At 59.4% G+C, this 82,870-nt stretch carries 72 protein-coding genes, 2 tRNA genes, 1 other RNA gene and 2 pseudogenes (1 of these 77 running past the window's edge); 33 read left to right on the top strand and 44 right to left on the bottom strand.

Annotated features, from left to right (window positions below; all coding sequences use genetic code 11):
• Nucleotides 1-408: 408 nt before the first annotated feature.
• The 9 genes from msrQ to mrcB form a co-directional block, all read right to left on the bottom strand.
• Complete coding sequence (gene msrQ, locus ACP7CJ_RS14530) at nt 409-1,029, bottom strand: protein-methionine-sulfoxide reductase heme-binding subunit MsrQ (RefSeq protein ID WP_276194891.1); 621 nt, start codon at nt 1,027-1,029, stop codon at nt 409-411.
• Nucleotides 1,029-2,042: a protein-methionine-sulfoxide reductase catalytic subunit MsrP gene (gene msrP / locus ACP7CJ_RS14525; protein WP_017847455.1), complete on the bottom strand. Its 1,014-nt coding sequence runs from the start codon at nt 2,040-2,042 to the stop codon at nt 1,029-1,031. Before msrP ends, msrQ begins: the two co-directional genes overlap by 1 nt.
• 63 nt (nt 2,043-2,105) lie before the next feature.
• Nucleotides 2,106-2,963 carry a CDP-diacylglycerol--serine O-phosphatidyltransferase gene (pssA, locus tag ACP7CJ_RS14520; RefSeq protein ID WP_426100664.1) on the bottom strand — a complete coding sequence of 286 codons (858 nt, stop codon included), beginning with the start codon at nt 2,961-2,963 and terminating at the stop codon, nt 2,106-2,108.
• A gap of 143 nt (nt 2,964-3,106) precedes the next feature.
• Entirely contained in the window at nt 3,107-4,123 is a 1,017-nt protein-coding gene (ilvC, locus tag ACP7CJ_RS14515; protein WP_007948647.1) for a ketol-acid reductoisomerase, read from the bottom strand.
• Nucleotides 4,124-4,170: 47 nt separating this feature from the next.
• Nucleotides 4,171-4,662, bottom strand: a complete 492-nt coding sequence (gene ilvN / locus ACP7CJ_RS14510; RefSeq protein WP_003176102.1) for an acetolactate synthase small subunit — start codon at nt 4,660-4,662, stop codon at nt 4,171-4,173.
• A gap of 2 nt (nt 4,663-4,664) precedes the next feature.
• Nucleotides 4,665-6,389, bottom strand: a complete 1,725-nt coding sequence (locus ACP7CJ_RS14505) for an acetolactate synthase 3 large subunit (RefSeq protein ID WP_426100662.1) — start codon at nt 6,387-6,389, stop codon at nt 4,665-4,667.
• A 431-nt stretch (nt 6,390-6,820) separates the two neighbouring features.
• On the bottom strand, nt 6,821-7,150 hold the full coding sequence (locus tag ACP7CJ_RS14500) for a YqcC family protein (RefSeq protein ID WP_247405521.1): 330 nt from the start codon (nt 7,148-7,150) through the stop codon (nt 6,821-6,823).
• Nucleotides 7,150-7,884 (bottom strand): tetratricopeptide repeat protein, encoded by a 735-nt coding sequence (locus ACP7CJ_RS14495; RefSeq protein WP_426100660.1) that lies wholly within the window; start codon nt 7,882-7,884, stop codon nt 7,150-7,152. Before ACP7CJ_RS14495 ends, ACP7CJ_RS14500 begins: the two co-directional genes overlap by 1 nt.
• 16 nt (nt 7,885-7,900) lie before the next feature.
• Nucleotides 7,901-10,225: a penicillin-binding protein 1B gene (gene mrcB / locus ACP7CJ_RS14490; RefSeq protein WP_426100658.1), complete on the bottom strand. Its 2,325-nt coding sequence runs from the start codon at nt 10,223-10,225 to the stop codon at nt 7,901-7,903.
• A gap of 118 nt (nt 10,226-10,343) precedes the next feature.
• Here mrcB and ACP7CJ_RS14485 point away from each other — a divergent pair, with 118 nt between their 5' ends.
• The 3 genes from ACP7CJ_RS14485 to ACP7CJ_RS14475 all read left to right on the top strand — a co-directional run bounded on the left by ACP7CJ_RS14485 (nt 10,344) and on the right by ACP7CJ_RS14475 (nt 12,815).
• Nucleotides 10,344-11,900: an AAA family ATPase gene (locus tag ACP7CJ_RS14485; protein WP_426100656.1), complete on the top strand. Its 1,557-nt coding sequence runs from the start codon at nt 10,344-10,346 to the stop codon at nt 11,898-11,900.
• 92 nt (nt 11,901-11,992) lie between these two features.
• Nucleotides 11,993-12,337, top strand: coding sequence for a pentapeptide repeat-containing protein (locus ACP7CJ_RS14480; RefSeq protein ID WP_247402307.1), 345 nt, complete (start codon nt 11,993-11,995; stop codon nt 12,335-12,337).
• Nucleotides 12,338-12,542: 205 nt separating this feature from the next.
• Nucleotides 12,543-12,815, top strand: coding sequence for a TfoX/Sxy family protein (locus tag ACP7CJ_RS14475; protein ID WP_247402305.1), 273 nt, complete (start codon nt 12,543-12,545; stop codon nt 12,813-12,815).
• Nucleotides 12,816-13,054: 239 nt separating this feature from the next.
• Here the strand turns inward: ACP7CJ_RS14475 and ACP7CJ_RS14470 are convergent, their stop codons facing one another.
• The 3 genes and pseudogenes from ACP7CJ_RS14470 to ACP7CJ_RS14460 all read right to left on the bottom strand — a co-directional run.
• Nucleotides 13,055-13,822 (bottom strand): heme ABC transporter ATP-binding protein, encoded by a 768-nt coding sequence (locus tag ACP7CJ_RS14470; RefSeq protein WP_276194910.1) that lies wholly within the window; start codon nt 13,820-13,822, stop codon nt 13,055-13,057.
• A complete protein-coding gene (locus ACP7CJ_RS14465; protein WP_426100654.1) occupies nt 13,822-14,859 on the bottom strand; it encodes a FecCD family ABC transporter permease in 1,038 nt (345 codons plus the stop codon). Before ACP7CJ_RS14465 ends, ACP7CJ_RS14470 begins: the two co-directional genes overlap by 1 nt.
• A gap of 32 nt (nt 14,860-14,891) precedes the next feature.
• A pseudogene (locus tag ACP7CJ_RS14460) lies at nt 14,892-15,032 on the bottom strand (hemin ABC transporter substrate-binding protein); the annotation flags it as partial.
• 156 nt (nt 15,033-15,188) lie between these two features.
• Here ACP7CJ_RS14460 and ACP7CJ_RS14455 point away from each other — a divergent pair.
• Entirely contained in the window at nt 15,189-15,506 is a 318-nt protein-coding gene (locus ACP7CJ_RS14455) for a Rieske (2Fe-2S) protein (protein ID WP_276194912.1), read from the top strand.
• Here the strand turns inward: ACP7CJ_RS14455 and sfsA are convergent.
• Together sfsA and ACP7CJ_RS14445 are read right to left on the bottom strand one after the other, a co-directional pair.
• A complete protein-coding gene (sfsA, locus tag ACP7CJ_RS14450; protein ID WP_426100652.1) occupies nt 15,503-16,216 on the bottom strand; it encodes a DNA/RNA nuclease SfsA in 714 nt (237 codons plus the stop codon). The genes ACP7CJ_RS14455 and sfsA overlap by 4 nt on opposite strands.
• Nucleotides 16,216-17,388 (bottom strand): pyridoxal phosphate-dependent aminotransferase, encoded by a 1,173-nt coding sequence (locus ACP7CJ_RS14445; RefSeq protein WP_426100650.1) that lies wholly within the window; start codon nt 17,386-17,388, stop codon nt 16,216-16,218. Before ACP7CJ_RS14445 ends, sfsA begins: the two co-directional genes overlap by 1 nt.
• Before the next feature lie 321 nt (nt 17,389-17,709).
• On the opposite strand from ACP7CJ_RS14445, the gene dksA reads away from it, so the two are divergent.
• The 14 genes from dksA to ACP7CJ_RS14375 all read left to right on the top strand — a co-directional run bounded on the left by dksA (nt 17,710) and on the right by ACP7CJ_RS14375 (nt 37,148).
• Nucleotides 17,710-18,153: an RNA polymerase-binding protein DksA gene (gene dksA / locus ACP7CJ_RS14440; protein WP_247399809.1), complete on the top strand. Its 444-nt coding sequence runs from the start codon at nt 17,710-17,712 to the stop codon at nt 18,151-18,153.
• A gap of 84 nt (nt 18,154-18,237) precedes the next feature.
• Nucleotides 18,238-19,125, top strand: a complete 888-nt coding sequence (gene gluQRS / locus ACP7CJ_RS14435; protein ID WP_426100648.1) for a tRNA glutamyl-Q(34) synthetase GluQRS — start codon at nt 18,238-18,240, stop codon at nt 19,123-19,125.
• Between the two features lie 62 nt (nt 19,126-19,187).
• Nucleotides 19,188-19,364: a hypothetical protein gene (locus ACP7CJ_RS14430; RefSeq protein ID WP_003176118.1), complete on the top strand. Its 177-nt coding sequence runs from the start codon at nt 19,188-19,190 to the stop codon at nt 19,362-19,364.
• Nucleotides 19,348-22,302, top strand: coding sequence for a sensor histidine kinase (locus tag ACP7CJ_RS14425; RefSeq protein ID WP_426100646.1), 2,955 nt, complete (start codon nt 19,348-19,350; stop codon nt 22,300-22,302). The genes ACP7CJ_RS14430 and ACP7CJ_RS14425 overlap by 17 nt, the downstream gene beginning before the upstream one ends.
• A gap of 22 nt (nt 22,303-22,324) precedes the next feature.
• Entirely contained in the window at nt 22,325-23,764 is a 1,440-nt protein-coding gene (locus tag ACP7CJ_RS14420) for a sigma-54-dependent transcriptional regulator (RefSeq protein WP_426100644.1), read from the top strand.
• Nucleotides 23,765-24,461: 697 nt separating this feature from the next.
• Nucleotides 24,462-25,871, top strand: coding sequence for a polynucleotide adenylyltransferase PcnB (locus ACP7CJ_RS14415; RefSeq protein WP_276194918.1), 1,410 nt, complete (start codon nt 24,462-24,464; stop codon nt 25,869-25,871).
• Nucleotides 25,872-25,873: 2 nt separating this feature from the next.
• Nucleotides 25,874-26,359, top strand: coding sequence for a 2-amino-4-hydroxy-6-hydroxymethyldihydropteridine diphosphokinase (gene folK, locus ACP7CJ_RS14410; protein WP_276194919.1), 486 nt, complete (start codon nt 25,874-25,876; stop codon nt 26,357-26,359).
• Between the two features lie 250 nt (nt 26,360-26,609).
• Nucleotides 26,610-27,410 (top strand): 3-methyl-2-oxobutanoate hydroxymethyltransferase, encoded by an 801-nt coding sequence (gene panB / locus ACP7CJ_RS14405; RefSeq protein ID WP_426100642.1) that lies wholly within the window; start codon nt 26,610-26,612, stop codon nt 27,408-27,410.
• Nucleotides 27,407-28,258 carry a pantoate--beta-alanine ligase gene (gene panC / locus ACP7CJ_RS14400; RefSeq protein ID WP_276194921.1) on the top strand — a complete coding sequence of 284 codons (852 nt, stop codon included), beginning with the start codon at nt 27,407-27,409 and terminating at the stop codon, nt 28,256-28,258. Before panB ends, panC begins: the two co-directional genes overlap by 4 nt.
• A gap of 200 nt (nt 28,259-28,458) precedes the next feature.
• Nucleotides 28,459-30,123 (top strand): glucose-6-phosphate isomerase, encoded by a 1,665-nt coding sequence (gene pgi, locus ACP7CJ_RS14395; protein ID WP_276194922.1) that lies wholly within the window; start codon nt 28,459-28,461, stop codon nt 30,121-30,123.
• Between the two features lie 105 nt (nt 30,124-30,228).
• Nucleotides 30,229-32,166, top strand: coding sequence for an acetate--CoA ligase (gene acs, locus ACP7CJ_RS14390; protein WP_426100640.1), 1,938 nt, complete (start codon nt 30,229-30,231; stop codon nt 32,164-32,166).
• Between the two features lie 16 nt (nt 32,167-32,182).
• Entirely contained in the window at nt 32,183-33,052 is an 870-nt protein-coding gene (locus ACP7CJ_RS14385; protein WP_276194924.1) for an oxygenase MpaB family protein, read from the top strand.
• A gap of 57 nt (nt 33,053-33,109) precedes the next feature.
• Nucleotides 33,110-34,126, top strand: coding sequence for a class I SAM-dependent rRNA methyltransferase (locus tag ACP7CJ_RS14380; protein WP_276194925.1), 1,017 nt, complete (start codon nt 33,110-33,112; stop codon nt 34,124-34,126).
• 88 nt (nt 34,127-34,214) lie between these two features.
• Entirely contained in the window at nt 34,215-37,148 is a 2,934-nt protein-coding gene (locus tag ACP7CJ_RS14375; RefSeq protein ID WP_426100638.1) for a DUF748 domain-containing protein, read from the top strand.
• 174 nt (nt 37,149-37,322) lie between these two features.
• On the opposite strand, the gene ACP7CJ_RS14370 is transcribed toward ACP7CJ_RS14375, so the two are convergent.
• The 16 genes from ACP7CJ_RS14370 to rlmE all read right to left on the bottom strand — a co-directional run bounded on the left by ACP7CJ_RS14370 (nt 37,323) and on the right by rlmE (nt 53,573).
• Entirely contained in the window at nt 37,323-37,925 is a 603-nt protein-coding gene (locus ACP7CJ_RS14370) for a BON domain-containing protein (RefSeq protein ID WP_247395697.1), read from the bottom strand.
• 294 nt (nt 37,926-38,219) lie between these two features.
• On the bottom strand, nt 38,220-40,325 hold the full coding sequence (gene pnp, locus ACP7CJ_RS14365) for a polyribonucleotide nucleotidyltransferase (protein WP_247395696.1): 2,106 nt from the start codon (nt 40,323-40,325) through the stop codon (nt 38,220-38,222).
• A 195-nt stretch (nt 40,326-40,520) separates the two neighbouring features.
• Nucleotides 40,521-40,790, bottom strand: coding sequence for a 30S ribosomal protein S15 (gene rpsO / locus ACP7CJ_RS14360; RefSeq protein ID WP_003176135.1), 270 nt, complete (start codon nt 40,788-40,790; stop codon nt 40,521-40,523).
• 159 nt (nt 40,791-40,949) lie between these two features.
• Nucleotides 40,950-41,867 carry a tRNA pseudouridine(55) synthase TruB gene (gene truB, locus ACP7CJ_RS14355; RefSeq protein WP_247395695.1) on the bottom strand — a complete coding sequence of 306 codons (918 nt, stop codon included), beginning with the start codon at nt 41,865-41,867 and terminating at the stop codon, nt 40,950-40,952.
• Between the two features lie 3 nt (nt 41,868-41,870).
• Nucleotides 41,871-42,266 (bottom strand): 30S ribosome-binding factor RbfA, encoded by a 396-nt coding sequence (gene rbfA, locus ACP7CJ_RS14350; RefSeq protein ID WP_247395694.1) that lies wholly within the window; start codon nt 42,264-42,266, stop codon nt 41,871-41,873.
• Between the two features lie 159 nt (nt 42,267-42,425).
• Entirely contained in the window at nt 42,426-44,951 is a 2,526-nt protein-coding gene (gene infB, locus ACP7CJ_RS14345; RefSeq protein ID WP_276194927.1) for a translation initiation factor IF-2, read from the bottom strand.
• 27 nt (nt 44,952-44,978) lie between these two features.
• On the bottom strand, nt 44,979-46,460 hold the full coding sequence (gene nusA, locus ACP7CJ_RS14340; protein ID WP_253399163.1) for a transcription termination factor NusA: 1,482 nt from the start codon (nt 46,458-46,460) through the stop codon (nt 44,979-44,981).
• A gap of 47 nt (nt 46,461-46,507) precedes the next feature.
• Nucleotides 46,508-46,966 (bottom strand): ribosome maturation factor RimP, encoded by a 459-nt coding sequence (rimP, locus tag ACP7CJ_RS14335; protein WP_026140087.1) that lies wholly within the window; start codon nt 46,964-46,966, stop codon nt 46,508-46,510.
• Between the two features lie 140 nt (nt 46,967-47,106).
• Nucleotides 47,107-47,183, bottom strand: a tRNA-Met gene (locus ACP7CJ_RS14330).
• Between the two features lie 96 nt (nt 47,184-47,279).
• A tRNA-Leu gene (locus tag ACP7CJ_RS14325) sits at nt 47,280-47,365 on the bottom strand.
• A 22-nt stretch (nt 47,366-47,387) separates the two neighbouring features.
• Nucleotides 47,388-47,771 carry a preprotein translocase subunit SecG gene (secG, locus tag ACP7CJ_RS14320; RefSeq protein ID WP_078835321.1) on the bottom strand — a complete coding sequence of 128 codons (384 nt, stop codon included), beginning with the start codon at nt 47,769-47,771 and terminating at the stop codon, nt 47,388-47,390.
• Between the two features lie 4 nt (nt 47,772-47,775).
• On the bottom strand, nt 47,776-48,531 hold the full coding sequence (gene tpiA / locus ACP7CJ_RS14315) for a triose-phosphate isomerase (protein ID WP_426100636.1): 756 nt from the start codon (nt 48,529-48,531) through the stop codon (nt 47,776-47,778).
• 66 nt (nt 48,532-48,597) lie between these two features.
• Nucleotides 48,598-49,935 carry a phosphoglucosamine mutase gene (glmM, locus tag ACP7CJ_RS14310; RefSeq protein ID WP_247395688.1) on the bottom strand — a complete coding sequence of 446 codons (1,338 nt, stop codon included), beginning with the start codon at nt 49,933-49,935 and terminating at the stop codon, nt 48,598-48,600.
• Nucleotides 49,936-49,951: 16 nt separating this feature from the next.
• The gene (folP, locus tag ACP7CJ_RS14305; RefSeq protein WP_426100634.1) at nt 49,952-50,803 is read right to left on the bottom strand and encodes a dihydropteroate synthase; all 852 of its coding nucleotides are present in this window, start codon (nt 50,801-50,803) and stop codon (nt 49,952-49,954) included.
• A gap of 8 nt (nt 50,804-50,811) precedes the next feature.
• Nucleotides 50,812-52,722 carry an ATP-dependent zinc metalloprotease FtsH gene (ftsH, locus tag ACP7CJ_RS14300; RefSeq protein WP_276194929.1) on the bottom strand — a complete coding sequence of 637 codons (1,911 nt, stop codon included), beginning with the start codon at nt 52,720-52,722 and terminating at the stop codon, nt 50,812-50,814.
• A gap of 200 nt (nt 52,723-52,922) precedes the next feature.
• Nucleotides 52,923-53,573 (bottom strand): 23S rRNA (uridine(2552)-2'-O)-methyltransferase RlmE, encoded by a 651-nt coding sequence (gene rlmE / locus ACP7CJ_RS14295; protein ID WP_247395685.1) that lies wholly within the window; start codon nt 53,571-53,573, stop codon nt 52,923-52,925.
• A gap of 105 nt (nt 53,574-53,678) precedes the next feature.
• Here rlmE and ACP7CJ_RS14290 point away from each other — a divergent pair, with 105 nt between their 5' ends.
• Nucleotides 53,679-53,987 (top strand): YhbY family RNA-binding protein, encoded by a 309-nt coding sequence (locus ACP7CJ_RS14290; RefSeq protein WP_017139256.1) that lies wholly within the window; start codon nt 53,679-53,681, stop codon nt 53,985-53,987.
• 9 nt (nt 53,988-53,996) lie between these two features.
• Here the strand turns inward: ACP7CJ_RS14290 and ACP7CJ_RS14285 are convergent, their stop codons facing one another.
• From ACP7CJ_RS14285 to grpE, 8 genes are all read right to left on the bottom strand, one after another.
• Entirely contained in the window at nt 53,997-54,401 is a 405-nt protein-coding gene (locus tag ACP7CJ_RS14285) for a hypothetical protein (RefSeq protein ID WP_017847416.1), read from the bottom strand.
• 28 nt (nt 54,402-54,429) lie between these two features.
• Entirely contained in the window at nt 54,430-54,906 is a 477-nt protein-coding gene (gene greA, locus ACP7CJ_RS14280; RefSeq protein WP_017847415.1) for a transcription elongation factor GreA, read from the bottom strand.
• Nucleotides 54,903-58,124, bottom strand: a complete 3,222-nt coding sequence (gene carB, locus ACP7CJ_RS14275; protein ID WP_276194930.1) for a carbamoyl-phosphate synthase large subunit — start codon at nt 58,122-58,124, stop codon at nt 54,903-54,905. Before carB ends, greA begins: the two co-directional genes overlap by 4 nt.
• 105 nt (nt 58,125-58,229) lie before the next feature.
• Nucleotides 58,230-59,366, bottom strand: a complete 1,137-nt coding sequence (gene carA / locus ACP7CJ_RS14270; protein ID WP_276194931.1) for a glutamine-hydrolyzing carbamoyl-phosphate synthase small subunit — start codon at nt 59,364-59,366, stop codon at nt 58,230-58,232.
• A 259-nt stretch (nt 59,367-59,625) separates the two neighbouring features.
• Nucleotides 59,626-60,432 (bottom strand): 4-hydroxy-tetrahydrodipicolinate reductase, encoded by an 807-nt coding sequence (gene dapB / locus ACP7CJ_RS14265; protein WP_253399179.1) that lies wholly within the window; start codon nt 60,430-60,432, stop codon nt 59,626-59,628.
• Between the two features lie 10 nt (nt 60,433-60,442).
• Nucleotides 60,443-61,567, bottom strand: a complete 1,125-nt coding sequence (gene dnaJ, locus ACP7CJ_RS14260) for a molecular chaperone DnaJ (RefSeq protein ID WP_247395678.1) — start codon at nt 61,565-61,567, stop codon at nt 60,443-60,445.
• Between the two features lie 316 nt (nt 61,568-61,883).
• Complete coding sequence (dnaK, locus tag ACP7CJ_RS14255; protein WP_247395676.1) at nt 61,884-63,800, bottom strand: molecular chaperone DnaK; 1,917 nt, start codon at nt 63,798-63,800, stop codon at nt 61,884-61,886.
• Between the two features lie 102 nt (nt 63,801-63,902).
• Nucleotides 63,903-64,463: a nucleotide exchange factor GrpE gene (gene grpE, locus ACP7CJ_RS14250; RefSeq protein WP_247395674.1), complete on the bottom strand. Its 561-nt coding sequence runs from the start codon at nt 64,461-64,463 to the stop codon at nt 63,903-63,905.
• 254 nt (nt 64,464-64,717) lie between these two features.
• Between grpE and recN the strand changes: the two genes are divergently transcribed.
• Nucleotides 64,718-66,391: a DNA repair protein RecN gene (gene recN / locus ACP7CJ_RS14245; protein WP_276194932.1), complete on the top strand. Its 1,674-nt coding sequence runs from the start codon at nt 64,718-64,720 to the stop codon at nt 66,389-66,391.
• Between the two features lie 90 nt (nt 66,392-66,481).
• Here recN and fur read toward each other — a convergent pair whose 3' ends face one another.
• Entirely contained in the window at nt 66,482-66,886 is a 405-nt protein-coding gene (gene fur / locus ACP7CJ_RS14240) for a ferric iron uptake transcriptional regulator (protein ID WP_247395699.1), read from the bottom strand.
• Between the two features lie 98 nt (nt 66,887-66,984).
• Between fur and ACP7CJ_RS14235 the strand changes: the two genes are divergently transcribed.
• Nucleotides 66,985-67,512 (top strand): outer membrane protein assembly factor BamE, encoded by a 528-nt coding sequence (locus ACP7CJ_RS14235; RefSeq protein WP_247395671.1) that lies wholly within the window; start codon nt 66,985-66,987, stop codon nt 67,510-67,512.
• 63 nt (nt 67,513-67,575) lie between these two features.
• Here the strand turns inward: ACP7CJ_RS14235 and ACP7CJ_RS14230 are convergent, their stop codons facing one another.
• Both ACP7CJ_RS14230 and ACP7CJ_RS14225 read right to left on the bottom strand, forming a co-directional pair.
• Complete coding sequence (locus ACP7CJ_RS14230) at nt 67,576-67,878, bottom strand: RnfH family protein (protein WP_276194934.1); 303 nt, start codon at nt 67,876-67,878, stop codon at nt 67,576-67,578.
• The gene (locus tag ACP7CJ_RS14225) at nt 67,871-68,305 is read right to left on the bottom strand and encodes a type II toxin-antitoxin system RatA family toxin (RefSeq protein WP_276194935.1); all 435 of its coding nucleotides are present in this window, start codon (nt 68,303-68,305) and stop codon (nt 67,871-67,873) included. The genes ACP7CJ_RS14230 and ACP7CJ_RS14225 overlap by 8 nt, the downstream gene beginning before the upstream one ends.
• Nucleotides 68,306-68,473: 168 nt before the next feature.
• On the opposite strand from ACP7CJ_RS14225, the gene smpB reads away from it, so the two are divergent.
• The gene (gene smpB, locus ACP7CJ_RS14220; RefSeq protein WP_048724498.1) at nt 68,474-68,956 is read left to right on the top strand and encodes an SsrA-binding protein SmpB; all 483 of its coding nucleotides are present in this window, start codon (nt 68,474-68,476) and stop codon (nt 68,954-68,956) included.
• A gap of 38 nt (nt 68,957-68,994) precedes the next feature.
• Here the strand turns inward: smpB and ACP7CJ_RS14215 are convergent, their stop codons facing one another.
• Nucleotides 68,995-69,762, bottom strand: a complete 768-nt coding sequence (locus tag ACP7CJ_RS14215) for an FCD domain-containing protein (protein WP_276194936.1) — start codon at nt 69,760-69,762, stop codon at nt 68,995-68,997.
• Nucleotides 69,763-70,023: 261 nt separating this feature from the next.
• Between ACP7CJ_RS14215 and ACP7CJ_RS14210 the strand changes: the two genes are divergently transcribed.
• The 8 genes from ACP7CJ_RS14210 (at nt 70,024) to ACP7CJ_RS14175 (ending at nt 79,956) form a co-directional block, all read left to right on the top strand.
• Entirely contained in the window at nt 70,024-71,718 is a 1,695-nt protein-coding gene (locus ACP7CJ_RS14210) for a lactate permease LctP family transporter (RefSeq protein ID WP_426100632.1), read from the top strand.
• Between the two features lie 136 nt (nt 71,719-71,854).
• Complete coding sequence (locus ACP7CJ_RS14205; protein WP_426100630.1) at nt 71,855-72,679, top strand: (Fe-S)-binding protein; 825 nt, start codon at nt 71,855-71,857, stop codon at nt 72,677-72,679.
• Nucleotides 72,676-74,130: a LutB/LldF family L-lactate oxidation iron-sulfur protein gene (locus tag ACP7CJ_RS14200; RefSeq protein WP_426100628.1), complete on the top strand. Its 1,455-nt coding sequence runs from the start codon at nt 72,676-72,678 to the stop codon at nt 74,128-74,130. The genes ACP7CJ_RS14205 and ACP7CJ_RS14200 overlap by 4 nt, the downstream gene beginning before the upstream one ends.
• Nucleotides 74,130-74,801, top strand: coding sequence for a LutC/YkgG family protein (locus ACP7CJ_RS14195; RefSeq protein WP_276194940.1), 672 nt, complete (start codon nt 74,130-74,132; stop codon nt 74,799-74,801). Before ACP7CJ_RS14200 ends, ACP7CJ_RS14195 begins: the two co-directional genes overlap by 1 nt.
• A complete protein-coding gene (locus ACP7CJ_RS14190) occupies nt 74,798-77,608 on the top strand; it encodes an FAD-binding and (Fe-S)-binding domain-containing protein (RefSeq protein WP_247395662.1) in 2,811 nt (936 codons plus the stop codon). The genes ACP7CJ_RS14195 and ACP7CJ_RS14190 overlap by 4 nt, the downstream gene beginning before the upstream one ends.
• 137 nt (nt 77,609-77,745) lie before the next feature.
• A complete protein-coding gene (locus ACP7CJ_RS14185; RefSeq protein WP_247395660.1) occupies nt 77,746-78,030 on the top strand; it encodes a hypothetical protein in 285 nt (94 codons plus the stop codon).
• Between the two features lie 102 nt (nt 78,031-78,132).
• Nucleotides 78,133-78,526, top strand: a transfer-messenger RNA (tmRNA) gene (ssrA, locus tag ACP7CJ_RS14180).
• A gap of 173 nt (nt 78,527-78,699) precedes the next feature.
• Entirely contained in the window at nt 78,700-79,956 is a 1,257-nt protein-coding gene (locus tag ACP7CJ_RS14175) for an integrase domain-containing protein (protein ID WP_426100626.1), read from the top strand.
• A 103-nt stretch (nt 79,957-80,059) separates the two neighbouring features.
• Here the strand turns inward: ACP7CJ_RS14175 and ACP7CJ_RS14170 are convergent, their stop codons facing one another.
• Both ACP7CJ_RS14170 and ACP7CJ_RS14165 read right to left on the bottom strand, forming a co-directional pair.
• Nucleotides 80,060-80,353 (bottom strand): hypothetical protein, encoded by a 294-nt coding sequence (locus ACP7CJ_RS14170; protein ID WP_426100624.1) that lies wholly within the window; start codon nt 80,351-80,353, stop codon nt 80,060-80,062.
• 17 nt (nt 80,354-80,370) lie between these two features.
• Nucleotides 80,371-80,744 (bottom strand): annotated as a pseudogene (locus tag ACP7CJ_RS14165) (transposase); the annotation flags it as partial.
• 210 nt (nt 80,745-80,954) lie between these two features.
• Here ACP7CJ_RS14165 and ACP7CJ_RS14160 point away from each other — a divergent pair.
• The 3 genes from ACP7CJ_RS14160 to ACP7CJ_RS14150 all read left to right on the top strand — a co-directional run.
• Nucleotides 80,955-81,731 carry an AraC family transcriptional regulator gene (locus ACP7CJ_RS14160; protein WP_276194943.1) on the top strand — a complete coding sequence of 259 codons (777 nt, stop codon included), beginning with the start codon at nt 80,955-80,957 and terminating at the stop codon, nt 81,729-81,731.
• Nucleotides 81,732-81,833: 102 nt separating this feature from the next.
• Complete coding sequence (locus tag ACP7CJ_RS14155) at nt 81,834-82,739, top strand: aromatic amino acid exporter YddG (protein ID WP_276194944.1); 906 nt, start codon at nt 81,834-81,836, stop codon at nt 82,737-82,739.
• A 130-nt stretch (nt 82,740-82,869) separates the two neighbouring features.
• Nucleotide 82,870, top strand: a 1-nt sliver of a protein-coding gene (locus tag ACP7CJ_RS14150; protein ID WP_426100622.1) for a B12-binding domain-containing radical SAM protein. The gene runs 1,697 nt beyond the window's last position; a 1-nt sliver of its 1,698-nt coding sequence is all that appears in the window; only part of the start codon is in view: it crosses the right edge, with 1 base visible at nt 82,870; its stop codon lies beyond the right edge, outside the window.

Below are 82,870 nucleotides of genomic sequence, written 5' to 3'. Positions count from 1 at the left end.
TTGCTTGATTCAGTTGTTAAAGAGCGGTTGGTTAAGATCTTTCGTCTCAACCGAGGCGCGCATTCTACAGCAGCCTCATTTGCTGTCAAGTGATTATTTTAAGAAGTTTTCAAAGTTTCTTTTGTAACTTCAACCACTTGCGCTTCCGATCTCTCGTTAGCGGGAGGCGAATTCTACAGCGTTACACGCTGCTGTCAACACCTCTTTTTCTCCGCTTTCGACCGAGAAGATCGAAACGCTAATAGAGCCTAACAACACTGCTCTACCAACTCCTTCCAGGCTTCGATGAACTGAAGCAGGCCGCTGTCGAATATCGTATAACTCTTTGTTTACCAAGGAGTTTTCCGTTTCGACTGCGCCGGAAGTGGGGCGAATTATAGACGTACAGGATTTGCCGTCAAGGCTTAATTACGCTTTTGTTGCAGAAGGTGCTTTTTTCGCAATAAGACGAGGAATTCGCCGCATTACCGGCGGTATCCGCAGGGTGAGAAGCAACGCACCTATAGAAGCATAGATAGCCCACTCCTTCAGATCAGCCCGCACGATCCACAACATATGCAGCAAGCCAAGACCAAGCACGCCATATACCAGTCGATGCAACTTCTTCCAACGGCTGCCCAACCGACGCTGGCTGTAGCGATTTGACGTCAGCGCCAGCACTAACAACGACAGGAAACCCAGCGTACCCACAATAATGTAGGGCCGCTTACGCAGCTCCACCCCCAGTTGCGACCAATCCAGCCCCAGCACAAACACACAATACGCAGCCAGGTGCAGCACCACATAAGCAAAGCACCACAACCCCAGTTGCCGCCGCACCGCAATCCACCCTGCCCAACCGCTCAACTTCTGCAGCGGTGTCATCGCCAGGGTAATCAGCAGCAGGATCAACGTGCCCAAGCCCAAGCGATCGACCAGCACCTTGCCTGGGTCCGGCCCCAATGCAGAACGCCATGCCTCATACAGCCAGAGCAACGGCCACGCCGCCGAGGCGATAAACACGCCGATGCGCCAGAGAGGGAAGCGCATCAGTAGTTCTTCCGCAGATCGAGGCCGGTATACAGAGCCGCCACTTCATCCGAGTACCCGTTGAACATCTGCGTCTCACGAACATTCGGGCTGAACAGACCGCTCGGCAAGCGCCGCTCACGCGCCTGCGTCCAACGGGGGTGATCGACCGTAGGGTTCACATTCGCATAAAACCCATACTCATTCGCCGCAATGCTCTGCCACGTGGTTTTCGGCTGCTCACTCACAAGACTGATACGCACGATGGACTTCACGCTCTTGAAGCCATACTTCCATGGCACCACCAACCGCAGCGGCGCGCCATTCTGGTTAGGCAACTCCCGCCCATACATCCCCACGGCCAGAATCGCCAAAGGGTTCATCGCCTCATCCAGACGCAGCCCTTCTACATAGGGCCAGTCGATCAAGCCGAAACTTGAGCGCTGGCCCGGCATGCTTTTGGGGTCCTGGAGTGTTTCGAAGCGGATGTACTTGGCTTTGGAGGTCGGTTCAACCTGTTTGAGCAACGCCGAGATGGGAAAGCCCATCCATGGAATAACCATCGACCACGCCTCCACACAGCGCAGGCGATAGATTCGCTCTTCCAATTGATAGGGCTTCATGAAGTCTTCCAGAGCATAACGCCCTGGTTTTGCGACCTCACCATCGATCACCACACTCCAAGGTTCGGTCTTGAGTGAACCCGCATTCGCCGCCGGGTCGCCCTTGTCCGTGCCGAACTCATAGAAGTTGTTGTAGTGGGTCGCGTCTTTGAACGGGGTGATGGCTTCGTCCTTGACGGTTACCGCCTGCCATTTCGTCCCCGGCAGTTTTTCGGCAAACCAGCCTGGCGCCTTGCCTGGCTCGACATCCGCATACCGCGCGGCATCGTCCGCACTGGCCCAACGCGGCAAGCTGCTGGCGGCAACACCGGCCAGCGCACCACCGAGTAAGCTACGGCGAGACAAGTAGAAGGATTCGGGGGTGACGTCCGATTCATGACAATCGGACGCTTTGGGCAATTTGATTAACATGGCAACTCCGCAGCATTGGAGAACTGATGCACCAATAGACTGCGGAGTATGGGGGAAATTACATTAAGGCAACGTTTTGTCCCGACGCAGTTGCAGCAGATACTGAATCGGCCCGGAAGCGGCATAGACCAGGAACGCCAGCAGCAGAATACGCGGCGGATCACTGAAGACCACGGCGAACACCAGCACCACCACAAGGATAGCCACGAAAGGCACGCGCCCCTTGAGGTCGAGCTCCTTGAAGCTGTTGTACTTGATGTTACTGACCATCAGCATGCCGGCGGCGGCAACCATCAAGGCCACCAAGAACGACATCTTCGACCCCTGGATGCCGTAGTCACTGAACGCCCAGACGATACCCGCCACCACGCCCGCCGCAGCAGGGCTGGCCAGGCCAATGAAGTAACGCTTGTCGGCGGTCCCCACCTGGGTATTGAAGCGTGCCAAGCGCAATGCGGCGCCCGCGACATAGATGAAGGCCACCATCCAGCCGACCTTGCCCATATCACCCAAGGCCCAGGCAAACGCCAGCAATGCAGGCGCGACACCAAAGGCAACCATGTCCGACAGCGAGTCATACTCGGCACCGAAGGCGCTTTGAGTGTTGGTCATGCGCGCCACACGACCATCGAGGCCGTCGAGCACCATGGCCACGAAGATCGCGATCGCCGCAAAACCGAAGTATTTGCTGGCACTCACCGCATCACCTGCCGCCAGCGAGCTCTGGGCGCTCATGGAATTGATGATGGAGTAGAACCCGGCAAACAGGTTCGCCGTAGTGAACAGATTGGGCAGGAGATAGATACCACGATGCCGGACCTTGCGGCCTTCCGCATCGTGCCCTTCTTCGACATGTTCATCGATCGGTAGCAGGCTATCGGCGTCAGAAGCCTGGTTTGGCTCTTCGGGACGTTCGCTCATGGACTTTACCTTGCAACGGTGTGAAAAAAACGACAGATACTTGCGGCGAGTGTTCGCCCGCAAACGATGCAGCTTTATACCAGAACCAGCCACCCAAACGAAAAAACGCGGCCTAAGCCGCGTTTTCTGTTGATGCATCCGACTTAGTTTTTGGCTTTGTCGACGATCTTGTTGGCACCGATCCACGGCATCATGGAACGCAGTTGCTCGCCGATGATTTCGATACCGTGAGCGGCGTTGTTACGACGCTTGGCGGTCATCGAAGGGTAGCCGGTAGCACCTTCGCTGATGAACATTTTGGCGTATTCGCCGTCCTGAATGCGTTTCAGGGCGTTGCGCATGGCCTGACGGGACTCGGCGTTGATCACTTCCGGGCCAGTCACGTACTCGCCGTATTCGGCGTTGTTGGAGATCGAGTAGTTCATGTTGGCGATACCGCCTTCGTACATGAGGTCCACGATCAGCTTCAGTTCGTGCAGGCATTCGAAGTAGGCCATTTCCGGCGCATAGCCGGCTTCAACCAGGGTTTCGAAACCGGCTTTGACCAGCTCAACGGTACCGCCACACAGAACGGCTTGTTCGCCGAACAGGTCGGTTTCGGTCTCGTCCTTGAAGGTGGTTTCGATGATGCCGGTACGACCGCCACCGACGCCAGCAGCGTAGGACAGCGCAACGTTCTTGGCGTTGCCCGATGCGTCTTGGTAGATCGCGATCAGGTCAGGGATACCGCCGCCTTTGACGAACTCGGAACGCACGGTGTGGCCCGGAGCCTTCGGCGCGATCATGATCACGTCGAGGTCAGCGCGTGGCACGACTTGGTTGTAGTGAATCGCGAAGCCGTGGGAGAAGGCCAGGGTGGCGCCCTTCTTGATGTTCGGCTCGATTTCGTTCTTGTACAGCGCGGACTGGAACTCATCCGGGGTCAGGATCATGACCAGGTCGGCAGCGGCAACAGCGGAAGCCACGTCAGTCACTTTCAGGCCGTGGGCTTCAGCCTTGGCAACAGTGGCCGAGCCTTTGCGCAGGCCAACAGTCACGTCAACGCCGGAATCTTTCAGGTTGCAAGCTTGCGCGTGGCCTTGGGAGCCGTAGCCGATGATGGCGACTTTCTTGCCCTGGATGATCGACAGGTCACAATCTTTTTCGTAATAAACTTTCATGAGGTTCCTCTATATATCCAGGCCTTAAGGCCATTCACTAATTTGGGTTAGATGCTGAGTACTTTGTCGCCACGGGCAATCCCGGTGACACCACTGCGTACGGTTTCCAGAATCGAGGCCGTCCCGATCGACTGGATGAAGCTGTCCAGCTTGTCGCTTGTACCGGTCAATTGCACGGTATAAACGCTGGCGCTCACATCGACGATCTGCCCGCGATAGATGTCGGTAGTACGCTTGATCTCGGCACGTTGGGCACCCGTGGCCTTGACTTTAACCAGCATCAGCTCGCGCTCGATGTGGGCACTTTCCGACAGGTCGACCAGCTTGACCACTTCGATCAGCTTGTTGAGGTTTTTGGTGATCTGCTCGATCACCTCATCGTGGCCCACGGTGGTCAACGTCAGACGCGACAGAGTCGGGTCTTCGGTCGGCGCCACGGTCAGGCTTTCGATGTTGTAGTTGCGTTGCGAAAACAAGCCGACAACACGAGACAGGGCGCCGGGTTCGTTCTCCAGAAGCAGGGAGATTATGTGCCGCATGATTAGGTACGCTCCGTCTTGTTCAGCCACATGTCACGCATAGAGCCGTCTTTGATCTGCATCGGGTAGACGTGCTCGCTGGTATCCACCTTAATATCGATGAACACCAGGCGGTCCTTCATGGCGAACGCTTCTTCCATCTTCGGCTTCAGATCTTTCAGATCGTTGATGCGAATACCGACGTGGCCGTAAGCCTCGACCAATTTGACGAAGTCCGGCAGCGATTCCATGTAGGAATGGGAGTGACGACTACCGTAGCTCATGTCCTGCCATTGACGAACCATGCCCAACACGCCGTTGTTCAGGCACACGATCTTCACCGGAAGGCCGTACTGCAGGCACGTCGACAGTTCCTGGATGTTCATCTGGATGCTGCCTTCGCCGGTCACGCATGCAACGTCGCTGTCCGGGAAGCTCAGTTTCACACCCATCGCGGCAGGGAAACCAAAGCCCATCGTGCCCAGGCCACCGGAGTTGATCCAACGGTTAGGCTTGTCGAACTTGTAGTACTGCGCGGCGAACATCTGGTGCTGGCCCACGTCGGAGGTCACAAAGGCGTCGCCCTTGGTCACTTCGCACAGGGTCTCGATCACGGTTTGTGGCTTGATGATGCTGCCGTCGCCCTTGTCATAAGGGAACAGGCCGCGGTCGCCGCGCCATTCGTCGATCTGCTTCCACCAACTGGCGACGGATTCTTTGTTCGGCGTCTCGCCGATTTCCTTCAGCGCAGCGACCATTTCGGTCAACACGCTTTCCACCGGACCTACGATCGGCACGTCGGCCTTGATGGTCTTGGAAATGGACGCCGGATCGATGTCGATATGGATGATCTTGGCATTCGGGCAGAACTTGCTCGCGCCATTGATCACCCGGTCATCGAACCGAGCGCCCACGGCCAGGATCACATCGGCGTGGTGCATGGTCAGGTTGGCGGTATAGCTGCCGTGCATGCCGAGCATGCCGACGAACTGACGGTCCGTCCCCGGGAATGCGCCGAGGCCCATCAGAGTGTTGGTCACCGGCAGGTTGAGCAACTTGGCCAGTTCGGTCAACGGTGCGGAACCGCCGCCCAGAATCACGCCACCGCCCGAGTACAACACCGGACGCTTGGCCGCCAGGAGCATTTCTGCCGCCTTGCGGATCTGCCCCGAGTGCCCACGAACGGCCGGGCTGTAGGAACGCAGCTTGGCTTTCTTTGGGAAGACGTATTCGAATTTCTCAGCCGGGTTGGTCATGTCTTTCGGGATATCGACCACCACAGGGCCCGGGCGACCGGACTGTGCGAGGTAGAACGCCTTTTTCATGACTTCCGGGATTTCCGAGGCATGCTTGATCATGAAACTGTGTTTCACGATCGGCCGGGAGATACCGATCATGTCGGTTTCCTGGAATGCATCGGTACCGACCATGGTGCTAGCGACCTGGCCGGAAATGATCACCATCGGGATGGAGTCCATATACGCAGTCGCGATGCCGGTAATGGCATTGGTTGCGCCTGGGCCGGAGGTTACCAGTACCACGCCGGCTTTACCGGTGGCACGGGCATAGCCGTCAGCCATATGGGTCGCAGCCTGTTCGTGGCGAACCAGGATGTGGGTAACAGCCGGTTCCTTGAACAGTGCGTCATAGACATGCAGCAGAGCACCACCCGGGTACCCGTAGATATAGTCAACGCCTTCGTCACGCAAAAAGCGGACGAGCATCTCACCGCCAGATAAAAGCTCCACGTTGTTCACCTCTAAAACGCCAGAATACCGTCCGTTAAAAACCGACGGGTCTTAATAGGTTTACTTCTCAACAGAGCATGAGCGACGGTGGTCGCCGACTACGTCAGCACTGACTGAGCAAGTATTGGGATCGTCCCAAGTGTTGCGGGCTCTTCCCACCCAGCGCGAGGTAACGCGTTGCGGGTGTAACAGGTCGGCGCGGATGTGCGCCTCATGATCTGCTGAGTGGGCCTGCTTCTGGCAGTCCCGATACAGCGGACTTTGGATTCTTCTGTTTCAGGCCCTTCAAGTCAAGCAATAATTGCGCTTTTTTCCAACTAAGCGCATGAGAACGCAGAAGAAAGGGCTTTGAGGAGGGATAAAACTCGCCTGAATGTCGTCAAGCGGTAGAAATGTGCGCAAGACTGCCGGAAAAACCGGCAGCCAGGCAATTAACGAGCGTCGACGATCAATTGGTCGAACTTTTTCAGCGCATTGCGCAAACCCAGGCTTTCCAGCGGCCGGGAGGCGTAGACCATCTCGGCCATCTCCATGATCCCCGAAGCATTCGGCAGTGGCAGATCCTGTTCGAGGATCTGCTTCATGCGCATGAGGAAGATCCACTGCAGCCACTGATGGAAGTCCAGGGTGTCGACCGAAAAGGGCTCGACACTGCTGAGCGCCTCGGCGCTGGGGGACTCCTCGTCCCACCAGCCCTGCAGGCGCAATTCGCGCTCAATCAGCAACAGCTGTTCGGCAATCGCTGGAAAACGTACATCCATCAGAGGCTGACCTTGGCTTTTTGCCGAGCCTGGGCGGCGCCGGCGGCGTCACCTTGTGCGGCACGCGCATCGCCGATCAAGGCCCACAGGCTGGCCTGCAAATCAGGACGGCCGTTGGCCAGGGTCAGGCCACGCCGGGCGAACTGTTCGGCTTGCGGCGCATCGCCCTGGGCCATGCGCACCTGAGCCAGGCGATACAGCACCTGCGGTTCGCGTGGCGCAACGCGCTGGGCGCGCTCGAGGCTCGACGACGCACCGTTCAAGTCGCCACCGGCCTGCTGTTGCTGGGCAGTGGTGAGCAAGGCCAGTACCGGGCCGTCCAGTTGCTCGTCAGCCGACAGGCCGCCCGCGCTGGAGGACGACGGAATGCCGCTTGGCGTCGACGGCATGGTGTAAGTGTTCTGATTGATCGGTGCCGCCTGGACCGGCGCGGAGTCAATCGGCCCCGACGTGCTTGGCCCAGGCGTCCACGGCTCGGCGCTGATTGGCGCCGATGTCGCGGCACCGCCGCCAGGCACCATCACCACCACACCCGAATCCTGCGGCACGGCGCGGGTCGCGGCCTGGGTAGAACGCTTGGTCACGGTCTGGCGGAAACCGCCATTGGCCGAGATCCGATCGCTATTGGAGACGGCCGTGCTCGAGTCCACCACGGGAATGGAGCCGCGCTGAACGCTGGAGCAACCGCCGAGCAAAGCCAGAGCTGTAATAGCTGGAATCCACCACTTGTTCACTTGAAACCCTCTTTGCTTAATTCATCCAGCCCTTGACCCAATCCATCACCGATTCCGCGCTCGCAGGGGCACTGCCGCCGCATGCGGCACCGGGTGGTGGTTCGCTGCCGCGAATATACGGCATCTGCACCGCGCCCGGACAGTTGGCATCGGAGCCCTGGCCGGTGTGCGGATCAATCCAGGCCAGCACGATGTTGTCCGGCTGCGGCATGCTCAGCGGCAGCGGATCAGCCTTGCGCATAAAACTGGTCCAGACCTGCAATGCACCGGTCGCCCCGGTGAACGGCGTCTTGCCGTTGTCATCACGCCCCAGCCAGACCACGGCCAGCACATCCTGACCGAACCCTGCGAACCAGCTGTCACGCGAATCGTTACTGGTGCCGGTCTTGCCCGCCAGCGTCAGGTTGGAGGGCAGGACCTTGTACACAGAGCTGCCGGTGCCTTCGCGCATCACGCGCTGCATGGCGTTCTGGATCAGGTAGATGGAGCCCGCATCGAAGCGCTGCTGAATCTGGAACGGATAGCGCTTGAGCGGCTCGCCTTCGGCCGTCAGCACGCTGCGAATCCCGCGCATCGGCGTGTTGAAACCACCGTTGGCGAGGGTCTGGTACATGGTCGCTACTTCCATCGGCGTCATTGCACCGGCGCCCAGAAGGATCGACGGAAAGGCCGGGAATTCACGGGTGATGCCCAGGCGTGCCAGCGTTTTGAGGACGTTCGGCACACCCACGTCAAGCCCCAGCCGCGAGGTCGAGATGTTGTAGGAATGCGCCAGCCCCTGGTACAGGAACACCGTACCGTGGGAACGACGATCAAAGTTCTGCGGCGTCCACACCTGGCCGTCGGCACCTTTGACCGACAGCGGGTCATCCGACAGCCAGCTCGTCAGGGTGTATTTGCTCGGTTTTTCCAACGCTGTCAGGTACACCGCCGGCTTGACCAGCGACCCGATCGGCCGCACCGCATCCAGCGCGCGGTTGAAGCCGGCAAAACTGGCCTGGCGACTGCCGATCATGGCCTGGACCTCACCGGTTTCCGGGTTGGTCACCACCATGGCCGCTTCAACTTCGTCGGAACCCTTACGCCCCGCCAGACGCTTGAAGGTGTCGTTGACCGACGCTTCGGCTTTCATCTGCAGGATCGGGTCGAAACTGGTGAAGATCCGCAGGCCTTCCTCGGTCAAGTCTTCGTCGCGGTAGTCTTCACGCAACTGGCGTTTGACCAGGTCGATAAAGCCTGGGAAGGAGCTGTCCGCCAGCTTGCCGCGAGTGGTGACACTCAGTGGCATTTTCTTCGCAGCGGCAACCTGTTCAGCCGTGGCGACGCCCTGCTGCTCCAACACATCGAGCACCAGATTACGCCGCTCAAGCGCCCGTTCAGGGTTGCGCCGTGGGTTGTAGTAAGACGGCCCCTTGACCATGCCCACCAGCAACGCGACCTGATGCAACTTCAGCTCGGACAGCGGCTGGCCGAAGAAGAACTGGCTGGCCAGACCGAAACCGTGGACCGCGCGCTGGCCGTCCTGGCCGACGAACACCTCGTTGAGGTAAGCCTCAAGGATTTCTTGCTTGCTGTAATGCAACTCCAGCAGCATCGCCATCATGGCTTCGGTGAGTTTACGGGTCAGGCTGCGCTCGTTGGTGAGGTAGAAGTTCTTCACCAACTGCTGGGTCAGCGTACTGCCGCCCTGGGTCATTTTGCCGCCGGAGGTGTTGACCCAAATCGCACGGGCGATGGACTTCGGCGACACGCCCCAGTGGCTGTAGAAATCGCGGTCTTCCACGGCGACCAGGGTTTCGAGCAGGTACGGCGGCACCTGATCGAGCTTGATCAGGATGCGATCTTCCAGGTTTTTCGGGTAAATCCCGCCGATCATCAACGGTTCCAGGCGCACCACGGGCAGCTTCGAGCCGTTCAGCGACGACAGCTCGGCCACGTAGTCGCCGGAGAAGCGCACGCGCACCGGCTGGGCTTTTTCCAGGCCTTCATAGAACTGGAAGCCACGGGTGTTCAGGTCCACGGTATTGCCGCTGACGGCGGCAGCGCCGGGGCCATTGCTCACGGGTTCGCGGCGGTAGCCCAAGGCGTCGAGTTCGGTAAGGAAGTCATCCTTGCTCAGCTTCTGGCCAGTGAACAGTTCCAGCGGGCGGGCGTACACCTTGGCTGGAATGGTCCAGCGCTTACCGGAGAATTTTTCCTGGACCACTGCGTCGAGGTACACCGCAAAGCCGGCGAGCACCACAAAGCCCACCAGGCTGAGCTTGAGCGCCCAGCCCAGCCACGGGCGCAGGCCGCGGGAAGGAGGTTTTTTACGGGAACGGGGAGATCGGGTTCGAGTCATGGCGGCGGATTATACGCACTTTATTGACGATCAACATGCGCCGGACAGCGGTTTGCATGGCAGGCATCAGCAGCCATAATGCCCGCCATGATTTCCCCCAGACTTTGAAGGATCGCCCGTGAGCCAGTCCCTGATCGCAGCCCTGCAGAACCCGGCTTTATACCCCCATCCGGTTGAAGCATTCCAAGTCATTGAGACCCATATTTCCTGGGTCATACTGACCGGCCCCTACGCCTATAAACTGAAAAAGCCGATGAACTTCGGCTTTCTGGACTTCACCAAGCTGGAAGATCGGGGGCATTTCTGCAACGAAGAGCTGCGCCTCAACCAGCGGCTGACCGAAGATTTGTATCTTGAAGTGTTGCCGATCACCGGCACGGCCGAAGCCCCGCAACTGGCCGGCGACGGTCCGGTCATCGAATACGCCCTGAAAATGCGTCAATTCCCGCAAAGCCAGTTGCTCAGCACCTTGCAAGCCAACGGTGAGCTGACCAGCGCGCACATCGACGAGATGGCCAAACAGATCGCGCACTTCCACCTCACCGCACCGAAAGTGCCGCAAGAGCACCCGGCCGGCACCCCGGACGAGGTGATGGCACCGGTACGCCAGAATTTCGATCAGATCCGCCCGTTCCTCAGCGACAAGGCTGACCTGCTGCAACTCGAAGCCCTGCAAGCCTGGGCCGAAAGCAGCTTCGAACGCCTCAAGCCGCTGCTGGCACAGCGCAAGCTCGATGGTTTCACCCGCGAGTGCCACGGCGACATCCACCTAGGCAATGCCACCTTGATTGATGGCCACGTGGTGATCTTCGACTGCATCGAGTTCAACGAACCGTTTCGCTTCACCGACGTGTACGCCGACACCGGCTTCCTGGCCATGGACCTGGAAGACCGCGGCCTCAAATCCCTGGCTCGCCGCTTCATCAGCCAATACCTCGAACTGACCGGCGACTACCAGGGCCTGGAACTGCTGAACTTCTATAAAGCCTACCGCGCGCTGGTACGGGCCAAAGTCTCGCTGTTCAGCATGCCCAGCGAAGCGAGCCCGGTGCAACGCGCCACCACCCTGCGCCAGTACCGCAACTACGCCAACCTGGCGGAAAGCTACAGCACTATTCCTTCGCGCTTTCTGGCGATTACCCACGGCGTTTCGGCGGTGGGCAAAAGCCATGTGGCCATGCGCCTGGTGGAAGCCTTGGGTGCCGTTCGCCTGCGTTCGGACGTGGAGCGCAAGCGCCTGTTTGGTGAGCAACAGGTGGAAAACACGCCACAGGCCGGCATCTATGCTGCCGACGCCAGCGCAAAAACCTACGCACGCCTGAACGAAATCGCCGAGACCGTGCTACGCGCCGGCTTCCCGGTGGTACTGGATGCGACCTTCTTGAAGCGCGCACAACGCGATGCCGCCGCCAAAGTGGCCGAAGCGACGGGCGCGCCCTTCCTGATCCTGGACTGCAACGCGCCGCAGGCCGTTATTGCCAACTGGCTGGCACAACGTCAGGCAGACCATAACGACCCGTCCGACGCTACACTGACGGTTATTGAAGAACAGCAAGCCCATCGCGACCCCCTGACGGCCGAAGAGCTGCTGCTGAGCAAGCGCGTCGAGACCAATCAAAGCGGAACCCTCGATGCACTGGTTGCGCAAATTCGCCAACGCCTGCCAGGTCTGTAAGAAAAACTTCTTGGTCGCGTCGCCATCTTAGGCGAGCGGCCAAACAATAGTGGCACTATAATGGCGCCATAAGTCCAACAGGTGTCGCTATCATGAGTCATCCAAAGCTTCTTGATACCCCGCTCTATTCGCTCCTGCACAAAGACGATATTCGCGGTTTCAACCAGGAACGCCCCACAGACGGCGTCATCGACATGCGTGGTGGCGACTTCCGAGGGCTGGATCTGCGCGATCTGAATGCCAGCGGCGTGGATTTCACCGACGCGTATTTCCGTTCTGCCGATTTGCGCGGGCTGGACTTGCGCGAGTGCTCATTGGAAGGCGCGAGCCTGGCCCACGCGCAGATTTCGGGCACCTACTTCCCGCCAGAACTGACGGCCGACGAGATCCTCATGTCGGTCAATTTCGGCACGCGCCTGCGCTACCGCACCAAGTAATACGCTCCCCCCCAAGCCCCGGTTACGTGCAACACGGACCGGGGACTTCCTGCCTGCCCGGCATAAAACGCTCGCACCATTCTTATAAGCATTTGCGCCGTTCCTGAGCAAAGAACTACGCTTTTCCTACTGAGCGCTACACTCCTTTTCAGGCTTGCCTGGTCACGACACCCACCGCACCATTCGGCCGTCGCAAGGAGGCTCGATGAACGATGAGCTGCAACACCTGAGAAACCTTGGCAAGACCTCGGCGCAATGGCTGCACGCGGTGGGCATCCACAGTGCGTCAGACCTGCGTCGCCTGGGGGCGGTCGATGCTTATCGAGCCGTGCGCACTCGCGGCTTCCGTGCATCGAAAGTCTTGCTGTATGCAATCGAAGGGGCGTTGATGGATGTGCATTGGAACGACATTCCTGCCGAACGCAAGGAAGCGCTGAACCGCCAATTAGAGGCGATCTCGGCGCGCCAGAAGAATTAGATCGGCGATCCCACCCAACGCTCAGTGGCATTGCGAACGAGCACTTGAGAAAAGCAGAAGGGCTCGCGAAAACAAATCTTGACTCTTAAATGAGAATCGTTATGATTATCGCAACTGGTCGCGAGATCAGCCGATAACTGAAAGACCATTGGTTCGGACTCTCAGATTATCTCCTCATCAGGCTAATCACGGTTATTTGACCCGGCTCTTGCCGGGTCTTTTTTTGCCTATAAAAAGCCTCAGCGAGCAATGATCAATGGATGCCCGCGCTCCGGATGCGGCTGCACCAGTACATCCAGCCCGAATACCGCTTTAAGCGGCTCAGGTCGCAGAACCTGTGCCGGGGTATCCAGCGCATGGGGCCGGCCCTCGTCCAGCAACAGAATCCGGTCGCAGTAACGCGCCGCCAGGTTCAGGTCATGGAGGATCACCAGCACCGCTGCTCCTCGGTCAGCAAAGGTGCGGATCGCCTGCAAGGTCGTGTGCTGATGCAAAGGGTCAAGCATCGAGGTCGGCTCATCCAGCAGCAACGTCTGCCCCGCCTGCCCGGGCCATAACTGCGCCAGCACCCGCGCCAGGTGAACACGCTGACGCTCGCCGCCCGACAATGCCAGGTAACTGCGACCGCTCAAGTGCGCGACATCCGCAGCCCGCAACGCGGCATCGATAATCTCGTCATCACGCACCCGCCCGGTCTGATGAGGCAAGCGGCCCATGCCGACCACCTCCTCGACACGAAAGGCGAAATCCAGGGTTGAGGCCTGCGGCAACACCGCCAGGCGTTGGGCGCGTTGCGACCCGCTCCAATCCTTCAGCTCATGCTGATCCAGCCACACCGTGCCTTGATCCGGGTGCAGCTCCCCGCACAACGCGCCGAGCAAAGTACTCTTGCCCGCGCCATTCGGGCCCAACACGCCAAGTACCTGGCCAGGCAACAGCTCCAAAGTGACCTCCGCCAGTACGGTTTTACGACCGCGACGGATCTTCAGCCCCTCCACTCGCAGCATCAGGCGCGACCTCGTAACAACAGGTAAAGAAAAAATGGCGCGCCAATCAACGCGGTGACAATACCGATCGGCAACTCCGCTGGCGCCAAGGCCAGGCGCGCGACCAGATCCGCCAACAGCAGCAAGCTCGCCCCCGCCAACACCGAGGCGGGTAACAGCACGCGGTGATCCGGCCCCGCCAGCAACCGCACAAGGTGCGGAACCACCAGGCCGACAAAGCCGATCATCCCCGCCGCCGCTACCGCCGCACCTACGCCAAGCGCAGTGCAGAACACCAATTCGCGCTTGAGCCGCTCAACATCAACCCCGAGATGACCGGCCTCGGATTCGCCGAGCAACAGTGCATTCAATGCCTTCGCCCGGCGCGGCAGCCACAACGCCACGCTGGCGCTCACCAGCAGCAACGGCCAGAGGCGCGAATAGCTGGCGCCATTGAGGCTGCCCAGGTTCCAGAAAGTCAGCGTGCGCAGGGTGGCGTCATCGGCCAAGTAGGTAAACAGGCCCACCGCCGAACTGGCGAGCGCCGTGATGGCGATGCCGGCAAGCAGCATGGTGGCGACATGGGTCTGGCCGTTGCGCCGGCCCAGTCGATAGACCAGCGCCGTAACCCCCAACCCTCCGAGAAACGCGCACAACGACAACAGATACGGGCCGAACACCTCCGGCAACCCGCCCCAAAACGAACCACCGACAATAGCGAAAGCCGCACCGAGTGCCGCACCACTGGACACGCCGACCAACCCCGGATCCGCCAGCGGGTTGCGGAACAACCCCTGCATCGCCACGCCCGACAATGCCAATACGCCGCCCACCGCCAGCCCCAGCAAGGTCCGCGGCAAACGGATCTGCCCGAGAATCAGCTCTGCCTGCTCCAGGCCGCTGGCCCCGATCGGCACGCCCATCAAGCGCAAAGCCGCCCTGAGCGTATCCAGCAACGGCAAGCTGACCGGCCCCAGCGCCAATGAAAGCCAGATCGCCAGGACACACAACAGCGTCAGGCCGATAAACAGCGTTCGGGGCTTCACCAGCGTACTCATGGGGCCGGTATGACCTGGGACGGATCGACGCCGGCCGACAACTGCCGCAGATAGCCGATGCTCGGTAACGCCCCACCGGCACTCACCCAGCGCTGCGGCAGTTGCGAGGCGTGCGCCGCGTGGTTGAGCATCATTCCGACAACAAGCGCAATAGCGCTGGCACTCAGGAGCATAACCGGGTTTCCTTCCAAGGACGGGGCCGCTGAAACACTCATGGATGTGACAGATGCCCCTTGCTGGGCATCGTACTGAGCGCCCAGTCAGCTAACGGGCGAAGCCTGCATTTGATAAATGTTTGCATTTCAACATCAAGGCACTTAAGGATTGGAATGAAGTTTCTCTGCCCCTCTGACACCCTCGCCCCAGACAGCAGCCGTGGTTTTGATATCGACGGGCGCAAACTGTTGGCTGTCCGCCGCGACGGCACTGCCTACTTCTATCTCAATCGCTGCCCCCATCGCGGCGTCCCGCTGGAATGGCAGCCCGATCAGTTCCTCGACGCCAGCGCCAGCCTGATCCAATGCGCCACCCACGGCGCACTGTTCCTGATCGAGAGCGGCGAGTGCATCGCCGGCCCCTGCGCGGGTCAAAGCCTCACCGCCCTGCGCGGCCGTGAAGACGAACAGGGCCTGTGGGTGGAACTCTAGTCGCCGAGCAGCACGTCCAAGCGACGCTCGACGTAAATTTCCTCGGCCGTGACGCGCACGCCATACGCCAACACCTCCACGCCAGCGGCTTTGGCCTCGCGCAGAGCGGCGGCGTAGGCCGCGTCGATTTCCACCGCAGGGCGCACCGCGTCAATCCCCGAGAGGTTGACGCAATACAACTGCACCGCCCGCACGCCATCACGGGCCAGGTGTGCCAGCTCGCGCAGATGCTTGGCACCGCGCAGGGTCACGGCGTCCGGGAACGCCGCAATCGAGGTGCCATCAAACCCCAGGGTCACGCTTTTGACTTCGACATAGGCCGCCCCCTCGGGGTAATCCAGGCGAAAATCAATGCGGCTTTTCTCTTGGCCGTAAGGCACTTCACGCTTCAATGCGATAAAGCCGTTGAGCTCGGTGATGACCCCGGCATGCAACGCTTCCTCAACCAGTTGGTTGGCACGCGCCGTATTGACGCACGCGAGTCGGCCTTGAGGCGTCTCGGCAATTTCCCAGGTGCCGGGCAACTTGCGCTTGGGGTCAGCAGAGCGACTGAACCAGACCTGCCCGCCCTCGACCATGCAATTGAGCATCGAACCGGTATTGGGGCAGTGAATGGTCAAGAACTCGCCGGTAACGGTTTCGATATCGGTGAGAAAACGCTTGTAGCGGCGAATCAGCCGCGCCTCTTCGAGGGGAGGATGAAAGCGCATCAGCCCTGCCAGCTGCGCAGGCCGCGGGCGATACGCTCCACCGCCTCTTGTAGCCGATCAAGGTTTTGCGTGTAGGCAAAGCGCACATGGTGACCGGCTTGATAGCGACCGAAATCCAGCCCTGGGGTGAACGCCACATGCTCGATCTCAAGGAAATGACGGCAGAACGCGAAGGCATCACCGCCGAACGCGCTGATATCGGCGTACAAATAGAACGCGCCTTCCGGCTCGACGGCAATACCGAAGCCCAACTCGCGCAGGGCCGGCAGCAGGAAATCACGACGGCGACCGAACTCGGCGCGACGCTCTTCCAAAATGCTCAGGGTTTGCGGGGTAAAACAGGCCAGCGCTGCGTACTGCGCCATGCTGGGAGCGCTGATATAGAGGTTTTGCGCCAGCTTCTCCAGTTCACCGACCGCATCGGGCGGCGCCACCAGCCAACCCAGGCGCCATCCGGTCATGCCGAAATACTTCGAAAAACTATTTAGGACAAACGCGTCATCGTCGACTTCCAGCACGCTGGCAGCGTCGGTGCCATAAGTGAGCCCGTGGTAGATCTCGTCCACCACCAGATGGCCGTTACGCGCCTTGATTGCGCTCGACAACCCGGCCAGTTCGTCCCGCGTAAGGATGGTGCCGGTCGGGTTGGCTGGCGACGCGACCAGCGCGCCGACGCTGTCCTGGTTCCAGTGCTTGGCCACCAGGTCGGCGGTCAATTGATAACGCACGTCCGGGCCGACGGGCACCAACTGCGCCGCGCCCTCCACCAGGCGCAGGAAGTGCCGGTTACACGGGTAACCCGGGTCGGCCAACAGCCAGTGTTTACCGGGGTCCACCAGCAGGCTGCTGGCCAACAGCAACGCGCCGGAGCCGCCCGGGGTGATCAGGATGCGCTCGGGGTCCACGCTCAGGCCGTAGCGTTGCTGGTAGAAACCGCTGATGGCATGGCGCAGTTCCGGCAGGCCGCGAGCTGCGGTATAGCGGGTCTTGCCATTGGCCAGCGCGGCCTGGCCGGCCTGGATGATCGGTTCGGCGGTGGTGAAATCCGGTTCACCGATTTCCAGATGGATCACATCATGGCCTGCCGCCTGCAGTTCATTGGCTCGCGCCAGCAACGCCATGACATGAAAAGGTTCGATGGCGCGACTGCGCGCACTGTAGGGCTGAGCCATTAGCCTTCCTTAACGGTGAGGACAAAAATAGCGATTCTACCGAACCCTCGCGGTAAAACATGCTCTATTGCCTGCTCAGCCATCCAAGATGAGCCCGGCAAGCGCTTGCAAAACGACTAAAATTAACCTTCGAGGCGATTCATACCCAGCCACAGCGGGCTGCTGCCATTTGCAACCTCTGCGTGATGGGCCTCGACAACCGGGAGTGGCGCGCCCTGAATCTATCTGGTAAGTTCGCCCGCTTGCAGCCGCAGGGCCGGCAGGTGTCGGTGACGTTGCAATCCTGCGCAATGGATTAGAAGAGTGAGAGGCGGTCTATTCATGTCCACCCAAGCAAAGCAACAGCAATCCCCAGGCCTCAGCGGCTTCGAACCTTACGTCGAGAAGAAAGGTGAGGAGTACATGGGCGAGCCCATGCGCGAGCACTTCACCAAGATCCTTAACAAGTGGAAACAGGACTTGATGCAGGAGGTCGACCGTACCGTTGACCATATGAAGGACGAAGCTGCCAATTTTCCTGATCCGGCCGACCGTGCGAGCCAGGAAGAAGAGTTCGCCCTTGAACTGCGCGCCCGTGATCGCGAGCGCAAGCTGATCAAGAAGATCGACAAGACGCTGCAGTTGATCAAAGACGAAGAATACGGCTGGTGCGAATCCTGCGGCATCGAAATCGGTATTCGCCGCCTGGAAGCACGTCCGACCGCCGATATGTGCGTGGACTGCAAGAATCTGGCAGAAATAAAGGAAAAACAGGTCGGCAAGTAATCCCTGCCGAACTGAACGAATGGGGCGTACAAACGCCCCATTTTTGTTTCTGGCGTTCAGCGATTTTCCAGTAGTATCCGGCCCATGACAGCCTCTCCCTATATCGGGCGTTTCGCCCCCACGCCCAGCGGCCATCTGCACTTCGGCTCGCTGGTCGCCGCCCTCGCCTCCTACCTCGACGCCCGCGCCAACCATGGCCGCTGGTTGATGCGTATGGAAGACCTCGACCCTCCACGCGAAGAACCCGGCGCCCAGGCGGCAATCCTGCACGCCCTGGAAAGCTACGGTTTTGAGTGGGACGGTGAACGGGTCCGACAAAGCGATCGGCACGACGCCTACGCCAAGGTGCTGAACGACCTGTTCAACCACGGCTTGGCCTATGCCTGCACCTGCTCGCGTAAACAACTGGAGCCCTACCACGGGATTTACCCAGGTTTGTGCCGTAATGCCGGTCACGACCAGCACGATGCAGCCATCCGCCTGCGCGTTCCGGAGTTGGAATACCACTTTACCGACCGCGTACAGGGCGAATTCCGACAACACCTGGGCCGCGATGTAGGCGATTTCGTCATCCGCCGCCGCGATGGCCTCTACGCCTACCAACTGGCCGTAGTGCTGGATGACGCCTGGCAAGGTGTTACCGACATCGTCCGCGGCGCCGACCTGCTCGACTCCACGCCACGCCAGTTGTACCTGCAAGAATTATTGGGGCTGCGCCAACCGCGCTACCTGCACGTGCCGCTGATCATCCAGCCGGACGGTAACAAGTTGGGTAAATCCTATCGTTCCCCGCCCTTGACCACGGACCAGGCCACGCCTTTGCTGTTGAGAGCCTTGCGCGCCCTCGGCCAGCAACCCGGCGACGAGCTGCTTCACGCCAGCCCACGGGAACTGCTGGATTGGGGCATTGCACACTGGGATGCGCGGCTGATCCCGCGCACACTCACGCTGGCCGAAACACAGTTGCGCTGAAGGCGCTTGCAGCCGGCCAGGCATCCGTTACCATCGCCGCAATTATTCGATCAGAGGCCAACATGTACATCTATCGCTTGGTCCTGCTGCTGGTCGTCGGGATCTACCTGTTTTCCCCCGCGATCATGGATTGGTGGATCGACGCCACAGGCGCCTGGTATCGCCCCTATCTGCTGTGGCTGATCCTGATCGTCGTGACTTTCATCCTGCAGAGCCAAAAAGATGCCGATGAGCTTTAGCCTCACCCAGATGCTGCTGATCAGCGCCGCCTACCTGGCCGCGTTGTTCGGCGTCGCCTGGATCAGTGAGCGCGGAATGATTCCGCGGGCGATCATTCGCCATCCGTTGACCTACACCTTGTCCTTGGGCGTGTACGCCAGCGCCTGGGCGTTTTATGGCACGGTGGGTCTGGCCTATCAGTACGGGTATGGCTTTCTGTCCAGTTACCTCGGGGTGTCCGGGGCCTTTTTGCTGGCGCCAGTGCTGCTGTACCCGATCCTGAAGATCACCCGGACCTATCAGCTGTCGTCCCTGGCCGACCTGTTCGCCTTTCGCTTTCGCAGCACCTGGGCCGGCGCGTTGACCACGATTTTCATGCTGATCGGTGTGCTGCCCTTGCTGGCCCTGCAGATCCAGGCGGTGGCCGACTCCATCAGCATCCTGACCCGTGAGCCGGTGCAATATCGCGTCGCCCTGGCCTTCTGCGCGCTGATCAGCCTGTTCACGATTTTCTTCGGTTCGCGCCACATCGCCACCCGCGAGAAACACGAAGGCCTGGTCTTTGCGATTGCTTTCGAGTCGGTGATCAAGCTGATCGCTATCGGTGGCGTCGGCCTCTATGCGCTCTACGGCGTGTTCGACGGCCCGCAACAGCTGGAGTTGTGGCTGCTGCAAAACCAGACCGCCCTCGCCGCGCTGCACACCCCGCTCCAGGAAGGCCCGTGGCGCACTCTGCTGCTGGTGTTCTTCGCCTCGGCCATCGTGATGCCGCACATGTACCACATGACGTTCACCGAGAACCTCAACCCGCGCTCGCTGGTCAGCGCCAGTTGGGGCTTGCCGCTGTTCCTGCTGTTGATGAGCCTGGCGGTGCCGCTGATCCTCTGGGCCGGCCTCAAGTTGGGCGCCACCACCAACCCCGAATACTTCACCCTCGGTGTCGGCATTGCCGCCAACAGCAAGGCCCTGGCGCTGCTGGCCTATGTTGGCGGTTTGTCAGCGGCCAGCGGTTTGATCATCGTCACGACGCTGGCCCTCTCGGGCATGGCGCTCAATCACCTGGTGCTGCCGCTGTACCAGCCGCCGGCCGAAGGTAATATCTACCGCTGGCTGAAATGGACCCGCCGCGCGCTGATCGTCGCGATCATCATGGCCGGCTACGGTTTCTACCTGCTGCTGGGCCCCGGGCAAGACCTGGCCAACCTGGGGATCGTCGCGTTTGTCGCCACCTTGCAGTTCCTGCCGGGGGTGTTGTCGGTGCTGTACTGGCCGACGGCCAATCGGCGTGGTTTTATCGCCGGGCTGCTCGCGGGGATTCTGGTGTGGATGATCACCATGCTGCTGCCGCTGGTCGGCAATCTGCAGGGTTTCTACATCCCGCTGCTGAACATGATCTACGTGCTCGACGACACCAGTTGGCACATGGCGGCGATTGCCTCGTTGGCCGCCAACGTGCTGATGTTCACCCTGATCTCGCTGTTCACCAACGCCAGCCCGGAAGAAACCAGCGCCGCCGAAGCCTGCGCGGTGGACAACGTGCGCCGTCCGCAACGCCGCGAGCTGCATGCCGCCTCGCCCCAGGAGTTCGCCACGCAACTGGCCAAACCCCTGGGCGCCAAGGCCGCGCAAAAGGAAGTCGAACAGGCGTTGCGCGATCTCTATCTGCCGTTCGACGAGCGCAGGCCCTACGCGCTGCGCCGCCTGCGCGACCGAATCGAAGCCAACCTGTCCGGGCTGATGGGCCCCAGCGTGTCACAGGACATGGTGGAAACGTTCCTGCCTTACAAGGCGAGCGGTGAAAACTACGTCACTGAGGACATCCATTTCATCGAAAGCCGGCTGGAGGATTACCACTCACGCCTCACCGGCCTCGCCGCCGAACTCGATGCCTTGCGCCGTTACCATCGCCAGACCCTGCAGGAACTGCCGATGGGGGTCTGTTCCCTGGCCAAGGACCAAGAGATTCTGATGTGGAACAAAGCCATGGAGGAACTCACCGGGATCGCCGCGCAACGGGTCGTGGGCTCGCGCCTCAATACCCTGGGCGACCCGTGGAAGGAACTGCTGCAAGGCTTTATCAACCTGCCCGACGAACACTTGCACAAGCAGCACCTGGCCCTCGATGGCCAGACCCGCTGGCTCAACCTGCACAAGGCGGCGATCGACGAGCCCCTGGCCCCCGGTAACAGCGGCCTGGTGTTGCTGGTGGAAGACCTGACTGAAACCCAGATGCTCGAAGACAAGCTGGTGCATTCCGAACGCCTGGCGAGTATCGGTCGCCTGGCTGCCGGCGTGGCCCATGAAATCGGCAACCCGATCACCGGTATTGCCTGCCTCGCGCAGAACCTGCGCGAAGAGCGCGAGGAAGACGGCGAAATCACCGAGATCAGTGGGCAGATCCTCGAACAGACCAAGCGCGTGTCGCGCATCGTGCAGTCGCTGATGAGCTTCGCCCACGCCGGCGCCCATCAGAACCACGACGAAGCGGTGTGCCTGGCCGAAGTCGCACAGGATGCCATTGGGCTGCTGGCCTTGAACCGGCGCAATTTCGAAGTACAGTTCTTCAATCTGTGCGATCCGGACCACTGGGTCGACGGAGACTCCCAGCGCTTGGCGCAGGTGCTGATCAACCTGTTGTCGAACGCCCGTGACGCCTCCCCGGCCGGCAGTGCGGTACGCGTCAAGAGCGAGGCATTCGAGCACACGGTCGACTTGATCGTGGAGGACGAAGGCAGCGGCATTCCACAGAACATCAAGGACCGCTTGTTCGAACCCTTCTTCACCACCAAGGACCCCGGTGAAGGCACCGGTCTGGGCCTTGCACTGGTCTATTCCATCGTTGAAGAGCATTATGGACAAATCACCATCGACAGCCCGGCTGACACAGAAAGCCAACGCGGCACCCGTATTCGGGTGACCTTGCCGCGTCATGTCGAAGCGACGTCCGCTGTGAACTGAGACCGTCGAGAGAATTGAATCAATGCCGCACATTTTGATCGTCGAAGACGAAACCATTATCCGCTCTGCCTTGCGTCGCCTGCTTGAACGTAATCAGTACCAGGTCAGCGAAGCCGGCTCGGTGCAGGAAGCCCAAGAGCGATTCAGCATTCCCACGTTCGACCTGATTGTTAGCGACCTGCGCCTGCCGGGCGCGCCGGGCACCGAGTTGATCAAGCTCGGCCAGGGCACCCCGGTGCTGATCATGACCAGCTACGCCAGCCTGCGCTCGGCAGTGGACTCGATGAAGATGGGCGCGGTGGACTACATCGCCAAGCCGTTCGACCACGATGAGATGCTCCAGGCCGTGGCCCGCATCCTGCGCGACCGCCAGTCGGCCAGCAGCGCTCCCACCGAACAGCGCACCGCCGGCAAGGCTGCCAACGGCGCCGACAAGCCGGGCATCGACAACAGCAATGGCGAGATCGGCATCATCGGTTCCTGCCCACCGATGCAGGACCTGTACAGCAAGATCCGCAAAGTCGCGCCGACGGACTCGAATGTGCTGATCCAAGGCGAATCGGGGACCGGTAAGGAACTGGTGGCCCGCGCCCTGCACAACCTGTCCAAGCGCGCCAAGGCACCGATGATCTCGGTGAACTGCGCGGCAATTCCTGAATCCCTGATCGAATCCGAATTGTTCGGCCACGAGAAAGGCGCGTTTACCGGTGCCAGCGCCGGGCGCGCGGGCCTGGTGGAAGCGGCGGACGGCGGCACGCTGTTCCTCGACGAAATCGGCGAGTTGCCCCTGGAAGCCCAGGCGCGTCTGCTGCGCGTGCTGCAGGAAGGGGAAATCCGCCGGGTGGGTTCGGTGCAATCGCAGAAGGTTGATGTGCGCCTGATCGCGGCCACTCACCGTGATTTGAAGAGCCTGGCCAAGATTGGCCAGTTCCGCGAAGACTTGTACTACCGCCTGCATGTCATCGCGCTCAAGCTACCGGCCCTGCGTGAACGGGGCGCCGACGTCAACGAGATCGCCAACGCGTTCCTGTTGCGCCAGAGCGCACGCATCAACCGTACCGACCTGCGGTTCGCGGCGGACGCCGAGCAGGCGATTCGGCACTACTCGTGGCCGGGTAACGTGCGGGAGTTGGAGAATGCGGTCGAGCGTGCGGTGATTCTGTCGGAGAGCCCGGAAATTTCCGCCGAAATGCTGGGTATCGATATAGAGCTCAGCGACCTGGACGACGACGATTTCCTCGGCCTGGCCCCGCAACAGGGCGCCGCCGGCAATACCAGCCATGAACCGACGGAAGATTTGTCACTGGAAGACTACTTCCAGCATTTCGTCCTGGAGCACCAGGACCACATGACCGAGACCGAACTGGCGCGCAAGCTGGGCGTAAGCCGCAAGTGCCTGTGGGAACGGCGCCAGCGCTTGGGCATTCCACGACGCAAGACCGGAGTGGCCAGCGAGACTTGAGGGTGCGCCCCCACAGGTAACACCCGCCGATGTGAAAAAACTGTTACCGCGGATATTTCGCGTAACAAAAGCCGGGGCTTACGGTAACGAAGCCCCGGCTTTTTTTTCGCCGCCAAACAGCCAAAAACCCCTCAACCCCCCGTTTTTGCTGGCCGGCACAAAAGTTGGCACGCACCCTGCTATATGCTTAGTACAAAAACAATAACAAGCTTTGTACAAGACAATAAAAATAAGACGAATCGACTCACGCACAATAAAAACAACACGGCGGAGGCGCAGCTAACTGATTCTTTTGGAGAGGCGTTGCATTTGGGGCTTGCCCCGCAACCAGGCCGAGAACAACAAAAACTGCCCTAAGGCAGAGCCTGAACTGGTTGGATCGTAGATCAGCAACACAGCAACCAAAGCAATCCGTTTGCTCTTGACTCCCGATTGGGAGTGCCATGAAGGTCACACTTCATGGCGAGGGCGATCAACAAAAACAAGAAGCCCGAAACCAATAATAAAAATAGAGCACGCAACTACTTCTGGGGGAGCTTCGGCTGCCCTTGTAGTTTCCGGTATTTAACGTTTTGAGGCTTATGGCGCAAGGCCTGCAGCTTGTTCCTACACCATCCCCCGACTAAATGCTAGAATCCCGGCCCATCATGCGGTCATTCTTTGTTATGGCCGAACATTCCTTCAAACAGTGCATCCCATGCTGAAGAAGTTGTTCCAGTCATTCCGTTCCCCCTTGCGTCGAACGCAACACAAACGCAGCACGCCTGAAGTGCTCAACAGCAGCCAACATTCGCTGCAACGCGCTCAGTTCAGCCGTTATGCAGTGAACATCGTCGAACGCTTGCAGAACGCCGGCTACCAGGCTTATCTGGTGGGCGGGTGTGTACGCGACATGTTGCTTAATATCACGCCCAAGGACTTCGACGTCGCCACCAGCGCCACGCCCGAGCAAGTGCGTGCCGAGTTTCGCAATGCGCGAATCATCGGCCGCCGCTTCAAGCTGGTGCATATTCACTTTGGCCGCGAAATCATCGAGGTCGCGACCTTCCGCGCCGGTCATCCGCAAAACGATGAGGAAGAGGACACCAATCAGTCTTCCCGCAACGAAAGCGGACGCATCCTGCGCGACAACGTCTACGGCACCTTGGAAGAAGACGCGCAGCGCCGCGACTTCACCATCAACGCCCTGTATTACGACCCGGTCAGTGAGCGCATCCTCGATTACGCCAACGGCGTACACGACATTCGCAACAACCTGATCCGCCTGATCGGAGACCCGGCGCAGCGCTACCAGGAAGACCCGGTACGCATGCTGAGGGCGGTGCGTTTCGCTGCGAAGCTGAACTTCGGTATCGAGCGACACACCGCTGCGCCGATTCGCGAACTGGCGCCGATGCTGCGGGAAATCCCCTCGGCGCGCCTGTTCGAAGAAGTGCTCAAGCTGTTTCTCTCGGGCTACGCCGCCGACACCTTCGAAATGCTCGTCGACCTGCAGTTGTTCGATCCATTGTTCCCGGCGAGTGCCGAAGCACTGGAATACAACCCGACGTATACCCACACCCTGATCAGCGAAGCGTTGATCAACACCGACCTGCGCATCAAGCAGAACAAACCGGTCACCCCGGCGTTCCTGTTTGCCGCCTTGTTGTGGCCGGCCTTGCCGAAACGCGTACTGCGCCTTCAGGATCGCGGCATGCCGCCGATCCCGGCCATGCAGGAAGCCGCTCACGAGCTGATCGCCGAGCAGTGCCAGCGCATCGCCATTCCGAAACGCTTCACCATACCGATCCGCGAGATCTGGGACATGCAGGAACGCCTGCCGCGTCGCAGCGGCAAGCGCGCCGACCTGTTGCTGGACAACCCGCGCTTCCGCGCCGGCTACGACTTCCTGCTGCTGCGTGAAAGCGCCGGCGAGCAGACCGACGGCCTGGGCGAATGGTGGACCGACTACCAGGACGCCAATGACAGCGAGCGCCGCGAGATGATTCGTGAGCTCGGCAGCAAAGGCGATGGCGTCGGCGAAGGCGTTGGCCCGAAAAAACGTCGTCGCAGCGGCAGCAAACGCAAGCGCAGCGCCGGCGATGCCTCGGGCGCCGCAGGCGAATAAACGTGGAACGCATCTACATCGGCATGGGCAGCAACCTGGCGGCCCCGGAGCAACAATTGCGCAGCGCTATCGAAGCGTTGGCGCAATTGCCGGACACTACCGTCGCGGGGGTGTCGGCCTTCTATCAAAGCGACTCGCTGCTCCCCGGCCAACCGCGCTACACCAATGCGGTTGCGGCCCTGGACAGCAGCCTGGCGCCGCTGGAACTGCTCGATGCGCTGCAAGCCATCGAGAACGACCAAGGCCGCGAACGCCTTGAGCGTTGGGGCCCACGCACGCTCGACCTGGATATCCTGCTGTACGGCGACCGCCTGATCGACGAACCCCGCCTGCAAGTGCCGCACTACCAGATGCACCTGCGCGCCTTCGTGCTGTACCCGCTGGCCGAACTGGCGCCAGCCACCCTGCAATTGCCCGATGGCCAGCGCCTCAGCGACCTGCTGGCAGCCTGCCCGTTTGTCGGCCTGGAACGCATCGCTACTGCCTGACTCGCTGCCTGCCCCCCCTGCTGAATCGCATCAGTTACAGCGGTAACACCACCGCCGTAACAATGCGGTAACACATGCAATTGACTTCCCGTGCCCTCCTCACGACTATAGGCGTCCCGCTGCCGCCAACCGGCGCTAAAGGGCGCAATCCAGGCCTTATAAGCACTGCTATCAAGAAAGTGCGCCTGTATAAACGAAGACTCACGCGCGTTACTCGCTGTTTCCAAGCGCCTGAACGAGGACCCTTTTCATGCCAGACGTTACCCTGACCACCTTGCAGAGTCTCAAGCTCAAAGGTGAAAAAATCACCATGCTGACCTGCTATGACGCCACCTTCGCCCACGCCTGCTGCCAAGCCGGTGTCGAGGTGCTACTGGTGGGCGACTCCCTGGGCATGGTTCTTCAAGGGAATGACAGCACCCTGCCCGTCACCACGGATGAACTCGCCTACCATACCGCTAGCGTCAAGCGCGGTAACGACGGCGCGCTTATCATCGCCGACCTGCCATTCATGGGTTACGCCACCCTCGAACAAACCTTCCAGAACGCCGGCAAACTGATGCAGGCCGGGGCGCACATGGTCAAGCTGGAAGGCGCCGTCTGGCTCGCCGAGTCGATCCGCCTGCTGGCTGAACGTGGCGTGCCGGTGTGTGCGCACATGGGCCTGACGCCGCAGTCCGTGAATCTCCTCGGCGGCTATAAGGTCCAAGGCCGCAATGAAGCCCAGGCGCGCCAGATGCGTGCCGATGCCATTGCCCTGGAACAAGCCGGCGCGGCGATGATCGTGCTCGAATGCGTGCCCAGCGAACTGGCCGCAGAAATCACCCATGCGGTTAAAGTGCCCGTAATCGGCATTGGGGCCGGGTCGGCCACCGACGGCCAGGTCCTGGTGTTGCACGACATGCTCGGCCTGTCGATGACCGGCCGCGTGCCGAAGTTCGTGAAGAACTTCATGACCGGCCAAGACAGCATCCACGCCGCGTTGAGCGCATACGTTGCCGAAGTCAAAGGCGTGACCTTCCCTGGCGCCGAACACGGATTCTCTGCATGAACACCGTAAAAACCGTCCGCGAACTGCGGGCTGCCGTCGCCCATGCCCGCAACGCCGGCAAACGCATAGGCTTTGTGCCCACCATGGGCAACCTGCACAGCGGCCACGCGACCCTGGTGGCCAAGGCTGCCCAGCAGGCGGACTTCGTGGTGGCGAGCATCTTCGTCAACCCGCTGCAGTTTGGCGTCGGCGAAGACCTGGACACCTACCCGCGCACCCTCGCCGCCGACCAGGAAAAGCTCCTGCAAGCTGGCTGCAACCTATTGTTCGCGCCGACCGTCGAGGAAATATACCCCGGCGGCATGGCCGGCCAGACCCGCGTCAGCGTGCCGCAATTGTCCGAAGGCCTGTGCGGCGCCAGCCGTCCCGGGCACTTTGAAGGCGTGGCCACGGTGGTCAATAAGCTGTTCAACATGGTCCAGCCGGACATGGCCGTGTTTGGCCAGAAGGACTACCAGCAACTGGCCGTGATTCGCGCCATGGTCCATGACCTGAACATGCCGATCCAGATCATCGGTGAACCGACCGTCCGCGCCGATGACGGCCTCGCGCTGTCATCGCGTAACGGTTACCTCACCGCTGAGCAGCGGGCGATCGCGCCGTTGCTGTACCGCAGCCTGAGTCAGATGACCGCCGCCATCAAACACGGTGACCGCGACTTCGCCAAACTGCGTGCCGAACAGGTCCAGCAGATCGAGGCCGCCGGGATGCGCCTGGATTACCTTGAAGTGCGCCAAGGCGTCCACCTGCGTCCAGCCACGGCCGAGGATCGCGACGTGGTAATCCTGGTCGCGGCCTACCTGGGGGCGACACGCCTCATCGATAACCTGCACCTGAACCTCGACTGACCCCAGCCTGATGCGCCGGTATAAAAAAGTACCGGCCACAGCGCAGACAAAGCCAAGACATATCGACACGCTAGGTTTAATGTATTCGCCCAGCGCTATGGTTAGCGCTGTCTGGAACCCATTGTTTGATGAAACACTGGATGTTTCGGGCTTTGAAGTGTCCTAAAGGCAGTCCCCGTAATAAAAGGAAACCCGCAGCGATGGCGTACTACCGCACCCCTCATGACGTTACCGCTCTGCCGGCCTGGCAAGCGCTCAATCAACATCGCCAAGCCATGCAGGATTTCAGCATGCGCGACGCGTTCAATGCCAATCCTCAGCGTTTTTCCCAATTCACCTTGAGCAGCTGCGGGCTCTTCCTCGATTACTCGAAAAACCTGATCACCAGCGAAACCCGCGACCTGCTCGTGGGCCTGGCCAAGGAAGTCGACCTTAAAGCCGCGATCGACGCGCTGTATGCCGGCGAACCGGTGAACTCCTCCGAGGGGCGCCCTGCCCTGCACACCGCCCTGCGCCGCCCGGTGGGCGACAAGTTGTCGGTCAACGGCGTGAACATCATGCCGGACGTACACAAGGTGCTGAACCAGATCACCGACCTCGTGGGCCGCATCCACGACGGCCTGTGGCGTGGCTACAGCGAGAAGCCGATCACCGACGTGGTGAACATCGGCATCGGTGGCTCGTTCCTCGGCCCGGAGCTGGTCTCCGAAGCGCTGCTGTCCTACGCCCACAAAGGCGTGCGCTGCCACTACCTGGCGAATATCGACGGCAGTGAGTTCCACGAACTGACCATGAAACTGCGCGCCGAGACCACGCTATTCATCGTCTCGTCGAAATCCTTCAACACCCTCGAAACCCTGAAAAACGCCCAGGCCGCCCGCGCCTGGTACCTGGCCCAGGGTGGCTCGGAAGCCGAGCTGTATCGCCACTTCATCGCCGTATCGAGCAACAACGCGGCCGCCGTGGCCTTCGGTATTCGCGAAGAAAACATCTTCCCGATGTGGGACTGGGTCGGCGGCCGTTACTCGCTGTGGTCGGCTATCGGTTTGCCAATCGCCCTGGCCATCGGCATGTCGAACTTCAAGGAGCTGCTGTCCGGGGCCTACACCATGGACCAGCATTTCCAGAACACGCCGTTCGAACAGAACATGCCGGTGCTGCTTGGCCTGCTGGGTGTGTGGTACGGCAACTTCTGGGGCGCGCAGAGCCATGCGATCCTGCCCTACGACCACTACCTGCGTAACATCACCAAACACTTGCAACAGCTGGACATGGAATCCAACGGCAAGAGCGTGCGCCAGGACGGTACGCCAGTGTCCACCGATACCGGTCCGGTGATCTGGGGCGGCGTGGGCTGCAACGGTCAGCACGCTTACCACCAGTTGCTGCACCAGGGCACCCAACTGATCCCGGCTGACTTTATCGTGCCGATCGTCAGCTTCAACCCGGTGTCCGACCACCATCAGTGGCTGTACGCCAATTGCCTGTCCCAGAGCCAGGCACTGATGCTCGGCAAGACCCGCAGCGAAGCCGAAGCCGAACTGCGCGACAAGGGCCTGCCGGAAGCCGAAGTGCAAAAGCTGGCCCCGCACAAGGTGATCCCGGGCAACCGTCCGAGCAACACCCTGGTGGTCGAGCGCATCAGCCCGCGGCGCCTGGGCGCACTGGTCGCCATGTATGAGCACAAAGTGTTCGTGCAAAGCGTGATCTGGGGCATCAACGCCTTCGACCAATGGGGCGTGGAGCTGGGCAAGGAGCTGGGCAAAGGCGTTTACAACCGCCTGACCGGCGCCGAAGAAACCCCGGCCGACGATGCGTCGACCCAGGGCCTGATCAACTACTTCCGCGGTCGTCACCGCGGCTGACGTCGGTCACACAGGGCCGACGTCCATTTGGACGTCGGCCTTGAACCCTCCCCCTACTGGGTGCATCTTGATGACTTGTCGCAAAAACAAGAATAAGGATCGCTCATGTTCGATATCAGCACGTTTCCCATCGCCGATGCCGTTCGCCGGGCTGCGCAACTGAGTCAAGAGGACTACCAGCGCCTCTATCGCCAATCCATCGAACAGCCGGACACGTTTTGGGCTGAACAGGCCAAGCGCTTTCTCGATTGGATAACCCCCTGGCACACCGTCAATACCTCGGACATCAAGACCGGCGCCACCCAATGGTTTGCCGGCGGCCAATTGAACGTCAGCTACAACTGCATCGACCGTCACCTGGCGCAACGCGCCGATCAGCCAGCCTTCATCTGGGAGGGCGATGATCCGACCACGTCTTCCACCATCACCTACCGCCAACTGCACCAAAACGTCAGCCGCCTGGCCAATGTGCTGAAAAACCGTGGCGTGAAAAAGGGCGACCGGGTGTGTATCTACATGCCGATGATTCCTCAAGCGGCCTACGCCATGCTCGCCTGTACGCGGATTGGGGCAGTGCATTCAGTGGTGTTTGGTGGTTTCTCACCCGACGCCCTGCGCGACCGCATTCTCGACGCCGACTGCCGCACGGTGATCACCGCCGATGAAGGCGTGCGCGGCGGCAAGCCGGTGGCGTTGAAACAAAATGTCGACAAGGCCCTGGCCAGTTGCCCGAACGTCAGCACCGTACTGGTGGTGGCGCGTACCGGGGCGGCCGTGAACTGGAGCGACGGCCGCGACCTCAACTATCAACAGGCCGTGGATGCCGCCAGCGACGACTGCCCGCCCGAGCCGATGGACGCCGAAGACCCGCTGTTTATCCTCTACACCTCCGGCAGCACCGGCAAACCCAAGGGCGTGCTGCACACCACCGGCGGCTACCTGCTGCAAGCCGCGATGACCTTCAAATACGTGCTCGACTACCGCGATGGCGAAGTGTTCTGGTGTACCGCCGATGTGGGCTGGGTCACCGGCCATAGCTACATCGTGTACGGCCCGCTGGCTAACGGCGCCACGTCGCTGATATTCGAAGGCCTGCCCGTCTACCCGAGCAGCTCGCGCTTCTGGCAGGTCATCGACAAGCACCAAGTCAATATCTTCTACACCGCGCCCACGGCCCTGCGCGCGTTGATGCGCGAGGGTCACGCCCCGCTGGAAAACACCTCACGTGCCAGCCTGCGCCTGCTGGGCAGCGTCGGCGAGCCGATCAACCCGGAAGCCTGGGACTGGTACTTCAACGCCGTCGGCGAACAACGCTGCCCGATTGTCGATACCTGGTGGCAGACCGAAACCGGCGGCATCATGCTCAGCCCGCTGGTCAGTGCCCAGCGCATCAAGCCCGGCTGCGCGACCCAACCGATGTTCGGCGTACTGCCGGTGCTGCTCGATGAACACGGCAAGGAAATCAACGGCCCCGGCAGCGGCGTGCTGGCGATCAAATCCAGCTGGCCGGGGCAGATCCGCAGTGTCTATGACGACCCGCAACGCATGATCGATACGTACTTCAAACCCTACCCCGGTTATTACTTTACCGGCGATGGCGCGCGGCGCGATGAAGACGGCGATTACTGGATCACCGGGCGCATTGACGATGTGATCAACGTCTCCGGCCACCGTATTGGCACCGCCGAGGTGGAAAGTGCCCTGGTGTTACATGACTGGGTGGCCGAAGCTGCGGTGGTGGGGTATCCCCATGACATCAAAGGCCAGGCCATCTATGCGTTCGTCACGCCGATGAATGGCGTGGAACCCAGCGATACGCTGAAAAAACACCTGCTCGAACTGGTCAGCAAGGAAATCGGCAGCTTTGCCAAACCGGAACTGATCCAATGGGCCCCGGCCTTGCCGAAAACCCGCTCGGGTAAGATCATGCGACGCATTTTGCGCAAGATCGCCTGCAACGAGTTGGACAGCCTCGGGGATACCTCCACCCTGGCCGACCCCAGCGTGGTCGCCGGCCTGATCAATAAACGCCTGAACCGATAGGAACCCGCGCGTCGCCATGGAATTTATCCGCAGCCGTATCGAAACCCAGTTGATGAGCCTCACCGGCTTGTCGCTGGGCCAGTTGGACCTGGAAAACCCCAAGGGCGACCCCGGCCTGTTCGGCCCGGACTCGGTCAGTTGGCAAGTGCATGGCGACTTCAGCAGCATGCTCATCGGCGGCATCAGCGCCTTGATGCTGCAAGCCTTGCACCCCTTGGCGCTGGCCGGCGTGTGGGACCATTCGAATTTTCGCCAGGACCTGCTCGGGCGCCTGCGCCGCACTTCGCAGTTCATCTCCGGCACCACCTTCGGCTCGCGCAAAGACGCCGAATGGCTGATCGAAAAAGTGCGCACCGTTCACCTCCAGGTCGTCGGGCATGCGCCGGACGGCCGCCCCTACGCGGCCAGCGACCCGGAGCTGCTGACCTGGGTGCATGTGGCGGAGGTCAGCAGCTTCCTCGCCGCTCACCTGCGTTATCGCAACCCACAGCTGTCGGGGCGCGACCAGGATCGTTACTACGACGAAATCGCGCTGGTCGCCGAACGCCTGGGCGCACGGAATGTGCCACGCTCACGCGAGGAAATTGCGGATTATCTGGCGTGTATTCGTCCGCAATTGTTGTGCGACGAGCGCAGCCGTGAAGTGCTGCGCCTGCTGCTCGATGCGCCGGCTCCCAGCACGCTGGCAAAACCCTTTGGCGCCCTGATGATGCAGGCCGGGATCGACCTGCTGCCGGACTGGGCGGGCGCGATGCTGGGGCAACACCCAAGCCTGTTGCAACGCCAGTTGGTGCGTGCCGGGGTCAAGCGCAGCGCACCGTTGCTGCGTTGGGCGATGCGCAATGGCTCGGTGCAGCGCGCACATCGGCGGATGGGGTTGATGTAGGCGGCGCTGCATAGCTGCTAAACTCCGCGCCCACATTTACCCAGCAAGGCGCGCTCCATGTCTCCCCTGAACCAGGCGCTGCGCGCCGCCCTCGATCATCGCCAAGACCTGATCAGCGAGCTGCATGCCCACGGCACCGACTGCTACCGGCTGTTCCATGGTAGCCAGGAAGGTGCAGGTGGCCTGACCATCGACCGCTATGGCCCGCAATTGCTGGTGCAGAGCTTCCACCAGGCGCTGGAAACCACCGACCTGCTGGAGCTGCATCAACTGATCAACCAGTACATGGGCCTGGAATTGCTGCTGGTGTACAACGATCGTTCCCGTGGCAACTCGCGGATCGACCGCGAAGACACGGTCTACCGCGCCACACCCGAGGCGCTGCAGGATCTGGTCGGCCACGAATGGGGCCTCAATTACCGCGTGCGTGGCCGCCATGCCGGGCAAGACCCGTTGCTGTTCCTCGACCTGCGCAACACTCGCGGCTGGGTCAAGGCACACAGTGCCGGCAAAAGCGTGCTGAACCTGTTTGCCTACACCTGTGGCGTGGGCCTGAGCGCTGCCGCCGGCGGTGCCCGTGAAGTGTGCAACCTGGATTTTGCCGAAGGCAACCTGGCGGTCGGGCGCGAAAACGGCTTGCTCAACCCGCAGCTGGTAAGCATGACGTTCGTGCAGTCCGATTATTTCCCGGCGATTCGCCAACTGGCCGGCCTGCCGATCACCCAGCGGCGCGGGCAGAAACTGCCGAGCTATCCCCGCCTGGAACCGCGTCAATATGACCTGGTGCTACTTGACCCGCCGGCTTGGGCCAAGAGCGCCTTTGGCACCGTCGACCTGTTACGCGACTATCAAAGCCTGCTCAAGCCGGCGCTGCTGGCAACCGCCGATGACGGCGTGCTGATCTGCTGCAATAACCTGGCAAAAGTGAGCATGGACGACTGGCGTGAGCAGGTTCTACGTTGCGCCGAGAAAGCCGGGCGTCCGGTACGCGACTGGCAAGTCATGCCACCTGGCGCCGACTTTCCGTCGCAAGACCAGCAACCACCGCTGAAGACTCTGATCCTGCAGTTATAGGAATTTTCTGAAAGGAGCTGGCTCTTCGGAACCGAAAACCCGTGCCATACTCCAAGGCACTCCTGTTCAACATAGATGGCGCCGCCCCATGCCCAAAGGATTGATCCGCGCCACTGGCGCCTTGTTGACTGTTGTTGCCCTGTACAGCTTGCTGGGCTTTTTGATTTTGCCCGGCATTGCCCTTCGCATAGCCAACCAACAGTTGGCCAACTACGCTACGGTGCCGGCGCGCATCGAGCGTATCGAGCTCAACCCGTTCAGTCTGGAACTGACGCTGTGGGGCCTTAAAATCGGCGAACCCGGCAAGGAACAAGTGGGTTTCGAGCGGCTGTACGCCAACCTGCAGCTCGACAGCCTGTGGACCCGCGCCCTGCACCTGGCCGATGTGCAACTCGACAAACCCAAGACCGAGTTGCTGTTCGACAAGTCCGGCCAGTTGAACCTGGCGCAGTTGTTCAAACTGCCGCCCAGCGAAGCGACCCCGACAGACCCCAACGCCAAGCCGTTCCCGCTGCGTATCGAGCGGATCAAGCTGGCGGGCGGCTATGTGCATTTCCAGGATCTGCGCCCCAGCGAGCCGATCGAGTTCCTCTACGACAAACTCGACTTCGAGCTGAAGAACCTCAGCACCCTGCCGGAAGACAATGCCAACATGACCCTGGTCGCCGCCGGCCCGGAAGGTGGGCAGATCGACTGGAAAGGTAACGTCAGCCTGGTGCCGATCACCTCCAAAGGCACCCTGAAAATCACCGACGGCAAGATGAAAGCCTGGTGGCCCTATGTGCGTGACGCACTGCCGTTGGTGCTCGAAAACGGTGTGCTCAACTTCAGCACGGACTACACGTTCAGCCTGGCCAAAGAGACCGAGCTGAACCTGACCAACACCGCCGCCAGCATCGCGCCATTCGCCATCAAGGCGCCGGATGGCCGGCCGCTGGTGCGCCTGGAGCGCCTGGACGTCAGCGAAACCACGATCGACCTGGCCAAGCAGCAGGTGGTGGTCGGCAAGATCCGCAGCAACAAGCTGGAAACCTGGGCCGCCCGCGAGGCCGATGGGCAACTGGACTGGCAGAAACTGTTCGCCAGCCAGCCGAGCAAGCCGGCCAAGGCGCCGGAACCGGCCAGCGCACCAGCGGCTGCCGACTCGCCAAAACCCGCTGTCGCAGCGCCCAGCAAACCGTGGCAAGTCCTGCTCAAGGATGTGCAACTGCGTAACTATCAGGTCCACCTGGCCGACCGCCAGGCCAAACCCGCCGTTGCTCTGGAACTGGGCCCGCTGAACGTCGATGTGCAGAACTTCGACAGCCTCAACGGCAACCCCTTTACCCTCAAGGTCGACACCGGCCTGGGCAAGCAAGGCAAGATCCAGGCAACCGGCGAGGTCAACCTCAGCCCGGTCAGCGCCAAGCTGAAAGTGAACACCCAGGATATCGACCTGCGGGTCGCGCAATCCTATATCAGCCCGTTCATACGCCTGGAGCTGCGTAGCGGCATGCTCGGCAGCAACCTCGACGTGAACCTGAAAAGCACCGATCCTCTGGCCCTGCAGATCACCGGCCGGGCGCAGGTCGATCAGTTGCACACCCTCGACACACTCAAGACCCGCGACTTCCTAAAATGGCAGCGCCTGGTGTTGGAAGGCGTGAACTATCAGCATGGCAACAGCCTGTCGATCGACAAGGTCAACCTGCTGCAGCCCTACGTGCGCTTCATGATCAACGATGATCGCACCACCAACGTCGACGATCTGCTGATTCCACAGCCCGCCAACAGCGGCGCCAAGCCGGCGACCAAGGCGGCTGCCAGTAATGAAAAACCTCTGGGTATTCATATCGGGCAGATTGCGATAAACGACGGTTCGGCGAACTTCGCCGACTTCAGCCTCACGCCCAACTTCGCCACCGCGATTCAACAGCTCAACGGGCAGATCGGCACCATTGACAGCCGCCAAGCCAAACCGGCCAGTGTCGACATCAAGGGTAAAGTGGATCGCTATGCACCGGTCACCATCAAAGGCAGCGTGAACCCGTTCGATCCGATGGCGGCGCTGGATATCGCCACCAGCTTCAAACGTGTCGAACTGACAACCCTGACGCCCTACTCGGGTAAATTCGCCGGTTTCCGTATTCGCAAGGGCCGCCTTAACCTCGACCTGCATTATGTGATCATCAAAGGCCAGTTGAAGGCCGAGAACAAAGTGGTGGTCGAGCAACTGCAACTGGGTGAGAAGGTCGACAGTGCCGATGCGGTAGACCTGCCGATTCGCCTCGCGATCGCTCTGCTCAAGGACTCTGACGGCAAGATCTCGATTGAGCTGCCCGTCAGCGGCGACTTGAATAACCCGCAATTCAGCGTGATGCCGATCGTGTGGCAGACATTGCGCAACCTGGTGGTGCGCGCAGCAACGGCGCCCTTCAAGTTTATCGGTGGGCTGGTGACCGGCGGCGGTTCGGAAGACCTCGGCAATGTCTCGTTCGCAGCAGGCTCCAGCGAACTGAACAAAGACGCCGAGGGCGCCCTGAACACCCTGGCCAACGCCCTCAAAGAGCGCCCGACCCTGCGCCTGGAAATCGAAGGCACCGCGGCTGCCGACAGTGACGGCAAGTTCCTGGCAGAGCAGCGCCTGGAGCGTGAATACCAGTACAACTACTACAAGATGCTGCAGCGCCGTGGGGACAAGGTTCCGGCCCAGGCTTCCTTGCTGCAAGTACCGGAAAAGGAAAAAGCCCCGTTGCTCGAAGGTATCTACCGCACCCGCCTGAAGCAACAACCACCGGCGGAATGGAAAAACCTGAGCGACGATGAGCGCACGGCCAAACTGAAGGACGGCGTGATCACGTTCTGGAGTGGCAGCGACGTGCTGCTGCGCCAGCTCGGTCAGGACCGCGCGAGCACCATCAAGGACTACCTCGTGGACAAAGGGCAGTTGGAAGATGATCGGGTGTACTTCATCGATGCCAAACTTGGCCAGGCCGAGAAGGATGGCCGGGTGATAACGCCGATGCATCTGGACGCTGAGTAACCCCCCAATCGTCATACACCGACGAAATGCAGAATAGAACAGGCCCCGACACATGTGCCGGGGCCTGTAATGACCACATCCCTATGGTCGGTCGCATGAACCCGTGAGGTGCATTGAGTGGATATCTAACTCACTCGTTGCCGCCGACGCCTAGTTCAGACGATGGGTTGGGCGTTACTCTGCTTTCAGGCCATCGGCCGATACAGCTTTCACGCCTTTGATTTTCTTGGTGATGTTCACCGCAGTAGTTTTCTGCGCTTCAGTCACTGCGACGGAAGAAGACAGGGAAACTACACCCTTGTTGGTTTCGACTTTGATGTCGGTACCAGGAATACCTTTCTCGGTGACCAAGTCAGCCTTCACTTTGGTGGTGATCCAAGTGTCCGAAGTGGCTTCCTTGGATTTGTCGATGTTGTCAGCTTTTACCGCACCGCCAGCCAGCAAGCCGTCAGCGGACACCGCAGTGACACCCTTGATACGCTTGGTGATGGCTACGGCGGTGGCTTTCTGCGAGTCGGAGATGGCAACGGTCGAAGACAGGGAAACCACACCTTTGTTGGTCTCAACCTTGATGTCCGAACCTGGGATGCCCTTTTCGGTCAGCAGGTCAGCTTTGACTTTGGTGGTGATCCAAGTGTCCGAGGTGGACTCTTTGGCTTTGGTCATTTCGCCAGCAGCCAGTGTCATAGGCGCCTGGGAGGTTTGAGCGAAGGCAACGTTGGCCATGGCCAGGGTCAAAGCGGTAGCAGTTGCGGTAGCGAGAGCGAACTTCTTCATACGAGTAACTCCTGTTTTATTAAAAGTCTGCAGTGTGTGTACCTTGATGCTGCAGCGTTAACAGGAATATTGCAGGCACTGTGCCAAGTCGAATCAGAAAAATAAAACCTTTAAAAACAACAAGTTAAGAATTTAGCCAGTTTTCGCATTCGTGCAATTTGCATGAAGCGGATCGTGCCTGCATGCAAGTTGCGGTTTTTGGATGTGATTAAGCGCCTGATTTTTCGGCATTTTCCTGCGCGCATAAAAAAAGGACTCCGAAGAGTCCTTTTTCAGCGTGAAGCCTGCGGGTATTTAAACGCCCGAAGCCTTGGCTGCTGCCACGTCTTTGATGGACAGCTTGATGCGGCCGCGGTTGTCCACGTCCAGTACCAGCACTTCCACTTCCTGGCCTTCTTTTAGAATGTCGGTCACTTTCTCAACACGAGCGTCGCTCAGCATGGAGATGTGAACCAGACCGTCTTTGCCTGGCAGGATGTTGACGAATGCGCCGAAATCGACGATGCGCTCAACTTTACCGACGTAGATCTTGCCAATCTCGGCTTCAGCAGTGATGCCCAGAACGCGCTGACGCGCAGCTTCTGCAGCTTCCTTGGTTTCGCCGAAGATCTTGATCGAGCCGTCGTCTTCGATGTCGATCGAAGCCTTGGTTTCTTCACAGATCGCACGAATAGTCGCGCCGCCTTTACCGATAACATCACGGATTTTGTCGGTGTCGATTTTCATCGCGATCATGGTCGGAGCATTTTCCGACAGCTCGGTACGGGACTGACCAATGATCTGGTTCATCTGACCGAGGATGTTCAGGCGCGCTTCCAGGGCTTGGCCCAGAGCGATTTCCATGATCTCTTCGGTGATGCCCTTGATCTTGATGTCCATCTGCAGCGCGGTCACACCTTTGGCGGTACCGGCTACCTTGAAGTCCATGTCGCCCAGGTGATCTTCGTCGCCCAGGATGTCGGTCAGGATGGCGAACTTCTCGCCTTCTTTAACCAGGCCCATGGCGATACCGGCAACCGGTGCCTTCATTGGCACACCGGCGTCCATCAGTGCCAGGGAAGCACCGCAGACCGAAGCCATGGAGCTGGAACCGTTGGACTCGGTGATTTCCGACACAACACGGATGGTGTACGGGAACACGTCTGCGGCAGGCAGCATGGCCGCAATCGAACGACGGGCCAGACGGCCATGACCGATTTCACGACGACCAGCACCACCCATGCGACCACACTCGCCCACCGAGAACGGAGGGAAGTTGTAGTGCAGCATGAACGGGTCTTTTTTCTCGCCTTCCAGGGTGTCCAGCAGTTGTGCGTCACGGGCAGTACCCAGCGTCGCGACTACCAGAGCCTGGGTTTCACCACGGGTGAACAGCGCCGAACCGTGAGTCTTCGGCAGAACGCCGACTTCGATGTTCAGCGGACGCACGGTGCGAGTGTCGCGACCGTCGATACGTGGCTTGCCGTTCACGATGTTTTCGCGAACGGTGCGGTATTCGATTTCACCGAAAGCCGCTTTGACGTCGCTGGAAGAAGGCTGGCCTTCTTCACCGGACAGCTTGGCCACAACCTGATCCTTCAACTCGCCCAGGCGAGCGTAACGGTCGGCCTTGACGGTGATGGTGTAGGCCTGGGAGATCGCTTCGCCGAATTCGGAGCGGATAGCGCCCAGCAGTTCAGTCGCTTCGGCTTGTGGAGCCCACGCCCAAGTTGGCTTGGCAGCTTCGGCAGCGAGTTCTTTAACAGCGTTGATCACAACCTGGAACTCGTCGTGAGCAAACAGTACAGCGCCCAGCATCTGGTCTTCGGTCAGCTCTTTGGCTTCCGATTCAACCATCAATACGGCTTCCGAGGTACCGGCAACGACCATGTCCAGGCTCGAGGCTTTTTGCTGCTCGTAAGTCGGGTTCAGCAGGTAGCCGGTGCTTTCGTGGAAAGCAACGCGCGCGGCGCCGATCGGGCCATCGAAAGGAATACCGGAGATGGCCAGGGCAGCCGAGGTACCGATCATCGCAGCGATGTCCGGATCGGTCTTTTTGCTGGTGGAAACGACGGTGCAGACAACCTGCACTTCGTTCATGAAGCCTTCTGGGAACAGCGGACGGATCGGACGGTCGATCAGTCGGGAAGTCAGGGTTTCTTTCTCGGAAGGACGGCCTTCGCGCTTGAAGAAACCGCCAGGGATCTTACCGGCAGCGTAAGTCTTTTCCTGGTAGTGAACGGACAGAGGGAAGAAGCCCTTGCTTGGGTCCGCGTGCTTGGCGCCAACAACGGTCACCAGTACGGTAACGTCGTCGTCAACGGTAACCAGCACTGCGCCGGAGGCTTGACGGGCGATACGGCCTGTCTCGAGGGTAACGGTCGACTGACCGAACTGAAATTTTTTGATAACCGGGTTCACGGTGTCCTACCTTCTTTGTGGCTCTTGGGGAACTTGTCTTCTTGCGAAATTCTTGGGCAATGTCGGGAATCGGCCCAACCCTTGTCCAGGGGTAAAACGTGTATCCAGATAAAACTTGAGGCTGGAAGCCTGCCATGGGCCAGCGGGAATCCCACTGACACACGACAAACAACCAACCTCTAGCGCAATCGCTTATTAGCGACGCAGACCCAGGCGACCGATCAGAGCCTGATAACGACCCAGATCCTTGCCTTTCAGGTAGTCCAGCAGCTTGCGGCGCTGGTTTACCATGCGGATCAGACCACGACGGGAGTGGTGATCTTTACCGTTGGCCTTGAAGTGACCTTGCAGCTTGTTGATGTTGTGAGTCAGCAGTGCAACTTGCACTTCTGGCGAACCAGTGTCACCAACAGCTTGCTGATAGTCAGCTACGATTTGTGCTTTTTCTTGAACGTCGAGAGCCATGAGGCAATCCTTTTTTCAGGAAACCACCCAAAGGGCAGTTTCAACAGGCCAGGGACAAATCCCTGTATCTAAAAATGAGTAGTGACCGTGCCTGCTAACAGCCACCCTCGTTCCAGTTTGCGTAAAAGCTACTGCGCTTTTACCACAAACAGGTTCCGGTCATTCTGACCGAATCAGTCGACGTGGCGCGATGCGCCCGTCTTCGCTCACTTCACCGATACCGATAAAGCGACCGTTATGATCCTGTACCCGCACCATGCCGAATTTCGGGGCGTCCGGGGCACGTACCGGCTGGCCGTTGAGCCAGTAGAACGCGCTGTGCTCCGAAAAGTGCAGCAATGGCCAATCGAGTAAACCGCTGTCCGATGGCATCAGAAAGCGATCAACCGCTTCATTGCCGCCTTCGGCGTGTACCGCTTCCAGCTCTTCCAGCGTAACCGTCTGCGCCAGACTGAAAGGGCCGGCCTGGGTGCGTCGCAGTTGTGCAACATACGCGCCGCAACCGAGCGTTTCACCAATATCTTCCACCAGGGTACGGATATAGGTGCCTTTGCTACAGTCCACGGCCAGGCGTGCGGTGTCGCCTTCACAGGCGAGCAATTCCAAGCGCGCAATAGTAACAGAACGCGGTTCGCGCTCCACTACTTCGCCCGCACGTGCCAGCTTGTAAAGTGGCTGCCCATCCCGCTTGAGCGCCGAGTACATCGGCGGTATCTGGCTGATTTTCCCACGAAAAGCGGGCAAAGCAGCCTCGATATCAGCACGACCAACGGTCACGTCACGAACCTGCAAAACATCACCTTCGGCATCGGCCGTGGTGGTGGTCTTGCCCAGTTGCATCAGGGTTTCGTAACCCTTGTCGGAATCGAGCAGGTATTGCGAGAACTTGGTGGCCTCGCCAAAGCACAACGGCAACACGCCGGTGGCCAGCGGGTCGAGGCTGCCGGTGTGCCCGGCCTTCTCGGCATTGAGCAGCCAACGGACTTTCTGCAACGCCGCATTGGAGGTAAAGCCAATGGGTTTATCGAGCAGAATGATGCCGCTGACGTTGCGACGGATACGTTTGACCTGAGCCACCGCTTACTCCTTGGCGTCTTCAGGTGTGGACGGGTGCTGATTATCCTCAGCCACGGCGCGCTCGATCAGTGCCGACAGGTGCGCACCACGCACGACGCTTTCGTCGTAGTGGAAGTGCAACTGAGGCACGCTGCGCAGCTTCATTTCGCGGGCCAACTGCATGCGCAGGAAACCTGCGGCCGAGTTGAGCACCTTGATGCTTTGCGCAATTTCTTCGCTGCTGTCCTCACCCATCACGGTGATGAAGATTTTGGCGTGACCCACGTCACGGCTCACGTCAACGGCGGTGATGGTGACCAGGCCAACACGGGGGTCTTTGACTTCGCGACGGATCAGTTGGGCCAGCTCGCGCTGCATCTGATCGCCGATACGCTGGGTACGGCTGTATTCTTTTGCCATGTCTTGTTACCTGTTACTGCCACACGGTGAAACCCGTGGGGTCTGAAAGCGGCAAACGCCCGGCCTGACAAAAGCCAGACCGGGCGTTGCGTTTAGAGTCCGAACGTTGCGCGGGGCATTTGCATGCCCACACGCGGCGTGGCTCCTGAAGTGCGCGAGTTAGAGGCTGCGAGCAACCTGAACCTTCTCGTAAACTTCGATCTTGTCGCCAGGCTTGACGTCGTTGTAGCTCTTGACGCCGATACCGCATTCCATGCCGGCACGTACTTCGGAAGCGTCATCCTTGAAGCGGCGCAGGGATTCCAGCTCGCCTTCGAAGATAACGATGTCTTCACGCAGTACACGGATTGGACGGTTACGGTGCACAACACCTTCGATAACCATGCAACCGGCGATCGCGCCGAATTTCGGCGAGCGGAACACGTCACGCACCTCGGCGATACCCAGGATATTCTCCCGAACGTCGCTGCCAAGCATGCCGGTAAGGGCTTTCTTGACGTCTTCGATGATGTCGTAGATGACGTTGTAGTAACGCATGTCCAGGCCTTCCTGCTCGACGATCTTGCGAGCGCCAGCATCGGCACGCACGTTGAAGCCGAACAGTACAGCGTTGGAAGCCAGTGCCAGGTTAGCGTCGGACTCGGTGATACCACCGACACCGCCACCGACGACACGCACTTGCACTTCGTCGTTACCCAGGCCGTTCAAGGCGCCGTTCAACGCTTCGAGGGAACCACGAACGTCAGATTTGAGGACGATGTTGAGCGTCTTCTTCTCTGCCTGGCCCATGTTCTCGAAGATGTTTTCCAGCTTGCCGGCGTGAGCGCGAGCCAGTTTGACTTCGCGGAACTTGCCTTGACGGAACAGAGCCACTTCACGGGCTTTCTTCTCGTCCGACAGCACGCTCATCTCGTCGCCAGCGTCCGGGGTACCGTCCAGGCCGAGGATCTCGACAGGGATGGAAGGACCCGCTTCCTTGATTTGCTTGCCGTTCTCGTCGAGCATGGCACGTACACGGCCGTAGTTCGAACCGACCAGCACCATGTCGCCTTGACGCAGGGTGCCGTCTTGAACCAGAACGGTTGCAACCGGGCCACGACCTTTGTCGAGACGCGACTCAACCACAACACCGCGACCTGGGGCCGATGGCGTTGCTTTCAGTTCGAGTACTTCAGCTTGCAGCAAGACCGCTTCGAGCAGCTCGTCCACGCCAGTACCGACTTTCGCCGAAACCGAAACGAACGGCGTATCACCGCCCCACTCTTCAGACGTCACGCCGTGAACCGACAGTTCGCTACGGATGCGATCGAGATCGGCGCCCGGCTTGTCGATTTTGTTCACTGCCACAACCAGTGGAACACCAGCGGCCTTGGCGTGCTGGACAGCTTCAATGGTCTGCGGCATTACGCCGTCGTCCGCTGCAACCACCAGGATCACGATGTCAGTCGCCTTGGCACCACGGGCACGCATTGCGGTAAACGCGGCGTGACCTGGGGTGTCGAGGAAGGTGACCATGCCGCGATCGGTTTCAACGTGGTACGCGCCGATGTGCTGGGTGATACCGCCGGCTTCGCCTGCAGCTACCTTGGCACGACGGATGTAGTCGAGCAGCGATGTCTTACCATGGTCAACGTGGCCCATTACGGTCACAACTGGCGCACGGGAGAACGTCTCACCTTCAAACTTCAGGGACTCGGCCAGGGAATCTTCCAGGGCGGTGTCGCTGACCAGGGTCACTTTGTGGCCCAGTTCTTCGGCTACCAGTTGAGCAGTTTCCTGATCAAGCACCTGGTTGATGGTCGCGGGAGTACCCAGTTTGAACATGAACTTGATGATTTCTGCAGCCTTGACCGACATCTGATTGGCGAGATCGCCAACTGTGATGGTCTCGCCGATCTGCACATCACGCACGACAGGGCCGGTTGGGCTCTGGAAACCGTGGGCGTTGCGTTTTTTCAGCTTGGCCTTGCCGCGACCACCACGACGGAAGCTATCGCTTTCTTCGTCGGTAGTACGTGGCGCAACGCGTGGAGCAGGCGCTTTCTCTTTGACCGAGGCGCGATGCGGAGCGTTTTTGCGCTCGCCATCACCGCCGCCACCGCGACGACTATTATCGTCGGCACGTGGTTTGTCCGGACGACGAGGTTCGTCACGCTTGCGGGCGTCAGCAGCAGGTGCTGGTGCAGCGGCAACCGGAGTGGCCTCACGCACAGCTTCTACAGGCGCAGCAGGAGCCGCGACCGCTTCAGTACCAGCAGGTTGCGCAGCAGTAGGCTGGCGACGCGCTTCTTCTTCGGCGCGACGCTTGGTTTCTTCTTCAGCCTTCTGACGAGCAGCATTATCTACTGAGCGGCGTTCTTCCAGATCGCGTTTGCGCTCGGCTTCGATTTCTTCCGGGCTGCGCTGTACGAAGACTTTCTTCTTGCGTACTTCAACGCTGATGCTCTTGCTACCAGCAACACGCAGGGTGCTGGTGGTTTTGCGCTGCAATGTAATCTTGCGCGGTTCTTCCACTTTCGCCTTGTGGCTGCTCTTCAAGTGAGTCAGCAAAGACTGCTTCTCACTATCGCTCACACCTTCATCGGCGGCGGTGTGCGGCAGACCTGCCTCACGCATCTGCTGCAACAGGCGCTCTACCGGTGTTTTGACCTCATCGGCCAGTTGTTTCACCGTGACTTGCGTCATGCACTTCTCTCCTCAGGCCGCGCCTAATTACTCGAACCAATGGGCTCGGGCGGCCATGATCAACTTGCCGGCACGATCATCGTCAATGCCGTCGATGTCGAGCAGATCGTCAATAGACTGCTCGGCCAGGTCTTCGCGGGTAATTACGCCGCGCACCGCCAGTTCCATCGCCAAATCCTTGTCCATACCCTCAAGCGAGAGCAGGTCTTCGGCCGGATGGGCGTCTGCCAGCTTTTCCTCAGTAGCGATGGCTTTAGTCAACAAACGATCCTTGGCCCGAGCGCGAAGCTCGTTGACGGTGTCTTCGTCAAAGCCATCGATGTTGAGCATTTCTTCCAACGGTACGTAGGCAATCTCTTCCAGGCTGGTGAAGCCTTCATCTACCAGCACCTGCGCCAGGTCTTCGTCGACTTCCAACTCGTCGATGAAGTTGCGCAGGATGTCACCGGTTTCAGCTTGCTGCTTAGCCTGGATGTCCGATTCGGTCATCACGTTCAGGGTCCAGCCGGTCAGTTGGCTGGCCAGACGCACGTTCTGACCTCCACGACCAATGGCCTGAGCCAGATTGTCAGCGCCAACGGCGATGTCCATTGCATGGGCATCTTCGTCAACGATAATTGCCGCCACTTCAGCCGGCGACATGGCGTTGATCACGAACTGCGCCGGGTTATCGTCCCACAGGACGATATCCACACGCTCACCGCCCAACTCGCCCGACACTGCCTGGACGCGCGAGCCGCGCATACCAATGCAAGCGCCCTGCGGGTCGATGCGTTTGTCCTTGGAGCGGACCGCGATCTTGGCGCGCGAACCCGGGTCGCGGGCCGCAGCCATGACTTCGATCAGGCCTTCGGCGATTTCCGGCACTTCGATACGGAACAGCTCGATCAGCATTTCCGGCGCGGTACGCGACAGGATCAACTGAGGGCCGCGGTTCTCGGTGCGGATTTCCTTGAGCAACGCACGCAGACGCACGCCGACACGGAAAGTTTCGCGAGAGATGATGTCTTCGCGGGCCAGCAACGCTTCGGCGTTGTTGCCCAGGTCGACGATCACGTTGTCGCGGGTGACTTTTTTCACGGTGCCGGAGATGATTTCCCCCAGACGCTCGCGATAGGCGTCAACGACTTGAGCACGCTCAGCTTCGCGAACCTTCTGCACAATGACTTGCTTGGCAGTTTGCGCAGCAATACGGCCGAACTCGATCGATTCGATCTTTTCTTCGACAACATCACCGACATTGGCGCCAGGGTGCGTTTCAGCAACCTTGCTCGGCCAGGTTTCGATGGCCGGATCATCAAGATCGGCTTCTTCAACAACCGTCCAGCGACGGAAAGTCTCGTAGGCACCGGTGTGGCGATTGATTTCCACACGCAGATCAACTTCGTCTTCAAAACGCTTTTTGGTAGCAGTGGCCAGGGCCAGCTCCAGCGCCTCAAAAATCACGTTTGCCGGTACGCCCTTTTCATTGGATACCGACTCAACAACCAGCAGTACTTCTTTGCTCATCGTACGCCTCGCCTTTCGCAAGCCATTGGATCCGCGGGATCCGCGTCTCAGTCAAAACTGGGAATAATGTTGGCCTTGTCGATCATATCGATCGGCAACAGGAACTCATGGTCTTCTACTTGCACCACGACATCCTGCTCTTCTACACCGCGCAGAAGGCCCTGAAAATTGCGCCGCCCTTCAAAGGGCGATCGCAGCTTGATTTTCACTTGTCCACCGGCAAATTTTGCAAACTGCTCGAGAGTGAACAGTGGGCGTTCCATGCCTGGCGAGGAAACTTCGAGGGTGTACTCAACAGCGATTGGATCTTCAACATCCAGAACACCACTGATCTGACGGCTGACAATGGCACAATCGTCCACCAGCACGCCGCCCTCTTTATCAATATAAACGCGCAACATTGAGTGGCGACCTTGAGCCGAAAACTCAATACCCCAGCATTCATAGCCCAGGGCCACGACCACCGGGGCCAGCAAGGCCTGCAACTCTTCTAGCTTGCTCGACACCTGAACCCCCTCGTGCATGTATGTGCATGCTGTGCAAAATAAAAAATGGGCGAAACGCCCATCCTTGAAACGCCGTCGAATAGCGGCGTTGAAAGTGTCCAGCTAACAAAAAGCCCCTTAATAAGGGGCTCCGCTAAAACTGGTTGCGGGGGCCGGATTTGAACCGACGACCTTCGGGTTATGAGCCCGACGAGCTACCAGACTGCTCCACCCCGCGACAAAGCTGGGGCGGAAGTATACGACCGATCCCTTACAGGGTCAATGTAACCTTCCACCTACAAGAAAGCCCGCAACAGCGGGCTCTCCTGATAATTGGTACCGAGAAGGGGACTCGAACCCCTACACCCTATGGGCACAACCACCTCAAGGTTGCGTGTCTACCAATTCCACCACCTCGGCAATACAGCGTTTACAACCCTTCTTACTTTTGCTCTTGAGCTGGAGGCACGTCAGTCGCTGGAGTAGCAGACTTTTGCTCTTGAAGCACCGGGACGTCATCAGAAGCCGGCTTTGCTTTTGGCACTTCCAATACAGCTGGGTTTGGCAAACCTACTTGAGTCAGCACATGAGCTTTCTCTTTAGCAAAGTAACCTAACCCTAAGCTGGTTATGAAGAAACCTGCGGCAAGTATAGCAGTAAACTTACTAAGAAAGGTAGAGGAACCTTGGCTTCCGAATACAGTATTTGAAGCACCTGCACCGAAAGACGCACCAGCATCCGCACCTTTACCCTGTTGCAACAAAACCAGGGCAATTACGCCCAGGGCAGCCAACAGATGAAAAACGACTACGACTGTTTCCAGCATTTTTTCAGTTTCCCGCGGCGCGACAAATCGCACCGAACTCATCTGCATTCAGGGAAGCTCCACCAATGAGCCCCCCATCGATATCCGGCATGCCGAACAGTTCGACCGCATTGGCCGCCTTCACGCTGCCGCCGTATAGAAGCCGCACACCTTGTGCGACCTCAGAATTCTCTGCCGCTAACTGCGCGCGGATGGCTGCATGCACATCCTGCGCCTGTTGCGGTGTTGCAGTCAGCCCGGTGCCAATGGCCCAGACCGGCTCGTAAGCAATGACTGCCTTCGCAAACGCACCAACACCCAGCTCTTCGATGATGCTGCCCAACTGACGCGAGACAACCTCGAAGGTGTTGCCCGATTCACGCTGCTCAAGGGTCTCCCCTATGCACAACACCGGAATCAAGCCACAAGCCTGTGCCGCTGCGAACTTGCGATTGAGTGTTCCGTCACGCTCGCCCATCAACTGACGGCGCTCGGAGTGCCCAATAAGCACATAGGAACAACCCGCATCAACCAACTGACTTGGCGAAATCTCACCTGTCAGCGCACCTTGCATGGGTTCCATCGCAGAATTCTGCGCGCCGATCTGAATCGACTTACCTTTCAAGCCATCAACCACTTGGTTGATATGCAAGCAAGATGGAAAAACCGCGACATCAACACTGCTCGGCAAGGCCAAATGACGAAGGCCATTGATCAGCTCAGCGACACTGGCGCGGGTACCGTGCATCTTCCAGTTACCAGCTACCATAGTGCGACGCATGCTGTACCTCGTCGGTCAAAGTGGGCGCAGATGTTACCCAACCACATCATCACTGGCAAGCCGAATTCAGGCGCAAACTTCAGTTACCAGTTTTGCCAGGTCTTCGGCATGGCCGCGAACCTGGGTTTCGTCCTCGCCTTCGACCATGACGCGCACCAGAGGCTCTGTGCCAGACTTGCGCAGCAACACTCGCCCACGCCCCGCCATTGCCAGGGTCACGCGCTCGCAGGCCGCTTTGACAGCCGGGTGTTCGATCGGATTGTCGCCACCGGAAAAACGCACATTGAGCAGCACCTGCGGGCACTTGCGCAAGGCCTGACGCGCCTGGGCCAGGCTCTCCTGGCGACGGCGCAACGACAACAATACCTGCAGCGCTGCAATGATCGCGTCACCCGTGGTGGTGTGCTGGAAGCACACGACATGGCCGGAGTTCTCGCCACCGATCTGCCAATTGCGCTCCTGCAGCTCGGCAATCACATAGCGATCCCCGACATTGGCCCGCACAAAAGGAATTCCCAGCTCGGCCAGCGCCAACTCCAACCCGAGATTGCTCATCAGCGTGCCGACAACACCACCCTGCAGCCGATTACGCTCATGCAGGTCACGAGCAATGATGAACAGCAGGTCATCGCCATCAACCACGGCGCCGGTGTGATCCACCATCAATACGCGGTCGCCGTCACCATCAAAGGCGATACCCAGGTCGGCATGCTCGGCAAGGACGGCAGCCTGCAGTTGCTCCATATGCGTGGAGCCACAGTTGTCGTTGATGTTCAACCCGTTAGGCTGGGCCGACAGCACCGTCACTTCCGCACCCAGCTCCTTGAATACGCTCGGCGCGACCTTATAGGTCGCACCATGAGCACAGTCGACGACGATCTTAAGCCCGGCGAAATTGGTGCTGCTTGGCACACTGCTCTTACAGAACTCGATATAACGGCCAGAGGCGTCATTGATCCGCGACACCTTGCCCAGCTTGCTGGACTCGACCACCGTCATCGGCGCATCCAGCAGCTCTTCGATCATCAACTCGATCTCGTCCGGCAGCTTGGTGCCCTGCCCCGAGAAGAACTTGATGCCGTTGTCATCATGGGGATTGTGCGAGGCACTGATCACAATACCGGCTTCAGCGTGAAAGGTACGCGTCAGGTAAGCGATCGCCGGGGTCGGCATGGGGCCCAGCAGCATCACATCAGCACCGGCGGCGGACAATCCAGCCTCCAGCGCAGACTCAAACATATAGCCCGAGATACGCGTGTCCTTGCCTACCAGGATGCGGCACGCGCCCATGCTGCGGAACGCCATGCCTGCCGCCCAACCCAGCTTGAGCATGAAATCAGGGGTAATCGGAAACTCGCCGACCCGACCACGAATACCGTCGGTGCCAAAGTATTTCTTTGTCATAAGTGCTCCATCATTCTTATTCGGCCGATTCTACTGCGGCAAGCATGCGGACAACATCCACGGTCTCGGCGACATCATGCACACGCAAGATGCGCGCACCCTTGGTCACAGCAAGTGCCGCAAGCGCCAACCCGCCATAAAGCCGCTCGCCCACCGGACGATTCAGCGCCTGACCTATCATGCTCTTGCGCGAAACGCCGACCAACAAAGGCCGACCCAGGGCATGCAAGACTTCCATATGCTTGAACAGACTTAGATTGTGCTGCAGGGTCTTGGCGAAGCCAAACCCCGGATCGAGGATGATCTTGTCGGCAGCGATCCCTGCTGCGGCGCATTGAGCAATGCGATCAGCCAGGAACCCACTCACTTCGCCAACCAGATCATCGTAGTGCGGATTATCCTGCATATTGCCGGGCTCACCCAGCATATGCATCAGACAGACCGGCAGGCCGGTAGCCGCGGCAGCGTCCAGCGCGCCATCACGCCGCAACGAACGCACATCGTTGATCAGCCCCGCCCCCAGGCGCGCCGTTTCACGCATCACGGCCGGGGTCGATGTATCCACTGAAATGATCACATCCAACTCGCGAGCGATGCGCTCGACGATCGGCGCCACCCGTTCCAGCTCCTCCACGGGAGAAACAACGCGAGCGCCGGGCCGGGTCGACTCGCCGCCGACATCGATCAAGGTCGCACCCGCCGCCACCATCGCCTCGGCGTGACGCAACGCAGCATCGAGCTGATTGAAGCGGCCACCATCGGAAAAGGAATCGGGGGTTACGTTAAGAATGCCCATGACATGTGTATGGGCCAAATCAAGAACCCGGTTGCCGCAAGGCAACCGGGTGGAGGACGACGCAGAAGTCATTTCAAACCTTAGTGGTCAGCTGCAGGACCGCCGATCGGGTTTTCAGGGCGTTCGTTCTGAACCACTGGCGGCGTGCCAGAGGTGCCCGAACCACCTTCCCAATCGCGAGGTTCACGCGGTGTACGGCCAGCCATGATGTCGTCGATCTGGTCGGCATCAATGGTTTCGTACTTCATCAGCGCATCCGCCATGGCATCAAGCTTGTCGCGGTTCTCGGTGAGGATCTGCTTGGCCGTGCCGTAGCACTGGTCAATGATGCTGCGCACTTCGGAGTCGATCAGCTTGGCTGTTTCACCGGAGAAGCTGGCACTTTGACCGCCACCGCCACGACCCAGGAACACTTCACCCTCTTCCTCGGCGTACATCAAAGGACCGAGTTTCTCCGACAAGCCCCACTTGGTCACCATGTTCCGCGCAATCTGGCTGGCGCGCATGATGTCGTTGGAAGCGCCGGTGGTTACACCGTCGAAGCCCAGGGTCATCTCTTCGGCAATTCGGCCACCGTACAGCGAGCAGATCTGGCTGATCAAGGCACGCTTGGAGAGGCTGTAGCGATCCTCTTCCGGCAGGAACATGGTGACACCCAGCGCTCGACCACGAGGAATGATCGACACCTTGTAGACCGGATCATGCTCAGGCACGACGCGCCCCACAATGGCGTGACCCGCTTCGTGATAAGCGGTGTTCTGCTTCTCTTTCTCGGACATGACCATGGATTTGCGCTCGGCGCCCATCATGATCTTGTCTTTCGCCAGTTCGAACTCTTTCATTTCAACGATGCGCTTGCCGGTACGGGCCGCAAATAGCGAAGCCTCGTTCACCAGGTTGGCCAGGTCAGCACCGGAGAAGCCTGGCGTACCGCGGGCAATCACGGCCGGAGCCACGTCGTCGCCCATCGGCACTTTACGCATGTGTACTTTCAGGATCTGTTCACGACCACGGATATCCGGCAAGCCAACCACGACCTGACGGTCGAAACGGCCTGGACGCAGCAACGCAGGGTCCAGTACGTCCGGACGGTTGGTTGCGGCAATGACGATGATGCCGTCATTCATTTCAAAACCATCCATCTCCACCAGCAACTGGTTGAGGGTCTGCTCACGCTCATCGTGACCACCACCCATGCCAGCACCACGATGGCGACCGACGGCGTCGATTTCATCGATAAAGATGATGCATGGCGCGTGTTTCTTGGCCTGCTCGAACATGTCGCGAACGCGGCTGGCACCGACGCCAACGAACATCTCAACGAAATCCGAACCGGAAATGGTGAAGAAAGGCACTTTGGCTTCGCCGGCAATTGCCTTGGCCAGCAAGGTTTTACCGGTCCCCGGAGGGCCAACCATCAGCACACCGCGAGGAATGCGACCGCCCAGGCGCTGGAATTTGCCCGGATCACGCAGGAACTCGACCAGCTCGCCCACTTCTTCCTTGGCTTCGTCGCAACCGGCGACATCACCCAGGGTTGTCTTCACTTGGTCTTCGGAGAGCAGACGCGCCTTGCTTTTGCCGAAACTCATCGGCCCGCCCTTGCCTCCCGCACCACCTTGCATCTGGCGCATGAAGAACATGAACACGGCGATGATCACCAGGATCGGGAAGCTCGCCACCAGGAGTTGAGTCCAGATGCTCTGCTGCTCAGGCAGTTTGCCTTCGACAACCACGTGGTTATTCACCAGGTCGCCGATCAGACCGTTGTCCTGGATTGCCGGACGAATGGTCTTGAAGCCGTCGCCATCGTTGCGCTTGCCGGTAATCACGTAGCCATCAACCGCTACGCGCTCGACCTTGCCATCCTTAACTTGCTGGATGAAGTCGGAATAGTTGAGGGTCTGCGGCTCGTTAGGGCTGGAGAAGTTGTTCATCACCGTCACCAGGACAGCCGCGATGATCAACCACAGGATCAGATTCTTTGCCATATCGTTCAATTAACTACCCTCTGAAGCAAGCTCCGCTACTGGCGCGCGCTTCGCATGATATTCACCAGCCTAACTTACTACATTACCTACAACTCTGGCAGGCACCGTCTGTAACCCTTTGTGAAACTTTGACTACACAATATTCGTAAAGCTTCGTGACGAAAGCGATATAAAAAAACCTATCGACTCCCTTCAAACCTTCAAAGACGCTCATCACTCGCTGCGCCTTCGATCCCGCGGAACCCCCGCGCCAGCAGATATTGCTCGCGAGACCGGTCCCGGGAAGAGTCCGGCTTGCGCATCTGCACCTTGTCGAACAGCTTGCGGATGTTCTTGTGGTACTCGTCGAAGCCCTCACCCTGGAAGACTTTGACCAGGAAATCACCACCCGGGCGCAATACCCGCCCCGCCAGATCCAGCGCCAACTCGCACAGGAACATGGCTCGCGGCATATCAACAGCCGGTAATCCACTCATATTGGGGGCCATGTCGGAAATCACAAGGTCCACCTGCGAATTTCCCACCGCCTGCAGGATCTCAGCCAACACCGCGTCCTGGGTAAAGTCACCATGAACGAAGGTCACATCCGGGATGCTGTCCATCTCCAGAATGTCGGAAGCGATCAAACGGCCTTGACCACCAATCAGACGACTGGCCACCTGGGACCAGCCACCCGGGGCGGCCCCCAGGTCGATCACGCTCATGCCGGGGCGGAACAATTTGTCCTTTTCCTGCAACTCCAGCAGCTTGTAGCTGGCCCGGGAGCGGTAGCCGTCCTTTTGCGCCTTTTTGACGTAAGGGTCGTTGAAATGCTCTTGCAGCCACTTAAGGCTAGTTTTGGAACGGGCCACGGGCCACCTCGAAAATAAAACGGGTCGTGATTAACTGGGCGGTCCCGGACTCGCTCGGGTAAACTGGCCGCCGCTTTTTACAAGATCAGACGCAGGGGTCAGATTATGCCGCTCACTCAAGAGCAGAAGAAACAGTACAAATCCATTGGCCACCATCTGAAACCAGTTTTGATCGTGGCCGACAACGGTTTGACTGAAGGTGTGTTAGCCGAACTTGAACGCGCATTGGGCGATCACGAACTGATCAAGATCAAGGTCAACATCCTTGACCGCGAAGCGCGCCTGGCAGCCATTGCAGAACTGTGCAAGGTTGGCAAGGCAGACCTGGTCCAGGTCATCGGCAAGATGGCACTGCTGTATCGCAAGAACTTCAGCGTCAACAAGCAACTGTCGAACGTTCATCGCTTCAAATGACAACAAGGGTCACGGGCGTGCTTCGCGCGCCCCGCCACTCCAACCCGGCGCCGGTTGCATCACCAGCACCAGGCCGGAAAACCCTAGCACAAGATAGCTGAATAGCTGCCAGCGCAACGCTTCCGGCAGCCACACATGCACGATGCAATACATTGCACACGCATACAGCGCCATCAACAGCAGTTGGCCGCGAATATCCCGCCACAAACTCCCCAAGCCTTCGGCCTTGATCAGCACCAGCGCCTGAAGCGTCACGCACGCCGCCGCAAAACCCACCAGCAACGCACTCAATAATCCATCGATCTCATCGATCAACAACGGCGCCAGGCCAATCAGGCCCAACGCCGGTAACACGCCAATATGCAGCAACCACAGGCCGCCCACCCAAAGCATCTGGGCAAACTGCCAAAGCATGGCGCCCGCACGAAGCGGGCGCCGCCTTTCAGACATGGCGAACTTCGACAATCTCGTACTCGATCACGCCACCTGGCGTTTTCACAACCACCACATCCCCCTCTTCCTTGGCAATCAAGGCACGGGCCAGTGGCGAACCGACGGAGATCTTGCCGAGTTTGAAGTCAGCCTCATCCTCACCCACGATGTGGTAGACCACGCTTTCGTCAGTCTCGACGTTGGCGATTTCCACCGTGGTGCCGAAAATCACTTTGCCGGTGTGCGGGATGGTCGTGACATCGATGATCACCGCATTCTGCATACGGCCTTCGATATCACGTATCCGTGCTTCGACCATACCCTGCTGCTCGCGGGCAGCGTGGTATTCAGCGTTTTCCTTCAAGTCACCCAGTTCGCGGGCCGTGCCGATGTCCTGGCTCAGCTTTGGACGGACGACCTTGGTCAGATGGGCGTGCTCCTCTTCCAGGGCCTTGGCGCCCCGGACGGTCATTGGGTATTTGATCATGCCTTCAATCCTGCGTGTAGATCCTGCAAGCGACGCACGGTCTTTTCCGGACCGAACTTAAGCGCTTCGCAGATAGCTTCGCCAGCAGCAATGGTAGTGGTGCAGTAAATCTTGTGCTGCAAGGCATTACGACGAATGGAGTAAGAATCCGCGATCGACTGACGACCCTCGGTGGTGTTGATGATCAGGGTGACTTCGTCATTCTTGATCATATCGACCACGTGCGGACGGCCTTCCGTCACCTTGTTCACGCGACGCACTTTCAGGCCCGCCGCTTCAATCAGCTTGGCGGTCCCGGCGGTGGCCACGATCTCGAAGCCCAAGTTGATCAGATCACGGGCCACGCCTGCAACCAGTGGCTTGTCATCATCGCGCACGCTGATGAAAGCAGTACCGCCGGTCGGCAGCACTTCGCTGGCGCCCATCTGGGCCTTGGCAAAGGCCTCACCGAAGGTATCGCCCACGCCCATCACTTCACCGGTGGACTTCATCTCTGGGCCGAGGATCGGGTCCACACCAGGGAACTTGGCGAATGGGAACACCGCCTCTTTCACGCTGTAGAAGTTCGGAATGATTTCCTTGGTGAAGCCGATTTCCTTCAGAGTCTTACCGGCCATCACGCGGGCAGCGATCATGGCCAGGGACACACCGATGCACTTGGACACGAACGGCACGGTACGCGAGGCGCGCGGGTTGACTTCAATGACGTAGATATCGTCGCCTTGCAGCGCCAACTGTACGTTCATCAGGCCGACCACACCCAGTTCCAGGGCCATTTTCTTGACCTGTTCGCGCATCTCGTCCTGGATGTGCGCCGGCAGCGAGTACGGCGGGAGCGAGCACGCGGAGTCACCGGAGTGAACGCCCGCCTGTTCGATGTGCTGCATGATCGCGCCGATGACCACGTCAGTACCGTCGCACACTGCGTCCACGTCCATCTCGATGGCGCAGTTGAGGAAGTGGTCCAGCAGCACCGGGCTGTCGTTGGACACTTTCACCGCATCACGCAGGTAACGCTTGAGTTCTTCTTCTTCGTAGACGATTTCCATCGCCCGTCCGCCCAGTACGTAGGAAGGACGCACCACCAGCGGGTAGCCGATCTTGCCGGCCGCACGGAGGGCTTCGTCTTCGCTGCGCACGGTAGCGTTTGGCGGCTGACGCAGGTTCAGGCGCTCGACCATTTGCTGGAAGCGCTCACGGTCTTCGGCACGGTCGATGGCGTCCGGGCTGGTGCCGATGATCGGCACGCCAGCGGCTTCCAGGGCACGAGCCAGTTTCAGTGGGGTTTGGCCGCCGTACTGGACGATCACGCCTTTTGGCTTCTCGACGCGCACGATTTCCAGCACGTCTTCCAGGGTTACCGGCTCGAAGTACAGGCGATCGGAGGTGTCGTAGTCTGTGGATACGGTTTCCGGGTTGCAGTTGACCATGATGGTCTCGTACCCGTCTTCGCGCAGGGCGAGGGCGGCGTGTACGCAACAGTAGTCGAACTCGATGCCCTGGCCGATACGGTTCGGACCGCCACCCAGGATCATGATCTTGTCGCGACCCGACGGCGCAGCTTCGCACTCTTCCTCGTAGGTGGAGTACAGGTAAGCGGTGTCGGTGGAAAACTCGGCGGCGCAGGTGTCAACGCGCTTGTAGACCGGGAAGATATCCAGCTTGTGGCGATGGGTCCGCAGGTTTTTCTCGGTCACACCCAGCAGCTTGGCCAGGCGCTGGTCGGAGAACCCTTTGCGCTTGAGGCGGAACATCGTGTCGCGGTCGATGCTGGCCAGACCCAGGGTCTTGACCTTCTCTTCCTCCTTGATCAGATCTTCGATCTGCACCAGGAACCACGGATCAATCATGTTCATGCCGAAGATGTCTTCGACGGTCATGCCGGCGCGGAACGCGTCAGCAACGTACCAGATACGCTCGGCGCCCGGCACGGTCAGCTCGCGCTTGAGCACGCTCATGCTTTCCGGATTGCTCAGGTCGAGCTTCTCGTCCAGGCCGCAAACGCCTACTTCGAGGCCGCGCAGGGCTTTCTGCAGGGATTCCTGGAAGGTCCGGCCAATGGCCATGACCTCACCGACCGACTTCATCTGGGTGGTCAGGCGCGCGTCAGCCTTGGGGAACTTCTCGAAGGCAAACCGCGGCAGCTTGGTCACAACGTAGTCGATGGACGGCTCGAAGGACGCCGGGGTCTTGCCGCCGGTGATGTCGTTCGACAGTTCGTCCAGGGTGTAACCCACGGCCAGCTTGGCCGCGACCTTGGCGATCGGGAAACCGGTGGCTTTCGAGGCCAGGGCCGACGAACGCGACACACGCGGGTTCATCTCGATCACGACCATGCGGCCGGTGGTCGGGCAGATGCCGAACTGTACGTTGGAACCGCCCGTCTCTACGCCGATCTCGCGCAGTACCGCCAGAGAGGCGTTACGCAGGATCTGGTATTCCTTGTCAGTCAGGGTCTGTGCCGGAGCAACGGTGATCGAGTCGCCGGTGTGTACGCCCATCGGGTCGAAGTTTTCGATGGAGCAGACGATGATGCAGTTGTCCTTCTTATCGCGGACAACCTCCATCTCATATTCTTTCCAGCCGATCAGGGATTCGTCGATCAGCAGCTCTTTGGTCGGCGACAGGTCCAGGCCACGGGCGCAGATTTCTTCGAACTCTTCACGGTTGTACGCAATACCGCCACCGGTACCGCCCATGGTGAAGGACGGACGGATGATGCACGGAAAGCCCAGGGTCTCGAGGACCGCATTGGCTTCTTCCATGTTGTGGGCGATACCGGAACGCGGGCACGCCAGGCCGATGGACTTCATTGCCTTGTCGAAGCGCGAACGGTCTTCAGCCTTGTCGATGGTGTCGGCGTTTGCACCGATCATCTCCACGCCGAATTTTTCCAGGATGCCTTCGCGCTCCAGGTCCAGGGCGCAATTCAGAGCGGTTTGGCCACCCATAGTTGGCAGCAGTGCGTCCGGACGCTCTTTCTCGATGATCTTGGCAACGGTCTGCCACTTGATCGGTTCGATGTAGGTGGCGTCGGCCATGTCCGGGTCGGTCATGATGGTGGCCGGGTTGGAGTTCACCAGGATGACGCGGTAACCCTCCTCGCGCAGGGCTTTACAGGCCTGGGCGCCGGAGTAGTCGAATTCGCAGGCCTGGCCGATCACGATCGGGCCAGCGCCGAGAATCAGGATACTTTTTATGTCTGTACGTTTTGGCATGGGTTTGTCACTCAAATCCGCAGGTCAGTCGGCAAGCCGTCTTGAACAATCTTTGAAGAGCCTGCGGGGGCCACCGACATTCGGGGCCGCCCGCACGCCACTCAGTCAGCGTCGCTTGGCCATCTCATTGATGAAACGGTCGAACAGCGGCGCTACGTCGTTCGGGCCCGGGCTGGCTTCAGGGTGGCCCTGGAAGCTGAACGCGCTCTTGTCGGTGCGCTCGATGCCTTGCAGGGAACCGTCGAACAGCGACTTGTGAGTTGCACGGAGGTTGGCCGGCAAGGTCACTTCATCCACCGCGAAACCGTGGTTCTGGCTGGTGATCATCACCACACCGGTGTCCAGGTCCTGCACAGGGTGGTTGGCGCCGTGGTGGCCGTGCCCCATTTTCAGGGTCTTGGCACCGGAGGCCAGGGCGAGCAACTGGTGGCCCAGGCAGATACCGAACACCGGGATCTCGGTCTCCAGCACCGCCTTGATCGCCTTGATGGCGTAGTCGCAAGGCTCGGGGTCGCCCGGGCCGTTGGACAGGAACACACCGTCCGGCTGCAGGGCCAGGACGTCGCTGGCCGGGGTTTGCGCCGGCACGACGGTCACGCGGCAACCGCGCTCAACCAGCATGCGCAGGATGTTGTACTTGATGCCGTAGTCGTAGGCCACTACGTGGTAGGGCAGATCGGCAGCGTCGATGGTCTCGTGGCTGTCGGTCTTCAAGTCCCAGACAGTGGAGCGCCATTCGTACTTTTCCTGGGTGCTGACGACTTTCGCCAGGTCCATGCCTTTCAGGCCAGGGAAGCCTTGCGCTGCAGCGATCGCCGCCGCTTCGGAAATATTGTCACCGGCCATAATGCAGCCGTTCTGCGAGCCTTTTTCACGCAGGATGCGCGTCAGACGGCGCGTATCGATACCGGCGATCGCCACAACGTTGTTGGCTTTCAGGTAATCGGACAGCGACATCGTGCTACGCCAGTTGCTCGCAACCAGGGGCAGGTCACGAATCACCAGGCCCGCCGACCAGACACGATCAGATTCGACGTCTTCCGGTGTAGTACCGGTGTTGCCGATGTGCGGATAGGTCAGGGTAACGATCTGTTGGGCGTAGGAAGGATCGGTAAGGATTTCCTGATAGCCGGTCATGGCAGTGTTAAACACCACCTCTCCAACGGTTTGACCGTCGGCTCCAATGGCTTCGCCGCGAAAAATGCTGCCATCAGCAAGGGCGAGTATGGCTGGCTTAGTCAAGAAGACCTCCCGTAAATAAAGCCTGAAAGGGCGATCGCAGGTTGTAAAAAAGCGGAGTGACGTATGGACACGTCACCCCGCTTCTTCACTGAATTATTCTGCGCGCTTTTAGTGGACACACTAAAGCTGTAGCTTACAGAAAAAGGCTATTTTGGTCCACCGCTAATGAGCCTTAAAGGCAGGAGAATGCGACAGGACGTCGCTTAGCGGGTAAAAACGGGGCCTCAGGATAATCCCGAGACCCCATTTTAGCTACTGATTAGTGCAGATCCAACACATCGCGCATGTCATACAGACCCGGCGCACGACCGTCCAGCCACAGCGCAGCACGCACCGCACCCTTGGCGAACGTCATGCGACTGGAGGCTTTGTGCGTGATTTCCAGGCGTTCGCCTTCAGCGGCGAACAGCACGGTGTGATCGCCGACGACGTCGCCACCGCGAACAGTGGCAAAGCCAATGGTGTCACGCGCACGCGCACCGGTATGGCCTTCACGCCCGTACACCGCCACCTTCGACAAGTCTCGGCCCAGGGCATCGGCGATAGCCTCACCCATGCGCAATGCCGTTCCCGACGGCGCATCTATCTTGTGGCGATGATGGGTCTCGATGATTTCGATATCCGCCTCATCACCCAGCACGCGCGCCGCCAGGTCCAACAGCTTGAGCGAGAGGTTCACGCCCACACTGAAGTTGGCGGCAAACACGATGGGAATGTCCTTGCCCGCCTCGACCAGCAACTGCTTCTGCTCAGCACTCAAACCGGTGGTGCCAATCACCATGGCTTTGCCCGCCTTGCGGCAGAACGCCAGGTTTTTCAGCATCACGTCTGGCAGCGTAAAGTCGATCAGTACGTCGAATTCGTCCGCCACCAACTCCAGATTGCCGGACAACGACACCCCAATACGCCCCAGCGAAGCCAGCTCACCGGCATCGGCACCGATCAACGTACTGCCAGGGCGAACGATCGCCGCCGTCAGGCCGGAGGCCGGCGAGCGCTGCTGCACCGCCTCGATCAAGGTTTTCCCCATGCGCCCGGCAGCGCCCATTACGGCTATACGTCGCATACTCAATTCCTTACAGGTCGCCGAAGAAGCGCTTCACACCATCGAAGAAGCCAGTGGTTTTCGGCGAATGGGAATCGTCGCCTGCCAACGAACTGCGGAACTCTTCGAGCAGTTCACGCTGACGACGGCCCAGATTGACCGGCGTTTCCACGGTGACACGACACATCAGGTCGCCCGCACCGCCACCACGCACCGGCGCAACGCCTTTGCCACGGATACGGAACTGCTTGCCGGTCTGCGTCCCCTCAGGGATCTTGAGATTGACCCGGCCGTCCAGGGTCGGAATCTCCAGCTCGCCGCCCAGGGCCGCGTCGACAAAGCTGATCGGCACTTCGCAGAACAGGTGCTTGCCGTCACGCTGGAAGATCGAGTGCTCGCGCACATTGATCACCACGTACAGATCACCCGTCGGACCACCCTGGGTCCCCGCCTCGCCTTCGCCCGACAGGCGAATGCGGTCACCGGTATCTACGCCCGCCGGCACTTTGACCGACAGGGTTTTGTACTCTTCGACACGCCCTTCGCCGTGGCAGGAATCGCATGGGTCAGAGATGATCTTGCCTTGGCCTTGGCAACGCGGACAGGTCTGCTGCACAGAGAAGAAGCCCTGCTGCATGCGGACCTGACCGATACCGCCGCAGGTCGGGCAAGTGATTGGCGCCGAGCCTTTCTTGGCACCCGAACCGTCGCAAGGCTTGCAGTTGACCAGCGTTGGCACGCGGATATTGACGCTGGTGCCGCGCACGGCTTCTTCCAGGTTCAGCTCCAGGGTGTAGCGCAGGTCGCTGCCACGCTGGGCGCCGCCACGCTGACCACCACGGCCACCGCCGAAGAAGTCACTGAACACATCGCCGAAAATATCGGAGAAGTTCTGACCGCCAAAGCCGGCACCGCCGCCACCCATGCTCGGATCGACGCCGGCGTGACCATACTGGTCGTAGGCTGCACGCTTGTTGGGATCACACAGGCATTCGTAGGCCTCGTTGGCCTCTTTGAACATTTCTTCGGATTCTTTGTTGTCCGGATTACGGTCCGGGTGGTGCTTCATCGCCAGGCGACGGTAAGCCTTCTTCAGGTCCGCCTCGCTGGAACCGCGCTCCACACCCAATACTACGTAATAGTCACGCTTTGCCATAAGTCTTTGCACTCTTAAGGACGTTCAGCCAGACCCTCCTGAGCCTTGCCGAACTCGTTGAGCCCCAATACAGGCCCGGACCCAACTCACGTCAATTCAACGATCCTGGTCATAACTGCTTTCAGCCAGGGATCCGGCCAAAAACGCGGTGACTGTCGCCGGAAAGCAGGAGCATTCCCGATCACACCGCCAGCATCCGAGCGTTGTCGCATGCTGTAAAAATTTGCATACCCCAGACACGCCAACGCGGGAGCAAGCTCCCGCGCGGCGACATCCTACCAGTCACCGCTTGTTAGCGGTCAACCGGCCAAGCAGATTACTTCTGCTCTTTGACTTCTTCGAACTCGGCATCGACAACGTCGTCGTGCTTGGCTTCAGGCTCTGCCTGATGCGCTGCACCGTCAGCTGGCTGACCTTGTTCGGCGTACATTTTCTGAGCAACCGGTGCGGAGACTTTCGACAGTTCCTCAACCTTGGCTTCGATGGCAGCCTTGTCGTCACCTTTAATCGCGGCTTCCAGAGCAACCACAGCAGCTTCGACCGCGGTTTTTTCTTCGGCAGTCACTTTGTCGCCAGCTTCAGTGATCATTTTACGTGTCGAGTGAACCAGTGCGTCGCCCTGGTTACGAGCAGCGGCCAACTCTTCAAACTTCTTGTCCGCCTCGGCATTGGTTTCCGCATCACGAATCATCTGCTGAATTTCTTCATCAGACAGACCAGAGTTGGCCTTGATGGTGATCTTCTGCTCTTTCCCGGTCGCCTTGTCTTTGGCGCCTACGTGCAAGATGCCGTTGGCGTCGATGTCGAAGGTCACTTCGATTTGTGGCACGCCACGTGGTGCTGGCGGGATCTCGGCCAGGTCGAACTTGCCCAGGGACTTGTTCTGCGCCGCTTGCTTACGCTCACCTTGCAGGACGTGAATGGTCACGGCGCCCTGGTTGTCATCGGCAGTCGAGAACACTTGCGATTTCTTGGTAGGAATCGTGGTGTTTTTCTCGATCAGCGCGGTCATCACGCCGCCCATGGTTTCGATACCCAGGGTCAGCGGGCTGACGTCCAGCAACAATACGTCTTTCACGTCGCCAGCCAGTACCGCACCCTGGATGGCAGCACCCATGGCAACCGCTTCGTCCGGGTTCACGTCTTTACGTGCTTCTTTGCCGAAAAACTCGGTCACCAACTTCTGAACCAGTGGCATACGGGTCTGACCGCCGACCAGGATCACGTCATTGATCGCACCCACTTCAATACCCGAGTCTTTCAGTGCAATGCGGCAAGGTTCGATGGTGCGCTGAACCAAGTCTTCAACCAGCGCTTCCAGCTTGGAGCGCGAGATCTTCACGTTCAAGTGCTTAGGACCGGTAGCGTCTGCAGTGATGTACGGCAGGTTAACGTCGGTCGACTGAGCCGAGGACAGCTCGATCTTGGCTTTCTCAGAGGCCTCTTTCAGACGCTGCATCGCCAGCGGGTCACCCTTGAGGTTCATGCCGCTTTCTTTCTTGAACTCGTCGACGAGGTAGTCGATCAGACGGATATCGAAGTCTTCACCACCCAGGAAAGTGTCGCCGTTGGTGGCCAACACTTCGAACTGGTGCTCGCCATCAACTTCCGCGATTTCGATCACGGACACGTCGAAGGTACCGCCACCCAAGTCATAAACGATGACGGTGTGGTCGCCCTTAGCCTTGTCCATGCCGTAAGCCAGAGCGGCCGCAGTGGGTTCGTTGATGATACGTTTTACGTCCAGGCCCGCGATGCGGCCGGCGTCTTTGGTCGCCTGGCGCTGGCTGTCGTTGAAGTAGGCCGGAACGGTGATCACCGCCTCGGTCACTGCTTCACCGAGGTAGTCTTCGGCGGTTTTCTTCATCTTTTTCAAGATTTCAGCCGAGATTTGTGGCGGCGACATTTTCTGGCCGTTTACTTCAACCCAGGCGTCACCGTTGTCAGCCTTGGCGATTTTGTAAGGGACCATCTTGATGTCTTTCTGTACGACTTCTTCGTCGAACTTACGACCGATCAAACGCTTCACCGCGTACAGGGTGTTGTGCGGATTGGTCACAGCCTGGCGCTTGGCCGACTGACCGACGAGGATTTCACCGTCGTTGGCGTAAGCAACGATCGACGGCGTAGTACGCGCGCCTTCGGCGTTTTCAATGACTTTTGCAACGCCGTTTTCCAGCACGGAGACACAGGAGTTGGTGGTCCCCAGGTCGATACCGATAATTTTGCCCATGATTTACTCTCCCGAAACTTGAATTTGGATGCCGCAGCAGTGGTGGCTAACTGCGGTAGCACTTAAACGCTTGACTTATAGATGGGGGCCTTGCGGCGAATTTCAAGCCTGCTCATCAATCGAAGGTGAAACCGGCGCAGGCGCCTTGCTGACTACAACCATTGCCGGGCGCAGCAGGCGACCGTTGAGCTGGTATCCCTTCTGGAACACTTTCAACACGCGGTTTGGCTCATGATCATGGCTTTCCTGCATAGCCATGGCCTGGTGATGCTCAGCGTTGAACGGCTCGCCACCTTGCGGATCGACCGCCTCCAACTGATAACGCTTCAGGGTGTCCTGGAACATTTTCAGGGTCAGCTCGATACCTTCACGCATCGGGCGGATGTTTTCGTCGTCCGGGCTGGACAACTCAAGTCCGCGCTCCAGGCTGTCGATGATCGGCAACAGATCACCGGCGAATTTTTCCAGCGCGAACTTGTGGGCCTTTTCTACATCCTGCTCAGCGCGGCGGCGGACATTCTGCAGATCGGCGGCAACACGCAAAGATTGGTCCTGCGCAGCGGCCAATTGCTCTTCGAGCACTTGCACACGAGTTGCCAACTCATCACCGGCAGCCGAATTGGCGTCTGGAGTTTGCGTATCCTGCGTCTGTTCGTCAGCCATAGATTTCTCCTTTCAAAATCATGCGCGAACTCAACTCGCGCTTCTGTTCCGGTATATGGGGCCACAATTTCCAGGTTCAAGGGTGCAGGCGTTACCAAAAGTCTTTCAGCTGACCCAGATCAATTCCGACCCGTTCATTCCCCTTCGCGCTAAAAAAAACACCAGACCAAGCAAATCGAGCTAAGCGTCAGGATTGTCAGCTCGGAACAAAACACTGTATAAATAACCAGACCTAAAGCCTGGGAGCGGCCGTCATGCTCGTGCACCTGTCCGTACATAACTACGCCATCGTTGAACATCTGGATCTCGAACTGGATCGCGGGATGAGCGTAATCACAGGCGAAACCGGCGCCGGCAAGTCGATCATGCTCGACGCCCTCGGCCTGACCCTGGGAGACCGCGCCGACAGTGGCGTGGTACGCCCCGGCGCAGACAAGGCCGATATCCTGGCGACCTTCGACCTGGCGGACATCCCCGAAGCGGAAGCCTGGCTTGCCGAACGCGACCTTAATAATGAAGGGCCGTGCATCCTGCGCCGGGTCATCACCGCCGAAGGACGCTCCCGCGGCTATATCAACGGCACACCCTGCCCCCTGGGTGACTTGAAAGCCCTTGGCGAGCTGCTGATCGATATCCACAGCCAGCACGAACACCAATCCCTGCTCAAAACCGACACCCATCGCCGCCTGCTCGATGAATACGCCGGCACCACCGACCTGGCCCGCCAGGTCCAGCTAGCCGCGCAGCGCTGGCGCCAGACCCGCCTGGAACTGGAGCGCCTCTCCAATTCCGGCGACGAGCAGCGCGCACGCCATCAATTGCTCAGCTATCAACTCGAAGAGCTGGAAAGCCTCGGCCTTGGCGAAAGCGAGCTGGAACAGCTTGAGCAGGAACACAAGAACCTCACCAACGCCGAAACCCTGCTGGGTATTTGCCGCCAGGTGGTGGAGCAATGCAGCGAGAGCGATTCGGGCAATGTACTGAATGCACTGACCGTCAGCCTCAATCGGCTGTCCAGTGTGAACAATGCGTCCGGTTCGCTGAATGAAGCCACGACCTTGCTGACCAGCGCGCAAATTCAGGTAGAAGAAGCGGTAGGCGAACTGAACCGCTTCCTGGACCACTTCGACGCCGACCCGGCACGCCTGCAGGAAATAGAAGAACGCCTGGACACCATCTACACCCTGGCGCGCAAACATCGAATCCAGCCCACTGAAGTGGCAACGATGCAGCAGAAGCTGCTGGATGAAATCGAAACCCTGAACGCGAATGACGAATCCATTGAGCGCCTGAGCGACGAACTGGCTTCTTTCGCCCGCCACTATCAAGAGAAGGCCCGTGAACTGAGCGACCTGCGCCACCAAGCCGCCACAGGCCTGGCCAGCGCGGTAGAGCAGGAAATCCAGCGCCTGGGCATGCCCGGCGGCCGCTTCACCATCGAACTGCGCACCAACACCAGCAACGAACTGCAGCCCCATGGCCTGGAACAGGTAGAACTGCTGGTCAGCGCCAACCCGGGGCAGCCGCTCAAGGCGCTGGCAAAAGTCGCCTCCGGTGGTGAGCTCTCACGGATCAGCCTGGCGATTCAGGTGATCACCGCCCAGACCTCGCGGGTTCCGACACTGGTCTTTGACGAGGTGGACGTTGGCATTGGTGGCCCGACCGCAGAAATTGTCGGCCAACTGCTTCGCCGCCTGGGGGATCGCGGCCAGGTGCTGACAGTCACCCACTTGCCGCAAGTGGCCGCCCAAGGGCATCAGCATTTGTTTGTACATAAAGTACGGGGCAGCGATGCGACACGCACTGCAGTGTCCAAGCTGAATAAGTCGGAGCGTGTTGAGGAAGTGGCGCGCATGCTCGGCGGTATCGACCTGACCAAAGAGTCCCTGGCCCACGCGAAGAAAATGGTGGTGGCGGCGAAGGCCTGAGCGAACCAGCAATTTTCACGCTTATAGAAAGCACGAAGGCGACCCTGGGGTCGCCTTCAATCGTTTCGCAGAGTCAATCTGCGCCGATTTTTACTTTTTCTTACGAACGTAAAGAACCAAATTATGGTCCGCCAAGTCGTAGCCATGCTCCTCGGCAATTGCCTTCTGAAGCCGCTCGATTTCCGGGTTGGTGAATTCGATAACCTCACCACTGTCCACATCGACCATGTGGTCGTGATGACCACCGTCAGCCAATTCGAACACTGCATGACCGCCGTCGAAATTATGACGAACCACCAGCCCTGCGGCTTCAAACTGGGTCAGCACACGGTAAACCGTGGCCAGGCCAACGTCCTCATTAGACTCCATCAGCGCCTTGTAAACATCCTCGGCACTCATGTGGCGCTGCTCAGCAGAATCAAGCATTTGTAGAATTTTGACGCGTGGCAGAGTCACTTTAAGACCGGCTTTGCGTAGTTCGCTATTTTCAACCATGGTTAGCTTTCTCGCGGATGCTGCTTCGCAGCTTCTCTTAATACGGGTATGATCGGCGTTTACGTTGTCCCAGCCAAGATAGTGGAAGTCGCCCACCGATGCAAAACACCAAGCTCTTGCTAACCAGTTTCACCTTTGTGGGACTGCTCGCACTCGCCGGTTGTTCATTCCCCGGGGTTTACAAAATCGACATCCAGCAGGGCAATGTCGTCACACAGGACATGATAGACCAGTTACGCCCGGGAATGACCCGACGGCAAGTGCGGTTTATTATGGGTAACCCCCTGCTGACTGACACGTTCCATGCCGATCGCTGGGATTATCTCTATAGCATCCAGCCTGGGGGCGGTGAACGCCAACAGGAGCGTGTCGCTGTCATCTTTAATGGCAATGATCAACTGGTCAGCCTGTCCGGCGACTTCATGCCCGGCGTAAGCCGCGATGAAGCCTTACTGGGCAAGGACAACGGCACCAACGTGACTGCGCCAGCGCAGGGAGCCGAGAAGCCGAAGTCCGAAGTACCGGCCAAGCCAGGCTCATTGCTCGACAAGATCCAGAAAGACGTCGACGGCGTGCAAACCGTTCCAGTCCCGACGCCACAGCCTCTGGACACCAGCCCGCAGTAAGTGTGCGGTGTTCGATAAAAAGCCCGGCATGCCGGGCTTTTTGTTGCCTGCTGATTGGCCGGCCTATGAACGCTGTTGCTTGGCCAGCGCCGCCTTGGCCGCTCGCAGCCTGCGCACTTCTTTGGGGTCGGCCAGCAGCGGGCGGTAAATCTCAATACGATCACCTGACTGCACGGTGCGCGTATCGGGGTCCACCACCACCCTGCCGAATATCCCCAGCGGGCAATCAGCAAGGTCCACCTCAGGAAAGTGCGCCGCAATACCCGACGCCAGCACCGCTGCCCGCAGGCTCGTGCCCGATGCCACCGCGACCGCCAGCAACACCTGGCGATCCACCCCGGCATACACCACTTCAATCTCAAACATGCAGTTGCTTGGCTCGCTGACAGAACGCGTCGACCAGGGTATTGGCGGCCTGATTGAACAGAGGCCCCAACGTCGCCCGCACAATGGGCCCCGCATAATCGAAGGACAGATCCAGGCTGATCTTGCAGGCCTGCTCGGTCAACACCTTGAATACCCAGACACCATGCAACTGGGTGAACGGCCCTTCCTGCAGATTCATTTCAATGGATTTGCCCGGCACCAGGACATTGCGTGTGACAAAGTGCTGGCTGAGCCCTCCCTTGGCCACCCCGACACTGGCAACCATGTGCTCATCACTGCTTTCCAGCACCTCGGCGGTCGAGCACCACGGCAGGAATTCCGGGTAACGCGCCACGTCGTTGACCAGGTCATAAAGCGCCTGGGCCGGATAGGGCAGCAGGGCCGAACGTTGAATATGCGTCGTCATGTGAGCGTTATTTCCACAACTGAGCGGCAAACATCGAGAAAGAACAACCCGATCCGCGAGAGAAAAAAACCAAAGAACTGCCGGTATTGTCCGGGATTCGTCCAACACGCTCAAGCACACAGGTTGACCGTAGCCGACACGCTCGCAACTCCCTATAATGCCGCCCCTATGGCTAAACAAAAGAAACACCCCACAGGGACCATCGCGCAAAATAAAAAGGCGCGACACGATTACTTCATCGAACATCGGTTCGAGGCTGGTCTGGTCCTGGCCGGCTGGGAAGTAAAAAGTCTGCGAGCCAGCAAGCTGCAGCTAGTCGACAGCTATGTGCTGCTCAAGGATGGCGAGGCGTGGCTGCTTGGCAGTCATATCACCCCGCTGACCACCGCGAGCACGCACGTGATTGCCGACCCGGTGCGCACACGCAAGCTGCTGCTCAACGCCCGCGAACTGGACAAGCTCGCCGCCGCCGTACAGCAGAAAGGCTATGCCTGCATCTGCCTGTCCTGGTACTGGAGCAAGCATCTGGTCAAGTGCGAGATCGCACTGGGCAAGGGCAAGAAGGAATACGACAAGCGCGATACCGAGCGCGAGCGCGATTCCGATCGTGAGCTGCATCGCGCCGTGCGCAACAAGGGCAAGGAAGAATAATCCTGGTGACGCTGTAGCCTTGGGTGCCTCACCCTCGGCTACATGCTCTTGCGCCGCTCCGCCCGGGCCACGCGCTGAACTTCCTGACGCACCTCCTCCAACACCTCCTGCACATACAACAGATGACGCGTTGAGACTTCCCGCGCCTGCTCGGCCCGCCCCTCGATAATCGCCAGGTACAAATCCCGATGCTGACTGATCAGCATGTCGCGGGTTTCCGTGCGCTGCTGATACATGCCGCCAATATTGGTCACCACGTTCCGCTTGAGCAGGTCGAACAACCCACGAATGGTGTGCAACAGCACGGCGTTGTGGCTGGCCTCGGCAATGGCCAGGTGAAACCGCGCATCCGCAGCCCCCTCCTCCGCCCGACTGACTTTATCGTCGCGCGCGTAACAATCCTGTAGCGCTTCAAAGGCCGCCGTCAGCCGCTCACGGTCGACTTCGGTAGCGCGCAACGCTGCGTAATAAGCACAGGACGCTTCGAGGGTTTGGCGAAACTCCAGCAAATCACGCTGAGCCTCGGGATTGTTTTCCAGCAGGCGCAACAACGGATCGCTGAACGTCGAGCCCAACGACTCAGCCACATAATTGCCACCGCCCTGGCGACTGACCAGCAAACCCTTGGCCGCCAGCTTCTGAATCGCCTCACGCAGCGAGGGGCGCGACACGCCGAACTTTTCAGCCAACGCGCGCTCGGCCGGCAAGCGCTCGCCCGATTTCAGCGTGCCCTCAAGGATCATGCCCTCAAGCTGCTCGACAATATCGTCAGACAAACGGCGCTGACGCACCTGATCAAACCCCATAACACTCTCTCCACGATCCCGACCACTCGCCGGGGCCTCTATTCTGGCCTATCGCAACGCTTGCAGCACCCATCAGAACACCTTCGATTTATCCGATCAGAGCAGCCGCCCATAACTTTAAGACCAAAGTTTCGCAGGCGGCAAATTGACACACCACCGCCAAGGCTTTTACTCTAGCCAACAGCGGCTGTAAATTGGTATTACCAATTACCCAAGCCGACTAAAACGTGCCTAACCAACAACAATTAGGGGCCACCCCATATGCAAACTTGGCAACAGCTCTACAGCCCGCTCGGCAGCCTCGGCCTGTCCGCACTGGCCGCCGTTATTCCAATCGTATTTTTCTTCTTGGCTCTGGCCGTGTTTCGCCTTAAAGGCCACGTCGCTGGCAGCATCACGCTTGCGCTGTCGATCCTGGTGGCAATCTTTGCCTTCCAGATGCCGGTGGACATGGCACTGGCCGCTGCCGGCTACGGCTTTGCCTACGGCCTGTGGCCAATCGCCTGGATCATCGTCGCAGCGGTATTCCTCTACAAACTGACGGTCAAAAGCGGCCAGTTCGAGATCATCCGCAGCTCGGTGCTGTCGATTACCGACGACCAACGCCTACAGGTCTTGCTGATCGGTTTCTGCTTCGGCGCATTCCTGGAAGGTGCCGCCGGCTTCGGTGCTCCCGTGGCGATTACCGCCGCGCTGCTGGTCGGCCTGGGTTTCAACCCGCTGTACGCCGCCGGCCTGTGCCTGATTGCCAACACCGCACCTGTCGCCTTCGGCGCCCTGGGGATTCCGATCATCGTCGCCGGACAAGTGACCGGCATTGACGCGTTCAAGATCGGCGCCATGACCGGTCGCCAATTGCCACTGCTGTCGCTGTTCGTACCGTTCTGGCTGGTGTTCATGATGGACGGCCTGCGCGGCGTGCGCGAAACCTGGCCGGCCGCCTTGGTGGCAGGCCTGAGCTTTGCCGTCACCCAATACTTCACGTCCAACTTCATCGGCCCGGAACTGCCGGACATCACCTCGGCCCTGGCCAGCCTGGTTTCCTTGACCCTGTTCCTGAAAGTCTGGCAACCCAAGCGCACCGCCGGCGCACAGATTGCCGGTGCAACCTCCAACGCAACGGTCACCGCCAGCGTCGGCGGCTTCGGCCTGCCACGCAGCACTGTCGCTTCGCCCTACAGCCTGGGGCGAATCTTCAAGGCCTGGTCGCCGTTCCTGATCCTGACCGTGCTGGTGACCATCTGGACCCTCAAGCCATTCAAGGCGATGTTCGCTGCGGGCGGCTCGATGTACAGCTGGGTGTTCAACTTCGCGATCCCGCACCTGGACCAAATGGTGGTCAAGGTTGCGCCTATCGTGACCAATCAGACGGCCATCCCCGCCATATTCAAACTGGACCCGATTTCAGCGACCGGCACCGCGATCTTCTTTTCCGCGCTGATCTCGATGCTGATATTGAAGATCGACATCAAAACTGGTCTTACCACTTTGAAAGAGACCTTCTACGAACTGCGCTGGCCGATCCTGTCCATCGGCATGGTGCTGGCCTTCGCCTTCGTCACCAACTACTCGGGCATGTCCTCGACCATGGCGTTGGTCCTGGCCGGCACCGGTGCAGCCTTCCCGTTCTTCTCGCCGTTCCTCGGCTGGCTGGGGGTTTTCCTGACAGGCTCCGACACCTCGTCCAACGCCCTGTTCAGCTCGCTGCAAGCCACCACCGCCCACCAGATCGGTGTCAACGACGTCTTGCTGGTAGCGGCGAACACCAGCGGCGGCGTGACCGGCAAGATGATTTCGCCGCAATCGATCGCCGTGGCCTGCGCCGCTACCGGTCTGGTCGGCAAGGAATCCGACCTGTTCCGCTTCACCCTCAAGCACAGCCTGTTTTTCGCCACCATCGTCGGGCTGATCACGCTGGCCCAGGCCTACTGGTTCACCGGCATGCTCGTGCATTGAAACCACAGGCAATCAAGCAATAACCGACGCCGAACAGCGATTTCGGCGTCAGCTTTCCACAACCCATCTGCCGGGCCGCTGAACACGCTGCTGCCCTGACGGACGGACAACCGGGACTACCCGGAGAACGCGCCTGATGAGCGAGCTTTTTTACAACGCCGTGCCGAATGCCACCCGTGTCGCGCCGCCCCTGGCCCAGCCACGTGAATACCCCCACGAAAAACCGCAGAAGGTCTACCTGTTCGGCACCTGCGTGGTGGACCTGTTCTATCCCGAAGCCGGCATGGACGCGATCCACCTGCTGGAGCGCGAAGGGATCTGCGTGGACTATCCCCAAGGGCAAAGCTGCTGCGGGCAACCGGCCTACACCTCGGGTTATACCGACCAGGCCCGACAAGTGGCGCGCGCGCAACTGGCGTTGTTCGCCGGCGACTACCCAGTGGTGGTGCCGTCCGGTTCCTGTGCCGGCATGTTACGCGAGCACTACGCCGACCTTTTCAAGGACGAACCCGACACCCTCAAACAAGTGCAGGCCCTCGCGGCCCGTACTTATGAGTTGGCGGAGTTCCTGTTGTTCGTGTGCAAGGTGCAACTCAACGACAGCGGGGCGCCGGTCAAAGTCGCCCTGCACACTTCATGCTCCGCGCGCAGGGAAATGAATACCCACCTCCACGGCCGCGAATTGCTGGCCCAACTGCGCAATGTCGAACGCGTCGACCACAGCCACGAAAGCGAATGCTGTGGCTTTGGTGGAACGTTCAGCGTGCGCATGCCGGACATTTCCGGCGCAATGGTGGCCGACAAGACCCGAGCCTTGCAGGAATCCGGCGCCCATCAAGTGCTGAGCGCTGATTGCGGCTGCTTGATGAACATCAATGGCGCCCTGGAGAAACAGCAAGCCGCCTTACGCGGCCAACACCTGGCCAGCTTTCTCTGGCAACGCACCGGGGGTGAGCGATGAACGCCGCTGCGCTGATTCCGACCGTCGATGTGTCGGAAGACTTCCGCACCCGCGCCCACCAGGCGCTGGGCGACACGCAACTGCGAAACAACTTTCGCAACGCGATGGATTCCCTGATGAGCAAACGGGCGGCGTCTTTCAGCGACGCCCACGAACGCGAACACCTGCGCGCCCTCGGTAACGCGGTGCGCGCCCGAGCCCTGTCGAAGCTGCCCGACCTGCTCGAACAACTGGAAGCCAACCTGACCCGTAACGGCGTGACCGTGCATTGGGCCGAAACGGTTGAAGAGGCCAATGCGATCGTCTTGTCGATCATCCGCCGGCGTGCAGCCACGCAGGTGATCAAAGGCAAATCCATGGTCAGCGAAGAGATGGAGATGAACCACGTACTTGCCACCCAAGGCATCGAATGCCTTGAGTCGGACATGGGAGAGTTTATTGTTCAACTCGACCACGAGAAGCCATCCCACATCATCATGCCGGCGATCCACAAGAACGCCAGCCAGGTCGCGTCGCTGTTCCACGAAAAACTCGGCGTGGAGTACACCAAGGATGTCGACCAGTTGATTCAGATTGGTCGCCGTGTGCTGCGGGAAAAGTTCTTCGAAGCAGATATCGGCGTCTCCGGCGTCAACTTCGCCGTGGCCGAAACCGGCACGCTGCTGCTGGTGGAAAACGAAGGTAACGGGCGTATGTCGACCACGGTGCCACCGGTGCATATCGCCGTGACCGGCATCGAGAAGGTCGTGGAAAACCTGCGTGACGTAGTGCCGTTGCTGTCGCTGCTGACCCGCTCCGCGCTCGGTCAGCCGATCACCACCTACGTCAATATGATCTCCGGCCCGCGCAAGCCCGCTGAGCTCGACGGCCCAGAAGAAGTCCACCTGATATTGCTGGACAATGGGCGCAGCCAGGCGTTTGCCGACAGTGAACTGCGCCAGACGCTCAACTGCATTCGCTGTGGCGCCTGTATGAATCATTGCCCGGTGTATACCCGAATCGGCGGCCATGCCTACGGAGAGGTGTACCCCGGCCCGATCGGAAAAATCATCACGCCGCATATGGTCGGCCTGGCGAAAGTGCCGGACCACCCCAGTGCGTCTTCGTTGTGCGGTGCCTGTGGAGAAGTGTGCCCGGTAAAAATCCCGATCCCGGCCTTGCTGCGCCGTCTGCGGGAAGAGAACGTAAAAGCGCCGGATAGCCCACACCCCGTGATGCGCGGTCAAGGCAGCAAGTATTCGCGCCAGGAGCGGTTTGTCTGGAACGCCTGGGCCAAGCTCCACAGCTCACCGACGCTATACCGCGTGTTCACATTCGCCGCCACGCGCCTGCGCGCCCTCGTACCGAGCAATGTCGGGCCATGGACGCAAAACCATAGCGCGCCTAAACCCGCCGCCCGTTCGCTGCATGACCTGGCACGCGAGCATTTGGCCAAACAGGGAGCGCGTTGATGAGCGCCAAGCAAAATATCCTCGGCAAATTGCGCCACAGCCTGACGGGCACAACACCGGTGCCCGACAACTTCGATGAGACTCTGGTCACACAGATCTACACCTATCCGCCAGAGCAGCGCATCGCACAATTGCGCAAGCTGATGGAAGCGGTGCATACCGAGATCCACCTGACCCGCAGCGCCGAATGGCCGGCCTTGCTCGCGCAACTGCTGCAAAAGCGCGAACTGCCCAGCCTGCTCATCGCGCCGACAACCGAGCACGGTCGGCGCATCACCGAACACTGGTCGAACAACCCGCAATTGCCACGGCTCAAAGCCTATGACCGCCCAGTGGAAGAATGGAAAGCCGAGCTGTTTAATGACACACCGGCCAGCCTGACCACCACCCTCGGCGCCATCGCCGCCACCGGTAGCCTGATTCTGTGGCCCTCGCGGGAAGAACCGCGCCTGATGAGCCTGGTGCCACCGGTACATTTTGCACTGCTCAAGGCCAGTGAGATTTACGACAACTTTTATCAGGTCCAGCAGCAATTCGCCTGGGCCCAAGGCATGCCCACCAATGCCCTGCTGGTGTCCGGCCCGTCGAAGACGGCTGACATCGAACAAGTTCTGGCTTATGGCGCCCACGGTCCGAAGGACCTGGTGGTGCTGATCCTGGAGGACCAATGAGTCTGCCTGCCGCTTTCCTTGCTGACGTCACACTGCTGATCCCGAAAAGTCGTCGCTTCGACGACCCACTTTCCACCTTGGCATTTGGCACAGACGCCAGTTTTTACCGACTGATCCCACAGTTGGTGATCCGCGTCGAGTCGGAAGACGAAGTCGTGGCGCTGCTGCAACTGGCCCAGCGCGATCATGTTCCGGTGACCTTCCGCGCAGCAGGCACCAGCTTGTCCGGGCAAGCCATCAGCGATTCAGTGCTGATCGTACTGGGGGACAACTGGAACGGCCGCGAAATTCGCGGGCAAGGCACGCAGATCCGCCTGCAACCCGGCGTGATCGGCGCCCAGGCCAACGCCTGGCTGGCCCCCTTCGGGCGCAAGATCGGGCCGGATCCGGCGTCGATCAACGCCTGCAAAATCGGCGGCATCGTCGCCAACAATGCCAGCGGAATGTGCTGCGGTACGGCGCAAAACACCTACCACACCCTCGCTGGGATTCGCCTGGTACTGGCCGACGGCAGCCGCCTGGACACCGAAGATGCCGCCAGCGTCGCGGCATTTCGTCAGCAGCACAGCACGCTGCTTGAGCGCTTGGCCACACTCGGCCAAGAGACGCGGGCAAACGCTGAACTGGCCGCCAAAATCCGCCACAAATACCGCCTGAAAAATACCACCGGCCTGTCACTCAACGCCCTGGTGGATTTCGATGAGCCGCTGGATATTCTCAGCCACCTGCTGGTGGGCTCCGAAGGCACCCTGGGTTTTATCAGTGCCGTGACCTACGACACCGTCATCGACCACCCGAACAAAGCCTCGGCGCTGATCGTATTCCCCGATGTCGAGACCTGCTGCAATGCGGTAACCGTCCTGAAAACCCAACCGGTCTCAGCCGTTGAGCTGCTCGACCGACGCAGCATGCGTTCGGTGCAGGACAAGCCCGGCATGCCGGCCTTCGTACAACATCTATCGGAAAATGCCTGCGCGCTGCTGATCGAATCCCGCGCCGCATCGCCCTCTTTGCTCCACGAGCAACTGGCGCTGATCATGGCGTCCCTGGCGGCGTTTCCGGTGGAAAAACAGGTCGACTTCACCGAAGACCCCGTGGAAAACGCCCGCCTGTGGGCGATCCGCAAAGATACCTTCCCCGCCGTCGGCGCCGTGCGCAAAACCGGCACCACGGTGATCATCGAAGACGTAACCTTCCCGGTCGAACAACTGGCCATCGGCGTTAACCGCTTGATCGAGCTGTTCGACAAACATCACTACGACGAAGCCATCCTTTTCGGACACGCCCTGGAAGGCAATCTGCACTTTGTGTTCACCCAAGGCTTCAACAGCAGCGAAGAAGTCGCACGCTACCAAGCGTTCATGGACGACGTCGCGCAACTGGTGGCGGTGGAGTTTGGCGGCTCGCTGAAAGCCGAACATGGCACCGGCCGCAACATGGCGCCGTTCGTCGAGCTGGAATGGGGCAGCGACGCCTACCAACTGATGTGGCAACTCAAACGCCTGCTCGACCCCAACGGTATTCTCAACCCGGACGTGGTGCTCAGCGAAGACCCGCAGATCCACCTTAAACACCTCAAGCCGCTGCCCGCCGCCGACGAGCTTGTGGATAAGTGCATCGAGTGCGGGTTCTGCGAGCCGGTGTGCCCGTCGAAAGGCCTGACCTTGAGCCCGCGCCAGCGCATCGTGATCTGGCGCGATATCCAGGCGAAAAAACGCGCCGGCATCGACACGACTGAACTGGAAACGGCCTACCGCTACCAGGGCATCGACACCTGCGCCGCCACCGGGCTATGTGCCCAGCGCTGCCCTGTGGGAATTAACACCGGCGACCTGGTGAAAAAACTCCGGGCCCGCGACGCCGACCATACGAAAACCGCCGAATGGCTTGCCACCCACTTCGCCACTGCGCTGCAAGGCGCACGCTTTACCCTGCACGTCGCCAACGGTGCACGCATGCTGTTGGGCGCGCCGCGCCTGGCTAAGTTGTCGGCCACAGTGACCAAGCTGTCCAAGGGACAAATCCCACAATGGACCAACGCTATGCCGCAGCCGGAAAAAGCCATTCGCTTCAGCCCGGCGGTGACCGATGAGCGACCACGCGTGGTCTACCTCGCGGCGTGCGTCTCACGCGCCATGGGGCCGGCGGCTGGCGATAAAGAGCAGATGTCGCTGTACGACAAAACCCGTGGCCTGCTGGAAAAAGCCGGCTACCAAGTCGTCTTCCCCGACAACCAGGACAACCTGTGCTGCGGCCAGCCCTTTGCCTCCAAGGGCTACGCCGAACAGGCCGAACACAAGCGCCAGGAACTGATCGGCGCCTTGCTCCACGCCAGCCGTGGCGGCCTCGACCCGATCTACTGCGACACCAGCCCCTGCACCCTGCGCCTGGTGCAAGACCTGGGCGAAACACGCCTGGACCTCTACGACCCGGTTCGGTTTATCCGCACGCACCTGATGGACCGCCTCGACTTCACGCCGCAGGAGGCACCGATCGCCGTACACGTCACCTGCAGCACCCAGCACCTTGGGGAAAGCCAGGCATTGATCGACCTGGCCCGCCGCTGCTCCAAAAACGTGGTGATTCCGGAAGGCATTCATTGCTGCGGCTTTGCCGGCGACAAAGGCTTTACCACACCGGAGCTCAACGCCCACTCCCTGCGCTCGCTCAAGGACGCCGTGCAATATTGCAGCGAAGGCATCTCCACCAGCCGCACCTGCGAGATCGGCCTGAGCCAGCATGGCGGCATCGATTACCACGGGTTGGTGTACCTCGTGGACCGCGTGACCCAGCCGAGGGCACATTAAAACCCGCAAAAAACAGAACCCCTGCGCACCGGCGCAGTCATCTGCATAGGCCTCGGCGATCGAGGCTCATCAGTGATGTCGCTGGCAGCACGTGAACGCCAGCAGCGTCGAGCCCTTTTTCGCAAGGAGATACCCCTATGAAGCATTCCGCTCTTGCTGGCTTGTTCGTTACCGCCGCGATGCTGGCGTCACCGGTGTTTGCAGCCGGAAAAACCGACCAGCTGTGTCAGATTAATCTCGACAAAATCAACAACGGCAAAGCGCTGCTCGCCACCGACACCAGTGGCAAACGCGGCGAAATCGATACCGCCGTGTCTCAAGCGCAGGCCGCCCACGCGGCAGGCGATGACAAGAAGTGCATAGAGATCACGTCCAAAGCCCTGCAAGACCTACAGAACGGTGACAAAGGCGGCAATCAGTAACGTCCCGACGTTCAAGGCCAACCTTCGGGTTGGCCTTCTGTGACCGTTTGACGTACACTGCATAGGCTTGTCACTCACTAAGAAACAACGAGTTACAAGCACGGGGCCGTTTAGGATTCGACGCCGGTCGCGAAACTTTAGGTGCATGCCGAGTTGGTAACAGAACTCGTAAATCCACTGTTGCAACTTTCTATAGTTGCCAATGACGAAACCTACGGGGAATACGCTCTCGCTGCGTAAGCAGCCTTAGCCCTTCCCTCCTGGTACCTTCGGGTCCAGCAATCATCAGGGGATGTCTGTAAACCCAAAATGATTGTCATATAGAACAGAATCGCCGTGCAGTACGTTGTGGACGAAGCGGCTAAAACTTACACAACTCGCCCAAAGCACCCTGCCCGTCGGGTCGCTGAGGGTTAACTTAATAGACACGGCTACGCATGTAGTACCGACAGCGGAGTACTGGCGGACGGGGGTTCAAATCCCCCCGGCTCCACCACTTCATCATCTAAAGACGTCCACGGACGTCTTTTTTTGTGCCTGAAATCCAGTGAATACAGGGGTTTCAGCGCTTATGGGAGCTTTGGAGAGTTTCTGAGTTCCAGCCGCTTTGGTATCCCGGACTATCAAATACTATTTTCAGGATACCAAAACGGTGCTGGAGGTAGCCCCATGCCTACTAACGCACCCCGCCTCTCCGATCGCCAACTGAAAGCAGTGAAGGCAACTGGCAAAGATTTCGTCCTCAGCGACGGCGATGGCGTACAGCTTCGAGTCCGCGCGAGCGGCTCAATGATGGGGAATTTCAATTACCGCGAGCCCCTGACCAGAAGCCGTATCAATATGGCGCTTGGTCCATACCCCGACCTCTCGCTAGCCAACGCCCGAAAGAAAGCCGCAGAGGCGCGTGCGCTGCTCGCTATGGGCATTGATCCTAAAACCCAGCGTGATGAGGTAAGGCAAGCCAAACTTGCTGAGACTGAACACACTTTCGAGAAGGTGGCCACCGCCTGGTTCGAGCTGAAGAAAGACTCCGTAACCAAAGCCTACGCCGAAGACATTTGGAGATCGCTGACGCTCCATGTGTTCCCAAGCATGAAAACAACGCCGCTCTCTCAAATCACTGCTCTGATGGTTATCAAGATCCTTCGCCCAATCGAGGCCAAAGGGAGCGTCGAAACCGTGAAACGATTGAGTCAACGACTCAACGAGATCATGACCTATGGGGTCAACTCCGGGCTGATATTTGCGAACCCCCGCAATGGAATTCGGGCGGTATTCAAGAAACCCAAGAAAGAAAACATGGCTGCGCTACCACCTGAGGAGCTTCCCGAGCTCATGATGGAAATCGCGAATGCCAGCATCAAACGCACGACCCGCTGCCTGATCGAATGGCAGTTGCATACGATGACCCGCCCTGCCGAAGCAGCCACCACACGATGGGCAGATATCGACTTCGACAAGCGCATTTGGACCATTCCGCCAGAGCGCATGAAAAAGCGTCGACCGCACACAATCCCCCTGACCGATCAGGCACTTTCGTTACTGGAGACGCTCAAGCAACTCAGTGGTAACAGAGAGTACGTGTTCCCTTCAGATAGAAATCCCCGCACCCATGCCAATAGCCAGAGCGCCAACATGGCGTTGAAGCGCATGGGCTTTCAGGACCGTTTAGTCAGCCACGGCTTGCGCTCGATGGCGAGCACCATCCTGAATGAGCATGGCTGGGATCCGGAACTGATCGAGGTCGCGCTGACGCATGTCGACAAGGACGAAGTTCGTAGCGCCTACAACAGGGCGTATTACATCGAACGCCGGCGCCCGATGATGGCCTGGTGGAGTGAGCATATCCAGCGAGCAGCTACTGGAAGCCTGTCGGCATCTGCCATCAATCAAACTAGGGACCGCAATGTCGTCCCGATATGCTAAGGGATTACTGGATGTCGATAGACTTGGCGACTGTCGCCAAGTCATCTGCTTGCCTGCGCTACTCATGCCAAGCCTCTGTACAGGGGAACTCCTGCGGCAATCATCAGGACGATGGCAGGGGCAATAACCACGCGGGCCGATAGCATCGCCCCTCAAACCCGGCCACATTCAGTGCTCCTCCGCCGATAATCACACACAACCCGATCGCGCTATTCAGTACAGCTGTATGGATTGCCGTGGCCGGTATCGTGTGATCACCGGCAATCCTCAAGACCCAGGTCTGCAGGCCAGTAAACAAAGCGAAAATGGCGACACCCCAGATCACCAGCAAGATACCCAACGGCGCGATACCCAGAAGAGGACCGTAAATGCCCAAGGTCACCAAGGCCAATGCCATCAAGGGTCGCCCAGCTAGCCATTGATCACAGCAAGGATTCCGGCAGTTAGTTCGTGCTTCACCAGCAAAAGACGGTAGTTAAGGGTGGCGGTTTCGTCCGGGATACGCTCCAGACTCACCCCCGCGATCTGGCGCAGGACGGTCGTTTCTTACAGTGCCTCTTCCATCGCCGGATCGCTGTAACCGGACCAATTTTGCATCATGTGTACGTGCAGCACCGCCATAAACGCTAAGGCCGGACGACCACCTTTGCCTTTTGGATAGTGCGGTTCGATCAGCACGATCAAGCTCTTCCAGGGCAGCACTTGATCATCTCGGTCAGGAACAATTCTTTGCGGGTCTGCTTGCGCTTGCCGACGTACTCGATGTCGACGAAAGTCATCTGCGTCATCACCGAAAGACTCGGCGATTAGTGTTCAGTGACTTCGCCAAATCAAGAAGTCTTTTTCAGAGTTTCCTTAGGTTCTTCAGCGATGTTGATCGCCAATCGCGAATTTGAATTCAATGATAAGTAACCGGCGGCAATCACCGCAGGCAACGGACTGGTCCTCGTGCGTATCGGTGACGTAGGATAAATGCCTCGACACAAGGAGAGTCACGGATGAGCGCTACCGACCCCCAATCGTTTTCCCTGGCGTTGCGCTCTTATTCAGGTGAGGTTGAGCTGCACGAACATGACTTTCATCAAATAGTCCTTTCTCAGTCCGGCTCAATGGAAATTGAGGTCGACGGACGAGGTGGCAAAGTCGACGCGAGCCAAGGCGTCGTGATTTGCGCGGGTTCCCGGCATACGTTTCTGGCCAACACCCATAACAATTTTCTGGTGTTGGATGTATCGACCGACCGTGGCGAAGCGCATAAAAGCACTTCTGCGTCACTTGACCCCCTCAACGACAAACGCTTTTTTGCGGTCAGGCCCGATATACGGCATTTGCTCGATTACGCCAGCAGCAACGGGCCACAGTTGGTCGGCTCGCTCGCGATGGCCGAGTCATGGAGTCGGTTGCTGTTGTGTTCTTTATTGCAGCCCGAGGTTGCGCGCAGCGACCCTGGCCAGTTCATTCTCGCTCGCGCGCTGGCCTACATCGAGCAGCACCTGGCCACCGCCCTGACGGTGCATGATATTGCGCGTTATGCGGGCACCAGCGAGCGGCGCTTGTATGCCCTATTCGGGCAGCACCTGAACACAACCCCGTTCTCGCATATCGCGAACTTGCGCCTGAATCTGGCCATTGATCTGCTGCGCCAAACGTCCTTGTCGATCATTGATATTGCGCATCGCACCGGTTACGCCGACCAGAGTGCGTTAACCCATGCCCTGAAGAAAGCCCGCCACCTGACACCGGCCGTTGTGCGTAAACAAGTGCCAGACCACTGAAAAATAGCAGTCCCGAACAATTCTTTGGCGGGACTGATCAATACTCGCTCTCTCGACCTTTCTATTGTTCCCGCTTGAGGATAATCCGCAGACGGGGCTTGCATGAGCACTTCCAACCCATCCATCACCCTTGCCAAGGGCGCCGCCAGTGCGACGCTGATCGGGGTGATTGCCGTGTTTTTGTGGGCGTGCCTGGCGCTTCTGACCACCTTGACCGCCGGGATCCCGGCCTTTCAGTTGCTGGCTTCGAGCTTCGCGGTCGCGTTCGTGGCCAGCCTGTGCATGCTGGGGATGCGTGGCGCTGCCGGGTTCAGCAGCTGGCGCCAGCCCTGGCCTGTATGGGCAACGGGGTTTGCCGGCATCTTCGTCTATCACGCGTTGTATTTCTTCGCCCTGAAGGCCGCGCCTGCGGCTGAAGCCAGCCTGATTGCCTACCTGTGGCCACTGCTGATCGTTCTGCTGTCGAGCTTTGCCACCGGCGAGTCGCTGCGCAAGCGCCAGTTGCTGGGCGCGTTGCTCGGCCTTGCGGGGACGGCCTTCATCATGCAACTGCGGGCCCAGAGTGACAGTGTGGCGATGCCGGTTATCGGTTACGCCGCAGCCTTTGCGTGTGCCTGGGTCTGGGCGATTTATTCGGTGTTCAACCGGCGTTTCAGCCATGTTCCGAGCAGCATCGTCGGGGGTATTTGCGGGCTGGTGGCAGTGGCCGGAGGGCTCTGCCACCTGGCGTTCGAAACCACGGTGCAGCCTGAACCGGGCCAGTGGGCGGCAATCATTGCCCTGGGGCTGGGCCCGGTAGGCCTGGCTTTTTTCGCCTGGGACCACGCGACCAAGCACGGAAATCTATCGATGCTGGGCGCCTTGTCTTACCTGGCGCCGCTGTTCTCCACGCTGCTGCTGATTGCCGTGGGGCAAAGCGATGCCAAGCCGATCCTGATGATTCCCGCCGTGTTGATCATTGCGGGGGCGGTCATCGCCACTTCACGCTCACGCACGACCTCACGGTGATTTCGACGGGTAAGGAGACAGGGAAATGAACTTGATAGCTTCGCAGGGAACCATGAGGATCGAGAGCGACGGGCCGAGTTTTTCGGTCGCACCTACGCGGCCCTTACTCAGTCATCTGGGAAAGCCATCGT

The organism is Pseudomonas sp. PSPC3-2 (assembly GCF_049897085.1).
Lineage (GTDB): Bacteria > Pseudomonadota > Gammaproteobacteria > Pseudomonadales > Pseudomonadaceae > Aquipseudomonas > Aquipseudomonas paraveronii.
The sequence above is the reverse complement of the archived record's forward strand: the minus strand, read 5'-3'. Positions and strand labels throughout refer to the sequence as shown.

Excerpts from the sequence above, each read along its gene's own strand:
- pssA (WP_426100664.1), bottom strand. The coding sequence starts at position 2,963 with ATGAGCGAACGTCCCGAAGAGCCAAACCAGGCTTCTGACGCCGATAGC.
- ACP7CJ_RS14200 (WP_426100628.1), top strand. The coding sequence starts at position 72,676 with ATGAACGCCGCTGCGCTGATTCCGACCGTCGATGTGTCGGAAGACTTC.
- gluQRS (WP_426100648.1), top strand. The coding sequence starts at position 18,238 with ATGACAGCCTCTCCCTATATCGGGCGTTTCGCCCCCACGCCCAGCGGC.
- ACP7CJ_RS14500 (WP_247405521.1), bottom strand. The coding sequence starts at position 7,150 with ATGGATGTACGTTTTCCAGCGATTGCCGAACAGCTGTTGCTGATTGAG.
- msrQ (WP_276194891.1), bottom strand. The coding sequence starts at position 1,029 with ATGCGCTTCCCTCTCTGGCGCATCGGCGTGTTTATCGCCTCGGCGGCG.
- ACP7CJ_RS14235 (WP_247395671.1), top strand. The coding sequence starts at position 66,985 with ATGCAAAACACCAAGCTCTTGCTAACCAGTTTCACCTTTGTGGGACTG.
- ACP7CJ_RS14445 (WP_426100650.1), bottom strand. The coding sequence starts at position 17,388 with ATGGCTCAGCCCTACAGTGCGCGCAGTCGCGCCATCGAACCTTTTCAT.
- msrP (WP_017847455.1), bottom strand. The coding sequence starts at position 2,042 with ATGTTAATCAAATTGCCCAAAGCGTCCGATTGTCATGAATCGGACGTC.
- smpB (WP_048724498.1), top strand. The coding sequence starts at position 68,474 with ATGGCTAAACAAAAGAAACACCCCACAGGGACCATCGCGCAAAATAAA.
- ACP7CJ_RS14290 (WP_017139256.1), top strand. The coding sequence starts at position 53,679 with ATGCCGCTCACTCAAGAGCAGAAGAAACAGTACAAATCCATTGGCCAC.
- ftsH (WP_276194929.1), bottom strand. The coding sequence starts at position 52,722 with ATGGCAAAGAATCTGATCCTGTGGTTGATCATCGCGGCTGTCCTGGTG.
- ACP7CJ_RS14210 (WP_426100632.1), top strand. The coding sequence starts at position 70,024 with ATGCAAACTTGGCAACAGCTCTACAGCCCGCTCGGCAGCCTCGGCCTG.
- secG (WP_078835321.1), bottom strand. The coding sequence starts at position 47,771 with ATGCTGGAAACAGTCGTAGTCGTTTTTCATCTGTTGGCTGCCCTGGGC.
- ACP7CJ_RS14385 (WP_276194924.1), top strand. The coding sequence starts at position 32,183 with ATGGAATTTATCCGCAGCCGTATCGAAACCCAGTTGATGAGCCTCACC.
- ACP7CJ_RS14190 (WP_247395662.1), top strand. The coding sequence starts at position 74,798 with ATGAGTCTGCCTGCCGCTTTCCTTGCTGACGTCACACTGCTGATCCCG.
- ACP7CJ_RS14285 (WP_017847416.1), bottom strand. The coding sequence starts at position 54,401 with ATGCTTTGGCAGTTTGCCCAGATGCTTTGGGTGGGCGGCCTGTGGTTG.
- panB (WP_426100642.1), top strand. The coding sequence starts at position 26,610 with ATGCCAGACGTTACCCTGACCACCTTGCAGAGTCTCAAGCTCAAAGGT.
- nusA (WP_253399163.1), bottom strand. The coding sequence starts at position 46,460 with ATGAGCAAAGAAGTACTGCTGGTTGTTGAGTCGGTATCCAATGAAAAG.
- acs (WP_426100640.1), top strand. The coding sequence starts at position 30,229 with ATGTTCGATATCAGCACGTTTCCCATCGCCGATGCCGTTCGCCGGGCT.
- ACP7CJ_RS14425 (WP_426100646.1), top strand. The coding sequence starts at position 19,348 with ATGCCGATGAGCTTTAGCCTCACCCAGATGCTGCTGATCAGCGCCGCC.
- ACP7CJ_RS14470 (WP_276194910.1), bottom strand. The coding sequence starts at position 13,822 with ATGCTGCGAGTGGAGGGGCTGAAGATCCGTCGCGGTCGTAAAACCGTA.
- rbfA (WP_247395694.1), bottom strand. The coding sequence starts at position 42,266 with ATGGCAAAAGAATACAGCCGTACCCAGCGTATCGGCGATCAGATGCAG.
- mrcB (WP_426100658.1), bottom strand. The coding sequence starts at position 10,225 with ATGACTCGAACCCGATCTCCCCGTTCCCGTAAAAAACCTCCTTCCCGC.
- ACP7CJ_RS14465 (WP_426100654.1), bottom strand. The coding sequence starts at position 14,859 with ATGAGTACGCTGGTGAAGCCCCGAACGCTGTTTATCGGCCTGACGCTG.
- sfsA (WP_426100652.1), bottom strand. The coding sequence starts at position 16,216 with ATGCGCTTTCATCCTCCCCTCGAAGAGGCGCGGCTGATTCGCCGCTAC.
- dnaJ (WP_247395678.1), bottom strand. The coding sequence starts at position 61,567 with ATGGCAAAGCGTGACTATTACGTAGTATTGGGTGTGGAGCGCGGTTCC.
- ACP7CJ_RS14380 (WP_276194925.1), top strand. The coding sequence starts at position 33,110 with ATGTCTCCCCTGAACCAGGCGCTGCGCGCCGCCCTCGATCATCGCCAA.
- ACP7CJ_RS14230 (WP_276194934.1), bottom strand. The coding sequence starts at position 67,878 with ATGTTTGAGATTGAAGTGGTGTATGCCGGGGTGGATCGCCAGGTGTTG.
- folP (WP_426100634.1), bottom strand. The coding sequence starts at position 50,803 with ATGACTTCTGCGTCGTCCTCCACCCGGTTGCCTTGCGGCAACCGGGTT.
- ACP7CJ_RS14170 (WP_426100624.1), bottom strand. The coding sequence starts at position 80,353 with ATGGCATTGGCCTTGGTGACCTTGGGCATTTACGGTCCTCTTCTGGGT.
- rpsO (WP_003176135.1), bottom strand. The coding sequence starts at position 40,790 with ATGGCTCTCGACGTTCAAGAAAAAGCACAAATCGTAGCTGACTATCAG.
- ACP7CJ_RS14195 (WP_276194940.1), top strand. The coding sequence starts at position 74,130 with ATGAGCGCCAAGCAAAATATCCTCGGCAAATTGCGCCACAGCCTGACG.
- tpiA (WP_426100636.1), bottom strand. The coding sequence starts at position 48,531 with ATGCGTCGCACTATGGTAGCTGGTAACTGGAAGATGCACGGTACCCGC.
- infB (WP_276194927.1), bottom strand. The coding sequence starts at position 44,951 with ATGACGCAAGTCACGGTGAAACAACTGGCCGATGAGGTCAAAACACCG.
- ACP7CJ_RS14480 (WP_247402307.1), top strand. The coding sequence starts at position 11,993 with ATGAGTCATCCAAAGCTTCTTGATACCCCGCTCTATTCGCTCCTGCAC.
- ilvC (WP_007948647.1), bottom strand. The coding sequence starts at position 4,123 with ATGAAAGTTTATTACGAAAAAGATTGTGACCTGTCGATCATCCAGGGC.
- greA (WP_017847415.1), bottom strand. The coding sequence starts at position 54,906 with ATGATCAAATACCCAATGACCGTCCGGGGCGCCAAGGCCCTGGAAGAG.
- ilvN (WP_003176102.1), bottom strand. The coding sequence starts at position 4,662 with ATGCGGCACATAATCTCCCTGCTTCTGGAGAACGAACCCGGCGCCCTG.
- ACP7CJ_RS14420 (WP_426100644.1), top strand. The coding sequence starts at position 22,325 with ATGCCGCACATTTTGATCGTCGAAGACGAAACCATTATCCGCTCTGCC.
- dksA (WP_247399809.1), top strand. The coding sequence starts at position 17,710 with ATGTCCACCCAAGCAAAGCAACAGCAATCCCCAGGCCTCAGCGGCTTC.
- dapB (WP_253399179.1), bottom strand. The coding sequence starts at position 60,432 with ATGCGACGTATAGCCGTAATGGGCGCTGCCGGGCGCATGGGGAAAACC.
- ACP7CJ_RS14205 (WP_426100630.1), top strand. The coding sequence starts at position 71,855 with ATGAGCGAGCTTTTTTACAACGCCGTGCCGAATGCCACCCGTGTCGCG.
- dnaK (WP_247395676.1), bottom strand. The coding sequence starts at position 63,800 with ATGGGCAAAATTATCGGTATCGACCTGGGGACCACCAACTCCTGTGTC.
- glmM (WP_247395688.1), bottom strand. The coding sequence starts at position 49,935 with ATGACAAAGAAATACTTTGGCACCGACGGTATTCGTGGTCGGGTCGGC.
- ACP7CJ_RS14155 (WP_276194944.1), top strand. The coding sequence starts at position 81,834 with ATGAGCACTTCCAACCCATCCATCACCCTTGCCAAGGGCGCCGCCAGT.
- ACP7CJ_RS14475 (WP_247402305.1), top strand. The coding sequence starts at position 12,543 with ATGAACGATGAGCTGCAACACCTGAGAAACCTTGGCAAGACCTCGGCG.
- ACP7CJ_RS14215 (WP_276194936.1), bottom strand. The coding sequence starts at position 69,762 with ATGGGGTTTGATCAGGTGCGTCAGCGCCGTTTGTCTGACGATATTGTC.
- carB (WP_276194930.1), bottom strand. The coding sequence starts at position 58,124 with ATGCCAAAACGTACAGACATAAAAAGTATCCTGATTCTCGGCGCTGGC.
- ACP7CJ_RS14455 (WP_276194912.1), top strand. The coding sequence starts at position 15,189 with ATGAAGTTTCTCTGCCCCTCTGACACCCTCGCCCCAGACAGCAGCCGT.
- recN (WP_276194932.1), top strand. The coding sequence starts at position 64,718 with ATGCTCGTGCACCTGTCCGTACATAACTACGCCATCGTTGAACATCTG.
- ACP7CJ_RS14415 (WP_276194918.1), top strand. The coding sequence starts at position 24,462 with ATGCTGAAGAAGTTGTTCCAGTCATTCCGTTCCCCCTTGCGTCGAACG.
- fur (WP_247395699.1), bottom strand. The coding sequence starts at position 66,886 with ATGGTTGAAAATAGCGAACTACGCAAAGCCGGTCTTAAAGTGACTCTG.
- ACP7CJ_RS14185 (WP_247395660.1), top strand. The coding sequence starts at position 77,746 with ATGAAGCATTCCGCTCTTGCTGGCTTGTTCGTTACCGCCGCGATGCTG.
- ACP7CJ_RS14375 (WP_426100638.1), top strand. The coding sequence starts at position 34,215 with ATGCCCAAAGGATTGATCCGCGCCACTGGCGCCTTGTTGACTGTTGTT.
- ACP7CJ_RS14160 (WP_276194943.1), top strand. The coding sequence starts at position 80,955 with ATGAGCGCTACCGACCCCCAATCGTTTTCCCTGGCGTTGCGCTCTTAT.
- pgi (WP_276194922.1), top strand. The coding sequence starts at position 28,459 with ATGGCGTACTACCGCACCCCTCATGACGTTACCGCTCTGCCGGCCTGG.
- ACP7CJ_RS14370 (WP_247395697.1), bottom strand. The coding sequence starts at position 37,925 with ATGAAGAAGTTCGCTCTCGCTACCGCAACTGCTACCGCTTTGACCCTG.
- ACP7CJ_RS14175 (WP_426100626.1), top strand. The coding sequence starts at position 78,700 with ATGCCTACTAACGCACCCCGCCTCTCCGATCGCCAACTGAAAGCAGTG.
- grpE (WP_247395674.1), bottom strand. The coding sequence starts at position 64,463 with ATGGCTGACGAACAGACGCAGGATACGCAAACTCCAGACGCCAATTCG.
- ACP7CJ_RS14225 (WP_276194935.1), bottom strand. The coding sequence starts at position 68,305 with ATGACGACGCATATTCAACGTTCGGCCCTGCTGCCCTATCCGGCCCAG.
- ACP7CJ_RS14430 (WP_003176118.1), top strand. The coding sequence starts at position 19,188 with ATGTACATCTATCGCTTGGTCCTGCTGCTGGTCGTCGGGATCTACCTG.
- panC (WP_276194921.1), top strand. The coding sequence starts at position 27,407 with ATGAACACCGTAAAAACCGTCCGCGAACTGCGGGCTGCCGTCGCCCAT.